This is a genomic window from Natronorubrum amylolyticum (assembly GCF_052040145.1).
Taxonomy (GTDB): domain Archaea; phylum Halobacteriota; class Halobacteria; order Halobacteriales; family Natrialbaceae; genus Natronorubrum.
In genome coordinates this window covers 732,017-844,961 of record NZ_JBPPFW010000002.1, presented here as the reverse complement: position 1 = coordinate 844,961, position 112,945 = coordinate 732,017, and the positions used below count along the sequence as shown (strand labels likewise).

At 63.6% G+C, this 112,945-nt stretch carries 106 protein-coding genes and 3 pseudogenes (2 of these 109 cut by a window edge); 62 read left to right on the top strand and 47 right to left on the bottom strand.

Going from position 1 to position 112,945, the window contains the following annotated elements:
- Positions 1–503 carry the 3' portion of an LLM class flavin-dependent oxidoreductase gene (locus ACSFDB_RS10360; protein WP_440770911.1) on the top strand. It extends 481 nt beyond the left edge of the window, so 503 of the gene's 984 nt are visible here — the last part of the coding sequence; its start codon lies beyond the left edge, outside the window; it ends in the stop codon at positions 501–503.
- A 42-nt stretch (positions 504–545) separates the two neighbouring features.
- Here the strand turns inward: ACSFDB_RS10360 and ACSFDB_RS10355 are convergent, their stop codons facing one another.
- Positions 546–1,298 carry an IclR family transcriptional regulator gene (locus ACSFDB_RS10355; protein WP_440770910.1) on the bottom strand — a complete coding sequence of 251 codons (753 nt, stop codon included), beginning with the start codon at positions 1,296–1,298 and terminating at the stop codon, positions 546–548.
- Between the two features lie 1,259 nt (positions 1,299–2,557).
- Between ACSFDB_RS10355 and ACSFDB_RS10350 the strand changes: the two genes are divergently transcribed.
- From ACSFDB_RS10350 to ACSFDB_RS10305, 10 genes are all read left to right on the top strand, one after another.
- Positions 2,558–2,719, top strand: a complete 162-nt coding sequence (locus ACSFDB_RS10350; RefSeq protein ID WP_006089640.1) for a preprotein translocase subunit Sec61beta — start codon at positions 2,558–2,560, stop codon at positions 2,717–2,719.
- 124 nt (positions 2,720–2,843) lie between these two features.
- Positions 2,844–3,701, top strand: a complete 858-nt coding sequence (locus tag ACSFDB_RS10345) for a VOC family protein (RefSeq protein WP_440770909.1) — start codon at positions 2,844–2,846, stop codon at positions 3,699–3,701.
- Between the two features lie 44 nt (positions 3,702–3,745).
- Positions 3,746–4,375 (top strand): pyridoxal 5'-phosphate synthase glutaminase subunit PdxT, encoded by a 630-nt coding sequence (gene pdxT, locus ACSFDB_RS10340; RefSeq protein WP_440770908.1) that lies wholly within the window; start codon positions 3,746–3,748, stop codon positions 4,373–4,375.
- 82 nt (positions 4,376–4,457) lie between these two features.
- A complete protein-coding gene (locus tag ACSFDB_RS10335) occupies positions 4,458–5,423 on the top strand; it encodes an acetamidase/formamidase family protein (protein ID WP_440770907.1) in 966 nt (321 codons plus the stop codon).
- 278 nt (positions 5,424–5,701) lie between these two features.
- Complete coding sequence (locus ACSFDB_RS10330; RefSeq protein ID WP_440770906.1) at positions 5,702–6,844, top strand: bacterio-opsin activator domain-containing protein; 1,143 nt, start codon at positions 5,702–5,704, stop codon at positions 6,842–6,844.
- A gap of 46 nt (positions 6,845–6,890) precedes the next feature.
- Complete coding sequence (locus ACSFDB_RS10325) at positions 6,891–7,223, top strand: HalOD1 output domain-containing protein (protein ID WP_440770905.1); 333 nt, start codon at positions 6,891–6,893, stop codon at positions 7,221–7,223.
- A gap of 82 nt (positions 7,224–7,305) precedes the next feature.
- The gene (locus tag ACSFDB_RS10320; protein WP_090310958.1) at positions 7,306–7,773 is read left to right on the top strand and encodes a bifunctional nuclease family protein; all 468 of its coding nucleotides are present in this window, start codon (positions 7,306–7,308) and stop codon (positions 7,771–7,773) included.
- Positions 7,774–8,058 carry a phosphoribosyl-ATP diphosphatase gene (hisE, locus tag ACSFDB_RS10315; protein WP_090310956.1) on the top strand — a complete coding sequence of 95 codons (285 nt, stop codon included), beginning with the start codon at positions 7,774–7,776 and terminating at the stop codon, positions 8,056–8,058.
- 407 nt (positions 8,059–8,465) lie between these two features.
- Positions 8,466–11,093 carry a PQQ-dependent sugar dehydrogenase gene (locus ACSFDB_RS10310; protein WP_440770904.1) on the top strand — a complete coding sequence of 876 codons (2,628 nt, stop codon included), beginning with the start codon at positions 8,466–8,468 and terminating at the stop codon, positions 11,091–11,093.
- A gap of 294 nt (positions 11,094–11,387) precedes the next feature.
- Entirely contained in the window at positions 11,388–11,735 is a 348-nt protein-coding gene (locus tag ACSFDB_RS10305) for a four-helix bundle copper-binding protein (RefSeq protein WP_440770903.1), read from the top strand.
- 131 nt (positions 11,736–11,866) lie between these two features.
- Here the strand turns inward: ACSFDB_RS10305 and ACSFDB_RS10300 are convergent, their stop codons facing one another.
- Positions 11,867–12,280 (bottom strand): DUF5518 domain-containing protein, encoded by a 414-nt coding sequence (locus ACSFDB_RS10300; RefSeq protein WP_440770902.1) that lies wholly within the window; start codon positions 12,278–12,280, stop codon positions 11,867–11,869.
- Between the two features lie 64 nt (positions 12,281–12,344).
- Positions 12,345–14,567 carry a PAS domain-containing sensor histidine kinase gene (locus ACSFDB_RS10295; RefSeq protein WP_440770901.1) on the bottom strand — a complete coding sequence of 741 codons (2,223 nt, stop codon included), beginning with the start codon at positions 14,565–14,567 and terminating at the stop codon, positions 12,345–12,347.
- Positions 14,568–14,665: 98 nt separating this feature from the next.
- Between ACSFDB_RS10295 and ACSFDB_RS10290 the strand changes: the two genes are divergently transcribed.
- Both ACSFDB_RS10290 and ACSFDB_RS10285 read left to right on the top strand, forming a co-directional pair.
- Positions 14,666–15,661, top strand: coding sequence for an NOG1 family protein (locus ACSFDB_RS10290; protein WP_440770900.1), 996 nt, complete (start codon positions 14,666–14,668; stop codon positions 15,659–15,661).
- A gap of 61 nt (positions 15,662–15,722) precedes the next feature.
- Positions 15,723–16,067, top strand: a complete 345-nt coding sequence (locus tag ACSFDB_RS10285; RefSeq protein ID WP_440770899.1) for a hypothetical protein — start codon at positions 15,723–15,725, stop codon at positions 16,065–16,067.
- Positions 16,068–16,198: 131 nt separating this feature from the next.
- Here the strand turns inward: ACSFDB_RS10285 and ACSFDB_RS10280 are convergent, their stop codons facing one another.
- The gene (locus ACSFDB_RS10280; RefSeq protein WP_440770898.1) at positions 16,199–17,491 is read right to left on the bottom strand and encodes a TIGR00341 family protein; all 1,293 of its coding nucleotides are present in this window, start codon (positions 17,489–17,491) and stop codon (positions 16,199–16,201) included.
- Between the two features lie 154 nt (positions 17,492–17,645).
- On the opposite strand from ACSFDB_RS10280, the gene ACSFDB_RS10275 reads away from it, so the two are divergent.
- The 8 genes from ACSFDB_RS10275 (at position 17,646) to ACSFDB_RS10240 (ending at position 23,333) form a co-directional block, all read left to right on the top strand.
- Entirely contained in the window at positions 17,646–18,116 is a 471-nt protein-coding gene (locus ACSFDB_RS10275; RefSeq protein WP_440770897.1) for a DUF7994 family protein, read from the top strand.
- Between the two features lie 69 nt (positions 18,117–18,185).
- The gene (gene engB / locus ACSFDB_RS10270) at positions 18,186–18,803 is read left to right on the top strand and encodes a GTP-binding protein EngB (RefSeq protein ID WP_440770896.1); all 618 of its coding nucleotides are present in this window, start codon (positions 18,186–18,188) and stop codon (positions 18,801–18,803) included.
- 160 nt (positions 18,804–18,963) lie between these two features.
- The gene (locus ACSFDB_RS10265; protein ID WP_440770895.1) at positions 18,964–19,248 is read left to right on the top strand and encodes a WNWW family protein; all 285 of its coding nucleotides are present in this window, start codon (positions 18,964–18,966) and stop codon (positions 19,246–19,248) included.
- A 109-nt stretch (positions 19,249–19,357) separates the two neighbouring features.
- Positions 19,358–20,065, top strand: coding sequence for a TetR/AcrR family transcriptional regulator (locus tag ACSFDB_RS10260; protein WP_440771103.1), 708 nt, complete (start codon positions 19,358–19,360; stop codon positions 20,063–20,065).
- Complete coding sequence (locus ACSFDB_RS10255; RefSeq protein WP_440770894.1) at positions 20,062–21,540, top strand: MATE family efflux transporter; 1,479 nt, start codon at positions 20,062–20,064, stop codon at positions 21,538–21,540. The genes ACSFDB_RS10260 and ACSFDB_RS10255 overlap by 4 nt, the downstream gene beginning before the upstream one ends.
- A gap of 1 nt (position 21,541) precedes the next feature.
- Positions 21,542–22,477, top strand: a complete 936-nt coding sequence (locus ACSFDB_RS10250; protein ID WP_440770893.1) for a hypothetical protein — start codon at positions 21,542–21,544, stop codon at positions 22,475–22,477.
- Positions 22,478–22,487: 10 nt separating this feature from the next.
- Complete coding sequence (locus ACSFDB_RS10245; protein ID WP_440770892.1) at positions 22,488–22,826, top strand: hypothetical protein; 339 nt, start codon at positions 22,488–22,490, stop codon at positions 22,824–22,826.
- Positions 22,827–22,901: 75 nt separating this feature from the next.
- Positions 22,902–23,333, top strand: a complete 432-nt coding sequence (locus ACSFDB_RS10240; protein ID WP_440770891.1) for an SHOCT domain-containing protein — start codon at positions 22,902–22,904, stop codon at positions 23,331–23,333.
- Positions 23,334–23,447: 114 nt separating this feature from the next.
- Here ACSFDB_RS10240 and ACSFDB_RS10235 read toward each other — a convergent pair whose 3' ends face one another.
- Positions 23,448–23,903, bottom strand: coding sequence for a response regulator (locus tag ACSFDB_RS10235; RefSeq protein WP_440770890.1), 456 nt, complete (start codon positions 23,901–23,903; stop codon positions 23,448–23,450).
- Positions 23,904–24,135: 232 nt separating this feature from the next.
- Here ACSFDB_RS10235 and ACSFDB_RS10230 point away from each other — a divergent pair, with 232 nt between their 5' ends.
- Complete coding sequence (locus ACSFDB_RS10230; protein WP_440770889.1) at positions 24,136–25,452, top strand: MBL fold metallo-hydrolase; 1,317 nt, start codon at positions 24,136–24,138, stop codon at positions 25,450–25,452.
- Positions 25,453–26,086: 634 nt separating this feature from the next.
- Positions 26,087–27,301: an MFS transporter gene (locus ACSFDB_RS10225; RefSeq protein ID WP_440770888.1), complete on the top strand. Its 1,215-nt coding sequence runs from the start codon at positions 26,087–26,089 to the stop codon at positions 27,299–27,301.
- A 33-nt stretch (positions 27,302–27,334) separates the two neighbouring features.
- Here ACSFDB_RS10225 and ACSFDB_RS10220 read toward each other — a convergent pair whose 3' ends face one another.
- Positions 27,335–27,847, bottom strand: coding sequence for a cupin domain-containing protein (locus ACSFDB_RS10220; protein WP_440770887.1), 513 nt, complete (start codon positions 27,845–27,847; stop codon positions 27,335–27,337).
- A 92-nt stretch (positions 27,848–27,939) separates the two neighbouring features.
- Between ACSFDB_RS10220 and ACSFDB_RS10215 the strand changes: the two genes are divergently transcribed.
- Positions 27,940–28,731: an HpcH/HpaI aldolase family protein gene (locus ACSFDB_RS10215; protein WP_440770886.1), complete on the top strand. Its 792-nt coding sequence runs from the start codon at positions 27,940–27,942 to the stop codon at positions 28,729–28,731.
- Positions 28,732–28,896: 165 nt separating this feature from the next.
- Here ACSFDB_RS10215 and ACSFDB_RS10210 read toward each other — a convergent pair whose 3' ends face one another.
- Positions 28,897–29,289 (bottom strand): DCC1-like thiol-disulfide oxidoreductase family protein, encoded by a 393-nt coding sequence (locus ACSFDB_RS10210; protein ID WP_440770885.1) that lies wholly within the window; start codon positions 29,287–29,289, stop codon positions 28,897–28,899.
- 293 nt (positions 29,290–29,582) lie between these two features.
- Here ACSFDB_RS10210 and ACSFDB_RS10205 point away from each other — a divergent pair, with 293 nt between their 5' ends.
- The 3 genes from ACSFDB_RS10205 to ACSFDB_RS10195 all read left to right on the top strand — a co-directional run bounded on the left by ACSFDB_RS10205 (position 29,583) and on the right by ACSFDB_RS10195 (position 31,757).
- The gene (locus ACSFDB_RS10205; protein WP_440770884.1) at positions 29,583–30,830 is read left to right on the top strand and encodes a hypothetical protein; all 1,248 of its coding nucleotides are present in this window, start codon (positions 29,583–29,585) and stop codon (positions 30,828–30,830) included.
- 382 nt (positions 30,831–31,212) lie between these two features.
- Positions 31,213–31,437, top strand: a complete 225-nt coding sequence (locus ACSFDB_RS10200) for a DUF433 domain-containing protein (RefSeq protein WP_440770883.1) — start codon at positions 31,213–31,215, stop codon at positions 31,435–31,437.
- Positions 31,434–31,757 carry a DUF5615 family PIN-like protein gene (locus ACSFDB_RS10195; protein ID WP_440770882.1) on the top strand — a complete coding sequence of 108 codons (324 nt, stop codon included), beginning with the start codon at positions 31,434–31,436 and terminating at the stop codon, positions 31,755–31,757. The genes ACSFDB_RS10200 and ACSFDB_RS10195 overlap by 4 nt, the downstream gene beginning before the upstream one ends.
- A gap of 22 nt (positions 31,758–31,779) precedes the next feature.
- Here ACSFDB_RS10195 and ACSFDB_RS10190 read toward each other — a convergent pair whose 3' ends face one another.
- On the bottom strand, positions 31,780–33,252 hold the full coding sequence (locus tag ACSFDB_RS10190) for an HNH endonuclease (protein ID WP_440770881.1): 1,473 nt from the start codon (positions 33,250–33,252) through the stop codon (positions 31,780–31,782).
- A gap of 708 nt (positions 33,253–33,960) precedes the next feature.
- Positions 33,961–34,812 carry an SAM-dependent methyltransferase gene (locus ACSFDB_RS10185; RefSeq protein WP_440770880.1) on the bottom strand — a complete coding sequence of 284 codons (852 nt, stop codon included), beginning with the start codon at positions 34,810–34,812 and terminating at the stop codon, positions 33,961–33,963.
- 108 nt (positions 34,813–34,920) lie between these two features.
- Here ACSFDB_RS10185 and ACSFDB_RS10180 point away from each other — a divergent pair, with 108 nt between their 5' ends.
- The 7 genes from ACSFDB_RS10180 to ACSFDB_RS10150 all read left to right on the top strand — a co-directional run bounded on the left by ACSFDB_RS10180 (position 34,921) and on the right by ACSFDB_RS10150 (position 43,326).
- Complete coding sequence (locus tag ACSFDB_RS10180) at positions 34,921–35,688, top strand: SAM-dependent methyltransferase (protein ID WP_440770879.1); 768 nt, start codon at positions 34,921–34,923, stop codon at positions 35,686–35,688.
- An 86-nt stretch (positions 35,689–35,774) separates the two neighbouring features.
- Positions 35,775–36,833, top strand: coding sequence for an ABC transporter ATP-binding protein (locus ACSFDB_RS10175; protein WP_440770878.1), 1,059 nt, complete (start codon positions 35,775–35,777; stop codon positions 36,831–36,833).
- A complete protein-coding gene (locus ACSFDB_RS10170) occupies positions 36,830–37,672 on the top strand; it encodes an ABC transporter permease (protein WP_440770877.1) in 843 nt (280 codons plus the stop codon). Before ACSFDB_RS10175 ends, ACSFDB_RS10170 begins: the two co-directional genes overlap by 4 nt.
- Positions 37,673–37,778: 106 nt before the next feature.
- Positions 37,779–38,636 (top strand): ABC transporter permease, encoded by an 858-nt coding sequence (locus ACSFDB_RS10165; protein ID WP_440770876.1) that lies wholly within the window; start codon positions 37,779–37,781, stop codon positions 38,634–38,636.
- The gene (locus tag ACSFDB_RS10160; protein ID WP_440770875.1) at positions 38,633–39,508 is read left to right on the top strand and encodes an ABC transporter ATP-binding protein; all 876 of its coding nucleotides are present in this window, start codon (positions 38,633–38,635) and stop codon (positions 39,506–39,508) included. Before ACSFDB_RS10165 ends, ACSFDB_RS10160 begins: the two co-directional genes overlap by 4 nt.
- A 151-nt stretch (positions 39,509–39,659) precedes the next feature.
- Complete coding sequence (gene lanM, locus ACSFDB_RS10155) at positions 39,660–42,773, top strand: type 2 lanthipeptide synthetase LanM (protein WP_440770874.1); 3,114 nt, start codon at positions 39,660–39,662, stop codon at positions 42,771–42,773.
- 151 nt (positions 42,774–42,924) lie between these two features.
- Positions 42,925–43,326, top strand: coding sequence for a hypothetical protein (locus tag ACSFDB_RS10150; RefSeq protein WP_440770873.1), 402 nt, complete (start codon positions 42,925–42,927; stop codon positions 43,324–43,326).
- A gap of 176 nt (positions 43,327–43,502) precedes the next feature.
- On the opposite strand, the gene ACSFDB_RS10145 is transcribed toward ACSFDB_RS10150, so the two are convergent.
- Positions 43,503–43,676, bottom strand: coding sequence for a hypothetical protein (locus ACSFDB_RS10145; protein WP_440770872.1), 174 nt, complete (start codon positions 43,674–43,676; stop codon positions 43,503–43,505).
- Positions 43,677–44,154: 478 nt separating this feature from the next.
- On the opposite strand from ACSFDB_RS10145, the gene ACSFDB_RS10140 reads away from it, so the two are divergent.
- Positions 44,155–44,310 carry a hypothetical protein gene (locus ACSFDB_RS10140; RefSeq protein ID WP_440770871.1) on the top strand — a complete coding sequence of 52 codons (156 nt, stop codon included), beginning with the start codon at positions 44,155–44,157 and terminating at the stop codon, positions 44,308–44,310.
- A 137-nt stretch (positions 44,311–44,447) separates the two neighbouring features.
- Positions 44,448–45,257 (top strand): annotated as a pseudogene (locus ACSFDB_RS10135) (RNA-guided endonuclease InsQ/TnpB family protein); the annotation flags it as partial.
- 273 nt (positions 45,258–45,530) lie between these two features.
- Here ACSFDB_RS10135 and ACSFDB_RS10130 read toward each other — a convergent pair.
- The 5 genes from ACSFDB_RS10130 to ACSFDB_RS10110 all read right to left on the bottom strand — a co-directional run bounded on the left by ACSFDB_RS10130 (position 45,531) and on the right by ACSFDB_RS10110 (position 48,945).
- Positions 45,531–45,842, bottom strand: a complete 312-nt coding sequence (locus tag ACSFDB_RS10130) for a HalOD1 output domain-containing protein (protein ID WP_440770870.1) — start codon at positions 45,840–45,842, stop codon at positions 45,531–45,533.
- 169 nt (positions 45,843–46,011) lie between these two features.
- The gene (gene gnd / locus ACSFDB_RS10125; protein ID WP_440770869.1) at positions 46,012–46,911 is read right to left on the bottom strand and encodes a phosphogluconate dehydrogenase (NAD(+)-dependent, decarboxylating); all 900 of its coding nucleotides are present in this window, start codon (positions 46,909–46,911) and stop codon (positions 46,012–46,014) included.
- A gap of 273 nt (positions 46,912–47,184) precedes the next feature.
- Complete coding sequence (locus ACSFDB_RS10120; protein WP_440770868.1) at positions 47,185–47,622, bottom strand: hypothetical protein; 438 nt, start codon at positions 47,620–47,622, stop codon at positions 47,185–47,187.
- Between the two features lie 197 nt (positions 47,623–47,819).
- Positions 47,820–48,284 carry a CopD family protein gene (locus ACSFDB_RS10115; RefSeq protein WP_440770867.1) on the bottom strand — a complete coding sequence of 155 codons (465 nt, stop codon included), beginning with the start codon at positions 48,282–48,284 and terminating at the stop codon, positions 47,820–47,822.
- Positions 48,285–48,390: 106 nt separating this feature from the next.
- A complete protein-coding gene (locus ACSFDB_RS10110; protein ID WP_440770866.1) occupies positions 48,391–48,945 on the bottom strand; it encodes a metal-dependent hydrolase in 555 nt (184 codons plus the stop codon).
- Positions 48,946–49,133: 188 nt separating this feature from the next.
- On the opposite strand from ACSFDB_RS10110, the gene ACSFDB_RS10105 reads away from it, so the two are divergent.
- Positions 49,134–51,338 carry a hypothetical protein gene (locus tag ACSFDB_RS10105; RefSeq protein ID WP_440770865.1) on the top strand — a complete coding sequence of 735 codons (2,205 nt, stop codon included), beginning with the start codon at positions 49,134–49,136 and terminating at the stop codon, positions 51,336–51,338.
- A 24-nt stretch (positions 51,339–51,362) separates the two neighbouring features.
- On the opposite strand, the gene ACSFDB_RS10100 is transcribed toward ACSFDB_RS10105, so the two are convergent.
- Positions 51,363–51,845, bottom strand: coding sequence for a deoxyuridine 5'-triphosphate nucleotidohydrolase (locus tag ACSFDB_RS10100; protein ID WP_440770864.1), 483 nt, complete (start codon positions 51,843–51,845; stop codon positions 51,363–51,365).
- A 364-nt stretch (positions 51,846–52,209) separates the two neighbouring features.
- Here ACSFDB_RS10100 and ACSFDB_RS10095 point away from each other — a divergent pair, with 364 nt between their 5' ends.
- The 3 genes from ACSFDB_RS10095 to ACSFDB_RS10085 all read left to right on the top strand — a co-directional run bounded on the left by ACSFDB_RS10095 (position 52,210) and on the right by ACSFDB_RS10085 (position 56,549).
- Complete coding sequence (locus ACSFDB_RS10095) at positions 52,210–54,180, top strand: aconitate hydratase (protein ID WP_440770863.1); 1,971 nt, start codon at positions 52,210–52,212, stop codon at positions 54,178–54,180.
- 306 nt (positions 54,181–54,486) lie between these two features.
- Positions 54,487–55,548: a zinc-binding metallopeptidase family protein gene (locus ACSFDB_RS10090; RefSeq protein WP_440770862.1), complete on the top strand. Its 1,062-nt coding sequence runs from the start codon at positions 54,487–54,489 to the stop codon at positions 55,546–55,548.
- Positions 55,549–55,625: 77 nt separating this feature from the next.
- Positions 55,626–56,549: an LLM class oxidoreductase gene (locus ACSFDB_RS10085; RefSeq protein ID WP_440770861.1), complete on the top strand. Its 924-nt coding sequence runs from the start codon at positions 55,626–55,628 to the stop codon at positions 56,547–56,549.
- Positions 56,550–56,570: 21 nt separating this feature from the next.
- Here the strand turns inward: ACSFDB_RS10085 and ACSFDB_RS10080 are convergent, their stop codons facing one another.
- Positions 56,571–57,509, bottom strand: coding sequence for a hypothetical protein (locus ACSFDB_RS10080; protein WP_440770860.1), 939 nt, complete (start codon positions 57,507–57,509; stop codon positions 56,571–56,573).
- A gap of 115 nt (positions 57,510–57,624) precedes the next feature.
- Entirely contained in the window at positions 57,625–58,026 is a 402-nt protein-coding gene (locus tag ACSFDB_RS10075; protein WP_440770859.1) for a BAR domain-containing protein, read from the bottom strand.
- Between the two features lie 134 nt (positions 58,027–58,160).
- On the opposite strand from ACSFDB_RS10075, the gene ACSFDB_RS10070 reads away from it, so the two are divergent.
- Positions 58,161–59,522, top strand: a complete 1,362-nt coding sequence (locus ACSFDB_RS10070; protein WP_440770858.1) for a restriction endonuclease — start codon at positions 58,161–58,163, stop codon at positions 59,520–59,522.
- Positions 59,523–59,866: 344 nt separating this feature from the next.
- On the opposite strand, the gene ACSFDB_RS10065 is transcribed toward ACSFDB_RS10070, so the two are convergent.
- The 5 genes from ACSFDB_RS10065 to ACSFDB_RS10045 form a co-directional block, all read right to left on the bottom strand.
- The gene (locus ACSFDB_RS10065; RefSeq protein WP_440770857.1) at positions 59,867–60,412 is read right to left on the bottom strand and encodes a flavodoxin domain-containing protein; all 546 of its coding nucleotides are present in this window, start codon (positions 60,410–60,412) and stop codon (positions 59,867–59,869) included.
- A 962-nt stretch (positions 60,413–61,374) separates the two neighbouring features.
- Positions 61,375–64,023: a heavy metal translocating P-type ATPase gene (locus ACSFDB_RS10060; RefSeq protein ID WP_440770856.1), complete on the bottom strand. Its 2,649-nt coding sequence runs from the start codon at positions 64,021–64,023 to the stop codon at positions 61,375–61,377.
- A gap of 46 nt (positions 64,024–64,069) precedes the next feature.
- Positions 64,070–65,587, bottom strand: a complete 1,518-nt coding sequence (locus tag ACSFDB_RS10055; RefSeq protein ID WP_440770855.1) for a WD40/YVTN/BNR-like repeat-containing protein — start codon at positions 65,585–65,587, stop codon at positions 64,070–64,072.
- Positions 65,588–65,713: 126 nt separating this feature from the next.
- The gene (locus ACSFDB_RS10050; protein WP_440770854.1) at positions 65,714–66,004 is read right to left on the bottom strand and encodes an Hsp20/alpha crystallin family protein; all 291 of its coding nucleotides are present in this window, start codon (positions 66,002–66,004) and stop codon (positions 65,714–65,716) included.
- Between the two features lie 80 nt (positions 66,005–66,084).
- The gene (locus tag ACSFDB_RS10045) at positions 66,085–67,596 is read right to left on the bottom strand and encodes a sulfatase family protein (protein ID WP_440770853.1); all 1,512 of its coding nucleotides are present in this window, start codon (positions 67,594–67,596) and stop codon (positions 66,085–66,087) included.
- Positions 67,597–67,761: 165 nt separating this feature from the next.
- On the opposite strand from ACSFDB_RS10045, the gene ACSFDB_RS10040 reads away from it, so the two are divergent.
- A complete protein-coding gene (locus ACSFDB_RS10040) occupies positions 67,762–69,141 on the top strand; it encodes a sulfatase family protein (protein WP_440770852.1) in 1,380 nt (459 codons plus the stop codon).
- Positions 69,142–69,261: 120 nt separating this feature from the next.
- Positions 69,262–70,221 carry a PfkB family carbohydrate kinase gene (locus tag ACSFDB_RS10035; RefSeq protein ID WP_440770851.1) on the top strand — a complete coding sequence of 320 codons (960 nt, stop codon included), beginning with the start codon at positions 69,262–69,264 and terminating at the stop codon, positions 70,219–70,221.
- A gap of 37 nt (positions 70,222–70,258) precedes the next feature.
- Here the strand turns inward: ACSFDB_RS10035 and ACSFDB_RS10030 are convergent, their stop codons facing one another.
- Both ACSFDB_RS10030 and ACSFDB_RS10025 read right to left on the bottom strand, forming a co-directional pair.
- Entirely contained in the window at positions 70,259–71,230 is a 972-nt protein-coding gene (locus tag ACSFDB_RS10030; protein ID WP_440770850.1) for a nucleoside hydrolase, read from the bottom strand.
- Between the two features lie 64 nt (positions 71,231–71,294).
- Positions 71,295–72,608, bottom strand: a complete 1,314-nt coding sequence (locus ACSFDB_RS10025) for a hypothetical protein (RefSeq protein WP_440770849.1) — start codon at positions 72,606–72,608, stop codon at positions 71,295–71,297.
- Between the two features lie 117 nt (positions 72,609–72,725).
- On the opposite strand from ACSFDB_RS10025, the gene truA reads away from it, so the two are divergent.
- The 3 genes from truA to ACSFDB_RS10010 all read left to right on the top strand — a co-directional run bounded on the left by truA (position 72,726) and on the right by ACSFDB_RS10010 (position 74,273).
- Positions 72,726–73,589 carry a tRNA pseudouridine(38-40) synthase TruA gene (truA, locus tag ACSFDB_RS10020; protein ID WP_440770848.1) on the top strand — a complete coding sequence of 288 codons (864 nt, stop codon included), beginning with the start codon at positions 72,726–72,728 and terminating at the stop codon, positions 73,587–73,589.
- A gap of 65 nt (positions 73,590–73,654) precedes the next feature.
- Complete coding sequence (locus ACSFDB_RS10015) at positions 73,655–73,897, top strand: hypothetical protein (RefSeq protein WP_440770847.1); 243 nt, start codon at positions 73,655–73,657, stop codon at positions 73,895–73,897.
- A gap of 61 nt (positions 73,898–73,958) precedes the next feature.
- Entirely contained in the window at positions 73,959–74,273 is a 315-nt protein-coding gene (locus ACSFDB_RS10010) for a NifU family protein (RefSeq protein ID WP_090310863.1), read from the top strand.
- A gap of 18 nt (positions 74,274–74,291) precedes the next feature.
- Here ACSFDB_RS10010 and ACSFDB_RS10005 read toward each other — a convergent pair whose 3' ends face one another.
- Complete coding sequence (locus ACSFDB_RS10005; protein ID WP_440770846.1) at positions 74,292–75,722, bottom strand: M28 family peptidase; 1,431 nt, start codon at positions 75,720–75,722, stop codon at positions 74,292–74,294.
- A 196-nt stretch (positions 75,723–75,918) separates the two neighbouring features.
- Between ACSFDB_RS10005 and pepF the strand changes: the two genes are divergently transcribed.
- Both pepF and ACSFDB_RS09995 read left to right on the top strand, forming a co-directional pair.
- A complete protein-coding gene (gene pepF / locus ACSFDB_RS10000; RefSeq protein ID WP_440770845.1) occupies positions 75,919–77,730 on the top strand; it encodes an oligoendopeptidase F in 1,812 nt (603 codons plus the stop codon).
- A 325-nt stretch (positions 77,731–78,055) separates the two neighbouring features.
- A complete protein-coding gene (locus ACSFDB_RS09995) occupies positions 78,056–78,919 on the top strand; it encodes a hypothetical protein (protein ID WP_440770844.1) in 864 nt (287 codons plus the stop codon).
- A gap of 119 nt (positions 78,920–79,038) precedes the next feature.
- Here the strand turns inward: ACSFDB_RS09995 and ACSFDB_RS09990 are convergent, their stop codons facing one another.
- Positions 79,039–79,827: a hypothetical protein gene (locus ACSFDB_RS09990; RefSeq protein WP_440770843.1), complete on the bottom strand. Its 789-nt coding sequence runs from the start codon at positions 79,825–79,827 to the stop codon at positions 79,039–79,041.
- Positions 79,828–79,895: 68 nt separating this feature from the next.
- On the opposite strand from ACSFDB_RS09990, the gene ACSFDB_RS21050 reads away from it, so the two are divergent.
- From ACSFDB_RS21050 to ACSFDB_RS09965, 7 genes are all read left to right on the top strand, one after another.
- Positions 79,896–80,153, top strand: a complete 258-nt coding sequence (locus ACSFDB_RS21050) for a DUF8054 domain-containing protein (RefSeq protein ID WP_502260889.1) — start codon at positions 79,896–79,898, stop codon at positions 80,151–80,153.
- Positions 80,154–80,254: 101 nt separating this feature from the next.
- Positions 80,255–80,935 carry a DUF8054 domain-containing protein gene (locus tag ACSFDB_RS21045; RefSeq protein ID WP_502260888.1) on the top strand — a complete coding sequence of 227 codons (681 nt, stop codon included), beginning with the start codon at positions 80,255–80,257 and terminating at the stop codon, positions 80,933–80,935.
- Positions 80,868–82,100: a proteasome-activating nucleotidase Pan2 gene (gene pan2 / locus ACSFDB_RS09985; protein WP_440770842.1), complete on the top strand. Its 1,233-nt coding sequence runs from the start codon at positions 80,868–80,870 to the stop codon at positions 82,098–82,100. The genes ACSFDB_RS21045 and pan2 overlap by 68 nt, the downstream gene beginning before the upstream one ends.
- 70 nt (positions 82,101–82,170) lie before the next feature.
- Positions 82,171–82,395, top strand: coding sequence for a hypothetical protein (locus ACSFDB_RS09980; protein ID WP_440770841.1), 225 nt, complete (start codon positions 82,171–82,173; stop codon positions 82,393–82,395).
- Between the two features lie 93 nt (positions 82,396–82,488).
- The gene (locus ACSFDB_RS09975) at positions 82,489–82,968 is read left to right on the top strand and encodes a pyruvoyl-dependent arginine decarboxylase (RefSeq protein ID WP_440770840.1); all 480 of its coding nucleotides are present in this window, start codon (positions 82,489–82,491) and stop codon (positions 82,966–82,968) included.
- 71 nt (positions 82,969–83,039) lie between these two features.
- Complete coding sequence (locus ACSFDB_RS09970; protein ID WP_440770839.1) at positions 83,040–84,227, top strand: outer membrane protein assembly factor BamB family protein; 1,188 nt, start codon at positions 83,040–83,042, stop codon at positions 84,225–84,227.
- Between the two features lie 95 nt (positions 84,228–84,322).
- On the top strand, positions 84,323–84,721 hold the full coding sequence (locus tag ACSFDB_RS09965; RefSeq protein WP_440770838.1) for a DUF5811 family protein: 399 nt from the start codon (positions 84,323–84,325) through the stop codon (positions 84,719–84,721).
- A gap of 437 nt (positions 84,722–85,158) precedes the next feature.
- Here the strand turns inward: ACSFDB_RS09965 and ACSFDB_RS09960 are convergent, their stop codons facing one another.
- From ACSFDB_RS09960 to ACSFDB_RS09950, 3 genes are all read right to left on the bottom strand, one after another.
- Entirely contained in the window at positions 85,159–85,551 is a 393-nt protein-coding gene (locus ACSFDB_RS09960; RefSeq protein WP_440770837.1) for a DUF6276 family protein, read from the bottom strand.
- Between the two features lie 19 nt (positions 85,552–85,570).
- Positions 85,571–86,317, bottom strand: coding sequence for a V-type ATP synthase subunit D (locus ACSFDB_RS09955; protein WP_440770836.1), 747 nt, complete (start codon positions 86,315–86,317; stop codon positions 85,571–85,573).
- A gap of 86 nt (positions 86,318–86,403) precedes the next feature.
- Positions 86,404–86,607, bottom strand: coding sequence for a zinc ribbon domain-containing protein (locus ACSFDB_RS09950; RefSeq protein WP_440770835.1), 204 nt, complete (start codon positions 86,605–86,607; stop codon positions 86,404–86,406).
- Between the two features lie 67 nt (positions 86,608–86,674).
- Between ACSFDB_RS09950 and ACSFDB_RS09945 the strand changes: the two genes are divergently transcribed.
- Positions 86,675–86,941, top strand: coding sequence for a DUF8143 family protein (locus tag ACSFDB_RS09945; protein ID WP_440770834.1), 267 nt, complete (start codon positions 86,675–86,677; stop codon positions 86,939–86,941).
- Here the strand turns inward: ACSFDB_RS09945 and ACSFDB_RS09940 are convergent, their stop codons facing one another.
- From ACSFDB_RS09940 to ahaH, 10 genes are all read right to left on the bottom strand, one after another.
- Positions 86,942–88,555 (bottom strand): long-chain-fatty-acid--CoA ligase, encoded by a 1,614-nt coding sequence (locus ACSFDB_RS09940; RefSeq protein ID WP_440770833.1) that lies wholly within the window; start codon positions 88,553–88,555, stop codon positions 86,942–86,944.
- A 142-nt stretch (positions 88,556–88,697) separates the two neighbouring features.
- The gene (locus ACSFDB_RS09935) at positions 88,698–89,654 is read right to left on the bottom strand and encodes a DUF7382 domain-containing protein (RefSeq protein WP_440770832.1); all 957 of its coding nucleotides are present in this window, start codon (positions 89,652–89,654) and stop codon (positions 88,698–88,700) included.
- A 136-nt stretch (positions 89,655–89,790) separates the two neighbouring features.
- Positions 89,791–91,206, bottom strand: a complete 1,416-nt coding sequence (locus tag ACSFDB_RS09930) for an ATP synthase subunit B (protein WP_440770831.1) — start codon at positions 91,204–91,206, stop codon at positions 89,791–89,793.
- A 2-nt stretch (positions 91,207–91,208) separates the two neighbouring features.
- Positions 91,209–92,972 carry an ATP synthase subunit A gene (locus ACSFDB_RS09925; RefSeq protein ID WP_440770830.1) on the bottom strand — a complete coding sequence of 588 codons (1,764 nt, stop codon included), beginning with the start codon at positions 92,970–92,972 and terminating at the stop codon, positions 91,209–91,211.
- Between the two features lie 3 nt (positions 92,973–92,975).
- Complete coding sequence (locus ACSFDB_RS09920) at positions 92,976–93,305, bottom strand: V-type ATP synthase subunit F (protein WP_440770829.1); 330 nt, start codon at positions 93,303–93,305, stop codon at positions 92,976–92,978.
- On the bottom strand, positions 93,302–94,369 hold the full coding sequence (locus ACSFDB_RS09915) for a V-type ATP synthase subunit C (protein WP_440770828.1): 1,068 nt from the start codon (positions 94,367–94,369) through the stop codon (positions 93,302–93,304). Before ACSFDB_RS09915 ends, ACSFDB_RS09920 begins: the two co-directional genes overlap by 4 nt.
- A complete protein-coding gene (locus ACSFDB_RS09910; RefSeq protein ID WP_440770827.1) occupies positions 94,366–94,947 on the bottom strand; it encodes a V-type ATP synthase subunit E in 582 nt (193 codons plus the stop codon). The genes ACSFDB_RS09915 and ACSFDB_RS09910 overlap by 4 nt, the downstream gene beginning before the upstream one ends.
- A 23-nt stretch (positions 94,948–94,970) precedes the next feature.
- A complete protein-coding gene (locus ACSFDB_RS09905; RefSeq protein ID WP_006089740.1) occupies positions 94,971–95,234 on the bottom strand; it encodes an ATP synthase subunit C-like protein in 264 nt (87 codons plus the stop codon).
- Positions 95,235–95,239: 5 nt separating this feature from the next.
- Positions 95,240–97,459, bottom strand: a complete 2,220-nt coding sequence (locus ACSFDB_RS09900) for a V-type ATP synthase subunit I (RefSeq protein WP_440770826.1) — start codon at positions 97,457–97,459, stop codon at positions 95,240–95,242.
- Positions 97,446–97,778 carry an ATP synthase archaeal subunit H gene (gene ahaH / locus ACSFDB_RS09895; RefSeq protein ID WP_440770825.1) on the bottom strand — a complete coding sequence of 111 codons (333 nt, stop codon included), beginning with the start codon at positions 97,776–97,778 and terminating at the stop codon, positions 97,446–97,448. Before ahaH ends, ACSFDB_RS09900 begins: the two co-directional genes overlap by 14 nt.
- A 158-nt stretch (positions 97,779–97,936) precedes the next feature.
- On the opposite strand from ahaH, the gene ACSFDB_RS09890 reads away from it, so the two are divergent.
- On the top strand, positions 97,937–98,560 hold the full coding sequence (locus tag ACSFDB_RS09890; protein WP_440770824.1) for a methyltransferase domain-containing protein: 624 nt from the start codon (positions 97,937–97,939) through the stop codon (positions 98,558–98,560).
- Between the two features lie 11 nt (positions 98,561–98,571).
- Here ACSFDB_RS09890 and ACSFDB_RS09885 read toward each other — a convergent pair whose 3' ends face one another.
- Positions 98,572–99,069: an archaellin/type IV pilin N-terminal domain-containing protein gene (locus tag ACSFDB_RS09885; protein ID WP_440771102.1), complete on the bottom strand. Its 498-nt coding sequence runs from the start codon at positions 99,067–99,069 to the stop codon at positions 98,572–98,574.
- Between the two features lie 123 nt (positions 99,070–99,192).
- Here ACSFDB_RS09885 and ACSFDB_RS09880 point away from each other — a divergent pair.
- Positions 99,193–99,828: pseudogene (locus ACSFDB_RS09880) on the top strand (IS6 family transposase); the annotation flags it as partial.
- A 186-nt stretch (positions 99,829–100,014) separates the two neighbouring features.
- On the opposite strand, the gene ACSFDB_RS09875 reads toward ACSFDB_RS09880, so the two are convergent.
- The gene (locus ACSFDB_RS09875) at positions 100,015–101,259 is read right to left on the bottom strand and encodes a DUF7096 domain-containing protein (RefSeq protein ID WP_440770823.1); all 1,245 of its coding nucleotides are present in this window, start codon (positions 101,257–101,259) and stop codon (positions 100,015–100,017) included.
- A 436-nt stretch (positions 101,260–101,695) separates the two neighbouring features.
- On the opposite strand from ACSFDB_RS09875, the gene ACSFDB_RS09870 reads away from it, so the two are divergent.
- The gene (locus tag ACSFDB_RS09870) at positions 101,696–102,763 is read left to right on the top strand and encodes a helix-turn-helix transcriptional regulator (RefSeq protein ID WP_440770822.1); all 1,068 of its coding nucleotides are present in this window, start codon (positions 101,696–101,698) and stop codon (positions 102,761–102,763) included.
- Positions 102,764–103,042: 279 nt separating this feature from the next.
- Here ACSFDB_RS09870 and ACSFDB_RS09865 read toward each other — a convergent pair whose 3' ends face one another.
- Positions 103,043–104,038 (bottom strand): radical SAM protein, encoded by a 996-nt coding sequence (locus ACSFDB_RS09865; RefSeq protein ID WP_090310819.1) that lies wholly within the window; start codon positions 104,036–104,038, stop codon positions 103,043–103,045.
- Positions 104,039–104,201: 163 nt separating this feature from the next.
- Between ACSFDB_RS09865 and ACSFDB_RS09860 the strand changes: the two genes are divergently transcribed.
- Both ACSFDB_RS09860 and ACSFDB_RS09855 read left to right on the top strand, forming a co-directional pair.
- Complete coding sequence (locus ACSFDB_RS09860) at positions 104,202–106,202, top strand: PAS domain S-box protein (RefSeq protein WP_440770821.1); 2,001 nt, start codon at positions 104,202–104,204, stop codon at positions 106,200–106,202.
- A gap of 150 nt (positions 106,203–106,352) precedes the next feature.
- Positions 106,353–107,474: a DUF373 family protein gene (locus ACSFDB_RS09855; protein WP_440771101.1), complete on the top strand. Its 1,122-nt coding sequence runs from the start codon at positions 106,353–106,355 to the stop codon at positions 107,472–107,474.
- A gap of 63 nt (positions 107,475–107,537) precedes the next feature.
- On the opposite strand, the pseudogene ACSFDB_RS09850 reads toward ACSFDB_RS09855, so the two are convergent.
- From ACSFDB_RS09850 to ACSFDB_RS09840, 3 genes and pseudogenes are all read right to left on the bottom strand, one after another.
- A pseudogene (locus ACSFDB_RS09850) lies at positions 107,538–108,379 on the bottom strand (polyprenyl synthetase family protein).
- 49 nt (positions 108,380–108,428) lie between these two features.
- Positions 108,429–110,912: a methyl-accepting chemotaxis protein gene (locus ACSFDB_RS09845; RefSeq protein WP_440770820.1), complete on the bottom strand. Its 2,484-nt coding sequence runs from the start codon at positions 110,910–110,912 to the stop codon at positions 108,429–108,431.
- Positions 110,912–112,180: an ABC transporter substrate-binding protein gene (locus ACSFDB_RS09840; RefSeq protein WP_440770819.1), complete on the bottom strand. Its 1,269-nt coding sequence runs from the start codon at positions 112,178–112,180 to the stop codon at positions 110,912–110,914. Before ACSFDB_RS09840 ends, ACSFDB_RS09845 begins: the two co-directional genes overlap by 1 nt.
- Before the next feature lie 196 nt (positions 112,181–112,376).
- Between ACSFDB_RS09840 and ACSFDB_RS09835 the strand changes: the two genes are divergently transcribed.
- A complete protein-coding gene (locus ACSFDB_RS09835) occupies positions 112,377–112,505 on the top strand; it encodes a hypothetical protein (RefSeq protein ID WP_440770818.1) in 129 nt (42 codons plus the stop codon).
- Between the two features lie 37 nt (positions 112,506–112,542).
- Here the strand turns inward: ACSFDB_RS09835 and ACSFDB_RS09830 are convergent, their stop codons facing one another.
- Positions 112,543–112,945: the end of an electron transfer flavoprotein subunit alpha/FixB family protein gene (locus ACSFDB_RS09830; RefSeq protein WP_440770817.1), read on the bottom strand. It continues 554 nt past the right edge of the window; 403 of the gene's 957 nt are visible here — the last part of the coding sequence; its start codon lies beyond the right edge, outside the window; the stop codon is at positions 112,543–112,545.

The following is a 112,945-nucleotide window of genomic DNA, read 5'->3' as shown; positions in this document are numbered from 1 at the left end:
GGCGGGTCGTCGGCCGGCTCTGCGACGGCTGGATGCCGCACAACATCCCGTTCTCGGCGCTCGACGAGGCGTTCGAGGTCGTCGAGGAAACGGCGCGCGAGAGCGGTCGCGATCCGGACGAGATCACGATCGCACCGTACGTCCCCGCCGCCGTCAGCGACGACGCCGAGGAGGCCTACGACGCCGTTCGCGGACACATCGCTTACTACGCCGGGAGCGCGGACGGCTACCGGAACGCGGTCGGGACCCGATTCCCCGACCGGGCCGACCGCATCGCCGAGGCGTGGGGAGCCGGCGACCGCGGGGAGGCCGCCGGACTCGTGACGGACGAGATGGTCGACGATCTTGGCGTCGCCGGGACGCCGTCGGACGCTCGCGAACGGCTCCGCGAACTCGTCGCCGAGACTGCCATCGATCGGCCGCTGTTGACGATTCCAGAGCAGGCCGCCGACGATCTCGCCGAGGGCACGATCGAGGCGCTCGCACCGGTTTCGGACTCGTAATCAATCAAACGGCGGGAACGGTCGGTGACGGTCGAGCCGCCCTCACACGTAATCCAAGTTCACTTGCGTCACGTTCGCCGCCCGCTGGACGACGTCCGCGATCTCGTTCCGGCGCGTCTCGTCGATCCGGCTCTGGGGTCCGCAAACGCAGATCGCCCCCCGCACTCGATCGTTCTTATCAAAGATCGGTGCGGCGATACAGACCATGCCCGCGATTCGCTCGCCCTCGTCGACCGCGTACCCCTGTCCGCGGATCGCCTCGAGCTGGTCGAACAGAACGTCCGGATCGGTGATCGTCCGGGAGGTCAGTTCGACCAGTCCCTGTCGATCGATGATCGATTCGACGCGGTCGGTCGGCATGGAGGCGAGCATCGCCTTCCCCGGCGCTACCGCGTGCAGCGGCATTCGCGCGCCCGGATACGCGAACAGGTTGACCGCGTCCGATCCCTCCTGAACGGCGAGGATGACCGCCTGATCCGCCTCCTCGACGAAGAGCGTCGCGTGTTCGCCGGTCTCTTCGGCGACGGTCTCGAGTTCGTCGCGAACGGCCTTGAACACCTCCAGCCGGTGTCGCTGCCGGTGACCGACCTCCAGAAACCGCGTCGTCGTCTGGTACTCCTTGTCCTCCATCCGCACGTAGCCCGTCTCGACCAACGTCTGCAGGTGATCGTGAGCCGTACTCACCGGCATCTCGACGCGCTCAGCGAGTTCGGAGACTCTCCCCCCACCGTTCTCCGCGAGTTCGTCGACGAGTGCGAACGCCCGTTCGACCGACCGATTTGATGTCCGTCCCATACTGAACGACCTCTACCGCCACCCACAGAAGTCTTTCGACTCTACCGGATACGTTTTCGAGCAGACTGCGGATCGATTCGTTGCCGACGGCACGAGAAACGAAGACAATCGCGTCAGACCAGCGGGAATACTCCAGTGGTAGGCCAGAAAGCAGAGATTGTCGTGAATGTGAAGTGCTAGCAGAGAACGATGGTGTAAACGGCTGTTTCGAAAGAGTCGGATCCCCTTCCACTGGGTATATTATATTAACACCATATTATTAGATACTCGTTCGTTCGGAACGAAAGCCGGGGATTCCGATCGAGACCCTGAGCATGGCTGTACGAGGGAATAGCCCGACTGTGCTACCAGTACATCCCGAAGAGGGCTACGTCAACACCTCTCAAAGTGGTTCCGGAGGAGTCGGAACACGTTTCACGTCGAATGCGACCTGAACTGGAGAATAACCCATAGAGAGCAGCCTTCGAACCGGCTTTCGATCTTAGACACATTCCGACTCGCTCGGAACTGATGCTGTGTCGCGCAAGGTGCCTAATGGCAGCGGAACGAGACAACGACGGCTCTTTACAGACGTACATTCGTAATCCACTGTGGGGTTGAGTAGAGAACAGAGCCGACCAAACATCGTTGGCTGACTGGAAACAACTCCCTCGAGAGACCAGTGTTTGCACATTCTGTTCTACCGGAGTGATGTCGGGTGCCGGACCAAGCGGTAGGTCCACTGACGGGGTACTACACCAAGATATTAAAACTTATACAAATTTATTATACGTCCTGATATGTCAATATACACACTTCTGCGAAGTGCATGTCGATCAAACGTAATATGGGGAAGAAAACTATAATGTCTCACATTCGGGCGTATAATGTGGGGTTATTGCATTATCTGTGGTCCCTTTGGCCCAATTATCTTGTATATTACTATCAAACACGCTCCCGCAGCCAGTACAGGCTTCTTACGGAGAAGTAACGGCATTCGGGGCCTGAAACACGAGCACGTACTGAAGGCGATTTGGAACCATCTCGAGAAGCCGCGTACACAGCGTGACCGTTGTATAAGAATATAAACGCTTCTAACTCTATTAAAAACTCTATAAAAGTTTAATAGTATATCGGCATCCCGGCGACTCGGGCGACGATCTGACACTGAAAACGAGGGCGACGAACGAATCGACGGCCGAGGGACGTTGGCGAGAGCCATCACGGACAGACCAGCTAGCGGACGAAAGATTTAGTTCCGTCCGCTCGTAGTATCAGGTATGGATAAAGGACAGAACACTGGCGGACTGATGTCCAGTGCCGGACTCGTTCGGTACTTCGACGCAGAGGACTCGAACGCGATCCAGATCGATCCGAAGACGGTCATCGCGACCGGCGTGATGATCGGTGTGCTGATCCAGTTGCTGACGTTCGTCGCGTAATCGACTGGCCCGGCTTCTCACATGACGTTCGAGGCCGCCCAGTGACATCTCGACGATTCTACACTGTCGACCGAGAGATAGCATCGGTCACACCGCCTATAAACAATCGGTGCGTATCGGACGTATGAACGACGATACCGGGCTTCTACCGGACTCGAGCCGGATCGGTCGGACGGCACTGACCGTCGGCAACGAGTCGGCGGTGATCGACTTCTATCGGGATATTGTCGGACTCGAACAACTGACGCGAGAGGCGTCGACGACGTCGCTCGGCGTCGACGGCAGGTCGCTGCTCGAGGTTCGCCACGATCCGGCGGCACGTCCTCGCCCCGAGGACGCGACCGGACTCTTCCACAACGCGTTCAAGGTACCCAGTCGTACGGCGCTGGGGGATGCGCTCGCGCGGATTCGGAGCGGCTGGGAGCTGACCGGGGCGTCCGACCACGGCGTCAGCGAGGCGCTCTACTGTACCGATCCGGAGGGAAACGGGGTCGAAATCTACCGGGACCGAGCGCGGGAGGACTGGCCGCGAGACGACGACGGGAGCCTCAAGATCGGCTCGTGGCCGCTCGACCTCGCCGACCTCGCGGCCGCGGCGAGCGACGAGTCGGTATCGACTGCTCCCGCGGAGACCTCGCTCGGACACGTCCACCTCGAGGTATCGTCGCTCGAGGACGCCCGCGAGTTCTACGTGGATACCCTGGGGTTCGACGTGATGGATACGGTACCGTCGGCACTGTTTCTCGCCGCAGGTGGCTACCACCACCACCTGGGCCTGAACACCTGGAACCGCCGGTCGGCCCCGCAGACGGCGGCCCACCGTGGACTCGCGTGGTTCGAACTCGTCGTGCCCTCGAGGGACGCCCTCGAGACGGTCCGTCGACGACTCGAGGACCGCGGCGTTTCCGTCACCGACCGCGACGAGGGCTTCGAGATCGCTGACCCCGATGGGATCACCATTCGCCTCGTCGCCGAATCGTAGCCGGTGACGCGACCTTTTTGACGGCCCCCTCCATAGGGCGGAGCATGTCACTGATCGCTGGGGTCGTCGCCGTTCAGGGCGACGTCGAAGAGCACGCGGCCGCCATCGAACGCGCGGCGCAGGCCCACAACCGAGAGGTTACCGTCCGCGAGATCCGCGACTCGGGAGTCGTCCCCGACTGCGACCTGCTCGCGATGCCGGGCGGCGAGTCGACGACCATCTCCCGACTGCTCCACAGCGAGGGGATCGCCCCCGAGATTCGAGATCACGTCGCCGCCGGCAAACCGCTGCTCGCGACGTGTGCGGGCCTAATCGTCGCCTCGAGCGACGCGGGGGACGACCGGGTCGACGAACTCGGACTGATCGACGTGAGCGTCGAGCGCAACGCCTTCGGCCGTCAGCGAGACAGCTTCGAGGCCCCGCTCGCGGTCGACGGGCTGGCCGACGACGAGCCGTATCCGGCGGTGTTCATCCGCGCACCGGCTATCGACGACGTCGGCGACGGGAACGCCGAAGTACTCGCCGCGTGGGACGGACGGCCGGTCGCCGTCAAGCAAGGATCGGTCGTCGGAACCGCGTTCCACCCCGAACTGACTCCCGACAGTCGGATCCACGGGCTCGCCTTCTTCGAGAACGCCGACGCGGCGGTTCCGCGCGTCGAGCGCGGGCGGTAGGGCGGGTCGACCGCGAACAGTCGGACTGAAGCGACGATGGATCAAGACTTTATTTCCCGGCACTACGTTGAGTGCACCAGCAATGGCGAGCGAACCCGACGCGGTAGATCACGAGATACGCCCCGACGACGATACCGTCCACAGCATGTGGGACAACAGTCTGGAGCCGGTACGGACGATCGAATCCGGCGATGTTGTCCAGTTTACGTGCAGAGACTCGACCGACGGACAGCTCGGTCCCGACTCGACGGTCGCCGACCTCGCCGACCTCGACGTCAGCCGCGTCCACGCGCTGACCGGGCCGGTCGCGGTCGAGGGTGCCCAGCCGGGCGACGTCCTCGAGGTCGAACTGCTCGACCTCGAACACGAGGGCTGGGGCCACTCGGTGATCCTTCCGGGCGAAGCGGAGCTCGGACTCCTGTCGGACGAGTTCCCCGAACCGGACCTCCACGTCTGGGATCTCGAGGACGGCGTCGCACAGTTCGTCGACGGAATCGAGGTCCCGTTGGATCCGTTCCCCGGTGTCGTCGGCGTCGCCCCCGACGAGGACGGGAGCCACGAGACGTTCCCGCCGCGGTCGGTCGGCGGGAACATGGACATCAAACAGCTGACGGCGGGGTCGACGGTTTACCTCCCCGTCGCGGTCGACAACGCGCTGTTCAGCATCGGCGACTGCCACGCCGCTCAGGGCGACGGCGAGGTCTGTGGGACCGGTATCGAGGCGCCGATGACCGTTACCTGCCGGTTCGACCTGCGGTCGGATCTATCCATCGAGCAACCGCAGTTCGAAACTACGGGCCCGTTCACCCCGACCGGTCGAGACGAGCGGATGTACGGAACGACGGGGATCGGCGACGACCTGATGGAGGCGAGCAGAGCGGCCGTTCGATCCATGATCGACCATCTCCAAGAGGAACGCGGACTCGACCGGAACGAGGCCTACATCCTGTGTTCGGCGGCCGTCGACCTGAAGATCAACGAAGCGGTCAACGCCCCGAACTGGGTCGTCTCCGCGTACCTCCCGCAGAGTATCTTCCCAGAGGAGTAGCGGTCGACGATAGGGAGCGGCGGCCCCGTTCGACGGTCCGTCGAACCCAGCCAAGACGGCGCGGCCAACTCCGTCCGGCTAGCGTACCAGTGGTACGCATTTACCCGTCGACACCGTAGTAGTGGTATGACCCGGTACCGATCCGTCGGGGCGTCGATCGATCGCCGCGGTGTACTCGGACGACGATCGGCACCCGGCTACCGACGCGATGGATGGTACGACGAGCAATGCGACCGCCTCGAGGTGAGCCGACGGAGTGTCGAGCGGGTGATAACACAATGACGGATTCGCCGACGGAGACCGTTCACGACGACGACTCAGCTGACGGTGGTGAATCCGCGTTCCGAGATACGCCCTCCGAGGACCTCGCGGAGCGAGTATTCGATTCGAGCCCAATTAGCACCATCGTGATCGACTCGGTGGGAACTATCGTCTTCGCAAACGAGCGGGCCTCTGAGACGCTCGCCCTCTCGAACGAACGGCTCACCGGCCGCCCGTACGATCCGTCCGAGTGGAATATCTACGACGACGATGGAGCGCCGATCACCGTGGACGACCACCCCGTCACGCGTACCTTCGAGTCGGGTGAACCGGTGTACGGATTCGAACACTGGATCGAGCTCTCGGACGGCTCCGAGCGATGGTTCTCGAGCAGCACGTCACCCGTCCTGGACGACGAGGGGGAAGTCGAGTACGTCGTCGTCGCGTTCGAGGACGTGACGGCGTTGAAACGCCGCGAGAAGCGGTTAACCAGCGATCACGTCAGACAGCTCGAGTTTCGCGCGGCGCAGGCGGCAGTGCCCCCCTCCCTCCGTATCGACGGCGGCGAAACGCGGATCGAAATCGATTCCATCGTTTCGCTACCGGACGGGACCACCGTCCAGTATATGGGAACGTCGGACCTCTCTGCAAGCAACTTCGTTACCGCCGTCGAAGAGGTCCCCCACTATCTCGACGCGCGGCTGCTCAGTTCGATTGACGGCTACAGTCGCATCGAAGCTCACGCTGAATCGACGACGGTCTCCCACGTCTTCCAGTCCCTTGGCGGTCAGGCCCGCACGATCATCGTCAGTCCGGACGAGGTCCGGTTCCGCGGCGAACTTCCCGGTGACGTCGATCCCCGTCTGGCCGCGGACGGCATTCGGGAGTTCCATCCCGAGGTCGAACTGGTGTCCGAAAAGCTCGTCTACTCGCCGCATCTCCTCTACGACGTCGTCGCCGATGCGCTCACCGATCGACAGTTAGCCGCGCTCGACGCCGCCTACTTCGGCGGCTACTTCGATTCGCCGCGAGCCAGTACCGGCGACGAGCTCGCGAATCGGTTCGGCGTCACGCGACAGACCTTCAACCAACACCTTCGCAAGGCACAGCGGACCGTCTTCCGTCACCTCTTCGAGAAGTCCGGCGCGGACGCACGCTGACTGGTCAGCACCTCCTCTTAGGCTGATGTCCGTTTTAGTAGCGATAATGAACGAGAACACGGGTCACACCGATTCCACCCAGTTCCAACCGATCGGTGACGACAGTACCGGCTACGATCCCACGACGGGAACGTTCCACAGGGAGTTCGATATCGATTCCGAGACGGTACTCGGCGCAGTCGTCGAAACCGTGGGTGCGGTTACGAACCGCGATCCGACCGCTATGACTGCGCTGTACGAGACGGTCGACCCCGAAGCGCTCGGGACCCTCCTGCGATCGACTCGAGACCGCCCCATCGATATCACCTTCGCCTACGAGCGCTGTCAAGTGACCGTATCGAACGACGGACGCGTCGTCGTCGAACCGCCGACGAACTGAACCGATCGTCTCGACGGCGACGATACAGCTGCATGCATTCGCGACCGGACATGTTTTCTCGCTCGCTCGCAAGGGTATCGGTATGCAGGCATCCATCGACGCGGTTCGTGTCGCGGGGACTCCACAGGGACCGGTGCCAGTGGTCGTCCTCGAGGTCGACGGCGAAGACGACGTCGTTCCGATCTTCATCGGCTTCAACGAGGCGACGAGCATCGCTCGCGGCCTCGAGGCCGAGGATATCGGCCGTCCACTCACACACGACCTCCTGCTCGACGTCATGGAAGAGCTGGGGAGCCGGATCGACCGCGTCGTCGTCAGCGAGATCAAAGCGCGCGAGGACGGGCAGGGCGGCACCTACATCGCCGATCTCCACCTCGAGACGGCGCGGGGCGAAACCGTCGTCGACGCCCGACCGAGCGATTCGCTCGCGCTCGCAGCCCGGACGAACGCTCCCATCGAGATCACCGACGCCGTCTTCGAGGACGGCCGAGACGATAGCCAAAAGTTCGAGCAGCTAGAAGACATCCGCAGCATGTCGGGTGAGATGTAGATGGACCAGACGCTCGAAGCGCTGTTCGCCGTGATCGAGGACCGAAAGGAGACGCTACCGGAGGAGTCCTACACCGCCTCGCTGTTCACACACGAGAAAGGCGAGAACGCGGTGCTCGAGAAACTCGGCGAGGAGACGACCGAACTGGTGTTGGCAGCCAAAGACGACGATCACGACGAGATCGCCTACGAGGCCGCCGACATCGTCTACCACCTGCTCGTGTTGCTCTCGATGAAGGAAATGGAGCTGGAGGATCTCGAGGCGGAACTCGAGGCGCGGCGCTGAAGCGGACGACTCGAGCAGGCGTTCGATGAAATGACGGCGCGACCGTGCGACGCTAACGCGGGAATTACGAATCGGACGACGATGACACGGAGCAACGCTGCTGTTTTTGGGAGCGATTGTCACGGAGTCGGCGTCGAGCGACGCACGTCTGCGGGCGCCGTCGGCGAGGCAACGCTCGCGGACGGGGGCGCCCCAATTCGAGGTTAGGACGTGAAACGGACGGCCAGAGCGAGATTGTCCGTGGAACGGTTTGTCCGATTTATGCGACTGTGTAGCACAGACACGGAAGGGCGAGTCACACGGTAATGGCGGGTCGATCCCGCCAAATCTGCGTACGCGCGGGAGCGTCACCGTGTGGTGGGGGAGGACCACACTCCATCGTCCAATCGACTCACGAGTGAGACACTATGAGCCAACCGAACGAGACGATACCCGACATTCAGAGCACCGGAATCGGGCGCCAATCGCGACGAACGATCCTTCGCGCCCTCGCAGCGACGGGGTCGGCGGCCGCACTCGGCGGCGTCGCGAGCGCACAGGACGAGGAAGATCCAGACGAGGAGGAGGCCGAAGCGGCCGACTTCGAGGACATCCCCGTCGCCGGCGAGTTCCCTGCGGGGGAGACCGTCGGCCTCCAACTGGTTGCGGAGAATTTGCCCGCGCCGACCGACTTCGATTACGTCGAGGTAGACGGCGATGTCTACCACGTCATCGTCACGCAGACGGGACAGGTGTTCGTCACCAACGTCGACGAGCAGCCGGAAGACGTCGATGAGGAACTCGAGGAAGAAGCAGTAGAAGACGAACCGATCGGAGAGGACGAAGTCGCCGAAGACGAACTCGACGAGGAAGACGTCGAAGGGGAGCCAGCTGAAGCCGACGAGGACGACCCTGTCGAACCCGAGGAGGGCAGTCTGATTCAGGAGGAAGACGACCCCGACGAGCCGGTCGAAGTCGACGACGAGGACGACGTCGACGACCCCGTCGAACCGGAGCCGGACGAGGAGGTCGAGGAAGACGCAGACGAGGAGGTCGAACCGGAGCCGGACGAGGAAGTGGCGGACGATCCGGACGAGCCACAGGAGTTCGTCTTCAACGGCGTCATCCCGGCCTGGTTCGGTATGGAACCGGAGGAAATCGACGGCGAAGAGAACCCGACGCTCGAGTTGACCGCGGGAGAGACCTACCAGTTCACCTGGGAAAACGGCGACGGCCAGCCACACAACGTCGTCATCCTCGACGCCAACGACGAGATCCTCGAGCGAACGGAGATCGTCCAGGAGGCGGGCGAAAGCCAGACCCTCGAGTTCGAAGCGACCGAGGAGATGGACCGGTACCTCTGTGAGGTCCACCCCGGGACGATGGTCGGCGCCGTTCAGGTCGAGCCGGCGGACGACGAGGAAGAAGAGGCAGTCGAGGACGCCGACTCGCTGACCCCCGCCGACATGGACCTCTTTCTCGACATCGAGGATCAGCTGGTCAGCCTCGGCATCGGCGAACTCGGCGGCTACGACGAGCGCGGCTTGCTGGGGCTCGCGTTCCACCCCGAGTTCGAGGAGAACCAACTGTTCTACGTCTACTACAGCGCGCCGGAACGCCACGGACTCGGCTACAACCACACCGCGGTCGTCGCGGAGTTCCAGGCCGAAGAGGACCTGACGGGCGTCGATCCGGACTCCGAGCGGACGATCATGGAGATCCCGCAGCCACAGGACAACCACAACGGCGGCCGCCTCGCCTTCGGCCCTGACGGCTACCTCTACGTCTCGCTCGGAGACGGCGGCAACGTCCACGACATCGGCGTCGGCCACGTCGAAGATTGGTACGACGAGAACGAGGGCGGCAACGGCCAAGATACGGAAGAGAATTTACACGGCGGGATCCACCGCATCGACGTCGATGAGGAGGACGACCAGGAGTACGGCGAGTACGGCATTCCGGAGGACAACCCGCTCGTCGACTCGGACGAAGACATCGACTCCTACTGGGCCTGGGGCTTCCGGAACCCCTGGGGGATGTCGATCGACGACGATGGGCAGGTGTTCGTCTCCGACGCCGGCCAGCACGCCATCGAATCCGTCTACGCCGTCGAAGAGGGCGGCAACTACAGCTGGAACGTCAAGGAGGGCTCGTTCTGCTTTAGCCCGGACTCGCCGCTCGAGGCGGCCGACGAGTGTCCCGACGAGGTCGACGGTGACGTCAGCGACGCTCGAGACGGCGAACCGCTCCTCGATCCGATCGCGGAGTACCAACACGCGCGGATCTCCGAGGCGTTCATCGACAGCTCGGTCGTGGTCGGCGGCCACCGCTACGCGGGCGAGGCGATCCCCGAACTCGAGGGCGACTTCGTCTTCGGCAACTGGAGCAGCCAGGGCGTCGCCGACGCGGACGGCGAGGTGTTAGTAGCGGTCGATCCGAACGGCGACGACGAAGACGACGAAGACGAGGAGGAGCTCGAGGACGACGACGCAGCGGAGACCGAGGAAGACAGCTGGATTCAGGACGAAGACGAGGAGGAGGACGAAGCGGAAGACGAACTCGATGAAGCGGAGGAGGAAGAACTGGAAGAAGAGGAAGAAGAGGAAGAAGAACTAGAAGACGAGGACGACGAGGACGACCTCGTCGAAGTCGACGAACGGTGGGAACTCGAGGAACTACAGTTCGAGGGCGCCGACGACGGGTCGCTCAACCGGTACGTCTACGGCGTCGAACGCGACGAGAACGGCGAACTGTACGTCCTCGCGAACACCGACTTCCGACCGGACCCCGAGACGGGCGAGATCTACCGAATCGTGCCGGCGGGAGAGGGCGACGAGATACCCGAACCCGAGGATCCGTTCGTCGTCGACGAAGAAGCGATGGACGAAGACGATCCCGAGGAGGAAACGCCGGACGACGTTGCAGAAGAGGACGAGGAGTTGCCCGAAGACGAGGACGACGAGACGCCCGAGGAAGAAGCGCCGGATGAACCCGAAGCGGACGAAGCGGTACCCGACGACGAAGCAGACCCAGAGCCACAGGAAGCCGACGACTGACCGCAACGGGTTCAGCGCGGTCGGTTTTCGAGTGCCCTCGAACACGCGGCCGGGCACGTGCGAACGATCACACACCGGAACGAGACGGCTCGCAGCGGCGACCATACACGCGAGTTCGCTCGCAGCAGCGAAGACCGCGTCGAGCTACAGGTGTTCGGAACCCGCTCGGATTGCACTCGAGACGACCGTCGACGGCTGCTGATATCGTCCGCTCGTTCCTGCTGGAGTCTCCGTCTGCGCTCCTTGCAGTCGCTCGTCACATCTTGATGTATCTCTTCGGTGCCGAACTGCGTGATGGCGCTCCAACAGCTCGAGCACGCGGACGACCACATGCAGGAGTGTATCGACAACTGCCTCGAGGCGGCCCAGGTCTGTGAGTGGTGTGCCGACGCCTGCGCGGAAGAGGGTGAAGGGATGGCCCGCTGCATCCGCCTCTGTCGGGACGTGGCGGATATCGCTTCACTACACGCGCGGTTCATGGCTCGCAACTCGGGCTACCACGAGGAACTGGGCGAACTCTGTGCGGACCTCTGTGAGGAGTGTGCTGAGGAGTGCGAACAGCACGATCACGACCACTGTCAGGCCTGCGCGGAGATTCTACCGAACTGTGCCGAGAGCTGTCGCGAAATGGCGTCGGCCTGAGCCGCAGTCTCCCCCACCGGTCGCAGTGCAGGTCGGTGGAGCGTCCAAACGTAGGAAGGGCGCGCACTCGAGACGATTTGGGACACCGTAGCGGCTCGAACCGTCGGCCATCGACGCTCGTTTCTCCGAGATCAGTACGTGTTCCGTCCGCCGCGACCGGGTCGGTCGGGACGGTCGGGGTTGAGTACACCACCGACCGCCCCCGCGATGGCGCTCTCGATCGCCATAATGAACGAGACGAGCACGGCGATCGCGAAGATCCCGAGGCCGGCGATCCCGGTAATCGCGCCACCGATAGGACCGCCCGCCCAGCCGGCGACGCCGACGACCAGAGCGATCAACAGACCCCCGACGATGCCGCCGAGGGCACCCGCGAGCAATCCGTGCCAGAAGCCGCGCCCGAGGCCGCCGCCGGCCATGTAGCCGGCGACGAAGCCACCGATCAGTCCCGCGGCGAGCTGGCCCAATCCGGGCAGGGCAAGCCCGAACAGTCCGAGCACGGTCGCGACGAGGAAGCCGACGAGAACTGCACGCCAATTCGTCATAGCCGAACGTACGCGAGCAGCGGGGATATACTGTTGGCCGGAGGTAGCTGGCGACATCGCGCCCTCATCGAAGGCCGACGATTTCGAACCTCGCACCGCCCTCTTCGCTCTCCTCGATCGAGAGATTCCAGCCGTGCGCGTCGATGACGTCCCGGATGATCTTGAAGCCGAATCTGACGTCAGCGCCGGAGCTGTCGCCCTTGAGCAACCGCTCTCGCTGCTCGGGGTCGATCCCGGGACCGTCGTCGGCGATGTAGATGCCACCGTCGATCGCGCCGACGCGAACGGAGACGTCCGACCCGCCGTGCTCGATCGCGTTTCGGAACACGTTCTCGAACAGCTGTTGGAGCCAGCCCAGATCGGCGGTGATCGTCCGATCGGACTCGACCCGTAGCGTCGCGTCGCGCGTCTTGATCGACGACCACGCCTCGCTGGCCAGCTGCTTGAGCGGGGCCGATTCGAACTCGCTGACTCCCTGGCCAGTTCGTGCGAGCGCGAGCAACCCGTCCATGATCGACAGCGCCCGTTCGACGCCTTCTTCGACGTCAGCGAGGTACTCCAGGTCGCCGGTCTCGCGCGTGAGGTCGGTGTACCCCTTCGCGACGGCGAGTGGATTCCGGAGGTCGTGTGCGAGGACGTTCGAGAACTCCTCTAACCGCTGGTTTTTCGTCTGAAGCTGTTGCTCCCTGTCGACCCGGTCGATCGTCCCCTGAATCATCGCCCCCAGGATCGTCGCGAACTCGATGTCGTGCTCGTCGAAGTTGCGGGGTTCGGTTGCGCTCGCGATCAGGACCCCGTGTTCGCCGAGCGGGACGATGATCTCGCTCTCGATCAGGGTTTCCAGATTCAACACCGCCGGGTCGGAACTGACGTCGCTCGAGGCGTACAGTTCGCCCGTGTCGAACACTCGCCAGGCGATCCCCGACCCGCGCGGGATCGCTATTTCGCCGTACAGCTCGCTCGCGTCGTCGGTCAACGTGAGCGGCCGGAGCACGTCTTCCGGCTCGTCGAGCGTCAGGATGCCGGTGATCGGCTGGTTCAGCACCGATTCCGCGACGGAGACGGCGACCGAGCCGACCGACTCCATCGTCTCGCACTCGAGCAGCCGCGGTCCGGCTTCGGCGAGTGCCTGCATGCTCTCTTCGCGTTCCTTGCGTTCGGTGATCTCGGTGGCGATCCCGTAGATCGCGTACGGATCACCGTCGGCGTCGAACAGCGGCGCTCGGACGTTGAAGAAGACCCGGCGCTTGCCCTTGATACGGAAATCTTCGACGTACTTGTTCGACTCTCCCCGCGAAAGTACCTCGTGATCCATCTCGTTGATCTGCTCGACGTTGACCGCCGGGTGGATATCTTCCGATCGCTTCCCGAGTATTTCGTCGCGGGACCGGTCGAATAGCTGCTCGAACGCCGGGTTGACGTAGAGATACCGCTGCTCGAGGTCCTTCATGTAGACGACCGCAGGCGTGTTGTCGAGGATGACCTGCAGCTGGTCGCGCGTGCTCCGTAGTTCCTCGGTCGTCTCTCGAATCTCCGTGATGTCTCGGGAGGTGATGACGAACTCACGGCCGTCGCCGTCCGACCCGATGGGGGTGTCGGTCGGGAGCGACTGGCCGACGGCCTCGAGCGAGATCCAGGAGCCGTCCGCGTGTCGGAACCGGAACACGGCGCGGCCGGCACGACTCGTTTCGGACGTGACGATGTCGAAAAACACCTCAGCAGCGCGGTTCGTGTCGTCCGGATGGATGTAGTCGAACGCGTACTCGCCGACGAGTTCGTCCTGCTCGTAGCCTAGAATGTCGCTGATCGACGGACTCTGATACTGGACGAAACCGTTCTCGTCGAGCACTGTAAAGAGATCCGATGCGTTCTCGATGAGACCGGAGAAGTGACTGGCCCGTTCCCGCGCGGTCGACAGCTCCGCCGCGCGCTCGACTGCTCGACGGAGGCGAGCGACGACGAGCGACGGCGACGAGACGAGTCGGTCCTCGTCCACCCAGTCGTCGACGGGACGCAACTCGGCTATCACGTCGTCCGCGAACTCGTCGCCGCGACTGCCGATCACGTGAACGAAGGGGACGGCCGGCCGCTCCGAGCGTATCCGCTCGATCGCTGTTACATCGACGCTGTCGTGACAGAGCACGCAGTCGACCGATTCCGTGTGGGTCCACTCGTCACCGTCAGACAGATCCACGACGGTGATCGTCACCTCACGGCGCTCTCGTTCGAGCGAGCGGATCCGCTCGCTCGCCTCGAGATCGCCGGAAACGAAACAACACACGTGCATGCATCAGCTAAACAGCCGAGCGGGATATAATCCTCGCGGCCGATTGCCGCCGGCACGTAACGAACGGCCTTTTATGATCGGGGGATCTAGTGCTGGGTATGATTTTCGAAGACCTTCCGACAACGCCCACGTCGGAAGAGCTGATCGACAAGGCGTTTTCGCGGGCATCCCGATCCGGGAAGGCCAAAGGCGGGCTCGAGGCCCAGCAGTCGATGCTTCAGGTAGCGGCGAACATCATCTCGGACAACTTGGAGAACGTGGTCACGGCGTGGCCGGACTTCGCGTACGAGGACGACGTCCACCCGTTCTACTACGAACTCGCCGACGCGATCGTCGACGTCGACAGGCTCCGTCAGAGCCTCTCGGAGGTGATGTGGGCCAGCCGGAAGGCCCGCGAGATCCACGAGGAGTACCAGCCGAAGCTCCGGAAGACGGACGTCGACACGGCCCGCAAACACCGCAAGCAGGCCTTCGCCCGCCTCGCGGACATCGTCGAACAGATCGACGACGAACTGATCTACATCAACAAGTCCCGGAACGACCTGCGGGACTTACCCGAGATCAACCCGGAGGAGCCGACGATCGTCGTCGCCGGCTACCCCAACGTCGGCAAGTCCTCGTTCGTCAACGACATCACCAACGCTCGCGGCGAGACGGCGTCGTACCCGTTTACGACCAGAGGGATCGGGCTCGGTCACTTCGAGCGCGATCACATCCGCTACCAGATCGTCGACACGCCCGGCCTGCTCGACCGACCGGCGGACGAACGCAACGAGATCGAGTCCCAGGCCGTCAGCGCCATCGAGCACCTCGCCGACTGCATGCTCGTGATGATCGATCCGAGCGCCGAGTGTGGCTACCCCCTCGGTTCCCAGCTCGAACTCCGCGACTCGATCGCGGCGCAGTTCGAGGACGTCCCCGTGCTCACGATCGCGAACAAAGCCGACCGGAAAGAGGTCTGGGACGACAGCCTGATCGACGAGATGGCGGCCGATTACAACATGAGCGTCGAGACCGGTGCGGACGTCGAGACGGTGGTCGAAGCGGCCGTCGCAGCGATCGATTACGAACCCAAACTACCGTTCGACGAGTGACGGTGTCATCGAACGCACGAACCGACAGCGATACCGGCGGGCGACCCGAACCGAGACAGCGATGAAGGGACCGGGGATCTTCTGGATGCTCCAGACCGCCGCCGGGCTCTCGATGGCCGGCCCGATGTTCGTCGTCGGCTTCGAGTTCGTCCGGAGCGGCCGGACCGCATACGGCATCGGCTTCTTCGCCCTCGGAGCGGTGGCGTTATACTTTCCGACGTATCTCATCAACCGCATCGGCGGGCCGAGAACGTGGATTCGACGACGGTTCGGCCGCGACGACTCGAGCGAGGACGACGACCGGAGCGATCGAGCCGAACACGAGTCCGACGCGGCGGCTGAGCCGACGGACGCGGCTGACGGAACCGAGCGAAACGCGACGCTGCTCGATCGATTTCGCCGATAACCTCGTCCCGAACTGATTCTGGAACCCGCTCGAGTCTCTGCGCTCGAGAGACCCGTGCCGGACCGAACGCCCAGTCTGACCCCACCGACGGAGCGGTCAGTTTCGGACCGAAGGGGCAGAGAGCCGCGCTTTCAGCGCTCGGTGATTCCGACGGACCTGATCTCGACGCCGACCGGGTCGTCGGCGTGCTGGTTGATTCGCTCGTGTAACGTGTCAGCTAGCTCCGAGGGGATCTCCCCCTGGGGTCCGCCGATCGTGAGGGTCACGCGCTCCGGGCCGACGAACGGATAGTTGTCGTCCATAATGACCTCGAACTCGAGGAGCTGGTACTCGGCGAACTCCTCCTCGGAGAGGACCGTCTCGACCTCGCCGCGGGCGTTCTCCTCGAAGGTCGCGACGGCGTAGGATGAGTAGGTGATGGCGGCGAGGAAGATCGCGAAGACGAGGACGATGCCGGCCAATCCGATCACCCGCCTGCGGACGCGCTTTTCGGTCTTCCCGAGCGTGAACAGGTTCTCCGGGCGGTAGCCGGCCCACCACAGCGTCAGCAGCCCGGCGAGGTTCACCGAGAGGACGTTGACCAGCACGAGCGCCGTGGAGCCGATCGCGGCCGACGGCTGACCCCACGCGATGGCGATGCCGGCCGCCGCGGCGGGCGGGATCAACGCGGCTGCGATCATCACACCGACGAGGGCGACGGAGGTCCCCGTCGCGATACTGATGATCCCTGCGACGCCGGCACCGAGGGCGATCGCGAGCGAGAGCAAGTCCGGCGCGAGTCGCTCGGAGATCTCGTCGACCCCGCTGATGTTGAGCCCCGGCGGCACGATGTTGGTAACCCTGACCATCCAGGCGAAGACCGCCGCTGCGCCGATCGCGAGGACGATACCGATGATCTGATAGTAGAGACTGCTCTTGAACAGCTCCTCGTCGTCGATCACCGAACCGACGCTCAGTCCGAGCGCCGGCCCGATCAGCGGCGCGATCACCATCGAACCGACGACGACGGCCGGGGAGTCGAGAAAGAGCCCGGCCGTCGCGACCACGGCACTGATGACCGTCATGATCGCGTAGACGGCAAACGTCGGCGTCAGCGAGTCCGCTTCGGCCTGGAGCTCCTGTCTCGAGATCCGGTCGCTCTCGACGTCGCCGTTCTCGTACTCCTCGCGTAAGGACTCGAAGCGGCGAGAGATGACCGTTTCCGCGTCGACGACGACCGTGTAGGCGTCGTCGTCGATGCCTGCGTCCTGTAGCTCGTCGAGAACGGGTTCGACCGCCGGTGCCGGGAGCGGGAAGTAGATCACCGCCGTATAGTCTCGATTGCTGTTCTCGTCAGTGAGGACGTAATCGATCTCCCGATCCTCGAGCGTATCGACGATCGTCTCTCGCTTGCCCGTCGGAACCGTCAGCTGTACGAGCCGCACATCTCTGGCTGAGAACCTCGGGGGACATAACTTGGGGCGCTTTCGGGCCCCAGTCGGTCGCTTTCGCGACGGAGCGCTGTCGGCATCCGACGTCGGTGATCGTCGGGCGGTACGCACCGGTAGTTGTTTGTATCAACGAAACGCAACTAGCTGTATGCATCGACGGCTCGCACCGTGGTTTGGTGGCCTCCTGCTGGCGCTGATCGCGGGCTTTCTCGCCGTTTTCGGGCGCGACGCCATCGCGGACCCCGGTATCGCCGTCCTGATCTCGGGGCTCGTCGCCGCGGCGATGCTGTCGATCGTCGGCGGTACCGTCGAGTCGATCACGATCGGCCCGCGGACGCTCCGGTGGAACGTCCTCCTCGGTGCCGCGGACGTCGTTCTCGCGGCCGTCGTCATCCTGTCGGGTCTTCGAGCCCTCGGCACCGGTGGAACCGACGCGGGACTCTTTGCCGTCGCAGCGAGTCTCGGCGGGCTGTCGCTCGCCTGGTTCGGTCTCCAGACCGCCCGGGACAGCCGCCACGTTGACCTCGAGCCCGCGCCGTCGCGGGCGAGAGTCGTCGCGATCGCCGGACTCGCGATCGCCGCGCTGGTGGGCGGCACGCGCATCGCGATGCTCGTGTGACGTCGGGTTGCCGACCGCCGCGGGACTCCATTCACGGAGTATAAACCCGAGACGCACCTACGACGCCCTATGTTCGATACCCGTCCCGCCCGCGAGGCCGAGGTCGTCCTCGTCGGTCGCTCCAACGTGGGCAAGTCGACGCTCATGCGCGAGTTGACCGGCCACAGCTTCGACACCGGCGGTAAACCCGGCGTCACCCGCGAGCCGAACCACTACGACTGGGCGCCCGAGGATTTCGTCATCACCGATCTGCCCGGTTTCGGCTTCATGAGCGGCGTTCACGAGGACTACCGCGAGGAGATCAAAACCGGAATCGTCCACTATCTCGAGGAGTACGCCGACAACGTCCTCGTCGCGGTGCTCGTCGTCGACGGCAAGAGCGTGATCGATATCATCGACCGCCACTCCGGCCCCGACGAGATCCCCTACGACGTCGAGATGTTCCACTTCCTGCGGGAACTGGACATTCCGACGGTGGTCGCCGTCAACAAGATGGACAAGGTCGACGACCGCGACGAACGACTGAACGAACTCTGCGACCGCCTCGGCTTGCTCCCGCCGTGGAAACAGTGGCGGGAGACCATCGCGCCGATCACCGCCAAGAACGGCCAGATCAGTTCGCTCGAGGAGGCTGTTCGCGACCACCTCCACGAGCAGAACCGGGACGATCTGTTCAAATTCTTCTAACCTGCAACGCGCGTTCGAGGACGCCACGCACCTCACATGGGTCGTCGGCCCGCGCTGTGTCCTCCCGGCCACCGGAATCGGTGTTCCGTCGACGCCACCCGAGAGCTCCACCGGTCCCGGCGCTCGAACAGTCAAGTGGGTCGAAGTCGTACAGTCGTCCGTGTTTATCGACCCCGGGAAACTCGAGATCCGCCTGCGCGACGAGTTCGGCGGGACGATGGGCCAGTCCCGCGTCGTCGTGCGGCAGGCCGTCGATCTCGCGGACTCCGGCCAGTACCAGGCCGACGTCGGCGCGACGCTGACGAACGATGTCGTCATCGAGGAGCTTTCGGACGCGCCCGACGGTCCCCCGACGGACCGGTGGAACTGGTGGATCGGCTCCCTCGAGATCGCCTACGGCGGCTACGGACAGTTCGGAATTCGTCGATATCAGAACCAGGAGTGAGCGTTCGATCTTGCTGTGTCGAGTGACATCTCCTTCGAACCGAAACATCTTTTCCCGCTCCTGACTGACTGGTTAGTCAGTGAGTGCAGACGACACGCGGGACGCGATCATGCTGGCGACCTACGAAGCACTCTGCGAGGAGGGCTACAGTGATCTCACCGCCCAGTCGATCGCCGACCGAACCGACCGCAGCAAATCCGCGCTCTTCTACCACTACGACTCGCGCGAGGCTCTCGTCGCGGATTTCATCGAGTACCTGATCGAGGGGTTCGACGCGCGGCTCGAGCGAACTCGCGAGCAGCCACCGCTCGAGCGACTCGCAGCGTTCGTCGACTGGTTTCTCGCCGATCCCGACGACGACGAACTGGCGTTTCATACGGCCTTCCTCGAACTCCGAGCGCAGGCGCCGTACAACGACGTCTACCGCGAGAAACTCCGCGAGAGCGACGATATCCTCCGGACCGCCGTCGAGGATATCCTCCGGGACGGGATCGACGCGGGCGTCTTTCGAGCGCACGATCCGGAGTCCGTCTCGGCGCTCTTGCTGGCCTCGTTCGACGGCGCGCGGATCCGCCAGTTCACGCTCGGGCGCGACGAGTACCTCGAGACGGTCAGAGCGGAGACCGTCGATCGCGTCCTCGCGGACGTTCTCGCGGCCGACATCGAGTTTCCTGACGAGGCGAGTTTCGAGTTCCCGCGTGACGATCGGCTCGTGGACGACGGGACCACGGACGCATCGGACGACGACGGGACCACGGACGCGGAGAGCGATACCGAGACCAGGGAGTCGAACGCGGAGGGTGATCCCACCGAATGAGCGAAGCGACAGACCGATCGGTGGACGTCACCGACGGCGAACTGTTCAAGCCGCTCATGGTGTTGTCGGCGCCGATCGTCGCCTCGCAGATCCTCAACGTCGGCTACAATCTGGCGGACACCTACTGGGTCGGTCGCCTCGGCGGAGACGCCATCGCGGCACTGTCGTACTCCTGGGCGGTCGTCTTCCTGATGATCAGCGTCGGCGGCGGCCTCACCGTCGCCGGGACAGTCCTCATCGCCCAGAACAAGGGGGCGGGAAAGATCGGCACGGCGAGCCATCTCGCCGGCCAGACGCTCTCGTTCGTGACGGTCGTCGCCCTGGCGTTCGCGGCCGTCGGCTACGTACTGACGCCGTGGCTCATGCAGATGGTCGGCGCCGCACCCGGCGGCGACGCTTACGCCTACGCTGTCAGCTACACCCGGATCATGTTCATCGGCATCGTGTTCATGTTCTGGTTTTTCATCTTCGACGCGCTCTCGAGAGGGTGGGGCGATACCAGAACGCCGCTCTATCTAATGGCCATCAGCGTCACGCTCAACGTGCTCATCGACCCGTTCCTGATCCTCGGCTTCGACGGGAACCCGCTGTTCGTCTGGATCGGAGCGACGAGTCTCGAGTCCACGCTCTACGCCGCCACCGGCTTCGACGGCTGGGGCGTCGACGGCGCCGCGGTCGCGACGATCTTCTCCCGCGGCATCGCGGCCGCGATCGGCCTCGCGCTGCTGTTCACGGGCCGCGTCGGGCTCCAGCCCTCGCTCTCGGATCTCTGGCTCGACCGTAAGACGGTCCGACAGATCCTCGACATCGGCGCGCCGATCGCGACCGAGCAGGGCTTTCGCGCGTTCGGTATCACCGTCCTGACGGCGATCATCGCGCTCGCGGGCACCGAAGCCGTCGCGGCCTACGGGATCGTCACGCGCCTCTCTTCGTTGCTGTTCATGCCCGCATTGGGGCTCGCCCGCGGCACCGAGACGGTCGTCGGCCAGAACCTCGGCGCCCAGCAGGTCGACCGCGCCAAGCAGGCGGTCACACTCAGTTCGATCGTCGTCGTCTCGGTGTTCGCGGTCGTCATCGCCGTTGCCTACCAGTTCGCCGAACCGATCGTCGCGATCTTCATCGAGGCGGGGACCGAGGACGCCGATCAGGTGATCGAGTACGCGAAGGCGTACGTCATCATCGCCGGCCCCTCCTACGTCTTCCTCGGCGTCTTCCAGATCCTGCTGGGCGGGCTCCGCGGCAGCGGCTCCACTCGAGCCGCGATGGTGCTCTCGGTACAGGAGCTGTGGCTCTGGCGCATCCCGATCGCAGCCGTTGCGCTTATCGTCCTCGACATGGGCGTTGTTGGCGTCTGGTACGCCGTCGCCATCTCGTACGTCCTGTCGACGATCACCACCGCGGCCTGGTTCCTCCGTGGAACCTGGACCGACGACGTCGTGACCGACGACTCGCCGACGCCCACACCCGGTGATTGACGTGACCGAACACGATTTCCACCCCAGCCGACGTATCGCCCGCTCGATCCCCGACAGCCCGGGCGGCGAACTCGCGCCGCGGATTCGCACGGTCGCCACCGAGTTCGTTCCGGCGCGGGACCGGTCGCTCCCCGCCGCGCTGTGTACCGTCGCCGGCGAAATCGGTGTCGAAGCCGCAAACGAGACCGATTCGACGAACGCGACCGCGTTCGCGGACGTTCTCGAGCCGGTCGTCACGACGGTCACGCTCCTCGAGGGCTACGTCTCGCTTCGGCTGACGCTGGTGGACGCCGCCGACGCTGTGACGGCCGCGAGATCGGCGACCGATCGCGACGACGCCATCCTCGCGAGCGACTTCCTCCACGCCGGCGCGTACGCGACGCTCGCCGAGACGCCGGTGTCCGACCGGCGGCGTCTCGAGCTGTATCGCCTCCTGCTCGAGGGGGCGACGACGCTCACCCAGCAGTGTCTGGCTCGCTCCGACGCGGACGAGCCCGTTGACCCGGACGAACGCGTCGATACGGACGAGGGCGCTGGTACGGACGAGACCGTGGACGGCCGCTTCGAGGCGGCAGCGACGCTCGCCGAAACTGCGGGGGCGATCGGTGCGGCGACCGTCGGTGCCTCGACCGAAACACGGACGGCGCTGCGCCAATATAGTCACGCGATGATGACCGCACTCGCGTCCCAGTCGTCGGCCACGTCCGACGACGACGATCCCCGGGCGAGCGCCGCTCGCGTGCTCTTCGACCCGACGTGCCAGCACGCGGTCGTGACCGACGAGGAACTCGCGTACGCGACGCCGGCGGTCGAGCGTTCCCTCGAGCGAGCGCGGACGGCACTCGAGGCGCTCGCCGACGACGCTGCCAGTACCGACGTCTCGTCACCGCTCGGTCGACTCGAGCGTGCGACGCGCGTTCCGTTCCACCGGGAGTGAGGACCGACCGATGAGCGAGCTCTCGAGACCGATCTGGCCTGCCTACCCCCTGTCGGCGTTCGTCGCGGGGCTCGGCCACTGCTATCTCGGCCAGTGGAAACGCGGGGCGATCTGGTTCGTCTGTTACGTCCTCGCACTCGCCTTCCTCTCCGCCCGGACGCTGTCGGGTGCGCTCGACTTCGGCGAGCCGTTCGTCGTGACGGCGCTGCAGTTCGAATCGGTCGCCTACACCGACGTGGCGGTCCCGCTCGCCGTGTTGGTGATCTGCCTGCTCGACGTCTACCTCATCGGACTCACGAGACGGGCGGCCGCGAAGACGACCCCATCGCCGGCGTCGAACGGCTCCTGAGACGGGCCTTGGGGATCCGTCCCGATAGCCGACCCGTTGCTACAGCTTTTTCACCGTGTGAGACGAACGACAGGTATGGCTCGTCTCGGACCACTCCTGCTCAAAGGGGCTGGAGCCCTCCTCCTCGCGTTCATCGTGCTCAGCGTGATCGCGGCCGTCGTCAGTATCGTCCTCTCGATCGTCGCGACCGTCGTCGCAGCCGCCGTGACGCTCGCGATTCTGGCCGTCGTCGTGCTGGCGGTCGTCGGTCTCGCCTCGCTGTTCCGCGACGACGAGGCGACCGTCGACGCGGCGTATCGCAACGAGCGTCCGAATCGGTCGACCGAAAAAGAGGCGCCGGCGGACCGACTTCGTTCTCAGTACGTCGACGGGAAACTCAGCGAAGACGAGTTCGAGCGCGAACTGGATCGACTGCTCGAGGACGATCCCGGCCGTGCAGACGGGTTCGGCCGCGAACGCTCGAGCGCTCGCGAGTCGACCGATCGAACGCGACTCCGGGATCGCTAAGTGGGTCGACAGCCGTCTGCAACGATCTGTACCGTCGAAACGCTCGTTTCGAGCGGCCACATCCGTGAAACGGTTGGTCGCCGTACTCACGAGCGGCGTGAAAGCGTCCGAGCGCTACAGGTCGGGTGGTGAGCGGATAACGCTGAGCCAGAAGAACTCGAACGAGCGCACGAGTGAGATAAAGTCGTCAGGATCGACCGGCTTCGTGAGATAGGCGTTGGCTTCGAACTCGGACGTTTGGATGAGTTCTTCGCCGGCGTCGGAGCCCGTTAACACGATGATGGGAATCCGGCGCAACGCCGCATCGTCTTTCATCGCCCGGAGGACTTCGTCGCCAGTCGCTCGGGGGAGGTGCCAATCCAGCAGGACGATGTCCGGTCGGGGAGCGTCCGTGAACTCGCCGCGCTGAGTGACGAACTCGAGCGCCTCCCGGTGGTCGGTGGCGACGTGGAGTCTATTCACGATGTGTGCATCCGAGAACAGCTCTTGTACGAGCCGAGCGTCTCCGGGGTTGTCTTCGACCAACAGAATCTCCACCTCCTGACCGGGAGCGGAGGATCGGCAATCCATTAACCAATGTATGTTGGTAGGGTGTTTAAGTATCTCGGTTGTGGAACCGCTCGGTTTGCAACACAAACGGGCAGTACCCACTGTAGAGACCTTCCCCACACTACTCTTGATACCTGTCACAGAATAACACGATCGGGAGCAGCCCCCGATCCGTCGACGCCGGTCACGGAGCCGCCGCGACCGAACGTCGGAACCGATGGAGGAAAACGGCTCGAGCGCCGAGTCTCTGCCAATGAAACTCCGTTTTCTCGGCGGCGCTCGCGAGGTGGGCCGCAGTGCGATCCTCGTGAACGACGCCCTCCTCCTCGATTTCGGGATGCTGACGGCGAATCCGCCGCAGTTCCCGGTCGAGACGCCGGCCCCCGAGGCGGTCGTCGTCTCCCACGGCCACTTAGACCACGTCGGCACGGTGCCGGCGCTGCTTTCGGGCGACGCCCGGCCGCCGATCCACTGGACGCCGCCGACCTACGAGCTGACGATGACGCTCGCTCGAGACACGCTCAAACTACACGGTGGATCCTTTCACTGCCCGTTCACCGAGACCGACCTCCGGCGGGTCACGCAGGTCTCGGAGACCCACGGCTACCGTGAGTCCTTCGAGGCGGCCGGCCACGAGATTACGTTCTACAACGCCGGCCACATCCCGGGTAGCGCACACGTCCTCGTCGATGACGGCGAAACTCGACTGCTCTACACCGGCGACTTCCACCTCGACGACCTGTCTGGAGCGGACGGCAACGTTTCTCGAGACGGCGACGTCTCCTCGAATCGGGGGGAGGCTCCCGCCCAAGCCGTCAGCGGCCAGCGACTGGTCGCGGGCTCGAGGGCTCGTCCCGACGCCGACGTCGTCCTCTGTGAGAGCACGTACTCCGACGTCGAACACGAGGATCGGTCCGCGGTAGAGGAGCGGTTCGTCGAGAGCGTCGAGACGACGCTCTGGGAGGGCGGCACGGTCGTCGTCCCCGCGTTCGCGATCGGCCGCACGCAGGAGCTGATGCTCGTCTGTGAAGCTCACGACATCCCCTGCTACGTCGACGGCATGGGGAAAGAAGTCACGCAGATGCTCCGACAGCACCCCGGCTTCGTCCGCGATTCCGAGGCGTTCCGGCGGGCCGTCTCCCACGCCCGGTTCGTCACCGGTCGCGACGGCCAGCGAAAGCGGATTATCGACCAGCGGGCGGCGATCATCACCACCAGCGGGATGCTCTCGGGCGGCCCGGCCATGACCTACATCCCCGAAATTCGGCGGAATCCGACGAACAAGATCGCGATGACGGGGTATCAGGTGGAGGGGACGCCGGGTCGCGACCTCCTCGAGACGGGCCGCGCCGAGATCGACGGCCGCGTGATGCCCGTCAGCGCACAGGTCGAGCAGTACGATTTCTCCGCGCACGCGGATCGAAACGGCGTGCTCGAGTTTCTGGAATCGTATCGCGAGAGTCCGGTGCTGGTCAATCACGGCGATCGATGTGCGGCGTTCGCCGAGGAACTGCGGGGGGAGGGGGTCGACTCGAGCGCGCCCGAACTCGGCGAGACCGTGACGGTGTGACGAGTCGGCCGTCGTCTCTGACTCGAGAACGCGATTGCCGCAGACCCGTACGGGATGAGACAGTCGTTTCCTCCGCGGTCAGTACAGACGAAGTCGGTATCGGTTGGTTCGTCTCAGTGTTTACTCTCAAAGACTGTCGGGTTCTAGATGGGAACCACGACGACCTCGAAAGCCCCCGGTGCGCTCGACCGTCCGCGACTCGCTGCGCGCGCTCGCTTCGCTCACGTGCTTTCTTCGTCGGGGACGGATCGACCGCATCGGCCCCTTTCAGTCCCACCCGCGGCCTCGTCCTCCCCAGCCGACTCGTTCGCTCGCGGGCTCGCTCACTCGCCCCTCGCACAATGTCGTCGGCGCACTCTCGCAGTGCTCGGCCACGCCGTCAGCGCGCGCCACGTGGCCGGGGGTGCGGCTCGAGTACGGCGAGAGCCGCTCGACCCGGGGAAAGGCAGGGGTATGGCTGATCCTGGCGGACTTTCGAAACGATATTTGAGACGAGAGGACAGAGAAAACAGCAGCTAGTCGACTGAAAGAGTACCGCTCACTATGCCCACCAAGCGAACGGAGCGGCATCGAACCCGGTCGTATCGACCGGGACGGCAAACTACTCGAACGTCCCCGCACTCGGTTCGTCCGAATGGGTCGCTCGAGTGCCGAGTACCGCCAAGAGTACGGCCTTGTCGCCGTCGCGGCGCTGAGCTACACCTGCCTGATGTTCGTCTGGTTCTCGCTGCCGGCGTATCTGCCGGTGATCATCGACGATCTGGAGCTCTCGAGCACGCAGGCCGGAATGCTCGCCGGCGCGGTGCCGTTGACCTACATCCCGCTCGCGCTCTTTTCGGGGATCGCGGTGGACCGAATCGGCCCCGGCCGGAGTCTCGCGGTCGGCGTGGTGATCTACGGACTCGCCCAGATCGGCCGCAGCGTCGCCCCCGGGTTTCCGTCGTTGCTCGTCGCAACGCTCCTGCTCGGCGTCGGCGCGACGGCGATCACCTTCGGGCTCCCGAAACTGGTCGGCGTCCTCTTCCCGCCGGCGAAAACCGGCCGCCCGTCCGCGATCTACCTCGTCGGCGCGTCGGCGGGCTCGGCGCTCGTGTTCGCGGTCGGCCGGCCGGTGCTTGGCCCGTGGCTCGGCGGCTGGCGCCCGCTTTTCTTCTGGAGCGGCGTCGTCTCCGTCGCCTACGGACTGGGCTGGCTGCTCGTCGCTCGCCGCGCGCGGATCGACGACCGGATGGCCGACAACGACTCCTTCTCGCTCGAGTCGGTCGTCGCCGACCTCCGGCTGGTGCTCTCGCATCGCGAACTCCAGCTGGTCGTCGTCATCGGGACGATGTACCTGCTGCTCAATCACGGGCTACAGGGGTGGCTCCCGACGCTGCTCGAGTCCCGCGGGTTCTCACCCGGGCTGGCCGGGCAGGCGACGAGCCTGCTGATCGGCGCCTACGTGGTCGGCGTCCTCACGGTGCCCGAACTGGCGGATCGGTTCGAGGCGCGACGGCCCGCCCTGATGGGCTGTGGCACCGTTGCGTTCCTCGGTCTCCTGGGAGTGATCGCCGGGGACACCGGGGCGCTGGTCGTCGCCGGCATCGTCGTCACGGGGCTGGGGGTCGGCGGCGTCTCGCCGCTCGTCCGGGCGATCCCGCCGGATCTCGAGGGAATCGGCGCGCGACTGACGGGAACCGCGGTGGGGTTCATCTTCGCCGTCGGCGAGATCGGTGGCTTCTTCGGCCCGATGCTCATCGGCGTCTTTCACGACGCGACGGGGTCGTTCGTCCCCGGGCTGGCGATGCTCGCGGGCGGCGCGCTCGTCGTCGTCCTCGCCGGGGCTGCGTTGCAGTCCCAGGCGAGTTGAGCGGTGCTTTTCGTCGCTGGTCGCTCGCGGCGCTCAGTCGAGGTTCAGCGTCGCCGCACAGTTCGGGCACTCGAACTCCGCCTCGTCGCTGCTCGAGATCCGCATGTGGTCCGCCTCGCAGTCGGGACACGAGACGTTCCTGTCGTCCAGCACGGGGATCCGAGCGATACGAATATCCTCGGTGTCCCGCGGCGCGCCGAGTGCGAGCGCGACGACTCGCCTCTCGCCGTCGTTTCGGCCGGTCTGGAACTCACCGGGCGCAAAGCGGATCACCTCGTTTTCGGTGACGGTGATCTCGGTAGGCTTGCCGTCTCTGTCGTCGTTCGGGTACGCTTCGAACGTCGCTTCGCCCTCGAGGACGACGAACACCTCCTCCTGATCGAAGTGGGCGTGGACTGAGCCGCTGAACCGCTCGCCGGACTCGAGGACGTAGCGCGTGATCGCGACGTGGTCGGTTCCCAGGGGTTCGGACAGGGGGCGTCGATCCGCGTGTAACTCCTCGTCGTGCGGACGTGGCTCGAGATCGTCGATCGCGACGCGGTTCATGCGTGCCGTTCGACGTGTCGGCACAAAGATGCTTCCTCGAAGCGACGCTCCGGCCTGCGAAGCGTTATCACTCTTGCAGGTGTCACTGCGCTATGGCGACGTCACCACGCACCAACCTGCTTCGACGAACGCTCGAGGACGACGCCGTCGCGCTCGGCATCCTCGAGAACACGTACAGCCCCGCCCTCGTCGAGTTCTACGGCGAACTCGGCCTCGACTTCGTCTGGATCGACCTCGAGCACGCCGGCCCGAGTCCGTTCGACGGCGACCGACTCGAGGACCTGCTCCGTGCCGCGAACGTGACGGGCACGGAACTGCTCGTTCGGCTACCCGAACCCGATCCGGGGATGATTCGAAAAACCCTGGACGCCGGCGTCCGGACCCTGTTCGTCTCGCGGATCGAGACGGCCGAAGCGGTCCGGCGGGCAGTGGAAGCGTCCCGGTTCGAGTACGACGGCGACCCCGGTAAGCGGGGGTTCGCGAGCCCCCGCGCGAGTCGCTGGGGGACGACCGACGACTACGCTGGCACCGAGGACGACGAAATCGTCGTCGGCGTGACGATCGAGAACCCGACCGCGGTGGCGAACATCGAGGAGATTCTGGCGGTTCCGGAACTCGGGTTCGTCTTCGCCGGCCCGCTCGACCTCGCGGTGTCGCTGGGCCATCCCGGCGAGCCGACTCACGAGGCGGTCGAGGAACGGATCGAAGAGATTCGGGAGGCGGCGCTCGAGGCCGACGTCCCCCTCGGCGGGCTCGGCTTCGGGATGGACGACGTCAACGAGAAGGCCCAATCGGGGTATCAGCTCCTGAATTTGGGAACCACGACGGGGGCGCTGCAGGGCGTGGTACGTTCGTGGTTCGCCGAGTACGAGGGGCTCGAGTGACGTGCGTGCGGTGCTCGTGTTACGCGAGTAGCTCATTCGCGTCACGTGAGCGGGTGGCTCGAGGAGCGACGGACGTGCGGAACGGGGCTGTAGTCGCTCGCGGACCGAGGCTCTAATCGCTGGCGAGTCGGCCCGCCGAAGACCGTCAGTGCGATCGGCTCGAACTCAGCGGTCGTCGGCCGTCTGGCGCGCCGGCGGCGTCTTCGACATCACCTGGCCCCACTTATCGCGGTTGTCCGCCACCTGCCGGTAGCCCCACTCGCGAATCTGGCCGTAGTCCTCGAAATTCCGGAGGAATCCGATCGCGTTGCCGACCGGGCCGTCCTCGTCGTACCGGCGCAGCGCCTCCTCGATCGACGCGCCACAGGAGTAGCGGGCGTCTTCGGTCAGGAAGTGCGAACACTCTTTGTAGTGTTCCGGCAGTCGCTCCTGTAGGTCGGGGTGGTCCCGTAGGTCGCTGAAGCCGACGATCCTGATCTCGGTTCGATCGTCGAAGTAGTCGGCCCACCACGTACAGAAGCCGCAATCGTCGTCGTAGACGAGGGTCGGCTCGATCATGGGTCGACGTACGTCCTCGAGACAGTAACGTTTGGCCCGGTTTCGCTCGCACCGAGAGCGCGGCGAGGAGGGGTGAACACGTGGACCGAGACGTGGACTCGAGGCTACTGTGCTGTGATACTGTCTTTTCGATCGACAGTACACTCCGAAAGCTCCGAACGCGAAGCGTTCGCTCAGCGCGCTCGCCTCGTTCAGTCCCATCCGGCGGCGGATCCGCGGTCGGCAGTAACAACGTGGGCGACGCCCAGTCGTCTCGCCAGAACATTATTGGTGCCGGTGACTAATCGAGAGCCATGAGTAGCGCGGCGCGGCCGCTTTCGGAACCGCAGGTGCTGGCCCACACGAAGCGGCGGCTCTTTCCGGCCGCGGAAGACGACGGGCCCTCGTACGTGGTGGCCGACACGCAGTTCTCGAAAGACGAGTGGCTCCCCGGCCAGCCCGTTACGACGGACGTTCGGGAGTGTCTCGCGCCGTTCAACCACGTTCGGATCGGCGGCGGCTATCCCGATCTGGTCGGCGTGCGCGCCCTCGAGTCGGACCTCCTCGCGGTCGAACGAGTGGGCGACGAGCCGCCGCTGATCGCCATCGAAGCGAAGGGGGAGACGAGTAGCGGCGTCGATACCCAGCTCGGAATCGTCCAGGCCTACGATCGGCTCCACGAGGCCAACGCGGCGTACCTCGCTGCGCCGGCGGCCGCGATTACGGAGACCGATCGGACGCTGGCGCGGGAGCTGAACGTGGGCGTGCTGGGCGTCGATGCGACGGGGAGCGTGGACGCGCTCGAGGTCCCGCGGGTCGTTGGCAACCGAACCTCGAGCGAGGCGACGGCGCTGCGGTTTCAGGCCGGCGCACAGGGCGTCGCGGACAAATCGTTCGGGCTGAACCACCCGAAGAACTACCTCGGCTATCCGCTGGCACAGTACGCGGACGGCGACACCGACGCGTTGCTCTCGGAGTACAAGGTCGTCAGCGCCGTCGAGAGTGCCAGACAGGGAGCCGTGTTTCTCGGTTTGGTCGAGGACGGCCCGCGCGGAATCGAACTCACGTCGCTGGGCCAGGAGGTCGTCCGGTTCGCGAACGCCCGCTGTGGCTCCGTCGAGGGCGCACTCGAGGAGTTCGCGGACTGGTATCGATCGCGAACACGGTTCGTCGATCTCGCACCCGAGTGGGGCCAACTGGCTCGTCGGGTGGTGTTCGAGTATCCCGCGACGGAGCTCCTCGTCACCGAGTTGCAGGCCATGCACGACGACTGGCAGCCGGAGCCGTCGCTCGTGGATCTGGTCGAGCACCTGCATACGGTCCACCCGACCTTCACCGTGGAGCTGTTCGTTCGCGGCGACGACGACGTTCGACGGCGGGTGTTGACCGAAGACGGGGACCTGCGGCGCGAGGCGCTCGCGGACGGACACGTCTACCACTCGCCGACGGTCTTCCAGCTGAAGGCGATGCTGTACCACGCCGGGATTCTGACCGAGCGCGGACGGGAGCCGAATCGGCTCGAGCCGACGGAAGACGTCTGGGCGCTTCGAGAGCCGGTTTGAGTCGACCGAATGGGACGTGTGAGGTACGTAGGAGACCCTCTCCAAAACCGTCTCTGGGTTACTGAAAACGGCGACTGGCCCTTCACGACGGTGACGTGCTGTTATTCTTCGAGTTCGTCCTCGAGACAGGATCGACTACGATTGAATAGTTGGTATAGTAGCCACTGAAACGATTTACACACCGATCGCTACGTCGTCCTGCGATCGGATATGCATTGATTTTCAGTGGCTACTATAGATTCTCGGTTTCATCGTAGTGATCGGCGGCGGCACAAGCTCGTCCAATAGTAGCCATTGAACGTCGAGGAGACACCGTACCGATACCGAAGCGAAACGAATCGTCGACCGTGCCTTTAAGCATGATTACGAACTATTTCAGTACATGAGTATCGTACAGGATCCAGCGCACAGTGACGGAGCGCCGACGATAGAAGGGACCGGGATCCGTGTGAAGGACATCGCGATTGCCTACGAGCACAGTGGGTACGAACCGGACGAAATCACACAACTGTATCCTGATCTCACGCTCGGAGACGTCCACCGTGCACTCGCCTATTACTTCGATCACATCGATGATTTCCGACCAGCTGAGTCTGCTCCAGCATGAGACCGCTCTACTGTGATGAAGGAATCTGGATCCCAGTAGCTGATGGACTGCGCCGCCGTGGCTGGACTGTCTATACCGTTCGAGACGAAGGTAAACTCGGTGAACCTGACCGTGACCACCTCTCGTACGCCGTCGAGAACGACTGGATACTGTTGACGTTCGACGACGACTTTCTCTCGCTGGTCGAACGCGCTGGCTTAGACCACGCCGGTATTATTTTCGTCCAGCAGGCAGGTCGTGATATCGGAGACGTCGTCAAGACCGTCGATTCACACCTCGAAACTCGTTCGCCAAACGACCGCGAGATTCATTATTGCTGAAACTGCGTCGACAAATCGACCCCTACACTGGTTCGAACCCGTACCGCTCGCGGTGTGCCGCCAGAAATTTCGCGTGCGGCCGCTCGTCCTCGAGCGCTGGCACCGTGATAGTCTCTCCCTCGAGTCGCGAAAACTCCTCGTAGCCCTCGAGGTCCGGTCGATCCGCCACGAGAATTCGATACTCGTCCGAGACGGCGAGCCAGCCGGCGTCGAAGGCCCAGTGATGTAGTCGGCAGAGCGCGAGCCCGTTCTGAACGACATCGCGGCCGTCGTCCCGTTTCGGATAGATGTGTGCCGCTTCGATGTCGACGGTTCCGGCGGGAGACTCCCGAGACGTTCCACAGATCGCACAGCGGGAGTCGTAGGCTGATTTGACTCGGCTCGCGAACGCACTCGAGCGCACCCGTCGTTGGGTTTCGGTGAACTCGGTTTCGTCGTCGGTTAACGCCGGCTCCGAGTCGTCTCCGCCGACCGTCTCCACACCACTCGCGCGGCCGCCGTCGGCAACCGATGCCGCGAGCGTCTCGAACTCCGCCGGATGGTCGAGTTCCAGCCGCTCCATCGCGAACTGGTAGACCATTCGCTCCTGATCGTCGTCGAACACGTATCGGGCGTCGACGACGGCGACCAGGCCCTCGTATCGAAGCTCACCGCTGTCCGCCGGCTGGTAGAAGAAATATATCGGCACGGTCGATCCCTCGGCCTGTCCGAGCAGCGCCTTGTTCGCCCCGGTCGGCGACTGATCGCCCTTCGAGGGGACGCCCTCGCCGATATAGGTGAAGCGATCGCCCTCGAGGTCGTCGCCATACGGGCCGTCCTCTCTCGCTTTCACGATGATGTACGATAGCGCGCCGTCGTCGTCCGTTCGCGGACTGATCCCCTTGATGTACGACCCGAAACTGGTGTCGAACGCCGCTTCGAGTTCCAGTTGCGTGTAGAACTCGCCGCGCTCGAGATCCGGACCGTCGGACGCGAGCCGCCGAGCCAGGTCTCGGCCGCTGTCCGTCAGCGAGTTCGTCCCATCCGACCGCTCGACGTAGCCGAGACTCTGCAGCCAGCCCCGGTGTTGTGCGGGCCCCGAGGGATCGCTCCAGCCGACGTCGGGATGGTCGTCCGCGATAGCCGCGCCCAGTTCAGCGTCCGTTTTCGGACCGTCGAACAACGCCTCGAGCGCGGTTTCGAAGCCACGGACGTTCTCGGAGAGTGCGTCGAACAGTAGCTTCGGATCGGTATCGACCATCCATTCGATTCCGCGTTCGGCCAACGCCACTCGCTTCTCGTCGACTGTGAGTAGCCCGATCGACTCGAGAAAGGCGAGTCGATCACGGATGCCGTCGTCGCTCGTCGCTCGCGTGTTTGATTTCACCCACTCGCAGAGTGTGGCCTCGTCCGGGTTTTCGGTGAGAACGAACGTAAAACAGTGCTCGAGGACGTCCGTGTAGTTCCCCGCGCCGCCGAAGAATCGAACTGCGATATTGCGTTTTTCCGACCCCATCTCACACGGTCGTCAGTTGGAGCCGCGGCGTATAAACTGACTGGACTGTTTTGCGAACGGGCTAGCTCAAAACAATCCCGTTCGAAACGGTGGTGTTCGGATAGGTTGACGGAGTGAAACGTGGCGTTTTCAACGTGATTTATGCCCGAGAACGTACGCCCCAGCTCTAGTATCGACCAGATGTTGCTAAACTCAGTATTCAGCTTCATCCCGCTGGACTCCCGCTTTCGAATACTGTTCAAATTCCGAGATATTCGATGAGTGGCTCAGATCGGTTTGCATTGAATCAGCGTATCTGAACACGATGCTGGCAGACGTCTTTGGTAGTGCGGCGAGCGAAACGTCGTTCCGAACGGCCACTCCGTGAAGCGTCATCGTCGTCGGGTAGCTCAGCCGTGGCCGGTCGCTCAGGTACGGACGTATCGTGTACGCGGGCGACACTGACAACCTTCTCGATGGTGTCTCGACGGTCGTCGCAGTACTCCCCGGTGAAGCGGTCGTACGAGGCTGTATACGACGTCGACTGATCAGGATGGGGTTCGATTCCGAGCGCGTCGCACAGCGACGGCCCGGAGTCGATATACTGATAGATTGCAGTCTCGTGCTCCCAGTTGTGGGAGGGCCGGATGAGGTGAAGCCGAGTGACGAGCACGATGTCGGTGGTATTGGCGTGCCAGTTCGCGTCGGGAGTATCGATTGGCGTCCCGTTCAACTCGCCGACAGAATGTAATACCGCATCACGTCGTCGCGGACGAGTACGTGCATGTGGTACGATGCCTTCGTCACGTCCCGAAGTTCCGCGGACGCGAGGCCGATGGCCGACGCAACGGTGTAGAAAGGGATCATAATGAACGAGGACTTGTACCGACGGCTGACGGCCGGTCGGACGCCGTCGGTCACGTCCACCGCGGTGAAGTCGTCGAACCCGCCGGCCGCAACCGTCGACTCCACCTCGTCGAGCGTGTCGGTCCACTGTCGCATCAGGTTGTCCAGTTTCCGGAGGCGCTTCTCCTCGGAGTCGCTCATCGAGTCGTCCGGGGCGAACCAGTCGGCGAAGACGATCTGTCCCTGTTCGCTTAGGACGCGGTCACACTGATCGACGACGGCCTCGAGGTTGTCGGAGTGAGACACCGATTCCAGCGCCCACACCACATCGAACGATCCGTCGCTCGCCGATGACAGTTCGTGGAAGTCGTCCGTGTGAAATGTCACGAGATCCTCGACGTTGCGTTTCCAAGCGTACTCGCGTGCAAGTTCGATCTGATCTTCGATTAGGTCCACACCGACGACTTCGGCGTCGAACTCGTCGGCGATCCAGATCGCGTCTTCGCCGGCCCCGCACCCGAGCACGAGCACTCGACTGTGGCGGTCGATATCGACGGTGTCGGCCACCAGTTCCATCATGCGCGTGCTCGCCGTATCCATATCGTCGTCGTCGTCCTCGTAGTATCCGTAGTGGATGCTCTGATTCCCGGTCGCCTTCCAGATGCGCTTGTGGACCCCAACCAGGTTGCTGTACATCGACTCGACACCCTCCGTCGAAGACTCTTTCAACCCCATTTCCGGAACTATCGTTACCCTACGACTATATGTTTTTCTACTTCTATTACCATATTAAAGAATAACGGAGCAAAGTATAAACCCAAACGGAACCATCGAAAATCCTGAATGGCACACTGGACCGACGAACTGTACGGAGAGCAATCGAACCTATTCGAACCGATACTCGAGATCCACGGCGAACGGGCGGCGTCGGACGTGGAGGCCGTACTCGGACTCCTCGAGGCGGAGGGATCGGATTTTCCCGAGCGGGTCCTAGACATCGGATGTGGCATCGGAAGCCACGCGATCGCGTTCGCCGAGCGCGGACTCGTTTCGGAGGGACTGGACCTGTCGGCGGAGTACGTAAATCGGGCGCGCCGCGAAGCTAGGTCAAAGGGAATCGAAGACCGCGTCGAGTTCCACCACCACGACATGCGAGCGCTCGACGAGTGGCAAGGATCCTACGACCTCGTCACGAGCATGTGGGACTCGTTCGGGTACTACGGGAAAGAGCGGGATACGCGGATCCTCTCGGAAATCGAGCGACTGGTGAGCGACCGCGGGGCGGTCGTCATGGACCTCAGTAACAAGCCGTTCCTGCTGAGTAACTTCACCGAATCCGCTGTGGGACAGTTCAGCGACAGAATGCATGTGAAACAAATGACTTATGATGTCGAAACGAGTCGCCTCGAGAGTTCGGTCCTCGTGTTCTCGAAGCGAAAGGGAGAATACGAGTACGTCGACACGATGGAGTTACGGCGGCGACTGTACGATCCGGTCGAACTGACGGAACTGTTCGAGGACGCGGGGTTCGAGGACGTCTCCCTGTTCGGCGGGCTGAACGGCGACCCTCTCGAACGACACTCACACCGCGTCGTGGTCTTAGCCACCTGACGGCGGCCGATACGGCGCATGATACGGGTCTACGCCCCGATAGTTCCATAACGATTATTTCCTTGCTTGTGACAGTGATAATGTATATGGGATCCAACCAAGGAATCGTCGCCACACGACGGAAGCAACCGGCGTCCGCCCCGCCGTCCGACGGATCAACAGATCCAATCGTCTCGGTGACGGGTCTCGAGAAGGTCTACGGCGAGGGTGATGACGCCGTCGTGGCGGTCGACGGGATCGACCTCGACGTCTACCCTGGAACCGTAGTGGGGATCCTCGGTCCGAACGGAGCCGGAAAGACGACGGCCATCAAGTCAATTCTCGGACTGATCATCCCGACGGCCGGAACGATCCGCGCCGGCGGGAGTGACGTTCACGATGATCCACACGCCGCACACCGACTGATGGGCGCGATGCTCGAGGGGGCTCGGAACACCTACTGGCGGCTTACGGTCCGGGAGAACGTGGAGATGTTCTCGGTGATCGGCGGGAACGACTACCGCGAGCGGTCGGCCCAGATCGATGGGTTGCTGGAGCAGTTCGACCTCGAAGAGAAAGCCGATACCGTCGTGCGGGAACTCTCGCGGGGACAACAACAGAAGGTCAGTCTGGTCTGTACGCTCGCCCGCGACACCGAGGTGGTCTTTCTCGACGAACCGACGCTCGGCCTCGACGTCGAGAGCACTCGCCGACTCAAAGCGGAGATCCGTCGACTCGCGAACCGGGACGGACGGACTGTCGTCCTCTCGAGTCACGACATGGATGTCGTACAGGACGTGTGCGACCGGGTAATCGTCGTAAACAACGGGGAGATCATCGCCGACGACACGGTCGAGAACTTAGTCGATCTGTTCAACACGACGACCTACGAGGTGGAGATCGCAGGGACGCTCGATCCGGACGTAGAGCGGGAACTCGCCGCTGAGTTCCTCGTCGTCGACGTCGGCCGCGACGGGACGTCGCTCACGATCGAGACCGACGGCGAGCAGTTCTTCCGGTTGACCAACATGCTCGAACGCGCCGGCGTTGCAGTCGAGTCGTTCACCCAGCGCGAACCCGACTTCGACGACGTGTTCCTCCGAATCACCGGTCGATCGGACACGAACGAACGGCCTGTCGAAGGGACGCCGTCCACGACACAATGACCGACCGACGAACCGCAGCGTCGGCCTCGGGCGGCGTCGAATCCTCGTCGGCAGGATTTCTGGTGCTCCTGTGGACGATCTTTCGGATGAATCTCCTTCTGACGATTCGGTACCGGGTAAACTTCGCGGCCATGATCGTCGGTATGTACTTCTTTTTCGCCCTCGTGTTCTTCGGCGGGCAGGCGGCAGCCGAGAGCGTCGGCGGGGGGGCCGGGGCGCTGGGGGATACGCTCGATGCGCTTATCGTCGGCTGGTTCCTCTGGACGATGGTCCAGAGCGCGTATTCGAGTCTCTCACAGGAGATCACACAGGAGTCACGGTGGGGAACGCTGGAGCAACTGTACGTCTCCCCACACGGGTTCAGTACCATTCTGGCTTCGAAGGTGGTCGTGAACATCCTAATGAGCCTGCTCATCGGGCTGGTGATGCTCGTGTTAATGCTGGTGACAACGGGCCGAACGGTCTCTTTCGACGTCGCATCGGTCCTGCCAATCGTTCTGTTGACCCTGTTGACGGCGATCGGACTCGGGTACGTGTTCGCCGGCCTCGCACTGATTTACAAACAGCTTTCCAACCTCTCCGAGATCAGCCAGTTCCTCCTGATCGGACTCATCGCCGCCCCGGCGGCCGACATCCCGGCCCTCTCGGTGCTCCCACTCGTACACGGCTCGGACCTGCTGCAACGGACCATGCGCGATGGAGTCCAAATTTGGGAGTTTAGCGCACAGGACGTCGGCCTTCTGATCGGAACGGCCGTCTCGTACGCGGCCGTCGGATACCTGTGTTTCGTCTACTGCTCTCGTGTCGCGCGTGAGCGGGGCGTAATGGGTCACTACTGACCCGTCCACCCGCGTCGACCCGTCGCCGTTGAAACCGCACCCACAACCGACTCGAATTATCGATCAATCCCTAAATATTTATACAGAGGGTTGAAATTATCTACTGATGAACGATAACTCCATTCCTGTGGAGGGATCGGAGGGCGTCACCTTCAAGAACGGGTTCCGGAGGTGGACGCGCCAGGTACAGGGGTTCTCGATGCGCAGCATCCAGGAGACCACCAACAGCTGGATGCTGATGTCCGTGGTCCTCGGAATCGCTCCGTTGATGCAGTTGCTTTTCGGCCTCCAGGGTGGGTTCTCATCGGAGACGCTCGCGGCCTTCTCGATCGGGACCGCGATGTTCGGAGCGATCTACGTCAGCCTCTACGTCTTCGGGTACCAACTTGCCGGCGACCTCGAGAGTCGACGATACCACGCGTACCGGTCGATGCCGGTATCGCCGCTTGCCGATCTGTTCGGCCGAATGGCCGCGGGCATCGTCCTCGCGGTTATCACCTTCACCCTGACAATCATCGTTGGGTACGCCACCGGCGGCGCGTTCAGCGTACAGGGGGCGGCGAGCGTTCCGCTCGTCGCCGTCACCTTGGTTCTGACCTGCATCTTCTGGATGGTCGTGACGATTCCGATCGTCGCATTCGCACAGAACAAGCGGCTGGCGGAGTACGTCGTTCCGATCGTCGCGGTCGTGGGCTACGTCGCGACCGGCTGGAACGGGGTCAGTTCGGAGATGTCGTTCATCGACGGTGACGTGATCAACTACCTCCCGAACACGCTTCCGACCCGGACGATCGTGTACCATCTCGTCGGTTCAGGCGACTGGGGCGCAATCGGAGTCACGCCGCCGGAGCTACCTGCAGGCCCGGAGTACTTCGCCATCGTCTTCGCCTACGCGCTCATCGCGCTCGTCGTCGGAACCGCGTTCGTCAACCGCGTTCTCTACCGGCAGGGGTGGTCGAAATGACCGACGCAGCCATCGACGCAAGCGGAGTCGAACTGTCGTTCGGTGAGGAGGAGGTCTTGAAGGGGGTTGATCTCACGGTGCCAGCCGGCGACCTGGTCGCCGTCATGGGGCCAAACGGGGTTGGAAAGTCGGTGCTCTTTTCTTGTCTGGCGGGGAGCCGCCACCCGACCGACGGGAGCGTGACCGTGTTCGGTTCGAATCCTGTCGACCGGTCCGACACCACGAGCTACCTCCTGCAGGATGCCCTCTGTGTCGAGCGTCTCACGGGACGCGAGAACATTGCGTTCTACGAGCGACTCCACCCACAGTTCACTGGTGAGTGGCAATCGTACGTCGTCGAACTCGGGTTGGAAGACGACCTCGACAAGCGCGTCGAGGACTACTCCGGCGGGATGGTACGAAAACTCGAACTGGCAATCGCGCTGAGCATCGACGTGCCGCTGTACCTGCTGGACGAGCCCACATCGTCGCTCGACCTCAGTACGGTCCAGACCGTCCACCGGCTCCTCCGTGAGGAGCAAGACGATGGGAAGACGGTCGTCGTCTCCAGCCACCGACCGATGGACGCAGACATCGCCGACCGCGTGGCGTTCGTCTCCGACGGGACCGTGATGACGGTGGGCACGACGGAGGACCTGTTCGACACGCTTCCCCCGATCGTAGAGACGACACTGACGAACGTCGACCAGCTCGCGGAGGTTGCCCTAGAAGGGGAAGTGTTCCCGAGCAGCGGGATGGTCCGAGCGTTCGCCCCGCCGGAAGCGGACCCGGAGGCGCTCGCGGCCTCGCTCGGCAATCAGTTCGAGGTGGTCGCACCGACGTACACGGACCTCTTCAACCGCTACACGCGGGGCTCTCCGGCAGAGCCGTAAAGGCCCATCCTGGGATCGAGCGGCCGGCCGACCGCAACGTTCGCGTCGCCGACGATGTCGATCCCGGCGATTCGCTTCCAGCTGCGATATGTCTATCGATACTACATTCAGGATATAAAATTATAATAATTCGACCAACACAGAACGTGTCATGTTCGATAACCTCGAGATGCGTGAAATCGTGGGACAGTCGCGAACGCTCTTCGATCGGATCGACGGGCCGTCAAACGAACGACTCGACGAGCCACCGATCGATTCGTCCGAACTGTTCGAGCGGTGGGAGGAGATGTTCGACGGATCGGAGCATCTCGAGGCTCGGCTGTCGAAAGACGGGCTGACGCGAGCGGAGTGTGAGGCAGCCGCGGAAGCGGCGGTGTGGCCGGCGGATCGACCGCTCCCGGAGTGGGTGAAACGCCTCGACAAACTGGTTGACGACGTCACGTCGATCGACGAATCTGAGCACGCAGAAATCGTCGAGAGGTACCCGGAGACGCCGTTCGTCGACGTATTGTCGGTCGTCGTCGAGCACGCTCGCGAGACCCTCCTCGAAAATAACGACCTGACGTACCTCTCGGAGGCGCTCGTCGACGACAGCACCGACTGGTTGCTTCGACGTCTGACGCAGCTTTCGGTTCGCATCCTCTACGTCGAGTTCAAGACGTTCGTCACCGTAACCGACGAGACGCTGGCGTCGACTGATCCTGGACAGTTCGAGGAGCCCCCGACAGCGTACTACGAGGAGTTCGTCCGGGGACTGCTTGATACTGGCCTGAAAACGCTCTGTCTCGAGTATCCGGTATTCTCCCGGTTGCTGATGCTCCGGATCCGGCAGTGGAAAGACGCGCTGCTCGAAGTCGAATCACGGCTGAAACGGGACTACGACCGGTTGATCGAAACGTTCTCGCTCGAGGAACCGCCCGGCGACGTCCGAGAACTCGAACCGCTGGCCGACGACACGCACGGGGACGGACGTGCCATCCTGCGCGTGACGTTCGAGTCAGGCTTTCAGGTGGTGTACAAGCCCCGGCCCGTCGGCGCCGGCGAGGCCTTCTACGAACTGCTGGACGTGCTCGACGCGGAATGGTCGATTCCGGAGTTTTACCGCCCCACGTACCTCCTCCGCGAGGAGTACGGGTGGATGGAGTGGATCCCGAACCGAGAGTGTGAACGCGTCGAAGACGTACGTGAGTACTACGAACGAGCGGGCGCTCTCGTCGCCCTCGCGTACGTCTTCGAGTTTACCGACTGCCACTACGAGAACGTCGTCGCTAAGGGCGCGTGTCCCGTTCTCGTCGACTGCGAGACGCTGTTTCACCCGTACGTCGATCGCCGGCAGACCGAAATGCCCGGCGAAACCGCACCCATCGGGTCCGAGTCGGTGTTTCTCAGTATGCTCCTCCCGTTCGACATTAAAGGCCCCGTCGCGTGGGACGGGGAGCTGGGACGGGCCGCCATGGCCGGGATCGGCACTGATTCGACCCCCGTCCGGCTTCCCGAGACTCGAATGCCACAGATCGAGGCGGTGAACACCGACGTGATGACAGTCGTCCACGAGCACCCGCGGATCCAACCAACGAAGAACTTTCCGCGGTTCGAGGGGAACGTCTGCGTTCCGCAGGATCACGTCGACGCCATCGTTCAAGGGTTTGAGGAGGCCTACGAGACGCTCGCGGACCTCCACGAGCGGGACCGATTGCTGGGCGACATCGTTGATCCCGCGGCGCTGCGGGACGTGGAGAATCGGTTCGTGTACCGACCGACCCAGCGGTACGTCTCGATAATCGACTCGCTGCTCTCGAGGGATGCGCTCCGGGACGGGAGTTACGCCACCGTCGAGATGGAACGGCTCGCTGCGCCGTTTTTCAACGGCGAGATCGAGGACGACCGGCTGTGGCCAGTATACCGCGTTGAGCGAGAGGCACTGGGACGTCTCGACCCGCCGCGAATCACGTCTCGAATGGGGGCCACCGAACTCTTCTTTGACGGGATGTCGATCCCCGCATACGCGTCGAACGCCGGGTTCCAGCGGTTCACCGAGCGGGTGGAATCGCTGTCGGCCGAGGACCGGCGACGGCAAGTGCGTTTCGTCCGAGAGGCGTTCGAGTCCCGCGGCAGTCCCCTGGCCCGAGCGTCGCCGGCCGAAAGCGACGACGACTCCAACCGCAAGGTGGCGGCCGACGACCTCAAGGGTCGCGCCGCAGCCCTCGTCGACTCGGTGTACAACGCCGCGTCGACCAAACTCGGCGACCCCTACGGCTGGATGGCCATCCGGATGCCCGACCACACGGCGGGTGTCCACCTGATGCCCGCCAGAGAGTCGCTTCTCGCGGGACGGTCAGGGGTCGCCCTAGCCTCGGCGGCCGTCTACCGCGCCACCGGCACGGAGACCTACCGGGAACGGGCGCTCGAAACCGTCCGGTTCGAGGACGACCTCGACCTAGCCTCGACCGAATCGAACCTGCACGGCGCGACGGGCGCTGTCTCAGCCGCCTACGCGCTCTGCGTGCTGTCGGATCTCCTCGAGGCGGACCACCTCCGGTCGCGGGCCGTCGACCTCGCGAGGTCGGTTCCGTCGCCGGACGGCCACGACGGCGCGCTCGGAATCGGAACCGGCGCGTGCGGGACCACGCTCGCACTCCTGGCGTGTTTCCGGCGAACGGGTGACACACAGGTCCGAGAACTCGCACTTGAATACGGCGAACGTGTCCACTCCGCGTTCGACGCCGGCGACGCACGCCCGAACGACGCTTGCGGCACGCAACTCGGCTTCCACGGCACCGACGGCGTCGGGTACACGCTCGTCGCAACGGGCGAGACCCTCGACGAGTCGCGGTACGTGGAGGCGGGAACTGAGCTGTTAGCCGACGGCTGGACGACACGCCAATCGGCAGGTCGGTCCCCATCGCAGCCGACGCTCTCCCGCTGTGTCGCCGGGCTGTATAACGAGGAACTGGCGGTGGATCCGTCGACGGTCGTCGACGCGTCCGCGGACCTCTGGGAGTACGACCACCTCAGACGCGGCAACTTCGGCCGGGTGGAACGTCTCATCGAGGCAGCCAGGGCGACCGACCGGTCGCCGGCACATGCTTCAGCCGTCGCCCGTCGCTCGTTCGAGCGCGCGGCCGACGGTGACGGACTCGTCCTTCCCGGACACGATCGCGAATTCCCCAACGTCACGTTCCACGACGGGCTTCCCGGCGTCGCGTACACTACTCTCCGCGTCGCCTGTCCAGAAGAACTCCCCTGCGTCCTCGCCCTTGAGTGAGTGCGGTCCGCGCCGGGACGGTGTGGTCGTTCCCAACGTGACAGCCGACGACGTACTCACATCCCTCCTCGTCCGGCTCCCGCGTTCGGTTTCCTGTCTGTTTCGCGACGTATGAGTAAGATTTTACTCCTGTACCGTGGAATATAGCCGCATGGACGAATCGAAACTCGGCGCAGGGATCGCGCTCTTCGTCGGATTCGTGCTGTCGGGTACGTTCCTGACGGTTGGGATGATCGAGAGCGCGGCGTTCAGTTCCGTCCTCGCGCTCTCGATGGCCACGTTCTTCGTCGTCGTGGGCGGGGTGACGAGCGAGCAAGACGCAACGCGCTCGCCCTCCCGATCTCGGTCGGACCCGTCCCGACAGGGGGATAAACTGTCAGCCCTCCAGAAACAGTACGCACGCGGTCGGCTTACCGACCGGGAGTTCGAACGTCAGGTTGAGGCGATACTGGCGGACGACGGGCCGTCTCGCCGTCGAACCGGGAACGAGTCCCGGAACCCGGCTGACCGGGATCCGTCACGGGAAGTCGACGAGGACCGTGAAACGCGATAACTCGCCGTCGGACGATCGGCCGAGAAGTCTGTTCGCGTGACGGCGAAGACCGTCGACGGAATCTAGTCGGGACGAAGTGACGGTCGCGGATAATCACGCCCCGGTCACGGGACGATTCGCGAGCCGACTCGTCGATTCCGGATGACATCGATCGGTGCGGTGACACCGCTCTCTACCTATCCGGCGGTCGTGGTAGTAGTCGTGGTCGTGGTAGTGGTCGTGGTCGTACACGGACACAGCTTTGCGATCGACCGGTCGACGAGGCTGTCGCGCTCGAAATCGCGGTCGTAGTCGTCCTTGATCGACTCGATATCGTGGTCCGTTCCGGTCAGTGTAGCTGTCACAGACATGCCAATGAACAGTACTATACAGCACTAAATAAACTTTATTGCTATCTGTCTCGCTCTGACTATTTGGGTCCACACTGAGGCCGTCAGAGTCGGTCCGATGGCAAAAACCGTTGAGTCACAAGCCGCGTGTTTGTCGAACTGATCTCCGACTACTGGGAGCGCATTTTACTCGCTCTCGACGCGAGTGGTTTGTGTAACGTTTGAACAGGCCGTCGCCAAGATAGGGTTGGGAGGCTGAGGAAGGTCAGGTGTAGACGTAGTCGTGCAAAGCTTACGCCAATCACTCCAGTCGACAGCGAGTTCATCGCTGGTCGATTCCATATCGTCACCTACACGAACAAACACGACTTTGAGAACCGTCTCACAGTCGGTATCTTCGGGAGATTCACCCCCTGACTCGCTCGCTGAGCGTGCCGAGAAGTCAGCTGATTGAATCGATGAAAAGTTTTAATATAGAATCTAACCATAATATGAACGCATGTCGAAGGTTGTCCACACTACAGACGTTGAGGAGATCAAACAGAACCTCGACGAGTCGTTCAAGACGGAGGAGGGACTCGTCCAGAAGGCCAAGACGACGACTACCACCACCACGACCAAGACGACGACTACCACCACCACGACGCGTGCGTAGGTGCGGCTTGTCGACCCAATTTTTGGGTCGACGGCCAGACGTGCCGCGCCGGGCGGTGCCGGTGTGGCGGTTCAACAGGACTCCGGATCGTGAGTCGAACCGCTGGCGACCCGCGAACCTCGCCGCGACGCGAGCGGACGGCGGTCGGTTCTCTTGACCTCTCCGACGAGCGTGAGCGCTTGGAACGGGAACGGGAGAAGCTCTCGCGCAAACAGCACGGCTCCGCTAACTACGAGACGCAACGGCGTCGAGTCGCGGAGTGTCATGCCGACCTCCGACGGAAGCGCCGCGACTTTTTGCACAACCTCCCGAACTACTACGCTCGGGAGTACGACCTTGTGGCGGTCGAAGACCTATGCGTGAAGGGGATGATGGAATCCCCGTCGAACAGCCACAACACGGCGTCTGCCGCATGGCGAACGTCCCTCTCGTTGCTCGAATACAAGTGCGAGCGCGAGGGGTCACACTTCGTGGCAGTCGACTCGAGAGGGACGATCAAAGAGTGTGCGGCGTCTCGACGGAGAAGCCGTTGTGGGCCGTACACACTCCTGTCCTGCCTGCGGGTTTGAGGCGGACAGAGACGCGAACGCGGTCGAGACTACGTTTGACAGGCAGCAAATCGCATGCGATTTTCGACGGCGTGGAACATCCTTTCTCGCGGCCTCGAAGATGTAGGAGTGGGATACTCCGAAGCAACGTCCTCAGAATCGCAGACCGATTCTGGTGTCGAGACGAATCAAAGATTCGCCGACCATTGGTGAGCGCTGCTCTCCAAGAGGCTGGGAAAATCGCTGGGCGAGTTTCGAACGCCTGTGGCGACTGCGCTCCCTGTGGATACGTCTGTATCTACAGGGGAAACAAGGCGAGTGCCTCGGGGCTTGACCCCGAGGCGGTTCACAAAGCGCGTTCGTGAGATCACATCTCACGGGCTGTCAGACGTAGTCTGACAACGTCGTGGAAGTAGGACGCCCCATCTGTTCACGGGCGCGAAGCGCCCGCTCGCATGGTTCGTGAGACCGTTGGTCTCGCACTACCCTCAAGGAGCGAGCTGCATCAGTCGCGAGCGAGTAGGCTCAGATCGTTCACTCACGCAGACGCGGAAACAGCTGATGAGTGGCTCAGATCGTTCGCCGTTGCGTGGAATCGTAGCTGAACACGATGTTCGAAACCCTCCACTATCCGACCGCTATCGAGCGTTCGAGTGTACTCACAAAATCAGCCTACGCCGACGGCCCGCTATCCGCAACGCCCGACGAGCCGGACGCGCCGATCGTCACCGGCTCGAGCGAAATCTTCACCCCGTTCTCGATCCGCTCGACGACGACGGTGTGGCTCGCGTACTGAAATTCGAGGCTCGTAAATCCTGATCCCGACGTACAGAGCGTATCGAGAACGTCGGGATCGATCGCATTATAAAGAGGATCGAGTTCGAGAACGTCGGTGCCGGTTACCTCGCCGACGAGGTCGACGACGGCCATGCTCGGCTGCTGATCGTCGTCCACTGTCACCGTCGTCGAGTTGTGAGCGTTCATAACTCATGCTCTCGAGACCGGGAGTAAAGAAAATGACCCAATATTTCGACCCGGGTCAGACAGGCAAAATCACAGTTCGACCCCCTGCAATGTCGCGTTTGGTTCCGATTCCGTCGGTTTTCCTCGGCCATCCGAAGCTTTCGTGCCCGACTCGGGAACCGCGACGTCACTACTCTCGTCGCTGCACTTCGTGGCGACCGAACCCGTATCGGAGCCGGTTCGCCAGCCGCCGCGAGAAGCGGCCGTCGTCGGCCCGCGAGCCGAACCGTTCGGACAGCGCGGTGTAGATCAGGGGGAGGGGCACCTCCTGCTCGAGTCCTTCCTGGACGGTCCACGTTCCCGTCGAGCCGCCCTCGATTCGGTCCGCGACGTCGCCCAGATCGGAGCCCTCCTCGCGGAACGCCTCCTCGCAGAGTTCGAGCAGCCACGAGCGGATCACCGCGCCGTTGTTCCAGACCGACGCCACGTTCTCCAGATCGAGATCGTACCGGCCCTCGTGGAGCAGCTCGAACCCCTCGCCGTAAGTCTGCATCAGCGCGTACTCGACGCCGTTGTGGACCATCTTCACGTAATGGCCCGAGCCCGCGGGACCCATGCGTTCGTGGCCGTCGGGTCCCGTCGCGACGGCGTCGAAGACGGGGACGAACTCGTCGTAGGCCCACTCCGGCCCGCCGACCATCAGCGAGAAGCCGAGGTGTGCGCCCGCGGGGCCGCCGGAGGTCCCGCAGTCGAGGTAGGCCGCGGGACAGCTCTCGGCTCGCCGAACGGAGTCCTCGAAGTAGGAGTTGCCGCCGTCCACCACGACGTCGTCCGAGTCGAGATGACCCTCGAGTTCCTCGAGCGTCGCGTCGACGGCCCCGCCGGCGGGAACCATCAGCCAGATCCGCTTGTCCGCGCCGAGTCGGTCGACGAGATCCGCCACCGAGTCGGCCGGTTCGGCGCCCGCGTCCGCGGCCGTCGCGACGGCTTCCGGCTCGAGGTCGAAGGCGACGACCTCGTGGCCCGCCTCGAGGGTGCGATCGACGACGATCTGTCCCATCCGTCCGAGTCCGATTACGCCCAGTTGCATGGGACCCACTCGGCGGGGGTATGAGGTAGTGGTTGTGATTCGTGATACGTCCGTCGGGCGCTCGAGTACGGCCGGGCGCACACGCGAGTTGTGCTGGCTGATTCGCTCGGACGGCACGCGCTGGCTGTCCATTCGATCGACACGTGCTGGGAGATCCACTCGATCGATACGCGCTGGTCGAGCAGTGCCCACTGTGCATGATCGGAACCGCTCGAGAATCAGCGATTCGGCGACGGAGACGCGAGAAAACCGTTCGACCGGATACCGGATGGGCTACTGAAGCGGCTCCTCGAGACGTGCCCAGCCGATCGCGTCGAGGACGACGATGCGGTCGTCGTACCGGACGTAGACGCCGTTGTACTCACAGCCGTTTCCGTCGTGATACGGTAGCGAGCCGCGAACGGCGTCGACGATTGACCAGGCGCCCTCGTGATCGATCGTGAGGTGTTCCCACTCCTCCCGTGCGTCGTTGCGAACCGCGCGGTCGATAGCGCGGCGCGCGCCGGGGATGTCGCCCAGCCGCTGGGAACTGATATCGACGACGGTGGCCCCGCGAGGGACCTCCTCGTGGCCGACGACTCGTGCGCCGAGGTCGGCTTTCGATCGCGACGGGCGGTCGGTCCGCTGGCCCGAATGTAGCACGTATCCGGCGACTGCAGCGGTTCCAACCGCGAGCACCGACAGCGCCAGTTCTTTGCCCCTGATCATCATGGGAGTACGTTACAGTAACCAACTAAGTATCTTTCGCAAGAATATTCCTTTCCAAGACGTTTCCGGCCGAAAAACGATTCTGTCGCCAGTTTCACGACGGTATTCGACCCGTTCGCGGACGTATGTCGACTGAGACTGTCTATTGCTCGTCGAACGCTCACGGCGGCCCTCTGGCGCCGCAAGCGGGTCCCAGGTCGTCAGAGCAGTCGGACGACGTTCGTCGAAATCATGCCCCCGACGACGAGCAACGCGATGGAGACGACCGCCGCCGCGCGGTACATCGGGAGCGCCTTGCTCGCTGGCTCGCGCAGTTTCTTCCCGTTGAGTCCCGCCTCGAGCCGTTTCGACCCGATCTCGACGAGCGCGGCGAGGATGGCCCAGAGGACGACCATGAGGAGGACGAGCTGGCCGTTTGTCGTCTCGAAGAGGCTCTCGGACGTGTATCCCGTTCCGGCGAGGTGGCCGCCCGAGAGGAGCAAGACGAGCGCGCTCACGCGCGTGATAGTTGTCAATTTGCCAGAAATAACCTCGAGCGGTTTCGTCGTGTTGAACGCCCCGTCTCGAGCGAGCGGAAGGACGACCAACGCGACGAAACAGACGCTGCCGGCCCAGAGCGCGGCGAAGACGAGATGGGACGTCTGGGCGAGGAACGTATCAACCATACGGAGTTGCTGGGTAAGCGGCAGTATCAGCGTTCCGACTCGCGTCTCGCTTCGTGTCTTTGTCTCTCCTCGTGTGTTAGCCCTTTCACACCGTTATTTCCGCCCCTCACTCGAGCCAGTCGGGCACCCACGCGACGAGCCGTCGCCGAAGCAGTGCGTAGGCCAGCGAGACGGCAATGCCGCCGACCACGACTGCCCTGATCCGGCCGTCGAAGACGAGCAACGCGGGCACGGCGAGCGCGACGGCGAGAGCCGCGTCTTCCGGCGCGCCGTCGTAGCGAATCCAGCGCCGCGGTCGGATCCAGCGGCTCCGGACGTGGTCGTAGACGGCGCGGTCGCTCCGATCGTTCCACGGATCCATCTCCGGCCCGCCGCCGAGCGCGTCGCTGGCGGCGTGGAGCCAGGCGGCGACGGCGAACGCCGCGAGGGCGACCGTGGTACTCGAGGGAAACGCGACTGCAAGCGCGACGGCCGGAACGGCGAGTGCGACGCCGGCGACGGGAAAGTGCAGCGTTCGCCGGTGGGCGAAGACGAGATCGAAATCGGGTGCGAGTCCGCCGAGAATTGCCCCCACAGCCAGCGGTGTCGCGAACTCGGGAGCCAACGCGGCGACGGGAGCGACGACGGCGAGCCCGGTGAACACGTGGGTAGTCGCCATCATCGCGGTTCGTCCGGATCGAGGGCCCCAGGGGTCAAAACGTATGCGAAGCACGATGGCGTTCGTCACGGAATCTGGTTCTGTCGCCTTCGTCTGACTTCCAACTCGTATCTCGTTGCTGATCCGTCGAGTTCCGTTATCTCGAGTCGACAGGACAGTAGGCTTATACGTTTTCGGTCACCGTACCCAGTATGCGACGACGGAGCCTGCTCGGATTGGCAGGGATGGGCGGTGCCGTCTCGATTGCAGGCTGTGGACGGTTGCGGGGGATGGGGCGGTCCGTCGACCGCCGATTTCGAATCGGTGACGACGGGTTCGAGTGCGACACCGGCGAGGGGTTCGAACCCCTCGACGTCCGCGGCGTCAACCTCGGAATGGGCAAACCGGGCCGATTCCCCGGCGAAGCCGCTATTACCCGCGAGGAGTACGATCGCTGGCTCGAGGCCATCGGTGAACTACACGCGACCGTGATTCGAGTTTACACCGTCCATCCGCCGGCGTTCTACGAGGCCCTCGCCGCGTACAACCGCCGCGCGGACGATCCACTCTATCTGCTTCACGGAAACTGGATCGGCGAACAGCGACTCCACGACGCCGGCGACGCGTTCCGGCTCTCGGACGAACTCGCGGACGGACTTCGAACGGTCGTCGACGTAGTTCACGGCGAGGCGACGCTCCCCGACCAGCCGGGGCTGGCTCACGGAACGTTCGATACCGACGTCAGCAACTACGTGCTGGGCTACGTCGCCGGTATTGAGTGGCCGCCTGCGGTCGTCCTCGAGACGAACGACCGAAACGAACCCGGCAAGTACGAGGGGACGTACCTCCGGTCGACGACCGAACGGCCGTTCGAGCGCTGGCTCGCCGGTGGGTTGGATGCCACCGTCGCCTACGAAACCGCGGAGTACGGTGTCCAACGGCCGGTCGCGTTCACCAACTGGGTGACGACCGATCCGCTCGAGCACCCCTACGAGCCGTACCCGATGGAAGACGCAGTCAGTATCGACCCCGATGCGCTGGTCCCGACGTCCGACTTCGAGGCGGGAACGTTCGCGGCCTACCACGTCTACCCCTACTATCCCGACCTGTTGAACGAGACGCCGAAGTACGTCGATTACATCGATCACCGCGGCGAGCCGAACAGCTACGCCGGCTACCTCGACGACCTCGTGGAGACGACCGACCATCCGCTGGTGGTCGCCGAGTTCGGCGTGCCCGCCTCTCGAGGGATCGCCCACCGAGACGTTCACGGGCGCGATCAGGGCGCCCACACCGAACGGGAACAGGGCCGAATCGTCGCCGACATGTACGAAGACATCCGAGCGGTCGGCGCGGCTGGCGCGCTCGTCTTCACCTGGCAGGACGAGTGGTTCAAACGGACCTGGAACCTCCAGCAGTTCTCCGATCCCGACCGGCGGCCGTTCTGGTCGAACGTCCAGACGCCCGAGCAGCGGTTCGGTCTCCTGGCGTTCGATCCGGCGACTGCCGTCTCCCTCGACGGCTCGAGCGGTGACTGGGTGGACGCGACGACGCTCACTCCCGCCGACTCGCCGCGACGACTCGACGACGGCGCGGACGCGTCCCGCGAACTCACTGCGGTCCGGGTCACGAGCGACGAGGCGTCTCTCTCGATTCGACTCGAGTTCGCCGACCTCGGGTCGGCTATCGACTGGGAGGAAACGATCGCCCTCGTCGCCCTCGGGCTCACCGGCCGCGGAAACACGACGCTGCCCTACGGAACCGCGGCTCGCACGGCGCCGACCGACTTCCTCGTTCGGCTGGCCGGGCCGGACGACTCCCGGGTAACCGTCGACGCGTATTACGACGCGTTCGCGGCCCGCTATGGGCAAGAGGCGGGACTCGACGTGGATGCCTACCGCGAGCGCGACAGCGGTCGGTTCACGCCGATTCGGATGGTTCTCAACCGCGGGTACACGGTTCCGCCGACCGGGGAGGAGGTCCCCTTCGACGCCGTCGAAACCGGCCGCCTCCGCTATGGAAACGGCAACCCCGACGCTCCCGACTACGATTCGCTCACTGACGTTCACGTCTCGCCGTCGGCGAACGCGGTCGAGCTTCGGCTTCCCTGGCTCCTGCTCAACGTCTCGGATCCGAGCCAGCGGCGGCGACTCGGCGACGTCTGGGTGGAGTCACTCGAGACCGACACGTCGTTTCGAGAGATCTCGGTCGCCGCCGCGACCTACCGGCCGCGCGAGGACGGCGCTGCGACGTCGATCGACGGCGAAACGAACCTCACCCACGCCGTTCCGGGACTCGAGGGCGACCGGCTCCGTTCGGGCGCATACGAGCCGCCGACATGGACCGAACCGGCGTACACGGAGCGGCTGAAACGCGGCTACGAGACCGTCCAGATGGCGTTCGACCCGGACGCGTAGAAAAGCAAGACCGTCGACGATCGCCTACTCGAGGTTCTCGCGCTGATAGCTGCCGTCGTAGACGTCCTCGTGGTTCGCTTCGGCGAAGACGAGCTGGGCGATCCGGGCGCCGCGTTCGATCTCGACGTCGTGGTGGACCTGCAACAGGCCCTCGCCGCGGCCTTCGTAGCCGGCGTCCCAGACGGCGGTGTTCAGCATACACGAGTTACGCATCAGCGACGAGCGGGGGTAGACGAAGCCGATGTGGTCCTCGGGGATCGCGATTCGCTCGCCGTAGCGGGCGACGTAGGCACCCTCCGGCAGATAGTAGGTGTCGGGATCTTTCTTCTCGAGTTCCTCGAGTGGACGGGCGATGCGATCGCCGACCTCTTTGCCGTCCCGGCCGATGCGACCCGGTTCGAGCTGTTCGAAGACGACATCGAGCGTCAGGTCGACGCCGTTGGGCTGAATCTGATCGTCGGACGTCGGCGAGATATGGTCGGCGACGAATGCACCGGAGCGGAACATGTGCTGACAACGCCACGGAACCGAGAAAAGCGTATCCGTTCGGGAGCAGGGGACGAGATACACAGGCCGGCTGTGCAACCGAGCGTGGGACTGCGCTCGAGCCGGCTGTCGGGACTCGAGCGAATCGATCGAACACGAGTAGGAACGACTCGACCGAACGGCGACTCGAACGCGTGACATCCAAGAGCCGGCGAAAATCGTCGGTATTGGAACGTTAGTATCGTCGAAACGGAATCCCCCGGACGAACGTCCACTCGCGTGGTAACATTTACTCGAAGAGTAGCTGTTTCCTGGCCCGAAAACGGACGACGCTTCGCCAAAACACGCTGGATTTATCACGACGGAAAGCCGAGTTCTGGGTGCTATGGGACAAACTCTCACCGAGAAGATTCTCGACGACCACCTCGTCGAGGGTGAACTCGAGACCGGCGAGGAGATCGGGATCGAGATCGACCAGGTACTTACCCAAGACACGACCGGAACGATGGTCTGGCTCCAGTTCGAAGCGATGGGACTGGACGAGGTACAGACCGAGATCGCAGCCCAGTACTGCGACCACCAGACCTACCAGTTCGACTTTAAGAACACCGACGATCACCGTTTCCTCCGCTCTGCGGCCGGCACCTACGGCGCTCATTTCTCTCGCCCCGGTAACGGTATCTGTCACAACGTTCACCGCGAGAACTTCGCTGCGCCCGGCAAGACGCTGCTCGGCTCCGACAGCCACACGCCGACCCCCGGCGGAATCGGCGAACTCGCCATCGGCTCCGGCGGAATCGACGTCACCGTCGCCATGGGCGGCGCACCGTACTACATCGAGATGCCAGAGATCGTCAGCGTCCGTCTCGAGGGCGAACTCCCCGAGTGGGCCACCGCGAAAGACGTCATCTTGGAGATGCTGCGACGCCTGAGCGTCAAAGGCGGCGTCGGCAAGATCCTCGAGTACACCGGCCCCGGCGTCGAGTCGCTCACCGCTCCCGAGCGGATGACGATCACCAACATGGGAACCGAACTCGGCGCGACGACGTCGATCTTCCCAACCGACGAGCAGACGAAAGATTACCTCGAGCGCGTCAATCGCGGCGACGAGTACGTCGAGCTCCAGCCCGACGACGACGCCGAGTACGACGACGAGATCGTCGTCGACCTTTCGGACCTCGAGCCGCTGATCGCACAGCCCTCGATGCCCGACAAGGTCGTTCCCGTCAGCGAAGTCGAAGGCGAATCCGTCGAGCAGGTCATCGTCGGCTCCTGTACGAACGGCGGCTACGAGGACATCCTCCCCGTCGCCAAGATGCTCGAAGGTCGCGAGACCTCGATGGAGACCGAGACGATCGTCGCGCCCGGCTCCAAGCAGGCCTCCGAGATGCTCGCCCGCGAGGGCTGGGTCGCGGAGATGATGGCCGCCGGCGTCAACTTCTCCGAGGCCACCTGCGGTGCCTGTATCGGCATCGGTCACGTTCCGGCTTCGGACTCCGTCTCGCTGCGAACCTTCAACCGCAACTTCGAGGGTCGCTCCGGGATCGAAGACGACAACGTCTACCTCTGTTCGCCGGAGGTCGCGGCCGCAGCCGCACTCAAGGGCGAGATCATCGACCCACGGAACCTCGCCGACGAACTCGGCGACCTCGAGGCCCCTGGCGTCGAGCTTCCCGACGAGTACAACGGCTCCAAGACGGACCTCATCGCCCCCGATGAGGCCGTCGACGACGAACTCATCAAGGGTCCGAACATCGGCGACGTGCCGCTGAAAGACCAGCTCGGATCGGATATCTCCGGTGAGGCCCTGCTCAAGATGGAGGACAACATCACGACCGACCACATCATCCCGGCGACTCAGGACATCCTGATGTACCGGTCGAACGTCCCCAAACTGAGCGAGTTCACCCTCTCACGCGTCGACGACACCTTCGCACAGCGCGCACTGGACGCCGACGGCGGCTTCCTCGTCGCCGGCGAGAACTACGGCCAGGGCTCCTCGCGCGAGCACGCCGCCCTCTGTCCGATGTATCTGGGCATCGAGGGCGTCCTCGCACAGAGCTTCGCTCGGATCCACCGCGCGAACCTCTTCAACTTCGGGATCGTCCCGCTGACGATCGACGAGGACACCTACGACGCGATCGATCAGGGCGACGAGATCGAGATCGACGACGACGTCTACGAGGCCGTCACCAGCGGTCAGGAGGAGTTCACGGTCCTCGTCAACGGCGACGAGTACACCGCGACGCTCGATGCCTCCGAACGCGAGCGCGCAATCCTCGCGGCCGGTGGCAAGCTCTCCTGGACGAAAGACCAGGCCGAAGGCGGCAGCGGCGCGACGCCCGCAGACGACTGATCGGATCGCTCGCCGACGAGTTTCCGTTTCGATTTTTTCGCTTCGCTCGACCCCTCGTCGACCGATGAGTCCCGTTTGCGTGCGATCGCCAAAGGTGAAGCAGTGAGCGCGCCTCATCTCCGCGAGCGAAGCGAGCGGTTCACCGCCGGAGCGGGCGAAGCCCGGGACGGCGGCCTTTTTAGCGTAGATTTTTGCGCCGAGCGGTTCCGAGCGCAGCGAGGAATCCCGAGGCGCAAAAAGGTACGTGTGCAGCTACACTGATCGCACGGCCCAAGCTATTCAACCCCCTGTCCGTACGGTTCGAGTATGGACTCTCAGTCGCGTGACTTTCTCGTCGAACTGCTCGAGACGCCCTCGCCGTCGGGCTACGAAACTCGGGGCCAGCGCATCTGGCTGGACTACGTCGAACGGTTCGCGGACGACGTGCGGACGGACGCCTACGGGAACGCTATCGCCGTCCACGAGGGCGACCCCGACGCACCCGAGGTTGTCCTCACCGGCCACGCCGACGAGATCGGCTTCATCGTCAGATCGATCGACGACGACGGGTTCGTCAGGCCGGGCCGCATCGGCGGCAGCGATCCGTCGGTCTCGCAGGGCCAGCACGTGACGATCCACGCCGCGGACGGTCCTGTCGAGGGCGTGATCGGGCAGAATGCGATTCACCTCCGGGAGGAGGACGGCGATGGCCCCGAAATCTCGGACCTCTGGATCGATATCGGGGCCGAAGACGAGGACGAGGCGAGCGAGCGCCTCGAGATCGGGGATCCGATCACGTTCTCCTCGACGGTCTCCTGGCTCTCCGAGACGCGGCTGGCCGCCCGCGGACTCGACAACCGCGTCGGGACGTGGGCTGCCGCCGAAGGCTTTCGAGCGGCCGTCGAAGCCGGCACCGAAGCGACCGTCTACGCCGTCTCGACCGTCCAGGAGGAAGTCGGTGTCAAGGGGGCGCAGATGGTCGGTTTCGACTTGGAGCCCGACGCCGTCGTCGTCGTCGACGTCGGTCACGCAGTCGACTACCCCTCGGCACCGAAAGAGAAGACGAGTCAGATGGAACTCGGCGAGGGGCCGGCGCTGGGACGCGGGAGTACGAACCACCCGGTGCTCTTCGAGGCGCTGCGGTCGGTCGCCGACGACCGGGAGATCGACGTGCAGGTCGAAGCGCTCGGACTCGGCACGGGCACCGACGCCGACGGCTTCTTCACCGCGGCCGGCGGGATCCCCTCACAGGTCGTCAGCGTCCCTAACCGGTACATGCACACCCCCGTGGAGCTGATCGACACCAACGATCTCGAGGAGATCGCGGCCCTCCTCGGCGCGTTCGCGAGCGACGCCGAGGAGTTCGCACCGTTCGCCGTCGATATCTGAATCGCGGCGGTCACACGCGAACTGGTGTCTCGTTCGAACCGGTACCGACATCCCGCCGGAGCCGATAGCTCGAGCGAATGCCGATCCGCGGACACGAAAACGAGGGCTACCGACGACTGTTCGATCGCGACGGGCTGACCTTCGGCGCGGGCTTTCCGCTCACGGGGGCGAACCGCTCGACGCCGGACGTTACCGAAGAGATTCGGCTCGCGAAACACGCGGAAGCCGTCGGCTTCGACGGCCTCTGGGCGCGCGACGTCCCGACCTACTGGCCGAAGTTCGGCGACGCTGGCCAGACGTTCGACACCTGGCCGTGGCTCTCCCACGTCGCCGCCCACACCGACGAAATCGCGCTGGGGACCTCGAGCGTCGTCCTCACGCTTCGCCACCCGATCCACGTGGCGAAATCCGCGGCCACCGTCGACCGACTATCGGACGGCCGACTCGTGATGGGCGTCGCCTCCGGCGACCGCGACCCCGAGTACCCCGCGTTCGACGTCGACCGCGAGGAGCGCGGCCGGGCGTTTCGCGAGCGATACGAGGCGATCCGAACCGTCTGGCGCGAGGCGTACCCGACTATCGAGGGCGAGTGGGGGCGACTCGAGGGCGACCTCGAGGTGGTGCCAAACCCCGTCGAGGAGACGATCCCGCTCCTCCCGACCGGCAACTCGCGGCAATCCAACGAGTGGATCGCCGAGCACGGCGACGGCTGGCTGTTCTACCACCTCCCCGAACGCACGCTCGAGAGCTACCTCGCGGACTGGCGGGAACTGACGGACGAGAAGCCGTTCGCGATCGCCGTCCGGGTCGAGCTGGCCGACGAGCCGACGGCCGAGCCCGAACCGCTACACCTGGGCTTTCACGCGGGGGTCGAGTGGTTTCGCGACTACTTCCGACGGCTCGAGGCGTACGGCCTCGACCACGCAATTGTCGGGATCCAGAACGAGGATCGGGAGGAAGCGATGGCGACGTTCGCCGACGAGATTATCGACGAACTGTAGCCGCTTTTCGACGACTCGATTTCAGGAGTCGTTCCAGACGCCTTCGACGCGCCCGCTGTACCCGTCGCCGACGAACTCGAGCGTCGCCCCGCTCTGCGTTCCTGGCTCCCCATCCGGCGGTTGATTCGTCGATGACTTCGATTCGGATTCCGATTTCGCGAGTAGGAGTTCGACCGACGCGTCGTTGGTCTCGAGCGGCTCCGCGAGCGCGACGTCGGTCCGATCCGCCGTCCGGCGTTCGATCTCGGCCTCGCGTTCGGCGCCGTCGACCACGACGGTCGTCGACAGCGACTCCGCGTTGTCGAATCGGCGCGGCGAACTCGACTCGAGGTCGGCGTAGTCGAACCGAAGCGCCTCGAGGGCGACGCCCCCGGTGTCGAGATTCGATAGGGCCCATCGGTGTTCGACGGTGTCGTCGTCGACTCGACGCAGCGCCAGCGTCGCCTCCTCGACGACGAATCCGGGTCGCTCGAGGGTGAGTTCCGGGCCTGTTTCGCTCGATTCCTCGCCGTCGACAGTGATCGCGAGCGACTCCGTGATCGTCCGCTCTCTCGCTCGCTTGGCGGCGTCCGACGTCAGTTCGACGACCACGTTCGCGAGTCGACCACCGGGCTGGAGTCGGTCGCTCGAGCCGTCTCCGACGACGAGTCGGCCGTCGTCGGTCGTCGTGGCGTTCGTTGCGTTCAGTCGAAAGGTGTCGGCGGCGAGCGTGACTGAGACGGGTTCGGAACGCCCGTTCACGACGTCGAACGTGACTGGCGGCCGCTGGACCTCGCCGTCGAACAGGTTGCCGTGGCCCTCGACCCCATCGTCGGTCAACTCGAGGACCGGGTCGTCGCCGTCGACTGCCGTCTCGTTGGGGCCGTCGCTGGACCAGTACGAGGCCGCGAGCGTCCCCGCAGTGAGCACGCCGACCGAGCCGCCGATGGTCGCAACGATCGTTCGTCGTGTTCGGTTCATGGCCATCTTGGCCAGGCGGCGTCCCCAGCCATCGCTATTTCCGAATCCCCCATTCGATCAACTATCGGGCGTCCCATCAAATAATTGTATCGAACGCTTAGATTTTCGCCGGCCGTTACTGCTCGTCCGTCGCGCGCTCGCGCAACCGTCGCTTCTGGCGGCGCTCGGTTACGTGATCGAGTCCGTCGGCCAGTTCATCCCTGACCGCGGCTTCGAAGTCGTCGACCTCATCGAGGAACTCGGTCGAGAACTCCTCGACGAGTTCGAACGTCCACTGGTCGCTGATCGCCCCTGCGGGGAGGTGCTCGTCGCGGAGGTCGTCCGCCCACTTGTCGTGGCCGGCCTCGCGGAGAGCGTCTTCGGCGTCGCTCATCCGATCCATCGCGTGCCCGAGATCGTGGTGGAACTCGAGGAGGGTGCCGTACGCCCGGTGGATGTGCTCGATGCCTAACTGGAGTTCGTGGAGGGCCTGCTCCTCGGCGCCGCTCAGGTCGAGATCGTCCGGGTCGGTCGTCATAGGTCTGCGACCACGGATGCCATCAAAGACGTTTCAGGGTCGGCAACGGCTGCCGATTCTCGGCCCCGGTAATCGGATTCGATAGTCGACCCGAAACGCTATGGTTCCCTGACTGTCTAGGTTCCGTGAACGCGATGGCGATACTCGACGATCTCTCGGGCTACGAGTTCGAGGACCTCATGGAGGACGTATTCCGGCACTTAGGCTACGAGAACGTCCGCCAATCGAGGCGGACGGCCGACGAGGGGCGAGACATTCTGATGGAGGAGGTCGTCGACGGGAGCCGACGCGCGGTCGTCGTCGAGTGCAAACACACGGAGACCGTCAGCCGTCCGGTCATCCAGAAGCTCCACTCTACGGTCGCGACGTACGACTACGACGGGCCCGTCCGGGGGATGGTGGTGACGACTGGACGCTTCACCGCTCCCGCCCGAGAGTACGCCCAGGACCTCGGCGCCAGACGGGACGGCGGGGTGGAACTGCTCGACGGCGCGGACCTTCGGGAGATCGGCGAGGAGATCGGCATGGATCTCTATAACGGCCGGATCGAGATCCTCTGTGAGGAGGCTCTCCGGCCGACCAACCCGACCTGCGGGCGGGACGCGCCCGTCTTCGAAGCGTCCCGCGAGATCGAGAATCTCGAGCCCGCGATGATCCCAACGCCGGAGACGACCGTCTCGCTCGAGCCGATGGTGACCGTCCACACGAGAACGAACGCGACGTTCGAGACGAGCGTCGGCGTCGTCCACCAGGTCGACGAGTCCGACGACCTCGTGATCCGCGCGGAGGGCGACACGCCGCGGATCGAGACCGGCGACGTCAAGCAGCTGGTCGCGAACCCGTCGGCCCCCCGAATCGATCTCGAGGATCGAAATCTCGAGGAAACATTCGACGCCGTCGAACGGCGCCGGTTCGGCCGGACCGAGACGACCTACAAGCAGTGGGCGATCGATCGGCTCCAGCAGGTCCACACCACGACGGTCCAGTACACCGGCGGCAACAACGTCGACTACGAGAAGACCTGTACGCCGCGACCGTCGGACATTTCGATCTGGTCGATCGATCCGGTCTACGTCCCGCACGTTCGCTCGCGCGTCTCGCTGGGCGAGTACGAGTATCGGTACGGCCACTACGCCGCGGGGCCCTCGAGGGCGACCACGACGAACGAGTTCCGCCAGTGCGTCCACTGCGGCGCTGACGGCGCGAACGAAACCTACACCTACTGCACCAACTGCGGGAGCATCAACTGCGACGACCACATCGAGACGGAGCGACTCGTTGGCGAACCGGTCTGTACCGGCTGTGCCGTGACCGAGCGGTTCGCGTTCGATACCAAGTACTTCTACGATCGGGAGAACCTCGAGGCGTTCCGCGAGGAGTACGCCGAGATGCCGATCCACGAGAAGGCAAAGGAGAACGTGACACTGGCCGCGGGCACCGCTCTCTGTCTGCTGTTCGCGGCGTTCTTGGTCGTGCTATCGCTCGGTCTTGTGTAAATTCGTCTGGCGAGGAGAACTTCCCACGTGCCACGCCGGGCCGATCGATCAACGTGCGGTGGCGCGCGCCGAACCGCGACGAACGGGTAGTGAGGCGCGGTTCGTAGCCGTGCGAGGTCGTCGCGAGTAATACGAGCGACTGCGTGGAAGACGCGAAGCGTCTTCCTGTGGATGAGCGAGTGAGTGAAACGAACGAGCGTTAGCGCGGAACCGTCGGTTCCGCGAACCATGCGAGCGGGCCGAAGGCCCGCGAGCAGAAATCGGCTGGGGAGGACGTGGCCCTCATCGCTGCCAGCGGCAGCAGGACGCTCGAACTCCCCTGAATCGATTCAATCACAGGCGCTCTAATCGACCGATATTACTGACGAGAACTCGAGTGCGAACGCTTCGACTTCGTCCCAGTCCGTGTACTCGTAGTCCCGTGACGTGTCGGTATCGCCGCTCGCCTTCCGTGCAATCCGGCGCATCACGAACCGTTTTACCAGCCCGTACTCGCTGTACTTGATCGCTCCCGCCACGGTGAGCGTCGCGTCCGGCTCCCAGTCCGTCTCCTCGAGAAACGCCTCGAGTAACTCTCGCGCCGGCTCGCGCTCGACCGGATCCGTGTGCGCCGCCGTCAGACTCACCGAGAAAAAGGCCGACGGGAGTCGGGTCAGCGCCTCGCGGTGCTCGCGAACGAACTCGGTGACGTACCTCTGATGGGAGCCGGCGTGGATCGACGCGCCGACGATCACGCCGTCGTACGTAGCCACGTCGAGCCCCGTCGGGGGATGTTTCAGGTGGACCAGTACTGGCTCGTGGCCCTCGGACTCGAGGATGTCACCCACGCGCTCGGCGATCGTCGCCGTCTGGCCCTCGCTCGAGCCGAACGCGACGAGGACGCGGGTCATGGGAGGTCGCCTCGAGCGGCCGCGGTGTTCGGGTCGAACGAAGGCATTTCGGGTGTCCCTTCGACGCTGTGGGTATTGAGGGTTGTACCTGAATCGCTCGAGGTGCTCGCTAGGCGGACATACCGTTGGTTCCTGCCAGTTTCAACTGATGTCCGGCGAATCATGCTACATTCACAGCGTGAATGTTGTACGAGGGACTGGTTTGACTGAGGCTGTAATACTTGGTCGATATGGGGGAGAGACGTAGCGTATCGTTCGGAGGACAACCCGATGAAATATGTGTGTACAGAGCCAAAAAACGGCGCAGATGAAACGGAGACGATTAGTATCGGCAACTGTTGGCGTGGGTGCGATTACCCTTAGCGGCTGTTTGTCTCTCCTTTCCAACAGTGACAAGCCTGTTGAGGAGATCTTTATCGAATTCGATAACCGGACTACCGAATCCCACGTATTCCATATTGCTGTCGAAACGGATGGCGGACTTGGTGAGTGGGAGTCCCAAACTGTGGATGGAGAAAGCCAAGGGAACCTTCGAATAGAACCGCCACTAAGAGACGGGTCTTTCGATGTACACGGTATCGTTAGCAATCGCACTGCCCGCGGAACGATAACTACCGCCGTATCTGATGACATCGACATCAACGTAACGTGTCCGAGGATGAAACTGAGATACGATGAAGGTGAATTGGACTTCTACCAGAATTTCAGCAAATTTCGCTGCTGAAACGACTATCACCCCGCCCGACGAACGTGTTGGTTCACATGTAACGGCGTGAAATCAGCGATAATCAACTGCTGCACTCATGCTCGATATTCGGCAAGCCGTTTTTGTCAGTAACCCGGGGGGACGGGGTGCTTCCTCCGATAACTCTACCCCTTCGACTGAGCGTTTCGCAGCCGATGATTGAGCGACAATAGCTCGGTCGACCCGAATCGAGTCGCCTCGAACCGACCAGCGCGGGTTACTCCTCGAGCAGCCCTCTCGCGGAGTTCCCGACGATCAACGACCCGCTAAGCACCAACGCGAGGGTCGTCACCACCGGACTCAACAGCCCCGCCAGCGCGACGGGGATCACGACCGCGTTGTAGGCGAGCGCCAGCCCGAGATTTTGCACCACGCGTCTGCGAGCGCCGCGAGCCAGCGCGAAGGCTCGTTCGACCGCGGCGAGGTCGTCCTCGACGATCGCGAGGTCGGCCGCGTCGGCGGCCAGCGCCGTCCCGCCGCCGAGCGAGAGTCCCAGATCCGCCGCGGCGAGCGCGGGCGCGTCGTTCGTTCCGTCGCCGACCATCGCGACGCAGCCCTCTTCGCGCAGTCGCCGGATTGCGGCCGTCTTTCCCGCGGGCGGGACGCTCGAGAAGACGCGACTCACCCCGGAGTGCGCTCGAAAGCGGCCCGTCGCCGACTCGTCGTCTCCCGTAAGCACCACGACGTCGACGCCGCGGTCGGCGAGCGCGGTCACCACGTCCCCCCACTCCGCTCGCGGCTCGTCACCCACGACGACGAGTCCCTCCGCGCGTCCGTCCCGACCGACGATCACGGGGAGGTGGCCGTCCGCTCGCACGTCGTCGATTCGGCGCTCGAGGCGGTCCTCGAACTCGACCCCCGCACCCCGAACGAAGTCGGGGTGGCCGACGACCAGCTGTTGGCCGTCGACGACTCCCTCGACGCCGGTCGCGTGGCGCTGGAACTCCCGCACCGATTTTGCTTCCGGTCCGTCACCCGTCTCACTCGTTCCCTCGTCGGCGATCCCGCCGTCCGATCGCGCTCGCTCGTTCCCGCCGTCCGTTCGTGCCTGCTCGTCCCCGTTCCCGCCGATCCCGTCTGCAAAGGCGTCCGCGATGGCCGCTGCAGCCGGATGGGCTGCGCGTCGCTCGAGCGTCCCGGCGGCCCGTAACAGCTCGTCCGGGCCCTCGGCCTCGAGCACCGTCATCTCGCCGGTCGTGAGCGTGCCCGTCTTGTCGAAGACGACGCAGTCGATCTCGCGCAGTCGTTCGAAGACGCTCTCGTCGAAGACGACGATGCCGGACTCGAGGGCGTCGCGGATGCTCGAGGCGATCGAACAGGGCGTCGCGAGCGCGAGCGCCCACGGACTCGCGACGACGACGGTGACGAGGACGGCCGACGCGACGGTGGGCGGACTCGAACCCAGCAGGACGGCTGCGAGACCGACGACGACCGCAGCGCCGGCGACGAGCGGGAGGGCGATCCCGGCGAGGCCGTCGGCCCGGCGCTGGACGCCGTGGTCTGCACTCTGGAGGTTCCAGACGGTTCGGGTCAGCCGCTCGATGCTGCTCGCGGTTTGGTCGCCGACGTCGACGACCGCGGCGTCGCCCGTCACAACCGAGCCGCCGATCACCGGGTCGCCCGCGGTTTTCGAGATGGGGAGCGACTCGCCGGTGACGACCGCCTCGTCGACGGTACACTCGCCCTCGGCGACGCGGCCGTCGACCGGGATCCGTTCGCCGGCGCGGACGAGCAGGCGGTCGTCTGCCGCGACGTCCGCCACCGGAATCGCTCGCGTCGTCCCGTCGGCCTCGAGGATGCGGGCCGTATCGACCTGCGAGACCGTGAGATCGGTGAGTCGGTTCAGCGCCGCGCGTTTGACGGTCTCCTCGTAGAAGACGGCGGCCATCACCGTCGCCGCGACGAGAATCGTCAAGTCGTAGTAGACCTCGGGTCGCCCGAGGAAGAACGAAAGCGTCCCGTAGCAGAAGGCTGCAACGATCGTCAGCGCCGCGAGCAGCTGCGTGCTCGGCTGGCGAAGTTTCAGGCTCACGTACGCGCCGCGAAGCAACGGCATTCCGGTCAGGTAGAGGACGGCGGCGGTCAGCACGAAGAAGACCGGCAGGAACAGCATTCCGTCGAAACTCGCGAACGTTTCGCCGTACTGTGCGAACAGCCAGTACTCCGTGTACCGGGAGAGATAGACGGGGTAGAACACCGTCACGTACGGCACCAGCAGGAACGAACCGAAGACGATCCCGACGATGTAGCGAATCTCGAGGACGTCCTCCGAGCGTCGCTTGCGCATCCCCCGCATCTCGCGCGATCGGCGGGTGGTGCTCGTGTCGTCGCTCCGTCCCCCGGAAACAGCGGACTCGGCGTCCTCACCCGCGGCCTCCTCGCGACGGTACGCCGTGTACCCCGTTCTGCTCAGGGCGTCCTCGAGAGCCGCCGCCGACACCCGTTCGGGATCGTGATCGACCTGCACCGTCTCCGTGACGTAACTCGCCGCCGCGTCCGAGACGCCCGCACACCGCTCGGCGATCGACTCGAGGTAGGACTCACAGAGCGTCGAGTACATGCCGTCGACCCGGAAGAACGTGCGCACGTGCTCCTCGGACGCCGTCTCCGCGGTGTCGCTCCCGCTCTCGGCCGAGTCCACCTCGGCACTGCGATCGTCGCCGTCGGGGCAGCCGAGTTCCGCGGCGACCTCGCGACAGCCGCTCGAGCAGAACGGGCCGTCGGACTCCGGCTCCGGATTCGGATCGACGGTTGGCTCGGAATCCGAATCTACAGCCGCCTCCGACGCCGACTCGTCGGTGGATTCCGAACACACCGTGTCACAGAGGCGACAGCGATCGCGCGCCGATTCCTGATCACTCGCCACACGAACGCTCCGCCGCCGAGTACCATAACGGTGGTCGCGGCGCTCGTCAGCTTCGCTCGAGCAGCGCCCCGCTCTCGCCGACCGCGACCCCTCGATCGCCGTCGATCGAGACGCTCAGCAGCGGGCCGGACGCGTCGACGTCGAACCGCTCCCAGTCGCCGGTCGGTCCGTCGCGTTCGGACACCGCACCGTCGGTGCAGACCGCGACGCGTTCGTCGTGGCGGGTGATTCCCGACAGTGCCTGATCGGCGACGCGCTCGGGCGTCCACGTCGGGCCGTCGTAGCGGTGGACGACGCCGTCGTCCGCGGCCACCAGGCACTCGCCCTCCCCAGTCGTCGCGACGTCGGTGAGCGTTCCGTCGGCTCCCTCGAGTCCCACCCGCTCGAACGACTCGCCGCCGTCGGTGGTCTCGAAGACACCGTCGTTGGTGTCACAGCAGTAGCCGACGCCGTTTTCGAGCAGGGCGACGCCACTCAGACTCGAGCCGCTGCCGGGTTTCTCGGGGCCGGTCCACTCGAGGGCGTCGTCGCGGTATCGCCCGCGGAGGACGGCTCCGGAGCCGTTGATCAAGAGGACCGTCTCGTCGCCGCTCTCGCCGGCGACGGCGACGCCCAGCCAGTTGTCCGTGATGTCCTCTGGGGCCGTGTAGTCCACGTGGCGGCCGGTTTCGGCGTCGATTCTGCCGAGCGAGCCGCTGTCGCCCGCGACCCAGACCGCGCCGCCGTCGCTCGTCGCGTCGACCCCCCGGAGATCGTTGGCGCCGGCGGCGGGGCCGTCCTCGAGGAGGACGCGCCATCCGTTCTCGTCGCCGTTTCCACCGTTTTCGTCGCTCTCTCCATCTGCGAGGACCGTGCCGCCGTCGCCGACCGCGTAGCCGCCGCTGCTCGAGACGACCGCGTCCCGCAGCGTCGAATCCGTGGGAGCGTCGACGGCGTGCCACTCGGGCTGGGTTTCCGTCGACTCGTCGGTTCGGTCGCCATTGCGATCATCACTCCTCGTTGCTTCGTCGTCTTCGTTTTGCGCCGGTTCGGTGGCTTCACCGTCCGCAGTTTCGGCGTGCTCGAGCATCGTCCCACCGCCCCTCTCGTCGTCCGTCCCTGTCGTGGAGCGCCGCTCGGCTGCTGCGTTCGATTCCCTTCCGGATGTCCCGTTCGGCGAGGCGTCTGCAGCGGCGCCCGGCGCGTTCGCTGCGGACGTGTTCGTCGTCGCCGTTTCCTCGGCGGGCGCTCGAGCGCCGGCGGGCTCCGACTCGCCCGACTGGCCGCTCTCGGCGGGCGTCCCGTTCTCACGTTCGACGCCGCTCGAGGGGCCGCTCCCGTCGCTCGAGCCCGCGGCCGACGTCGGCTCCTCGCGCGGACGCGCCCGTCCGCGACGGAGGTAGAGCACGATCGGTGGGACGAGATAGGATGCGATCGCGAGCGCGGCGAACCAGTTGTGGACGATGGTCAGCGTCCCGAACGCGGTCAACCCGGCCGTCGCGACGGCGTGAATCCACGTCTTCGTGTAGTTGCGAAAGAACCGAACGAAGCCGTTCGCGTCGGCGGATGCGTTGTGTGTGGTCATCGGGTGGCGTAATGGCTCTCTCGAGTAGTCGAATTCGAGACGGAAGACGAAACTCGTGGCTCGAGTGTATCGGATCCCCGGGCAAAAATTCGTTGCAGGCACACCCACTCGGCCGAACGGGCCGCGTCAGCGCCTGAGTCGTCGTTCCGTCCCGACGGTGACGGTGAGCACGCCGTTGTTGTAGACGGCCTCGCGGTCGTCGGTGAACTCCTCCAGGCGGACCGGCGGGGAGACGGCCCGCTCGAAGGTGGTGTCTTCGTGTTCGATTCGGAGGTAAATGCGCCTCGAACTCGCGGTGACCGTAATGTCGTCAATGGAGGCCGGAAGTGCGTCGACGACGACGGTCAGCCGACCGGCGGATCGGTCGTGGACCGCTCGAGTCGGAAATTGCGTTGTCGTGTGCGCGGCGGAGGACATGAGGCCACGTATCGACGGCAGACGGAAGTCGATCCGCGTGCACAGATATCGGTTTGATAGGTGGCCGTTCCCGCGGTCGCTCAGAGGTAGCCCAGATCCGCCAGCCGCTCTTTGGTTCCCTCGCGCATCTCCACTGCACCCGTCGTGTCGGCGTCCTCGAGCGGCTCGAACTGCTCCTCGAGCCGTCGCTGGAGCGTTCGGACCTGTTCGGGCTCCTCGGCTGCGATATCGTCGCGCTCGTTCGGATCGGCTGCGACGTCGTGGAGGCGCTCGAAGCCGTCGTCGCCGCGGACGTACTTGTACTCCCGCGTCCGAACCGCGCGAAGCCGGCGGTCGTACTCGCGGACGCGGTCCGGAATGTCGCCGAAACGGGCCTCGAGGCGTTCGATCGAAGGCTGCGGGGCGACGTACTCGGCGAAGACGGCGTCCCGCGGCGGCGCCGTCGAATCGGGGTGGAGCGAGCGACTCGAGCCCTGCTCGAGCAGTTCGGGGTCGTCGATGCCTGCGGTCTCGAGCAGCGTGGCTGGGAGGTCGAGCAACTGAACGAGGTCGTCGCGTTCGCCGCCGTCGGTGAACGGGCCGCCGTGGAACACGAGCGGGACGTTGATCAGGGTGTCGTAGAGGTTGTACTGGTGGCCGAAGAAGCCGTGTTCGCCGATGTGCTCGCCGTGGTCGCCACAGACGACGAAGAGGGTGTCCTCCCACTCGCCGCTCTCCTCGAGTGCGGTTCGCAGTTCGCCGAGCTGGTCGTCGACGTAGGCGAGTTCGGCCCGGTAAAGTCCGCGAAGGAGTGCGAAGTCGCGGTCGGTGAGTTCGTAGTCCTCGCAGTCGAACGCGCGAGGGTCCTGTCTGATCGCGGCCGCCTCCTCGTAGCTCGCGCCCTCGGGGAGGAATCGTTCGGCGTACTCCCGCGGCGGGTCGTACTCGACGTGGGGTTCGATGAAATTACAGAACAGGAAGAACGGATCGTCGGCGTCCCGCTCGGCGAGCCAGTTCGCGACCCAGGTCGTCGACCGGTCGGAGCCGTCGTCGCCGGCCGGCTGGAGCAGTTCGCTGTAGAGGATGTTCGCGGCGTTGACCACCGGATTCCCGTCGAAGAGTCGATTTCGGGTCGCGTCGAGTTTCTCGCGGAGATCCTCGCCGCGGACGACGGCCCCCATGTCCGCGTCGGACTGGATGTACTGCCAGCCCTTTCGGAGTTCGTCGAAGCCACGATCGAAGCCGAACTCTTCGGTGATCCAGGTGTTGTTCGAGACGCCGATGGTCTCGTAGCCCGAGTCGGCGAAGGACTCGGCGAGGGTGCGCAACCCCTCGTCGAGATAGGTGTGACCGCCGTGGGTCCCGTGTTCGGAGGAGTAGGTGCCCGTGAACATCGACGCGTGAGAGGGAAGCGTCCAGGGTGCCGTTGCGAACGCGTTGGTGAAGGAGGTTCCCTCGTTCGCGAGTCGGTTCAGCGTCGGGCTCGTCTTCGGCCCGCTGCTTTTCGCTCGAGCGGTGTCGAGAACGACCAGAACGACGTTCCGCACGGTGGAATGTGACTCCGAGTCACGCTCGTTACTCGAGGCCGCGTCGGATTCAGTAGCGTCCGCCATGGTTGGTACAGTTCCGCCCCTCGGAGGGAAGGCCAGCGCCCCGGAGTATGCAGGTGGTTCAGGATATTGGAATGTGTCCATACCCTCGATATTCGCCCTCGAGAACCGATCTCGTGGCTGTTGCAGTCCGAACGCTTACTCGGCTCGTTCCCATACACCACGGCCATGGTCTCACCCAACATCGTTCTCGTTCACTGCCACGATCTGGGGACGTACGCGGGCTGTTACGGTGCGGCCGTCGACACGCCGAACATCGATGCCCTCGCTGACGACGGCATCCGGTTCGATCGCCACTTCGTGACGGCTCCGCAGTGTTCGCCCAGCCGATCGAGTCTGCAGACCGGGCGTCACCCTCACCAGAACGGGATGCTCGGGCTGGCGCACGGAAACTGGGAGCTCGGTCCCGACGAGCGACTGCTCCCCGAACTGCTGGCCGAGGCCGGCTACGAGACTCACCTTTTCGGTCTCCAGCATCTCACTGAGTATCCGGATCGGCTCGGCTACGATCAGATCCACAGCGACGAGCCGTTGACGGCAGACGCTCCGCCCTCGGTCCACGAGACGGCCCGTGCGCGAGACGTCGCCGACGACGTCGCCGAGATGCTCGAGACGGGCGACCACGACGACCCCTTCTTCGCCTCCGTCGGCTTCTTCGAACTCCACCGAGTCGAGGAGAACGGCGGCTTCGGTTTCGAGGGCGAGCGCTACGAGACGCCCGATCCCGACGACGTCGAACCGCTCGAGTTCCTCCCCGACCGACCCGGAATCCGGTCGGATATCGTCGAGATGCAGGGGATGCTCGGCGCGATCGACGACGGCGTCGGGACGATCCTCGAGAGCATCGACGAGGCGGGCCTCGCCGAGGACACCCTCCTCGTCTTCACGACTGAACACGGGCTGGCGATGCCGCGCGCGAAGGGGACCTGCTTCGACGCCGGCATCGAGGGCGTCCTCCTGATGCGCCAGCCCGGCGTCCTCGAGTCCGGCCGGGTCGTCGACGACCTCGTGAGCAACGTCGACGTCTTCGCGACGCTGCTCGAGGTCGCGGGGGCGTCGGTGGCCGATCCGGACCGGCTCGCCGGCCGGAGTTTCGCGCCGCTACTACGCGACGGCGAATCCGCGTACGAGTCGCGCAACCGGCTCTTCGCCGGGATGACCTGGCACGATCGGTACAACCCAATTCGGGCGATCCGCACGGAGCGCTGGAAGTACATTCGGAACTTCTGGCACCTACCCGCAGTCTACATGACGACAGATATCTACGCCAGCGACGCCGGACGAGAGGTCCAAGAGGAGTACTACGGCGAGCAGCGAGCGTACGAGGAACTGTACGATCTGGAGGCCGACCCGCTCGAGCAGGAGAACCTCGCGGACGACGAACCCGACGACCCGGCCGTCGAGGCCGTTCGCGACCGGCTCCGCGACGAGTTACTCGAGTGGATGGTCGAGACCGACGATCCGCTGCTCGAGGGACCGGTCCTCCCCAACGACTGGGAGACGGTCCATCCGCGACGCGAAGACGACCGGGAGGCGACGCGGAACTGACGCGGACGGGCCACGGCCTGGGCCGGCGCTCGAGGTACTCGCAAACCGGTCGACGACCGGGACAGCCGAGCGTCGGCCGACGACCGGATTAATACCCTCGCGATCGAAGCCACGACACGAATGACCGACGTCGTGAGTCTGGGCAGCGCCAACGTCGACCGGACCCGGTATCTGCCGACCGACCGAATCCGCGACCTCGAGACACGATACGACTGGTTTCCGGCGGCCGGCGAGACCGTTCGGATCGACGGCAGCCCCGACCTGCCGACCCTCGAGGCCGAACGCTACGAGAACGTCGTCGGCGGTAAGGGTGCGAATCAGGCGGTCGCGGCGGCCCGCGCCGGCGCCGAGGCCGCGTTCTTCGGCTGCGTCGGGTCCGACGAGGCCGAGTTCGGCGTGCTCGAGACGCTCGCCGACCGCGGCGTCGACGTCGATCACGTGGCGGCCGTCGCCGATCGCGAGACGGGCAAAGCGTACGTGTTCGTCGACGACGACGGCGAGTCGTGGATCGCGATCGTCGGCGGGGCGAACGACGCGGTCGACGGAGCGTACGTCGACCGCCACGTCGAGCGGGTTCGGACGGCGGACGCACTCCTCCTGCAGAACGAGATTCCCGTCGTCGCGATGGATCGGCTGCTCGAGCGCCTCGAGGGCAAGCCCACCCGTCCGACGGTGGTCTTCAACCCGGCTCCGGCCGAGAGGGCCGGCCCGCTCTGTTCGCGTTCGGCCGTCGATATCGTCGTGGTCAACGAAACCGAGCACGCGGCGCTCGAGGAGGAACTCGCGGCGTTCGACGGGACGGTCGTCCGAACGCAGGGTGCCGACGATGTCGTCGCGACCGGTGCCGTCGAATATCAGGTCACGCCGCCCGTCGTCGAACCGGTCGACACGACCGGTGCGGGCGACGCCTTCTGTGGCTACCTCGCAGCGCTGGTGGGTGCGGGAGCAGAGCTCGAGCGAGCGCTCGAGGCTGCGACCGTCGCCGGCTCGCTGGCGACCGAGACCGAAGGCGTCCAGCACGCGATTCCAGACCGCGAGATGGTCGAGACGGTCCTCGAAAGTAGGGCCAGGAACGGTTGACCGTCACCATCGGCGTAACCGACGGCGCCCCGTTCTCTCACGCGACGGAGTCTTCGCTCGCTTTTGCCTCGGGTCCGTCGAGAGATCGCTCGAGCGACTCGCTCACGATCTCCCGAAACCGCTCGTAGTCGGCCTCGAGGGCGACCGAGCCGTTCGGCTGCTCACCCTTCACGTCGTTCCTATCGCAGACCAACGCCCCGCGAGCGATGTCGGAATCGATTCCGACCTCCATCGGATAGCGCTCGGTCTCCAGTACACTGCCATCGACGATGGCCGCAATCACGAGCGCGTCGTGAATCGCGGCCGACTCGATCCCGTACTGCTCGAGTTGCTCGTCGCCGTAGTAGGTGAGCCACTCGCGGACGGCCCGTCCCAGCGAGTCGTCTCGCGGGAGCGACTCGATTTCCGCCGGCGGAACCGCGGCGTCGGCCGTGACGTCGAGGCCGACGAGCGTGGGCGAACAGTCCCGCACGATCCGATGGGCAGCGTGGGGATCGGTGTGGAAGTTGGCCTCGGCCAGCGGCGTCACGTTGCCCGAACTGAACGCGGCCCCGCCCATGATGACGAGTTCGTCGAGCAGGTCGGGCAGGTCGGGTTCCATCGCGTGCGCGAGGGCCACGTTCGTTAGCGGCCCGATCGCGGCGAGCGTCAACTCGCCTGCGTGCGCTCGAGCCTGCTCGACGATGAACTGCGCGGCGTGGACGTCGACGGGCCGGCTCGCAGCCGTCGGCGTCGGTAGTTCGCCCCGGATGCCGCCCTCGCCGTGGATGTGCTCGGCCGTCCGGAGCGGGACGGTCAGCGGTCGATCGGCACCCTTCGCGATGGACACGTCCGTGCGACCGACGAGTTCGAGGATCGACCTGGCGTTCTCGGTCGTCTCCGAAACCGGCGCGTTGCCGTGGACGGTGGTCAGTCCGACGACCTCGAGGTCGGCGCGCTCGAGGGCGGTTAGAATAGCCACGGCGTCGTCACAGCCGGGGTCCGTATCGATCAGCACGGGGCGACTCATACGCGAACCGTCGGGTCCCGTCCGTCATAAATCGCCGGGTGTTCGCGTCTGTTGGTCTCGCTGGTCACTCGAGTGTGTCTTCGGCACCCGTGAGCAGGCCGATCGCGTCCGGCGTCCGTTCGACCATCCCCTTCCCGAGCAGGTAGCGAGCGTAGCCGTTGGCTCGGCTCCATTCTCGGTCCTCGTCGTCATCGCGACTGCGCCGTTCTATCCCCGAGTCGCCGGCCGAAACCCGCCCCCGAGCCTCCGCGAGGAAGTATTCGGTCGATGGACCTGGGGACGAGGCGAGCGCGTCCTCGAGCAGATCAACGGCGTCTCGCTTGGCAGCGTCGATCGACGCCGCGTCGAGTTCAGCCGCCTCGCCGTCCTCGAGGCGGTCGCGTTCCGCGCGCGCCGTCTCGAACAGGAGCCACGTCTTCGCGAGTTCGACGGTGCCGTACACCTCGAAGCCGCGGTCGACGTACCGGACGCCGGTCCCGCTGCGGTTTGATCGCGAGTAGAGCGCGTCGTGAACGGAGCGGCGCTCCCCGTCGAACTCGTCGATCCGGTCGAACCATCGCGCTCGATCGTCGCGCAGGTCGTCGACGCGCTCACGGAGGACCCGCTGACTCTCGGCGATCGTCTCGTGGACCGAGTCGCCGCCGCCGTCGCGCTCGCGAAGCGCCTCGCGGTACGCCGACGCCTCGGCGAGTCGAAGCTCGCTTCGCCGAACGCCGGCGTAGCTGTCGGCGATCTCCTCGGCGTCGTCCGGTTGCTTCCAGTGTTCGACGTCGTCGTCCGCACGCCACCGCAGCGCCTGACCCGCCTGGTTGAGACAGTACTCGATCCGGTGTCCGTACGCGAGGAACGTCTCCGGGTCGCCGGTCTCGTAGGAGAATCGATCGGTCGCTGCGTCCACCTCGTCGAGTAACACCGTCGCCTTTTCGCTCGGATCGCGATCGAAGTCGGCGTTCTTCGCTTGCGCGTACGCGAACCCGGCGGCGGCCCTCGAGAGGCGGTATCCTGCGGCCTCGACGGTGTCGATGACCGGCGGCTCCGTCGGGAGGTCGTCAGCGAACTCGGCCGCTCGCTCGAGGTCGATGCGGTATCTTCGGTGCCGAGACACGGACTGTCGATCGCTCGGTTCGTCCAGTCGATTCCACGCCTCGAGACCGTCAGTCGCGTAACTGGCGATCTCCTCCGCGGTCGTCCGAAGGTGCGCGTCGGTCGTCTCGACCGCGGTCTCGACCTCGGGAACCGATCGTCGTCGCGCTCGCGCGTAGACGACTCGGTCGGGAAGCACGCCGATGACGCTCGAGCACCCGGCGAGAAGGGAGACGCTGACGCCGGTCGTGCCGGCCAAGAACCGGCGTCTGGAGGCACCCGGGCGGTGTTTCATATGGGCCATAGATAACAAATAGGTGAAAACATTTCGGTTCGAACTATTTCCGCCAGAGAGAATCACGCGATCACTCGAGCGATCAGTATAACACGCTGGCGCGGTTCGGTCGAACCGATGCCGACGCGCGCCTTCCGGGTCGCCTACGACGGCACCGGCTACTACGGCTTTCAGCGCCAGCCCGACGTTCCCACCGTGGAGGACGCGATATTCGACGCCCTGCGCGGCCTCGACGTCCTCGAGCCGGACGCCGACAAACCCGACGGCTACGCGGCGGCGGGCCGGACCGACGCTGGGGTCTCCGCGCTCGCTCAGACGGTGGCGCTCGAGGTTCCGGAGTGGCTCACGCCGCGGGCGTTCAACGCCGAACTCCCCGCCGATATTCGGGCGTGGGCGGCCGCCAACGCCGCCGACGACTTTCACGCGACCCACGATGCGGCCAGTCGGACGTACACGTACCACCTGTACGCGCCGCCGAATCTAGCCGACGCCGGCGACACGGCCGGAATCGCGGACGAACACGAACGGGCCGTCGACGACGCCCGGTTCCGCGCCGCCTGCGAGGCGCTCTCGGGGAGTCACGATTTCCACAACCTCACGCCGGACGACCACAACACCGAGCGCGCGCCGACGCTCGAGGCCGTCCGAACCGGCGACTATCTCACCGTGACGGTCACCGCGAGCGGCTTCGCCCGCGAACTCGTCCGGCGGCTCGTCTCGCTGGCCCGCGACGTCGGTACCGGAGCAGAACCGCTGGCGAAGATCGACCGGACGTTCGGTTCCGACCCACTGCCGGGCCACGAGGGAATCGCGCCCGCACCCCCCGAACCGCTCGTGCTGGCCGCGGTCGACTACCCCGACCTCGAGTTCGCGGTCGACGACGATGCGGCCGCAAGCGCTCGAGCGATCTTCGAGCGGCGACGGATCGACCGCCGGACGGGTTCGCGCGTGGCCGGCCAGATCGCCGACGGTGTCCGATGAGTCGACGGCTGACGGCGCCCAGTTCGTTGACGAGCCTTTTTGTGCCAAGGCAGACACCTCGGAACATGGAACTCTCACCGGAGGAGTACGGCGCGTACTGGCGCGCGTCGCTCCACGTCGCGGCGGGCATCGTGCTCGTCTATCTGGGCTACCAGGTCGCCTCGCCGCTGCTCGCTTACTCCAACGTCGGCGCGGTCGGCATCGGAATCTTCCTGTTCGTCGCGCTCGTCGTCGCCGGCTGCTTCATCGCGATGCTCGGCGTCGCTCGGACCGTTCGGACCGCCGTCGACGCCGAGATGCGGGGATGAGACGAGTCGATCGACTCGAGCGGTGAACAGAGATTTATCCATCCGGATCCTCGAGTCGGGCATGAGCGAGTCCGTCCAGTCCCCCGAAGACGAGGTTCGAGAAGCGGTGTCGCTGTTCCTCCAGCGAAACTTCCCCCAGATTCAGGCCCACGGCGGCGACTCCTCGATCACCGACGTCGATCTCGAGGAGGGCCACGTCGAGATCAACCTGAGCGGGGCCTGCAGCGGCTGTGGCGTCAGTCCGATGACGACGCAGGCGATCCAGCGACGGCTCCCGAGCGAGATCGATGCGATCGACTACGTCTCGGTGACCACCGGCTTCGACGGGCTGAGTGAGGGGACGTCTCGGGACATTTCGGACGACGTGCCGTTCTGAATGACTCGGCCAGCCCGGTCACTCCCACCTGTCCGGCCAGACCTCCGCGGCCCGCATCCCCGGCTCGTACTCCTGTTCTCGCAGTTGTTCGCGTAACTCGCTGGTCTCGACTCGCGGCACGTCCGTTCGCGTCAGCTCGCGAACCAACAGCGCCGTCAGCATGGCGTGCTCGCGGAGGTTCCGCGGATCGACCTTGTCTCGCGTGTCCGCGCTCGTGTGCCCCCAGCCGCGGCCCCGTTCGGCGCCTTCCGGCGGCTCGCTGTGCAGTTGGAGCGCGGGCACTCCCGCCCGCAGGAACGGCCAGTGATCGCTGAACGGGTGCGGATCCGACTCGTTGACGACCGGTTGGCCCGCCGCGTCCGTCACCGCCTCGGCCAGTTCAGCGATCGGCTCGGAGCCGTGGGAGTACGCCGTCAGGTTCCGAAACCGGCCCGCGCCGTCGACGTTGAGGACTGCGTGGATCGACTCGAGGTCGAGTTCGTCGGCCATCGCCTCGGCACCCAGCAATCCGATCTCCTCGCAGCCGACGCCGGCGATCCGAACCCGACAGTCGAGGTCGTCCTCGATCGCCGACAGAACCGACGTCGCGGCGGCGACGGTCGAGATACCGCAGCCGTTGTCCAGCGCGCCCTCGGTGATGTCGTGGGCGTCGTAGTGGGCGACGACGAGGACCTCCTCGTCCGTGTCGGGGCCGAGCGTCCCGTGTACGTTCTGACTCGAGCCGTCCTGGGTCGAGGCGTCGACGCGAAGCCGCCCTCGAGCCCCGCGCTCGGCGTACTCCGTGAGCCAGTCGTGGGTCTCGGCGCTGACGCCGACGCCGGGGACCGCGGCCTCGCTGTCGAACTTCAGCGCCCCCGTCGGCGGCAACTGGCCGGGGACGTGATTCGCGAAGACGAAGGCCTTCGCGCCCGCCGCGACCGCGTGGCCGAACTTCTCCATCCGGTGGACGAACCGCTGGCCTGACGGCGTCGTGGTGCTCGCGACGGCGATCGCTCCCTGGAGATCGACGTCCTCGAGTTCGGACGGCGTCCCGTAGCCGACGTCGACCAGCGGTCCCTCGACGTCGCCCGCCGGGGCGTACGGGAGTGCGATCGCCTCGAACGAGCGGTCGACGCCCGTGGATCCCGACTCGGGGCTGTCACGCTGCGGGTCCGAGTCGGTTCCCGAGCCCCCGCTCCCGCCGGTCGTCGTTTCGCTTCCGAGCACGGCGAACTCGGTTGAGCCTCGCTCCCAGTACTGCATCGAAAACTCCTGGAACTCGACGTCCTCGAGTCCGGCGTCGGTCAGCTCCTCGCGAACGATCTCTGCAGCGCGGCGTTCGCCCGGCGACCCCCCCATCCGGTGAGGGAGTTCGGTCAATCGCGTCAGCAGTTCCCAGCCCCGATCGTCGCTCCAGGCACGACCGAGCGCGCGCTCGAGTCGCTCGTCGATGATTGCCTCGTCGTCCATAGCCGGCTATTCGTGCTCGAGCGGCATATTTTGCTGGTCGAATTCGGCCGAGGTTGGTCGCGCGAGGCGGAGACCGCTCGACAACCGTCTCGGCGACCAAACCGACCGCTCGACGATGTCCCGACGGTTCTGTCGTGTGCGGTGTGACCGATCCCCCTTCGATACCCTTTACCACCTACGTTCCGAAACGCGTGCTATGAGTTCCGTTCCCGAACGCTCCGAGGTCGACGAGGACTATACCTGGGATCTCGAGAGCATCTACGCGTCCGACGACGACTGGGAGAGCGCCTACGAGACGGTCGCCGAGCGCGTCGACGAACTCGCCGCCTACGACGGACAGGTTACCGACGACGCCGACACGCTCCTCGAGACGCTCGAGTTGCGCGACGAGATCATGCGCGAGGTGTCGATGGTCGCCTCCTACGCCCGAATGCGTCGCGACGAGGACACGACGAATCAGCAGTATCAGGCCCTGACGGCGCGGGCGCAGTCGCTCGCCTCCGACGCCCACTCCGCGGCCTCGTTCATCGATCCCGAACTGCAGGAGCTGACGCGCGAGGCGTTCGACGAGATGGTCGACGCGGAACCAGCCCTCGAGACGTACGACCACTACGTCGACGACGTCCTGCGAATGAAACCGCACACGCGCTCGGCCGAAGTCGAGGAGTTGCTCGCCGAACTGGGCGAAGTCACGGGAGCGACGGGCGAAGTGTACAACATGCTCGCGAACGCGGACATGTCGTTTCCAACCGTGGAGGACGCCGACGGAGAGGCCGTCGAAATCACCCAGAGCAACTTCGTCAACCTGCTCAAACGCCCGAATCGTGACTTCCGCCGGACGGTCCACGAGGAGTACTACGACGAGTGGGAAACCCTCCGAAACACGGTCGCCTCGGCCTACAAGAACAGCGTCAAGGCCGACGTCAAGACGGCCCGGGCGCGCAACTACGAGACGGCCCGTGAGGCCGCTCTCGACGGTCCCAACGTTCCCGTCGACGTCTACGACACGCTCGTCGACAGCGTCCACGAGAACATCGACAAGCTTCACCACCACGCCGAACTCAAGCGACAGGCCCTCGAGGTCGAGGAGCTCCAGATGTGGGACGTCTACATGCCCCTGACCGGCGACGAGGGTCCCGACGTCGAGTACGATCAAGCCGCGGAGTGGGTCGTCGAATCCCTCGCGCCGCTGGGTGAAGAATACCAGTCCCGCGTCGCCGAGGGCCTCGACTCGCGCTGGGTCGACGTCTACGAGAACGAGGGCAAGCAGTCCGGCGCCTACTCGGGCGGCACGTACGACACCCAGCCGTTCATCCTGATGAACTACCAGGACGATATCTCCTCGATGTACACGCTGGCCCACGAACTCGGCCACTCGATGCACTCCGAACTGACGAAAGACGAACAGCCGTTTGTCTACTCGAACTACGAAATTTTCGTGGCCGAGGTCGCCAGTACGGTCAACGAGGCCCTGCTGACGAACCACTTGCTCGAGACCGTCGACGACCCCGAGTTCCGCAAGCACGTCTTAAACGAATTCCTCGAACGCGTGCGCTCGACGCTCTACCGCCAGACGCTCTTCGCGGAGTTCGAGCACGAGGCCCACCGCTTAGAGGAAGAGGGCGAACCGCTCACCGCGGATCGACTGGACGACCTCTACCGCGGGCTCAAGGAGGACTACTACGAGCCCGCGGTCGTCGACGACCGCATCGCCCGCGAGTGGATGCGCATCCCCCACTTCTACCGCGCGTTCTACGTCTACCAGTACGCGACCGGGATTTCGGCCGCGCTGGCAATCGTCGACGACGTCCTCCCGAACGGCGCTGGCGGCGAACCGAACCGCGACGCCGCCGAGGATTACCTCGAGTTCCTCCAACGGGGCTCCCGGGAGTACCCGCTCGAACTCCTCCGGATCGCCGGCGTCGACATGAGCAGTTCGGAGCCGATCGATCGGGCACTCGAGAGCTACGGCCAGCGACTCGAGGAGATGGACGCGCTGCTTGAATAAACCGACACACTTTATTCACCGTAGCTGTGTCAGACGACGGATTTAACCATCCAAGACAGGGTTCGTTTGGGCCGCTTGTTGTACTCTTCCATTCGAAACAATGATTTGGTCGTAATTCCGACGAGTCCTCGCCGCAGGCGATGGTGGATTTTTCAATACGGACTCTAGCATTCCACTGATGGAAGTAATATTCATCAACCGCGATAAATGAGGTCCATTATTGGATAGTAAAACGGTAAGGGGGACTTCATTGAATCAATAAAACCATAAAGCTTTTACAAGTCTGCAATATTATTCTAAATGCACGAGAGACAAAGAAGAGAGAATGAAGAGGAGAAGCATATTAGCAGCAACCGGCGGTCTTGCCCTAACCGGCATTGGCTCTGTCAAGGCATCCCGAAGTAATAACCAAAGCAACGATCTTAATGACAATGCGAACGATCAATCCGAGTACGAGGGTTCGATCAGCATTGACGAGGATGAACCGGGAGAGAAGGAGGATTGGGAAGAGATGGTGACTAATCGACTAGAGGGTCGTCCAGAGTATTCCGATACCGATGATGTGACTAGCCAGACCGTTGCAGGGTCTGATCCCGACCTTGAGAATCTGGAATACGAGGATCACTGGAAAAGTGAGACTGAACCTACCAGGAGTTGTACTCCCGGAAGCGATTTTGAAGGTGAAACTGAGCATGTGCTCACAGCTTTCAAAGTTGTCGACCCAGATACAAGCGAGCACGTAACTGATTCCAACGGGGATTATCGATACGTGATTGAACTTTGGTCGCAGCTTGAGGAAGAAAGTAATACTAGCTGGAATTGTCCGACAGTATACTGGTCCGAATTGGATTGGGAACTCAATTCCAACAGCAATAACACAACCTTTCATGGACGTGATCCGTCTTCCAAAGAAACGATCGATGACGAGCGCATCACCGTTAGTTATTCGTATTCGGCCGGCGGCGTATCGTACGGCTCAGAAGACGTAGTCAGAGTTGACGATGGGGTATTTGGTGCGGATTCTTGGACCCCCGGTCCAGGCGGCAAATACGAAGTCTCTTGGGAGGGCGAAGAAGACCTAGTCGATATTATCGCCTTTGCGGATATCGCTACGTCCTGCAAAATTAACTTTGACGGCGGATGTGGTACTGGTCTGGAGTGGGGATGGAGTCTTTCTACGGGGCCATAAAAATAAGCAACTTATCCACACTCCATAATTTTCGGTTGGTTATAGTCAATCAAATATGGTGCAGATTGGTAGCTCGTCCAATCCATCATTCCGAGAGCGGAAAGCTCAAATTCACATTATTAATGTGGGTCGGCAATCTCGAATTGTTCGCCGTCGAATCGGAACGAAACGGTGTATGCTGCAGTTCCACCGGAAGCGTGAGCAATCGCGATTTGAGCGTTTTGATCGGATCCATCCCATTTGTCGGCATTAGAGTCATCGGAAATCGCAAACGGTGCATTTATTGTCTCGAACGGCGCTGATTCGCCCGGTGACACTACGAGATCCGTTCTAGACGTGGGTTCGGCGCGATTCCCTCGAATACCGACGACATTCGGGTCGATATCAGGATGTTCTGGATCGAACGCGTCGCGTTGCGGGTTGATCGTTGGGTTCGGAACATCACCGTACATGCCCACGAACTGGACGAGAAGCGAAGCGTCGCCCAGATTTTTAATAGTAAACTGAGCAGCACCATCACTCAAAATACTGATATCCCTTACCGCACCATGGACTGGCTCCCAAACTGACTGCTCCACCCAATTATCCTCTACCTTAGCTTTGACGCGGAGTGGAGGCCGCCGAGAAAGATGCGTCTCCAATCTGTCTGGAAAAGCGATAGGAAAACTAGCAATATTTGATAGATTTTCGACGATTTCATACTCTTTTTCTCGATCGAAGAGGACTGCTTTTTGAATGTCTACCTCGTTTTGGAATTCGACGATCAACTCTGTTCCTTCGTAGGTATAGTCCTTGAATACCTCCTCTGGTTCAGATCGACTATTGGTAGTCGAAAGCAATTGTGCACATCCAGCGGTCACCAAAGCACACCCACTTGCGACTCCTTGGAGAAACAGGCGACGATCCATACTTAGAGTAGCTTTCTGGGGATGCATAATTGTTGTGCTCGAGAAGATGATTTATAGTACTAGCGGGTATGTACAATTCACAACCTCGCTATCATAGCCGCTCTCGGTTCGATAGTCGCACGCAAATCAAAACTTGTCGCGGTGATCACCGCGTCAGAGTCTCGGCGGTGCTGATCTACCTACATGGCTATCTTATACCCGGGACACCCACGTTGACGAAACGCTGTCTTCCACCATCGGTGCTCCGACTGTTCGAAAAGAGCCGAAGACGGCGATCCAGACTGAGTTCCGTTCGGTCAACATGCAGAGCTCGACCGCGACTGTGACTGATGTCTGGCAGCCAACGAGTCCCCATCCATCAACCCATCGACGACAGATGACCACCAGAGCGAAATCGAACAGACAGTAGACGAGGAGATAGGACTGATTGAGCCCGAGACGTATTTCACTGAGACCGGCGTCCTTGGACCCGTGTACGGATGTTGACGATCTCTGTCTGATCAAGGCGTTCGAGAACACATGGTTCGGGGCGATCGACACAATTGATGAGGACGATGCGACCGCCGACGAATCCGCTGCAGACGTGCCTTCGAGATCGAACGCTACGACGGCGCACGGGTACTCAAGTGCGACGGATCGTCGCCGGCAAGTGGCTGTCGCAGGCCGCTCGCGACGACGAGTGGTAGCCGTCCCTCTCGAAACGAAAAGACAGCTTCTCAACAGTCTCTGGCTGTTCCTCGGGACGTGCCCGACGAGCGACTCTTCGAGCATTCCGTGGACGGTATCGAGGCGTAACTACCCGCAACGCGCTCGCCTACTCGTCCCAAGTCCCGTTCTCGTCGGACGTCACCGGTCAATGGGTGACTGGGCCGAAGTCGACGAACTGTTACGATCAGGGGCCTGCGGGCGCAAGATTGCGAAATGTATGGTGCCAATGTCGCATGCCAGCAACTGCACGACCGATCAGGATCGGTCCTCGAGAAATCCAACCGGGACCCAAAGGCACATTTATCATCGGGGACTTACCAGCGTACGTCAGGATGTCTCGAAGCCCGTCTATCCCAGACCGACCTCACCGCGATATCGATCCAGATCTCCCCGACGATGAGCGGCTCGAGGCGCTCCGCGGGCACTTTGCGGATCTCGCGGAGGTAAACGAACAGCTCTCCGAACAGCTCGAGGAGGCCGAACAGCGTCGCCAAGACCTGCGCGAGCGCGTCGAGCGCGTCGAGCGCGAAAACGAGACGCTCAAGAGCTCCTCGCTGTACATCGCCACCGTCGAGGACGTCCTCGAGAACGACGAAGTGATCGTCAAACAGCACGGCAACAACCAGGAGGTGCTCACGGACGTCTCCCCGCGCATCGTCGAGGAGGTCGATCCCGGCGACCGCGTCGCGGTCAACGACTCCTTTGCGATTCAGACGGTGCTCAACGCCGAGACCGACGCGCGCGCCCAGTCGATGGAGATCACGGAGAAGCCGGAAGTCACCTACGCCGACATCGGCGGGATCGACGAGCAGGTTCGCGAGGTTCGCGAGGCCGTCGAACAGCCGCTCGCCGAACCCGAACTGTTCCACGAGGTCGGCATCGAGCCCCCGAGCGGCGTCCTCCTCTACGGGCCGCCGGGCACGGGCAAGACGATGCTCGCGAAAGCCGTCGCCAACGAGACCGACGCCACCTTCATCAAGATGGCCGGCTCGGAACTCGTCCGCAAATTTATCGGCGAGGGCTCCCGACTCGTCCGGGACCTCTTCGAGATGGCCCGCGAGCGCGAACCGGCAATTATCTTTATCGACGAAATCGACGCCATCGCCACGACTCGTACGGAGTCGAAGACCTCCGGCGACGCCGAGGTCCAGCGAACGATGATGCAACTGCTCTCCGAGATGGACGGCTTCGAGGCTCGCGGCGAGATCCGTATCATCGCCGCGACCAATCGCTTCGACATGCTCGACCGCGCCATTCTCCGTCCCGGCCGGTTCGACCGCCTCATTGAGGTGCCCGAGGCCGACCGCGACGGCCGCGAGCAGATCCTCGAGATCCACACCCGGAACATGAACGTCGCGGACGGGGTCGACTTCGCCGACTTAGCCGACGACACCGACGGCTACTCCGGCGCCGAGATCGAGAGCCTCACCACCGAAGCCGGCATGTTCGCGATCCGCAACGACCGCGAGCAGGTAAACCACCAGGACTTCGTCGAGGCGCTGGAGAAGATCGAGAAGGACGACTCGAGCGAGGTCATCTCCTCGGCGGGCTACTTCTACCAGTAAGCGGTTTCTTCCCCGATTCGCTTCGATCGACTTATTATATGTGTGACACTACCGATGCGTACAGCGACGTATGAGCCTCGAATCCGTGTTTCGTCGGTACCGACAGGTCGAGCAGTGGCTCGAGGCCCACCCGTTCGTTCACAGTCTCGTTCTCGCGTGTTCCATCGGTTCGAGTTGGGCCGTCAGCTCGATCCTGATCGCCGGTCAGTCGCCCCCGGAGGCGGCTCGGTACGGGCTCGCCGCCGGAATAGCCGCGTTCGTCGTCGCGACGACCGTCGCGCTCGTTCGCCGGTAGATTTCGGCGAGGAGAGTCGCGAGACGACGCGCCGTTCGGCGGGTCCGGCCTCGGAATCGCAACGCCTTACGCCCTCGGTCTCCGAACGCGAGTATGAGCACGATTCGAGTCGTCTGGGGGACCGCCTCCGGTCCCACGGCGATGTCGTCCTACGACGCCGCGCTCGCGGACGCCGGCGTCGAGAACTACAACCTCGTCTCGGTCTCCTCCGTGATTCCGGCGGATACCGACGTCGAAGCCGTCGGTACGGCCCCCGATCTCGGACCCGTCGGCGAACGGCTGACCGTCGTCGAGGCTCGAGCCACCGTCGCCGGCCCCGGCCGAGCCAGCGCGGCGCTCGCGTGGTCCCAGTCGGTCGACGACGGACCGGGGCTGTTCTACGAGACGGCGGGCGAGACCGACCGCGCGGACGTCGAACGACGCGTTCGCGAGGGGCTGGACGCGGGCCAGGAGCTTCGAGACTGGGAGTTCACCGAACCGCGCGTCGCCGTCGAGAGCACGCGGGCCGACTCTGGCACGCACACGACGGCGCTCGTCCTCGCCGTCTACGGCGAGAGCGAGCCGATCTGTTGAGCCGATAGGTGAACCACTCGGACCGGCGCGTCACTCACGATATTTTTAGCGGAAGGGGTTGGAATTGTCATATGATCGGGCGAACGTCGCGTCGCGGACTCATCGCCTCCATCGGTGCAGTCGGCATCGCGGGCTGTACGCTCACGAGCGACGGCGATTCCCTTTCCCTTCCCGACGAGGACCGCTCGGGATCACTCGACGCCGTCGATCACGAGCGGCGAATGGGGCGTGTCGATCGACGGAACTCGGGGCACGTAGCGACGGAGAGCAGCGCAGAGCCGGTCGATCTCGTCTGGTCGCACTCAGATATCGGCGTCTACACGGAACCGGTATTCACGGAAGAGCGGTTGTTCTACGTCGATCGCGAGCGGGAACTCGTCGCGCTGAATCTTCGAACCGGCGCGGAACTGTGGTCGGTACCCGACGGGAACGCGTTCTATCCCATCGCGGTCGACGAGCAGCACGTGTACAATCACGCGATCGCTACTGAGGCGCCGTTCGTCGCCCGCGACAGCGAAACCGGTGAGAGACGGTGGGCCGCCGATATCGGTGCCCTGACCGCACCGAAGCTGTACGACGAGTCGGTGTACGTCGCCGAAACCCGCACGGGGAGAATCGTCCGATTCGACGCGGAATCCGGCGACGACCGCTGGGAGTACGAACTCGCGGGATCGACCGCCCAGCTCGCCGTCAGCGACGCCGGCGTTTCCGGTATTTCGGGGGGATCCGCCGAGTTCGTCGACCACGGTGGCAACGGTCTCTGGGAACGGGTCCTCGAGCGAGGGCCAGTTGCACACGCCCAGTACGCGGACCTCGTTCTGATTTCGACCCGCGGCGGGACGCTCGTCGCGCTGGATCGAGCCACCGGCGACGAGCGCTGGCAGTACGACACGGAGAGCGAGGCGATCGTCTCCACTCCGACCACCGTCAACGACCGCGTTCACGTCCTCGACCGCGACGGCGTCGTCCACGCGGTCACCGTGGGTGGCGATGCCGTCTGGACGTGGGACACCGATACGGGCAGTGACAGCTGGAACGGCGAGGTTTTCAACTACGAGATCAACGCGACGGATAACTGGCTCTACGTGCTCGGATTCGACGAGCACGTCCACGTTCTCGATGCCGATACGGAGTCCGTCGACGCCGAATCCCGCTGGGATGTCGGAACCGTCACGTCGCCACCCGCCGTTGCCGGCGACGTCGCCTTTCTCCAGAGCGGCGGGAACTCGATCCGTGCATACGAACTGGGAGACGGGTGATCGGGAGTTGGCGAAGCCGTGTGTGTCCCTGTTCGGATTGTCCGAAGGCGAATCCTTTTGACCCGGCAGCGCATTGTGACCGGCACACACATCTTATGAACGGAAATACGCCGTACGCAGGGCTGCCGGGAGAAACGGGTGCTGGTCAGCGTGCCGCGGCGGACGTTCCGAACCTCTCGAGGGATCAAAAACGACTGCTTCACCGCGACGTCTCGCGAATCGCCGCCCGCACTCGCGAGTTCCTTCCCAGCGAGTACGTCGTCGACTCCGACGTCTCGAGCGGGATGACCGGTCCACAGGTCACCGTTGCCGTCCGGCCGCCGGTGGGTCACGCGGTCAGCGCCGGATTTACCCCGGACCTCGAGGACGTCGCAGCCGGCGAGGAAGTCATCACCGCCGACGAGCGCAGCGAGGTGGCTCGGGGGCTGGCCGCCAGCGCGGCGCTACAGGTGAAACAGGCGGTCAGCAACAACGTAACGCCGACCGGGAAGTAGTCGCGGTTCTGTTGCGTTTCGAGTGCGTTCACCGGACACGCTCACTGTACGGTGTAACTGAACGAGAGCAGGACGATACCGAGTGTTCTGCTATCGTGGCAACAGGGAATCGCCACGTCCTCCCCAGCCGATTCGCTCACTCCTGGGGTCGTTCGCTCATCCAGCGGAAGACGCAAAGCGTCTTCCAAGCTGCTGAAAAATCGAAGATTTTTCGATCGCGAGACGGCAACGCCGTCTCGACTGACTTCGTTCGCGACCCTCACGAAGACCTCGCACGGTTTCAGCGACTGCTCTCGCTGCCGCTCGAGCAGTCGCAAGCGTGCGCCACCGCACGTTGGATGGTCGAACAGAGGACGGTAACGGCTCTGGCCGTACTGAACGGATACTCCGCGACCATATTTCGGGGACGGGTTCGACGACCGAGCGTAGCGATACAGTCAGTACAACAACTGCTCGAGTTGGTGTCGTCGCCGCTCGAGATCGATCGCCGGTTCGAGTTCGGGGTCGTCGACGAGCCGAGCCAGAACCAACAGCGGGTCCGTTCCGGCGCGTTCGACCGCCTCGAGCAACTCCTCGATTGCCGCTCGATTCGTCGCGAGCGACGAGCACAGCCCCAGCGCGAGTGCGAGCGGAATCGCCGCCTCGCCCGTCGGGAAGGCGTTGCTCACGCGTGTGAAGTCGGGCTCATCGAGCACCTCGTCGGCAGCCGATCCGACGGCGAGACAGCGCGTACAGCACGTCGCGGCCGACGACCGCTCCGGTGCGTGCTCGCGGTACGGTTCGGGAATCGTAAACGCAACCGTCGGGGAATCACAGACTGAACAGGCCATCTGAAAGAGTAGAAGACGATCAGTCGCCGCCCGGAACGCCGCCCGCAGTCGACTGCTCCATGTCTGGTTCGGCCGTGTTCGTGTCCGCTGCTTCGTCCGCCGCTTCTGCCTCTGCTTCGGCCTGGCGCTCTTCTTTCTCCTGCTGTTCTTTCTTCTCCTTGATCTTCTTCAGGCGGAAGGTCTCCTCGCGTTCCTGTTCCTCGAGTTTCTGCTCGATGTACTCCTGGTTGTCGTAGAGGTCTGGTAGGAGTTTGAACTCGAGGGCGTTGACGCGCCGTTTCGTCGTCTCGATTTCGCGGAGCATCTTCTTCATCGCGGTCTCGACCTCGGCGGCGAGGATGATGCTCTCCAGTAAGTCCTCGTAGGCCTCGGCAGCCTCGTCGATGCGGGCGGAGGTGCCCATGATCCCGTAGCCGCGCTGATCGAGGCTCTTCGAGACGCGCGAGGACTCGATCTGTGGGACGACGACGCCCATGATGTTCTTCGATTCGGTGGTGATCTCGGGGTGTTCCTGCAGCGCGGCGGCGGCCCCGCGGACCGCGACGTCGCCCTCCATGGCCCGGGCCATGTTGATCTTCTTCTGGGCGTCCTGGTAGTCCTGTGCGAGGTCTCCGCGGACGTCCTGGGCCTTGTCCAGGATGTCCATGAACTCCATGATCAGCCCGTCCCGTTTCTTCTCGAGCGTCCCGTGCCCCCGCTCGGAGAGTTCGATGCGATCCTCGATCTCCATCAGGTTCTTGCGGGTGGGCTTGACGTCCTTGGCCATCTTGTGGGAGGATTGCGCCCCCAGTCGGATAACTGTTTACAGTTTCCCTGGCCGCTGTGGCCGTGGGACGGCCCTCGAGCGCGAACTCATCCGAGGAAGAGATCGACCATGTTCCCAGACGACTGGCCTCGATACAGTTCGGAGTAGCCGCAGTTGGTACAACTGATCACCATAAATTTCCGATTCTGGATGTCAAAAAACTTCGACAACCCGGTTCCGGTCGTCGAAATCTCGTCGATTTCGGTCTCCGTGTGCTGGCACTTCGGACAGCCGCGGTCGCCGTCTTTCATATCTCCCGATTCATGTCACCCGATAAATTCTTTGTGTCTGGAGTTCGACCGGCAACGTACCAGACTCATGTCCGGCGCATTCGTCCTCTTCGTTCTGCTGTTCTCCCTGCTGATTCCACTCGTACTGTGGCTGGCGATCGCCGACGAGACGTCGAACCCGACGGTCGTCGACCGGACGGAGGCAGAGCGACTCGCCAGAGAACGCGGCGGACGACCTGAATCGCGGTCGAACGCGGACGGTACCACACTCGGAACGGAGGCTGACGATCACGAATCGGAACTCGGGTGGGAAACGCGAACGGAAGACGCTGACCGAGACGACCGGTGTCGATAGCTACCCCTGTCCGACCATGCGGTCTTCGTCCTCCCACTCCTCCTGACGGAGTTCGTACTTCTGGACCTTGCCGGTCGCGGTCGTCGGCAGTTCGTCGACGAACTCGATCTCCCGAACCACCTTGTACCCCGCGAGGTTGTCTCGCGTAAAGTCGACGAGTTCGTCGACAGTTACGCCGGGGTCGTCCGGATCGCCGCTCTCGGGCACGACGAACGCCTTCGGCGTCTCACCCCACTGGTCGCTGGGGGCCGGGATGACCGCCACGTCAGATATTTCGGGGTGGTCGAACAGCGTGTCCTCGAGTTCGATGCTCGAGATGTTCTCGCCGCCGGAGATGATGATGTCCTTCTTGCGGTCCTGGATCGAGACCATCCCGTTCTCGTCGACGGTCGCGAGGTCGCCCATGTGGTAGTAGCCCTCGACGCGATCGGTAAAGGCCTCCTCGGTCTCCTCGGGCTTGTTCCAGTACTTCTCCATGACTTGATTGCCCCTGACGACGATCTCACCGATCGAGGCGTCGTCGCGGGCCACGTCGGTACCGTCCTCGTCGACGACGCGGATTTCCGTGCCGAGGAAGCCGATTCCCTGCCGTTTCTTGATCGCGAACCGATCACCGCTGTCGTCGTCGAACGTCCGTCGAGCGTCGGAGGTCGTAATCAGCGGTCCGGTTTCGGTCGCGCCGTAGACGTGTTTCAGGTACCAGCCGAACTCGTCCTCGACGGTGCGGATGGTTGCCTCCGGCGGCGCTGATCCGGCGGTCGCAATTCGGATGTCGTTCTCGCCCGTCGTTGTGGGGTCGTTTTCGTCGTAGTAGTCACTTAGCATGTTCAGCACCGTCGGCGCACAACACATGTAGGAGATATCCTCCTTTCGGACCGCCTCGAAGATGTCCCCGGCGTCGACACCGCGGGTACAGACGTGTTTCGCGCCCATGCCGGTGATCGCGTAGATGTGGCCCCAACCGTTGACGTGGAACATCGGCAACGTCCAGAGGTAGCTGTCGTCGTCGCGAATCTCCTGGTGGATGCTGATCAGGTACGCGTGGAGCGTCTCCGCGCGATGGGTTCGACAGACGCCTTTCGGGTCGCCAGTAGTCCCAGAGGTGTAGTTGATGGTGATAATCTCGTCTTCGTGCATTTCGGGGCGGTCGTACTCGGTGCCCGCCTCCTCGAGGATATCGTCGAACTTCTCCCATTCACCGTCGACACTTTCAGCATCGTTCGTGATGAACGTCTCCACCGGCACCTCCTCCCGAATTGGCTCGATCTTATCCGCGAAGTCGTAGTCGGCGTAGACGGCGTCGACCTCCGCGTCCTCGAGCATGTAGGAGAAATCGTCCGGCGTCAGCCGGTAGTTCAGCGGCATATGGATCGCCCCGGTCTGCATCGTCCCGTAGGCCGCCTCGAGGTGGTAGTGCGTGTTCGGATCCAGGACGGCGACCCGATCGCCCTTCTCGATGCCGCGTTCCTGTAACGCCGCCGAGAACCGGTCGGCGCGCTCCCCCAGTTCGCCGTAGGTGAACCGTTCATCCGTCGTGGCGACGACCGCTTCGTCGTCGCCGTAGTGCGTCCGTGCCCGGTCAAGAAAGTCCGTTGTGAGCAGTGGCTTGTGCATTAATACCACACGTTCGGTCCTTCACTGACGAGACGTACAGAAGTTTCGGTCGCTCGCAGTTCGGTATCCTCCGGCTCAAGCGCGTGATGAATTCCAGATGCCGGACGGGTCGGAAACGACCTAATCGTCACTGAATTCGAGGTCAGTTTCTGACGACGCGAATCTGCGCGTTCGGATGCTCGTCGACGTAGTTGCTGTCGGACGGCGGAACGATGTCCAGTTCGATCGTCCCCGTATCTTGATCGTCGCGAAGCGACTGCCGACCGTCGAAATTCAACACCGCCTGGTGGTCCTCGAGGTCGTCGTAGGTTCCCTCGAGTTCGTCGGGGACGGTACCCGTCTCGGCGTGGACAACGCCCTCGAGTTGTGCTGATCCGGCGGTAGCGATCACCGTCGCATCCGAGACGTTGTTACCGTCCTCGTCGATGACCGAGACGACGACTTCCGCGGTTTTTCCGGTCGCGCCCGCGTCGATGTGCTGGTCTTTGTCCACAATCTCGACCGTCGTTTGGATCACGGACTCGACGTCCTGACCGGAGACGTCGACGACGCCGGCGTACCACGTCCCCTCGATCTCGATCGCAAGGACGTCCATCAACTCCGATACTACCTCCTCATCGGCCTCGAGGTCGAGTTCGTAGGTGAGCCATTCGCCCGCCGTCACCTCGGTGTCCAGTTCGTCGCGGGCCGCCTCGATCACGTCGTGGTCGTCCGTCGACTCGACACAGTTCGCGTCCGTGAGATCGTAGTCCTCGGCGGCGTCGGCAAACCGATCCTCGAGGTAGTCGACGAAGAACTCCCGGTCGTACTCTCCGAGATACTCGTGAGGGTAGTACTCTCCGGCCCCCTCGAACTCACCCTCGAAGGTCGTCTCGAGGAACCCGGTGCCAGCCTCGCAGGCGGTCGCGTACGTCTCGTCTTCGTCGGCGGGATCGTCGTCACCGTTTTCGGGCCCGCTCCCGGCGTCGGCTGTCGTGTCGTCATCGTCATCATCACTCGATTCGCTACGAAACTCGTCGAGACAGCCGGCGACGCCGACCGTCAGACTGCCAGCCGCCGCTGTGGAGAGCAGCCGTCGCCGCGAAATTCGATCGCCCATACACAATCATGTTGGTTGGAATGAAATAACTATTGTCATTACTTCCAGACCGTCAGCGTTCGGGCGCCGCTCGGGCTGGCCGATCGACTATCGGTGAGATCGAACCGGGAGAAATGGAATAGCGAAACCGTGCCGATCAGTCGGCCGAGACTTCGGCGGCTTCCGTCTCGTCTTCGCGGTAGTGCTCTGCGATGAGGTCCTCGTCGATCCGGTTGAGGGACTCCTTCGGGAGCTCCGACAGAAGGTCCCAGCCGAGTTCGATCGTGTCGTCGATCGAGCGGTTGTTGTCGTACCCCTGCTGGATGAACTCCTCCTCGAACCGGTCGGCGAAGTCGAGATACTTGTTGTCCAGTTCGGAGAGCGCCTCGCGACCGACGATGTTCACGAGGTCGCGCAGGTCTTCACCCTCCGCGTACGCGGCGTACATCTGGTCGGAGACGTCGGCGTGGTCGCCGCGGGTCAGCCCCTCGCCGATACCGTCGTCCATCAGTCGGGACAGCGACGGCAGGACGTTGATCGGCGGCTCGATCCCCTGACTGTTCAGGTCTCGATCCATCACGATCTGGCCCTCCGTAATGTAGCCGGTCAGGTCCGGAATCGGGTGGGTGTCGTCGTCGCCGGGCATCGTCAGGATCGGAATCTGCGTCACCGACCCCTCTTTGCCCTCGATTCGACCGGCGCGCTCGTAGAGCTGTGCCAGGTCGGTGTACATGTATCCGGGGTAGCCACGCCGACCCGGAACCTCCTCACGCGCGGCACCGATCTCACGAAGCGCCTCACAGTAGTTCGTGATGTCGGTGAGGATGACCAGTACGTGGTAGCCTTTCTCGAAGGCGAGGTACTCCGCCGTCGTCAGGGCGAGTCGCGGCGTGACCGTCCGCTCGACTGCGGGGTCGTCCGCGAGGTTCATGAAGACGACCGAGCGCTCGAGTGCGCCGGTGCGTTCGAAGTCGTCCATGAACTCGTTTGCTTCCTCGGCGGTAATTCCCATCGCACCGAAGATGACTGCGAACTCCGACCCCTCGTCGTCGCCTTCCTCTTCCTCGGGCACCGACGCCTGCCGGGCGATCTGGAGCGCGAGGTCGTTGTGGGGGAGGCCGGAGCCCGAGAAGATCGGGAGCTTCTGGCCGCGAACGAGCGTGTTCATGCCGTCGATACCGGAGACGCCGGTCTGGATAAACTCCTCTGGGTACTCGCGGGAGTAGGGGTTGATCGCCTTGCCGACGATATCGATGCGATCGTCGGGGACGATCTCCGGACCGCCGTCGATCGGGTTGCCGGAGCCGTCGAGCACCCGTCCGAGGAGATCCTCGGTGACGGGCATCTTCATCGTCTCGCCCAGGAATCGAACGGAAGCGTTGCGGTCGATACCGCCCGTTCCCTCGAACACCTGGATCGAGACGACGCCCTCGCTCGATTCCAGCACCTGTCCGCGCAGCGTTCGGCCGTCGTCGGTTTCGATCTCGACGATCTCGTCGTAACCGACGGGTTCGTCGACCTCGGCGAACACCAGCGGGCCGCTGATTTCCGTGATTGTTTGGTACTCTTTCATCGTTAGTACAGTGCTCTGATCTGCGATTCGATATCGGATTCGAGTTCGTCGATGTACTCGTTCCACTCCTCCGCCGTCGCCATCCGGTTGAGCCGCGGGAGGGCGTCGGCGTCCTGAATCTCCTCGGCCGGAACGCCAGCGTCGAGCGCCTCGAAGGCCTCGTCGTTGAACGTCCGGATCGCCTGGAGCATCCGGTAGGTCTTCTTCGGGTCGCAGTAGGTGTCGACGTCGTGGAACGCGTTCTGCTGGAGCCAGGCTTCACGCAGGTAGCGTGCGACCTCGAGGGTCAGCTGCTGGTCTTCCGGCAGGGCGTCCTTGCCGACGAGCTGGACGATCTCCTGCAGTTCGGCCTCCTCGTCGAGCACGTCGACCGCCCACTGGCGAACCTCCGGCCAGTCTTCGGCGACGTTCTCTCGGAACCAGGGGTCGAGCTGCTGTCGATACAGCGAGTACGACTCGTTCCAGTTGATCGAGGGGAAGTGCCGACGCTCCGCGAGGTCGGCGTCCAGCGCCCAGAACGTCTTGACGATACGCAGGGTGTTCTGCGTGACGGGTTCCGAGAAGTCGCCGCCGGGCGGCGAGACGGCACCGATCGCCGTCACCGATCCCTCGTCGCCGTTGAGCAGTTGGAACTTGCCGGCGCGCTCGTAGAACTCCGAGAGCGAGGCGGCCAGATATGCGGGATACCCCTCTTCGCCGGGCATCTCCTCGAGTCGGCTCGAAATCTCGCGCATGGCCTCGGCCCACCGGGAGGTGGAGTCGGCCATCAGCGCGACGTCGTAGCCCATGTCGCGGAAGTACTCCGCGATGGTGATCCCCGTGTAGATACAGGACTCTCGGGCTGCGACCGGCATGTTGGACGTGTTCGCGATGAGACACGTCCGGGACATGAGCGGCTTGCCCGTCTGCGGGTCTTCCAGTTCGGGGAAGTCCTCGATGACCTCGGTCATCTCGTTGCCGCGTTCGCCACAACCGACGTAGACGACGATGTCCGCGTCGGCCCACTTGGCGAGTTGGTGCTGGGTGACCGTCTTCCCGGAGCCGAACGGACCGGGAATCGCGGCCGTCCCACCTTTCGCGATCGGGAAGAGGCCGTCGAGAATTCGCTGCCCCGACACGAGGGGGATCGTCGGCGTCTCCTTCGTCTCTGCGGGGCGAGCCTCACGAACGGGCCACTCCTGGTGCATCGTGATCTCCTCGCCGGAGTCGAGTTCGACGACGGTTTCGTCGACCGTGAACTCACCGCTCTCGGTCGCCGTCACTTCGCCACCCTCGTAGTCTGGCGGGACCATCACGCGGTGCGTGATGCTCTCGGTCTCGGGCACTTCACCGACGACGTCGCCGGCTTCGACTGCGTCACCGACCTCGACGGTCGGAGTGAACTCCCACTCCGTCTCGAAGTCGATCCCGGGGGCGTCGACCCCGCGGTCCAAGAACGCCGTCCCCATCTTCTCCTCGAGGACGTCGAGCGGGCGCTGGACACCGTCGTAGATGGCGTCCAGCACACCGGGTCCGAGGTCGACGGAGAGCGGTTCGCCCGTGTTCTCGACGGGTTCGCCCGGGCCGACGCCGGAGGTTTCTTCGTACACCTGAATCGTGGTCAGGTTCCCTTCGATCTCGATGACCTCGCCCATCAGCCCTTCGTCACCGACGTAGACGACGTCGTTCATCCGGGCGTCGAGGTCCGCGGCGGTCACGACCGGACCGCTCACGCTTTCGATTACACCGTCTTCGTCGACGGTCTGGGTGTCTTCTGCCTGGCTCATAGTTTATTGTTCGTCTTCGTCCATCAGGTCGATACCGATCGCACGCTTGATCTGGTCGCGCAGTCCGCCGCCGCCGGTTCCGCTTCCGATCGTGACGACGACCGGCTCGACGCTCGTCTCGACGGTCTGGCGCACGTTCCGCGAGAGGAACTCCAGATCGTCGTCGTGCATGACGACGATCCCGACGCCGTCGTCCTCGAGGACGTCCGTGACGGCGTCGTCGAGGTCGCTTTCCTTCTCGTCGTCCGGGACGTTCTCGAAGCGACGGACTCCCGCGAGGCGGAAGCCGGTCGTGAACTCCGGACTGCCGACGACTGCGATTTCCTGACTCATAGGATCACCAGCTCCTCTTCGATCTCGCTCTCCTCGAGTCCGACCTCGCGTCCGCGAGCGATCGCACGGATGTTCTCGACCTCGCGCTCCTTGGCGAGGATGTACGACAGCACGGCCGAGATCGAGGCCGGGTAGATGCTCGAGAGCGTATCCGCGTACTCGAGCAGCGCAGCGTCTAGTGCGTGCTCGAACTGGATAAGGCTGTCAGCGTTCCGCAGCCGATCCATCGCCCCCGAGAGGCGCTTGCCGTAGCGTTTGTTCTCGCCGATGTGATCGACGAGCGCGTCGTAATCGTTGACGAGCCGGCTCAGCTCCGACTGGTCGAACAGGACGCCGCCCTCGATATAGTAGGACGCGGGATCGAGGTCGGCACCGCTGCGAGCGAGTCGCAGGGCGTTCCGGGCGTTCCGGAAGTCGATCTCGGCCTGCAGGAACTCGACGTACTTCGCTTCCGGCCCCTCCTGGGGCTCGGCAATCGGTCCGCGGGAGAGGTCGTCGAGCAGGTGCTCGTAGAACTCCCGGTCGAGCGCGTTCTCGAGGGGGACGAGCGCGCCGGTCTCTTCGAACTCCTCGTACGCTTCCGTGAGGGGATCGTAGTAGATCGTTCGGTTGAGGACTTCGATCGCGTCCTCGATCTCGTCGACCTCGAGCAGTCGATCGATCATCGCCTCATCGAGTTCACCGGCCATGATCAGGTCCGTCCTGATCTCCTCGGGATCGGTTTCGGTGTAGATCCCGCGGATGATCGTCTTCAGGTTCCAGACGTCGAACTTCCGGAGGTAGCGGGCGATGAGGTCGTACAGTCGACCGTCCGACCAGTCGAGCAAGTCCTGGAAGTGTTTCGCGAGGTTCCGGTTCAGCGCGTACTCGATCAGGTCGACACCCGAGAAGCGTGCACCGAGTTCGTTGATCTCGCGTTCGTACTCCGATTCTTCCATGAACCGTGCGATCCCGCTCGGCCCCATCCGGATCAGCTTCCGATAGTCTTCGTCCGCGAACAGCGAGGCTCGGCGTGACCGAACGCGAGCGTTCACGTATTCCGGATTCGAGGCGCCTACGCTCATTGTTCGAAGAGTCTGTTGCTGATCTCCCGGAGGTTGTCTTCCCAGACGTCCTCGAGCAGCGAGTCGAACGTGTTGTTGACTCGGACTCGAGACTGGTCGCTCTCGACGACGACGCCGCCGAGGCAATCGTACTCGCCGGCGTACTCGTAGCCCTCGTAGTCGTCGAGGATCGACGTGATCAGTTCCTCGTCGCTCTCGCGACCGTAGACGTTGACGTCGTCGCCCTCGTCGAACTCCTCGCTTGCCCCATCGAGGAGCGTTCGCGTCAGTTCCTCGCGAGTGTCTCCCTCGAGGGCGGCGAGCTCGTCTTCGACCTGCTCGCGAACGTCGCCGAGGACGTCACGGCGGGCCTCCAGGCGCTTCTGTTTCGCCTCCAGTTTCGCACTGGAGAGTCGCTGTTCGCGAAGCTGCTCGATCTCGCGCTCGACCGCCTGCTCCGCATCGCTGAGGATCTCCTCGGCGTCCTCCTCGGCGGCCGATTCGATCTCGTCGGCGCGCGCTTCGCCCTCGGCGCGGATGTCCTCCGCACGCGCGTGGGCCTCTTCTCGAATGTCTTCTACGACTGTATCCAAACTCATTGGTGAGAGAAGGGGGGGTTGTTTTAGACGATGAAGACGACAACCAGTGCCAGGATCACGAGCGTCTCCGGAAGGACGGTCATGATCAGGCCTGGAACGAACATATCGTCGTCCTCAGCCATTGCGCCGACTGCTGCGGCGCCGATACCTCGTTCCGCATATCCGGCTGCGAGTGCCGCGAGACCGACTGCCAGTGCCGCTGCACCTTCGTTCTCGAGGGTTGGGCCGCTCACTTCTTCTGCTTGCAGTGCAACATCCGCCAGTTCAGGTCCGAGTTCAAGTGCCATTGTAGTTAGTCCTCACTGTGATTTCGATCGTGTCCGAACGGTTCGTAGTTCTTTCCACCGCCTTCATAAAACTTCCCAAAGAACTCGACGTACTCAAGCCTGATACCCTGTAATCCGGCACTTGTGATACCAAGTAACAAGACCAGAATGTGTCCGAGTACCAGCACGAGAACGCCGAGTGCGAAGGCGGCGATCGCGACTGCTCCGTCGCCGATGTAGAACAGGCCATCGAACATGACCTGTCCGTCCTCGGGTCCGTAGCCGGTCCAAGGCGCCATGAAGGGGCGTGCCCCCTCAGGCGTCTGGACGGCTCCGAAGGTCAGCAGGTTGACGACGAACGCCATCCCACCCTTTGCGAGCAAGACGGCGGTCATTCGTGCGTAGGAGACGACGTGTGCGAACGGCATGGCGAACTCGGCCAGTTCGACCGGGTCGCCGACTGCCAGGAGCACGACGCCGAGGATGACTGCCAGAAGCGGCAGTGTAATCTCGACGCCGCCGATCGCGAACAGATCCATCATCGGGAAGCCGCTGAATCCGAACGCGAACGGCTCGCCGTCGAACGCGGTGTAGATGAAGTCGGGCTTGACGTGCGCTGCCTGCTCCGTGAACACCCACACCCAGAGTCCGTTGAGCATCAGGAGCCACGAGCCGCTGTGGGTGATCGCACCCCAGAGACCGTGACCGTGCTGGATGTTCTCGACGAAGTCGAGGATCCAGCCGATGTTCAGGTGAAGCACTCCGAGTGCGACGGCGACGATCAGCCAGGCGTTGACGAACTCTGCCGTCGCTGGCGAGAGTCCCTTGTCTCCCATCGGCGCACCGCCGTCGCCGAAGATCATGTAGCCGAGTTCGTGGAGTCCGAAGAACTCCCCGAACAGGATCCCGAAGACGATGGTGAACGCGCCACACCACATGGCGACACCACCGAGACTCGTGATCCCCGGGCTATCGAAGCTCTGATACATGTAGAATCCGGTCAGCACGTACAAGAGTCCGTACCCGACGTCACTGATCATGAACCCGAAGAACAGCGGGAACGTCAGGAACAGGAAGATCGTGGGATCGAGTTCGTTGTACTTCGGTCGATTGACCGCCTGTACCAGCGTTTCGAACGGCTTGGCTGCCGACGGATTCTTCTGAATCGTCGGCGGCTCGTCGCTCATCGTCACGGCCGAGCCACCGTCCGTCATGGCCTTCTGCTGCTGGCCATCTTCTTCCGCAGCCGCATCTTCGTCGTCTTTCGCCGCCTGGGTACCCTGCTGGATATCCTCCGTGTGGGTTTTCCCGTGACGGTCGTAGCTCGCTCGCTCGAGCTCTTCGATCTCGACGCTCTCGCCGACGGCGTCGTTCAGCGACGCGACGAGATCGTCGTACTCGTCGCTCGGGATCCATCCCTCTGCGATGAACGCCCGACCCGTCGTTGCGAACTGCAGCGGCGCGTCGGCTTGCTGGACCTCGACGGTCAGCTCTTCCTCGACGGCCAGCAGAAAGCCGGCCTCGTTCGCCTTGATCTGCTCGAGTTCGGCGTCGATATCTTCGATCTCGTACTCGAGCTCGCGTTTGCGTTCCGACAGCTCGTCGACGTACGCACTCGGCGTCTGGTCGGTCTCCGGCACCGGGTGCCGGGTGAATTCGACGCCGACCAGGGCGTCATCGATCGGACTCGAACCGGCGTCTGCGGTGGGTGCGGCCACGATAGCCACGACGTCGCCACCGGTGAACGTCTCGTAGGCTCGAATCTCGTCGGAGGCGGCGACGGCGTCTTCGACTTGGGCGCGCGGCCCTTCGCCGACGACGACGTCGACCGTGTCGTACCCCGACAGGAGGTCGAGGTCGATTCCGAGCTCTGCGAAGGGAGCAACGCGGCCGATCTTCTCTTCGACCTGTCGAAGCTCCTCGCGGGTCTCGCTGCGCTGGTCGTCGAGCTCGTTGACCCGCGTTCGGATCTCCTCGATGCGTGACTCCCAGTTCTCCTCGAGGGCCCCCGGTTCGGCCTCGTCGGCCGACAGCTTCAGGGTACTCTCGAGGGCGCGGACTGTCACCAGCTTCTCGGAAGCGTCGTCGGCTCCTTCGATGGGGTTCCCGTTGTCGAACCCCTCCCAGGAGCCGTCGTAGTCCGAGAGGTGAACCAGATTCAGTCCGTGGATCGTCTCGATGACCGCGGGCATAACGCCCTTGGAACCGGTCACCGAGACCTTGCTCATCCGTTCAGGTCTGAGCATGGACGTCCTCCTGGAACAGTTCGACGACGTGGTTCGTCACTTCGTCGACCCGATCCTGGGCACGTTCGGCTAGCGCCGCACGCTCCTGTTCTCCTTCCTCGAGGACGCGTTCGCACTCCTCGTCGATCTCTTCGCGCGCCGCCTCTAGCTGGCGCTCCTTGAGATCCCGCGCTTCTTGTTCCGCTTCCGTGCGAATCTCCTCGGCACGTTTCCGGGCCTCGGCTATTCGCTCGTCGCGGTCGTTCTGTGCCAATGCGACGATCTCGTCGGCTTCCTCTTCCGCCGACTGTATTCGTTCGAGAACCTCTGGCCTCGGCATACTCTAAGCGGGTGGACGTTTACAAGGGCGCGTATATGGTAGTTGCGAAAGTCACCCAGCAATTTTGCACACAGCGGCATCGGTCTGTGCCGATTAATCACGTTTCGTGACCGACGGGAACAGCAGACATATCCCGATCCGGCTGAAATCCACCCACAATGGGAATCCTCGAGAACAAGGCCAGAGCCCGACTGTTCTACAAGTACCTCTCGAAGGTGTACGACCAGGTTAATCCCTTCATCTGGAACGAGGAGATGCGCGCCGACGCCCTCGAACTGCTCGATCTCGAGGCCGACACGACCGTCCTCGACGTCGGCTGTGGCACCGGGTTCGCGACCGAAGGACTGCTCGAGCACGTCGACGAGGTGTACGCGCTCGATCAGAGCGAACACCAGCTCGAGCAGGCCTACGCGAAACTCGGAAAACGCGCTCCGCCGGTTCACTTCCACCGCGGCGACGCCGAACGGCTGCCGTTCGCGACGGATACGTTCGACGTCGTCTGGTCGTCCGGTTCGATCGAGTACTGGCCGAATCCGATCCTCGCGCTCCGGGAGTTCCGCCGCGTCCTGAAACCCGGCGGTCAGGTGCTCGTCGTCGGGCCGAACTACCCCGACAGCGTCGTCGCACAGAAACTCGCCGACTCGATCATGCTCTTCTACGATGAGTACGAGGCCGACCGGATGTTCAAACGGGCCGGTTTCGAGGACGTCAAACACCTGTTCCAGGGGCCGTCCTACGATCCGGACGTCGCGATCACAACGATCGGTCGCGCTCCGGAATAGTTCGCCAAGAGCTATTTTGCAGTCGACTCGAGTGCAGCCACCCGATGCCCATCTACTACAAGGGTGACGCGAATTGAATCACCGGGCTCGATTTCGGGGTCATTTGTGTCGGCGACGGCGACACCCACACGCTCTCCAGCCCGCCATTCGGGGTCTGTTGCGGCGTTAAACGGTCCGTCAGGAGCTCCATCGAATCCACTTGCACCGACGAACGGAACAGGCGGCTGATCCGTTAATTCCTCACCGTCTACAGCGACCGTTACCGATAGCGCCTCGACATCGATCGAATCACCCGCGATGTGCTCGATCGTAATTGTTGACTCCTCGCCATCGACCGAGAGCTCGAATGTCGCGGCTGGGCCAGGGCCACCCGACTCGAGCGACCATGCCCCGATGCCGATCGCGAGAACGGCCGCCAGACAGACGGTGAGCGCGAGCAGTGCAGCGACACCGACTACCGGGCTTACACCTCGTCTAACTCGGCGTATTCTGCTCTCACGTGCGGTCAGAGACGCTACGATCGGGTCGTCGTTCACGTATTGTTCTGGCCGCCCCTTCCGAAATAAACGTTCGTCCGATCCGAAGGGTGGTGTTCAAATAAGGTTGAAGGAGCGAGGCGTGGCGTTTTCAAAATGATTCATCCCGAAAATGCACGTCTCAGTTCTAGTGTCAGTCAGATTGACTTGGGTTTGTGGAGCGAGAGGCAACATCGCGACTATTGATGAAGCTCAGTATTCAGTTTCATCTCGCGGGACTCCCGCTCTCGAATACTGTTCGAATTCTCCATATGTTCGGTGTTGAACGGATTTGAACCACCGTCCATAACTGGTTCACAAAGCTGATCTACAGCCAGATTTTGGTCGGAATCCGGATCAGGTTGCGGTTGATCAAACAGTGATCCGACTCAACAACGGGCAGTACTGGCTGTATGCTGCGGTTAATCCCGAATCAAACGCATTACACCATACACAGCTCGAACCGACCAGAACCAAAGTGATAGCAAGTTCGTTCATTGCAGAACTGCGCGAGAAACACGATCTCGACGACGCTGTGTTTCTCGTCGACGGCGACAAAGCACTGAATTACGCCTGCCAACGACATGACCTCGATTTCAGATACGAATGCGACGGAAATCGAAACAGCGTCGAACGTGTCTTTCGAGAAGTATAACAACGAACCTCTTCGTTCTCAAACTGTTTTAGTAATGCATACGCGGAAACAGCTGACGAGTGGCTCAGATCATTCCCTTTGCGTGGAATCAGCTTATCTGTACACGATGGTATCGGCGCGTCCCACACATTTGGTCGCTCGTTCTTTCGTGTATTTTACCGGAGAATTCAGTACCGGTAACAGTTCATCCTCCCTCGATGTGTCATACGGATCGCTGTACGTCATTTCCGGTGCAACCACGACCGTTCTGCGGTTGTACCGGTAAACCGTTACAGCAGACCGTATCAGTCGTTCGGCACCGTCGTCTCGAGCGTGTTCGTTCCCGTCTCGACCGTCAGATCGTACGATCCTGCGGGTGGAACGAGCCAGATGATGCCGTCAGTATCGGTTGCACCAATCTCGAACGCATCGACCGAAACCGTCGCCGTCTCGGGCTCGCCGGTTTCAGCGTCAGTCACTGTTATTTCGACCGGTCCGTTCGACGGCGTCTCGTTGAATGCCACTTCAAGGCCGTCGTCAGATACAGTTTCTCTTTCGGTCACTGGCTGTGTCGCAAGCGATAGCTCCTGGACTTCGCGGTAGACGTCACCGCTTCGCCCATCGAGATAGATCTCGAGGTCACCATGATCGTGTGCCGTTTCGACGCGGAACAGCTGTAGCGTTGTGAACTCTTCTGCTGACGGACTCGAGGAGTGCTCGAACGCCCACGGGTAGAGCTCTTCTTTCGTGTAGTCGAACGCTTCGCTGACGTCGTCAAGTTCGCTCGTCTGGTCGTCCGCCCGATTGTCGAAGCGTGTCGTCTCACGGACGTAATTTTCACCGACAGTCGAGAGACTGTATCCGTTTTCAGATGTCTGAATTGCGACGATTTGCGTCATTTCGTGATCGCTTGCGACGGTATCGAGCGTCGACCGAATGGGTGTCCGATGCATTTCGAGTGCATTCTGTTTGTCGTCGACGGACAGTCCCCATCCAGAAATTCGCTCAGTGCGCTTTTCAAGTGACTCGAGTGTCTCGGAGAGTACCGCTGCTTCGTGATGATTCTGGAGCAACGTTTGCAGAAGCTCGGTTCCCGAGAGTTCGCCGTTCGAATGAGCGACAACCGCCCGTTCTTCCCGCTCCTCGAGGGCCAAAATCCGCTCTTCGACCTGTTGGAATCCGTTTCTGACGATCTGCTCTCGTTCCTCGTTGGAGGCATCCTCGAACTCGCTGTCGACGATGGCGTACTGTTCGTAGTCGATTCTGAGCTCATTGTCAGTTGCCGCGAGTGCCATTCCGAGATCGGAGCCGTACTCGGTGTATTCGCTTCGGACTTCGCTGGTAAGCTCGAGACGGTTCGTCGTCTCATCGACTTCTGTTAATGGTTCATCGTGTGGCAGGAGCATATTCTGCTGGAGGGCATTCTGTTGGAGGGCTCCGTCGTCGTCTGCTACTGGGACATCACCTTCAAATCCCGCAGCGAGGGCGGGAACCGCAAAAAGCGAAGAGACCACCAGCAACACGAGGAGAAAAGGGATCGCGTTATTCATCGGCCCACTATATACGCTCCGGATATAAAAGATGGTCGTAACGGAGACGTTCAATATCGATGAACTCATATCTGCGACGGTTGCTCCATTCCACTAGTAACGTTTTATTTTCGGATGGAAAGGGTTTTTTCCCCCGGGAAACCACCCGTTGGTACGCATGCGGTTATTTACCGCCGTTACATTCGCCCTCACAATCCTCCTCGTGACGTCTACGGTGGGGGCAGTCGCCATTACGGCGCCTCTGCCCGAGCCCACGCCGTCAGTCAACGATCGGTACCCGTCCGAACCAGCTTCCTCCACGATTCAGGAGCAACAATCTCAATTATCGGCTCTTTCGGCACAATCTGAGCCATCCGCGAACGATCCGAAGCAAGTGATACGGATCGACGTTCGAGACAATGGCGATGCTCGATGGACGATCGAAAGTCGGTTCCTGTTGACCGACGGTGATGATGTAGAGAGCTTCAACGAGTTTGCCACAGCCGTTACAGCAGGCGAACGCGATGTCGCATACGACCGCCAGTGGTTTGAGCGACAGGCTACCGACGCTGAGGCGGCTACCGACCGCAGCATGTCGATCGAGAACGCCGGCTGGGACGAGCCACGTATCGAGGAACTCGAGGACGACGATATCTCGCCGGATGAGATCGACGACGAAGAAACCGCTCACGTCGGCATCATTTCCTACTCCGTCACCTGGACGAACTTCGCGACCGTCGATGATAACCGGATCTACTTCGGTGACGCGTTCCAGACGGACAACCCCTGGTTCCCCGCACTGTGGGACGGCCAGCACCTCGAGATCGAATCACCTCCCGATTACGCCCTCGAGACGCCAACGCAACTCGAGTGGACCGGCCCCTACCAGTTCGGAGAAGACGAACTTCAGATCATCTTCGTCCGTAGCGGGGGTGACTCCACCTCCGTCGCTGGCTCTGTGGTGTCGGGCTGGATGATCGGTGGTATTGTTGTACTCCTCTTCCTCGTCGGGGCGGGAAGCTATCTCTTTGCGCGCCGAGGCCCAGAAACCGACCTCCCCGCACCAGTCGATCGCATTCCCGACCGAGCCGCCGCGCTCGGAATCGCTGCTCACGTCGCTCAACTTCGATCACGCGTCCGCGCTCAACTCGGACGGGAGCAGCAGCAGCCGGCTACAACCGATACCAATGGCAGCACGGTTCAGTCAGCTCCCGGGACCGCTAGTGACGCTGACGGCGCCGACCGACGGTCTGGTGCGACCGGGACACGACTCGAGTACGAGGAGGAGTCCGACGACGAGATCGATCTCGAACTGCTGAGCGACGAGGAGCGCGTCCTCCGGATGCTCACGCGAAACGGCGGGCGGATGAAACAGGCCTCGATCGTCAAAGAGACCGGCTGGTCGAACGCCAAGGTTTCCCAACTCCTCTCGCAGATGGACGACGACGAGGAGATCGAGAAGCTCCGGATCGGTCGGGAGAACCTCATCACGCTCCCCGAAGTCGATCCGACCGAACTGGATTGACGACGACCGCTTTCTCGTCGGGTTCGCTCCGCTCACCGTCGCTGCTCACGGACGCTTTGCGTCCGTTCGCACGGTTAGCGGGACTGCCGGTCCCGCTTCACTCCAAAAATCTCCACCAAAAAGCCGCTCACTCCTTCCAGTCGTTCGCGGTACTCACACCAACGGCGTCCGCTCGACGACCTGCCACGTGGACCTTTTTCTCGTCGGGTTCGCTCCGCTCACCCTCCTCCAAAAATCTCCACCAAAAAGCCGCTCACTCCTTCCAGTCGTTCGCGGTACTCACACCAACGGCGTCCGCTCGACGACCTGGCCGTCGTACGTCGGATACTGTTCCACGATTTCGCCGTCCTCGAGATCACCCTCGTCGATCATCTCCTCGAGGAGCCACCAGGCGATCTCGACGTGATCCGTTTTGACGGTGTAGAACTCCTCGGGGACGCCAAGCGCTTCGAAACGTTCGGGTTCGGCGCGGGTCTTGCCGTAGACGAGCGTGCCGTCGTCGGTGATGTCGTCGAACTCCCGGCGAATGTTTCGGGCCATGCGCTTCAGGCGACGGCGGTGCTGGGCGGCGTCCTTGAAGACGGAGGTGCAGAAGTAGACTTTCTCGTGGTCGCCCATCACCTCGAGGATCTCCTCGCGGGAGCCCTCGACGGCGCTCATGTGGTCCTCTTTGAGTTCGAAGCCCTCCTCCTGCATCCGGCGGTAGTTCCCGTCGCTCATCTCGAACTCGTTGACGTTACAGAAATCGGCCGCTCCCTCGTCGAGAAAGTCGAGGAACTCCGGCTCAGGGCGGATGCCGGGGATTTCGAAGGCCGGGGTGAGCCCCTCCTCGCGGGCGATGTAGAGGATTTCCTCCCACTCGGTGCCGTGCATCTCGCCCCACAGCTCCAGCGGCGGGTGGAACCGAATCTCGTCGAGTCCGGCCTCGGAGAGCCGACGCATGTTCTCGCGGCCGCCCGGAATACCCGTATAGAGGTGGGTGTGATGGTCCTCGCCGAACTCGTCTTTCAGCAGTTCGAGGTAGTGACAGGTACGATCGAGGGCTTCCTGCGGTTCGCCGCCGGTGATCGACGTGCCCAGCGCGTCCATCCGGTGGGCCTCCGTGAGGACGTCTTCGTCGCTCTCGACGAGTCGTTCGTTCGCGTAGACGTCGGTGACGTTCTTGCGGTTCTCGCCGAGCGGGCAGTAAAAGCAGTCACGCTGGTCGCAGTAACCGTACACGAACAGCACCATCTTGCCGCCTTTCGCGCACTGCTCACAGCCCTTCGAGATCATTCGAGGAAACGTACTGGGCGCGCCCACAAAAGCCGTGCGAAACGAGCGCGCCGTGAGTCGACGGCTCACGCCACCTTCGAGCGTCGGTCATCTCCCGGTCGCGTTCCGAGCACTCTCTCGGCCGCATACTATTATACGGTGGCCTCCCAACGGAGGCTAGCTAATGTCTCCCGGGATCAGCGTCCTCTGTGTCGACGACGACCCGGACGTCCGGTCACTGACGGCGACCGCACTCGAGCGAACGAACGACGAACTGGACGTCGCGACGGCGAGCGGGAGCCACGAGGCGCTCGACCGAGTGGCGAACGGTGACGATCCCGACTGCATCGTCAGCGACTACGACATGCCCGAACTGAACGGTCTCGAGTTGCTCGAGGCGGTACGGATGGAGGATTCCGACCTCCCGTTCATCCTGTTCACCGGAAAGGGGTCCGAAGAGATCGCCAGCGAGGCGATCTCGGCTGGCGTGACCGACTACCTACAGAAAGGGTCCGGGCTGGATCGCTACGCGGTCCTCGCGAACCGAATCGAAAACGCCGTCGACCGCCGACGGACGGATCGGGCGCGCCGGGAGAGCGAACGTGAACTCGAGCGCTATCGGACGCTCGTGGAGTCGATGAGCGATCCGATGTACGTCCTCGACGAGACGGGGCGGTGTACCGTCGCGAACGAGGCGTTTTGCGAATTAGTCGGTGCCGACCGAGAGCGCGTTCTCGGGGCCCACATTTCGGCGTTTATCAGCAGACCGTCGCTCGAGCGCGGCGTCAAGACGGTTCGTCGACTACACGAGAACGGTCACGAGTCCGGTCGGTTCGAAGTCTCCGTCGGGGGTGACGACGGCGAGGAACGGATCGGCGAAGCGAACGTGACCGCGCTGACCGGCGAACGAGGCGAACGAACCGGATCGACCGCCGTGATCCGGGATATTACCGACCGAAAGCGACGCGAACGCGAACTCTCGAAGTACGAACGGATCATCGAACTCGCGCCGATCGCCCTGTTCATTCTCGACGCGGAGGCGACGATCGTCTGGTGTAACGACGAGTTCGCCGAGGCGTACGCCGAAGACGTCGACGAACTGCTCGGCACGCGGTTTCCGGCACTCGTCGAACGCGGCTACTACGACGAGGGTGTGATCGACAAGTACACCGACGAGGTACGCGCGCTCCTCTCCTCGTCGGTCGACCGCGAGCGAGCGAAGTACCAGGTGCAGTTTCGGAACGCAGCAGGGGAGGAACGTATCCACGACGTCCACACTAATCTCCTTCCGCTCGAGGACGGCGCGTTCACCGGCACGATTCACGCGATTCGCGATATCACGCGACGACGCCGATACCAGCGCGAACTGGAGCGCCAGAACGATCGACTCGAGGAGTTCGCCGGCGTCGTCAGTCACGATCTCAGGAACCCGCTGAACGTCGCTCAGGGGAGTCTGGAACTCCACGCGGAGGAGTGTCCGATCGAGACCGATGGTGAGACGGAGTCGATCGAACGGGTCCGCTGGTCGCTCGAGCGGATGGACGACCTGATCGAGGATCTCCTGTCGCTCGCCCGCCACGGTCGGACGGTCGGCGACCCCGAACCCGTCGACCTCGGGCGACTCGTCCGCGAGGCCTGGGAGGCCGTCGATACCGCCGGCGCGTCGCTCGAGTGTTCGACCGAGATCACGATCGCCGCCGACGAGAGCCGACTGCGAGCGCTGTTCGAGAATCTCTTCCGAAACGCCGTAGAGCACGGCTCAACGAGCCCTGCTTCGGAACCTCAGCAGGACGCTGTCGAACACGGTTCGACAAGCCCTCGGTCGCAAACTCCCGAGGACGCCGTGGAGCACGGTTCTACGGGCTCTCGGTCGCACACTCACGAGAACGCCGGAGCGCACGACGCACGGGTCGTGACCGTCACCGTGGGACGTCTCGAGGACGGCTCGACGAGCGGATTCTACGTCGCGGACGACGGCGCCGGCCTCGAGGGGGACCTCGACGAGATATTCGAGTACGGCCACACGACCGCCGACGACGGAACCGGTCTGGGACTGGCGATCGTCGACGGTATCGCCGACGCCCACGGCTGGACGGTCTCGGCCTGCGAGGGCGACTGCGGCGGCGCGCGCTTCGAACTCCGGGAAGTCTCGCTGCTCGAGGACGCGTCCGCCGAGGCGGAGTAGAGACACGCTATATCCGCGAGCCCGTTTCGGAACCGCCCCGACCGGCGTCTCGCCTCGAGCGCGGTCGTCGTCTGCCTCTCCCTCGAGCCGTCGTCTACATTCTGTCGTCCCCAGAAGATGGAAATACCCCGCGCCCGAACGTTCGTGCAGATGCTGCTGGTCCTCTGTGTCGACCTCGACGACGACCTCGGCCGGAAAACGGGCTTTTCGACGCCGGTCATCGGTCGGAATCCGGTCGAGGAAGCGGCCGTCGCCCTCGCGACCGCGGACCCGGAGGACTCCGACGTCAACGTCATCTTTCAGGGGTTACACATCTACGACGATCTCGACGGGCGCGACGAGAGCGTCGAAGTCGCCGTCGTCACCGGCAACGACGAAGGCGACGTTAAGGCAAATCGAGAGGTCGGCGACGAGGTCGATACGGTCCTCGCGAGCCTCTCGACCGCGGAGGACGTGACCGCGCTCGTGGTCACCGACGGCGCACAGGACGAGTCCGTCATCCCCATTATTCGGTCGCGGGTTCCGATCGACGGCGTTCGCCGCGTCGTCGTCCGACAGGCTCAGAACTTGGAGTCGATGTACTACACGATCAAACAGGTGTTGAACGACCCCGAGACGCGAGGGACGGTGCTGATTCCGCTGGGAATCCTCCTGCTCATCTACCCGCTCGCGCTGATCGGAAGCGTGCTGGATATGCCCGGTATCGTGCTCGGGACGACCTCCGCGCTCCTCGGGTTCTACCTCATCTCCCGCGGGCTCGGGCTCGGCGATCGACTCGACGCCGCCGTCGAACGCGGCCGACGGTCGCTGTACGCCGGCCGGACGACCCTGCTCGCCTACGTCGTCGCCGCGGCCCTGTTCGTCCTCGGCGGCGTCAGCGGAATGAACACCTTAGAGGAGGTCCAGGGGGCCACCGCGGACGATATCGGCGCGCCGGTCATGCTCGCCGCGTTCGCCTACGGCTCGATCCAATGGATCGCCGCCGCTGGACTCACCACCAGCCTCGGCCAGATCACCGACGAGTACATTGCGGGTCGGCTCGAGTGGCGATATCTCAACGCCCCCTTCTACGTCCTCTCGATCGCTATCGTCCTCCACGCGGTGAGCGCGTACTTCCTGAACGAGGTCGAGATCAACTACCTCGCGACTGCGCTGACGGTCGGGACGCTGCTGGGCATCGTGAGCACGCTCACGTTCGCCGTCCTCGAGTCGCGATTTTCGGACGAGGAGGGAGACCGCGAGCCGGAAGAGGGGACGAGACAGCGAGTATAGCGACAGCGCCCGCGGGAGGATGAGTAGAAAACAAGGATCGTCACCGTGCGGTTTCGACTCGAGTCATCGTTCCCGCTCGACCACGAACTCCGCCAGTTCGAGCAGGTAGTCTCTGGCCGCCGGATCGGCGACCTCGACCCGGTCGAGCGCGTCGATCGCGCGGTCCGACTCGGCTCGAGCGCGCGCGTTGGCCTCCTCGGGGGTGAGATCGGTGACCTGTACGACCGACGGCCGCTCGAGGGCGGCGTCGTGGCCGGTCGGTTTCCCCAGTTCCTCGGGGTCGGCGACTGCGTCCAGTACGTCGTCTCTGATCTGGAAGGCGACGCCGACGCGTTCGGCGTACTCGCCGAGCGCTTCGACGGTGACGGGGTCCGAGTCGGCCGCGATGGCCCCCAGCTCGGCGGCGGCCCGAAAGAGCGCCCCGGTCTTTCGGCGCGCCAGCGTCATGTACTCCTCCTCCGTCTCCGGCTCGGCCGACAGCTCCGTGGCCTCGCCGATACCGAGTTCGACCATCCCTCGGCGACGACCTGCGTCGCCTTCGGATCCGCGGAGAAGAGGGCAAAGGCCTCCCCGAGCAGGCCGTCGCTCGAGACGATGGCTGGCCCGTAACCGAACTCGGCCCACGCGCTGGTCGTCCCGCGGCGCAGTTCGGAGCGGTCGATGATGTCGTCGATGACGAGCGACGCGCTGTGGACGAGTTCGATCCCGACGCCGAAGTCCACCGCGTCCTCGGCCGACCCGCCGACGGTTTCACAGGCTAGCAGTGCGACCATCGGCCGGACGCGTTTGCCGCCCGAGAGCGCCGTGTGGCGGATCTCCTCTCTGAGCGAGTCCGGCTCGAGGGCGTCGATCACCTCGACGAGGCGCTCCTCGATCAGCGCCCGACGACGCTCCAGACGTTCCATTGCCAGCGCTTAGGACGGGGGTACAAAGTAGGTGACGGATCAGCCGAACTCAGGACTCGTCGACGCCATCGAACGAGAACGGCTGGTCCGTTGGTTCCGGCTCCGACGTGTTCGCTTCCGGCTCCGCCGTTGCGGAATCTTCAGTATCGGTCTGTTCAGCATCCGTCTCGGTCGGTTTGCCGTCAATCTGTTCACCGTCCGTCTCGGTCTGTTCGCCCGCCTCGAATGTCAGTTCAGTTCCCGTCTCGGCCGCTTCGTCGGCTTCGTCAGTCAGTTCGGGGTCGGCGTCGGTCGACCAGGACTGCGAGCTTCGGTCGGTATCGAAGCGGTCGAGCGCCTCGCTGAGGTGTGCCGCCTGTCCGGCCAGCGAGTTCGCGTTCTCGGACACCTCGGCGAGTGCCGACGTCTGTTCTTCCGCCGCGGCCGCGACGTGTTGGGCCTCCTGCACCGTCGTCTCGGAGATGTCGGTCGCGGCGGACGTCATCGCAACGACTTCCTGCGTCGAGGCCGCCTGCTCTTCGGACGCCGCGGAGATCTCCTGGACGCCGTCGTTAGTCTGGCTCGCGTAGTCCGCGATCTCGTCGAGCGCCGCCGCCGCGTTCTCGACGGAGTCGACGTGCGTCGAGATCCGATCGGCGGTCTTTTCGACCTCCGTCGCCGTGTGGTCGGTTCGCTCGTTGATCCGCTCGAGTCGCTTCTCGATGTCCTCGGCGGTCTCTCTCGTATCCTCGGCCAGCTCTTTGACCTGCGAAGCGACGACGGCGAACCCGCTACTGTCGTCGTTGGCTCCGCGCGAGGCCTCGATGTTGGCGTTCAACGCGAGCATGTTCGTCTGCTCGGCGACCTCGGAGATGAACTCGACCAGTTCGTCGATCTGTTCCATCTCCGCCTCGAGCGCCTGGATCGCTTCGACGGCCTCGGCCGACTCGGATTCGATCTCGTGCATCCCGTCGATCGCCTCCTGTGCCGCTTTGCGGCCGTGACGGCCCGTTTCGGCCGTCCGCTCGGCGATGTCGGCGACCTCGTTCGAGGAGGCGGCGATCTCCTCGGTCGTCGTCGAAAGGCCGCTCATTTCGGTTGCGACGGCCTGTAGATGCTGGTTCTGTTCGTCCGCGCCGTCGGAAATCTCCTGGACGGACACCGTCACCTGCTCGGATGCCGATCGAACCTCCTCGGCGCTCGTCGTCACCTCTTCGCTCGCCGTCGCGACCTCCGTGGCGAACGTCTTGACGTGAGCCGTCGTCTCCTCGAGTTCGTCGACCATCGAGTTGAACGAGCGGGCGATGTCGGCCATCGCCTCGCTCTCGCTCTCGGGATCGAGCCGCTGGGTCAGGTCTCCGCCGGCACACTGGGCCATCACGTCGCGGTACTCGTCCGCTTTCGTCTCGAGGTGGCGGTTGATCGTCTCGGTCTCGGTGCGCGCCTGCTCTGCATCCCGCCGGGCTTTCTCGGCCTCTTCGATCTGATTCCGCAGCGAGGTGCGCATGCTGTCGAAGCCCTCGTAGAGCCGCCCGATCTCGTCGGCCCGGGACGTCTCGAGATCGACGTCTAAGTTCCCTTCCTCCATCTCCTTCGTCCGATCGCGCAACTCGGCGAGCGGGACGACGGTCTGGCGACCCAGCACGACGCCGACGACGCCGAGCGCGATCAGGCTCACCAGCACCATCGCGATGACGTTGGTGCCGACGTCAGCCGCAACGCCGTAGGCCTGTTCGGTCGGGACGCTCGTGACGGCAACCCACTGCGTGTCGCCGACCGGCGTGTACGCCCGGACGAACTCGCCGTCGTCGACGCGCGTCAGTCGACCGCCGAGTGCGGCCTCGAGCGCCTCGTCGTCGACCGACGCCTCGTCGATCGACGCGTTCTCGGACTGCAGGACCGGCGTTCCGTCGGCGTCGACGATAGCCGTCGACGACGACGCGCCTTCCTGCTGAAGCTGCTGGACGCGGTACTCGAGCGTCCCGATGACGACGACGACGCGGTCGTCGCGTTCGGAAACCGGACTGGCAAAGGCCATCACCTGGTCGTCGAGCGACGACGACGTGTAGGCCTGCTCGGAGTTCCACACCGCGTCGTCGAAGGCGAGTTCACCTTGGAAGTCGGTTGTCGCCCACGGATCGTCGACATCTGCGAGCGACTGGCTGCGGAGTTCCGCGTCCGTGCTCGTGACGACCTCGTCGCTCTCGGTGTCGACGTAGTGGATCGCCCGCACGTCGACGGACATCCGCGCTTGGCCCTCGACGATCTCACCCTGTACTTCCTGTGGATCGCCGTCCTGTAACACCGGCGAGGCCGACGCCGTCCGCGTCTGAACGCGCATCGACTCGACCCACTCGCCGATTCCGTCCGCCTGCAACTCCGCGGTCGACTCGAGTTGCTCGTTCGAATCGTCTCTGACGGTGTCGTCGATGGCGGCGTAGCTGACGGCGCCGACCGAGCCGATGACCAGGACGACCACCAGAATCGAGATCACGAACTTCGCGAGGTATCGCCGCCTGATGAACGACGGGACCAGTTTCTCACGGACCGACATTAGGTCGTCACCCGGTCTATTTCGGCGATACCGCCATCCGCCTCCCGATCGAACTCCCAGTACTCGAACGTCGCGTCCGTCACGTCGCCGTTCTGGTCGAACGACAGCGCGCTCGAGGCGCCCTGATACTCGACCGGTTCGCCCTGTGCCGCGAGTTGGAGCCCCTCGGCGAGCGTCTCCGGTTCGATTACCTCCCCGGGGTCGTTCGTCACCGTCTGCATGGCGTTTCTGATCGCCGTCCCGTCGTTCTGCCCGGCGTACGCGTTGGCGAGCAAGAGCACGGCCGTCGAATCGTAGGCGTGGGCCGTGAAAATCCCCGGTTCGGCGTCGTAGGCGTCTTCGAATCCGCCGGCGAAGAACGCCTCGCCGGGACCGCCGACCAGCGGCGCCGTGCCGCGAATGCCGTCGATGGAATGGTCGACCTCGTCGTGAAGGCCGCCGTCTCGGAGTCCGTCCGTGACGAGCACGTCGATCTCGTCGAGGTCGTCGCCCAGATCCGAAAACAGTTGTGCGCCCGTCTCGGGGTAGCCGATGACGATCAACAGTTCGGGGTCGTCCGTTCTGGCTTGCTCGATCGCATCAGCGTAGGAGCCGCTCTCCTCGTCCACCGGAACCTGCGCCGATACCGTCCCGCCGTGGGTCGTCTGGTACGCTTGCGTAAACGCCTGGGTTAGCTGCCAGCCGTAGTCGTTGTTCACGTACAGCGTCGCCGCCGTCTCGTGACCGAGATCCGTCACCGCTTGCTCCGCGAGAATAGCCGCCTGTAAGGAGTCGGATAGCGCCGTCCGGAAGACGAGTCCGGCGTCGTTCAGGGCCGTGATGGTCGGCGTCGTCGACGCCGGTGAACAGCTGACGACCCGGTGTGGAATGAGCACCTGTTGGGTCGCCTGGAGCGTCACGTCGGAGGCCGCCGGCCCGTTGACCATCGGATAGCCGTCGTTGACGAGGCGAGCAGCTCCCTGAACGCCCGCGGACGGTGAGGTCTCCGTGTCGACAACCTCGTACTCGATCTCGAGATCGATCTCGTCTTCGACCTGCGTAATCGGAAGCAACGCGGCGTCCCGAATCGGCTCTCCCACGGAGCCGAGATTACCGCTGAGCGGTAGCATTACGCCGAGTTTGATCGTTCGATCAGTACCGCCTCCATCTCCGTCGTCGTCGTCGCGAACGTCGAACCCGGAGAAACTACCGAGACAGCCAGCGAGGCCGCTGAGTCCAGCGACACCCGCGGCCGACAGGAGCTTCCGGCGTTTCAGTCGGACTGACATACAAACCGTATTTAATCACTGATACATAGCTATGTCGGGCAATCATCAACTGTGATACAATAACACGCCACGTTCTTCCGGTGACCCGTTGCTTGGGTGCGGCTGGCTACTACGATCGACGTCGCGCTCGGTGTCCGCCGCTGCTGATTGCGATAGACGGCAGCAACGATAGCCGGGTTCGAGCGACGTATCGGCTATGGCAGATCTTGGCAATCCGTTCGGCGTCGATTTCGCAGCGGTGAGTTCGGTGTTGGATTATCTCTCTCTCTTTCTTTCCGCGTGGGTTGTGACGTTTCTCGAGCGCACCGCTCTTGGCGAGACGTGAAGCGCTGTCGATAAAACGGAACCCTGTAGTCTAGCGTCTATCCGCCGAACTCTTCGGTGAGCGCGGGGACGACGTCGAAGAGGTCGTCGTGGATCGCGTAGTCCGCGATGTCCATGATCGGCGCGTTCGGGTCCGTGTTGATCGCAACGATCGTATCGGAGCCTTTCATCCCGGCGACGTGCTGGACTGCCCCCGAAATACCGATCGCGATGTAGACGTCCGGCGTGACGACCTTCCCGGACTGGCCGACCTGGCGGTTCTTTGGCAGCCAGCCGTTGTCGACGATCGGACGCGAGGACGACACCGTCGCGTCGAGTGCGTCGGCGAGTTCTTCGATGAGCGGAATGTTCTCTTCCTCTTCGATCCCGCGACCGACGCTGACGAGGACGTCGGCCTCGCTGATGTCGACGTCGCCGCCACCGACTTCCTCGAAGCCGTTG

Excerpts from the sequence above, each read along its gene's own strand:
- ACSFDB_RS10145 (WP_440770872.1), bottom strand. The coding sequence starts at position 43,676 with ATGTCTGTGACAGCTACACTGACCGGAACGGACCACGATATCGAGTCG.
- ACSFDB_RS10255 (WP_440770894.1), top strand. The coding sequence starts at position 20,062 with ATGAGCGAAGCGACAGACCGATCGGTGGACGTCACCGACGGCGAACTG.
- ACSFDB_RS09995 (WP_440770844.1), top strand. The coding sequence starts at position 78,056 with ATGAAGAGGAGAAGCATATTAGCAGCAACCGGCGGTCTTGCCCTAACC.
- ACSFDB_RS10320 (WP_090310958.1), top strand. The coding sequence starts at position 7,306 with ATGCAGGCATCCATCGACGCGGTTCGTGTCGCGGGGACTCCACAGGGA.
- ACSFDB_RS10355 (WP_440770910.1), bottom strand. The coding sequence starts at position 1,298 with ATGGGACGGACATCAAATCGGTCGGTCGAACGGGCGTTCGCACTCGTC.
- ACSFDB_RS10275 (WP_440770897.1), top strand. The coding sequence starts at position 17,646 with ATGCATCGACGGCTCGCACCGTGGTTTGGTGGCCTCCTGCTGGCGCTG.
- ACSFDB_RS10080 (WP_440770860.1), bottom strand. The coding sequence starts at position 57,509 with ATGAACCGAACACGACGAACGATCGTTGCGACCATCGGCGGCTCGGTC.
- lanM (WP_440770874.1), top strand. The coding sequence starts at position 39,660 with ATGTTCGATAACCTCGAGATGCGTGAAATCGTGGGACAGTCGCGAACG.
- ACSFDB_RS10115 (WP_440770867.1), bottom strand. The coding sequence starts at position 48,284 with ATGGTTGATACGTTCCTCGCCCAGACGTCCCATCTCGTCTTCGCCGCG.
- ACSFDB_RS10305 (WP_440770903.1), top strand. The coding sequence starts at position 11,388 with ATGGCGCTCCAACAGCTCGAGCACGCGGACGACCACATGCAGGAGTGT.
- ACSFDB_RS09925 (WP_440770830.1), bottom strand. The coding sequence starts at position 92,972 with ATGAGCCAGGCAGAAGACACCCAGACCGTCGACGAAGACGGTGTAATC.
- ACSFDB_RS10285 (WP_440770899.1), top strand. The coding sequence starts at position 15,723 with ATGAAGGGACCGGGGATCTTCTGGATGCTCCAGACCGCCGCCGGGCTC.
- ACSFDB_RS09945 (WP_440770834.1), top strand. The coding sequence starts at position 86,675 with ATGTCCGGCGCATTCGTCCTCTTCGTTCTGCTGTTCTCCCTGCTGATT.
- ACSFDB_RS10095 (WP_440770863.1), top strand. The coding sequence starts at position 52,210 with ATGGGACAAACTCTCACCGAGAAGATTCTCGACGACCACCTCGTCGAG.
- ACSFDB_RS10090 (WP_440770862.1), top strand. The coding sequence starts at position 54,487 with ATGGACTCTCAGTCGCGTGACTTTCTCGTCGAACTGCTCGAGACGCCC.
- ACSFDB_RS09875 (WP_440770823.1), bottom strand. The coding sequence starts at position 101,259 with ATGAATAACGCGATCCCTTTTCTCCTCGTGTTGCTGGTGGTCTCTTCG.
- ACSFDB_RS10100 (WP_440770864.1), bottom strand. The coding sequence starts at position 51,845 with ATGTTCCGCTCCGGTGCATTCGTCGCCGACCATATCTCGCCGACGTCC.
- ACSFDB_RS10190 (WP_440770881.1), bottom strand. The coding sequence starts at position 33,252 with ATGGGGTCGGAAAAACGCAATATCGCAGTTCGATTCTTCGGCGGCGCG.
- ACSFDB_RS09860 (WP_440770821.1), top strand. The coding sequence starts at position 104,202 with ATGTCTCCCGGGATCAGCGTCCTCTGTGTCGACGACGACCCGGACGTC.
- ACSFDB_RS10085 (WP_440770861.1), top strand. The coding sequence starts at position 55,626 with ATGCCGATCCGCGGACACGAAAACGAGGGCTACCGACGACTGTTCGAT.
- ACSFDB_RS10150 (WP_440770873.1), top strand. The coding sequence starts at position 42,925 with ATGGACGAATCGAAACTCGGCGCAGGGATCGCGCTCTTCGTCGGATTC.
- ACSFDB_RS10325 (WP_440770905.1), top strand. The coding sequence starts at position 6,891 with ATGAACGAGAACACGGGTCACACCGATTCCACCCAGTTCCAACCGATC.
- ACSFDB_RS09950 (WP_440770835.1), bottom strand. The coding sequence starts at position 86,607 with ATGAAAGACGGCGACCGCGGCTGTCCGAAGTGCCAGCACACGGAGACC.
- ACSFDB_RS09935 (WP_440770832.1), bottom strand. The coding sequence starts at position 89,654 with ATGGGCGATCGAATTTCGCGGCGACGGCTGCTCTCCACAGCGGCGGCT.
- ACSFDB_RS09960 (WP_440770837.1), bottom strand. The coding sequence starts at position 85,551 with ATGGCCTGTTCAGTCTGTGATTCCCCGACGGTTGCGTTTACGATTCCC.
- ACSFDB_RS10335 (WP_440770907.1), top strand. The coding sequence starts at position 4,458 with ATGGCGAGCGAACCCGACGCGGTAGATCACGAGATACGCCCCGACGAC.
- ACSFDB_RS10290 (WP_440770900.1), top strand. The coding sequence starts at position 14,666 with ATGATTTTCGAAGACCTTCCGACAACGCCCACGTCGGAAGAGCTGATC.
- ACSFDB_RS10235 (WP_440770890.1), bottom strand. The coding sequence starts at position 23,903 with ATGGATTGCCGATCCTCCGCTCCCGGTCAGGAGGTGGAGATTCTGTTG.
- ACSFDB_RS10070 (WP_440770858.1), top strand. The coding sequence starts at position 58,161 with ATGGCGATACTCGACGATCTCTCGGGCTACGAGTTCGAGGACCTCATG.
- ACSFDB_RS10160 (WP_440770875.1), top strand. The coding sequence starts at position 38,633 with ATGACCGACGCAGCCATCGACGCAAGCGGAGTCGAACTGTCGTTCGGT.
- ACSFDB_RS09955 (WP_440770836.1), bottom strand. The coding sequence starts at position 86,317 with ATGGCCAAGGACGTCAAGCCCACCCGCAAGAACCTGATGGAGATCGAG.
- ACSFDB_RS10245 (WP_440770892.1), top strand. The coding sequence starts at position 22,488 with ATGAGCGAGCTCTCGAGACCGATCTGGCCTGCCTACCCCCTGTCGGCG.
- ACSFDB_RS10210 (WP_440770885.1), bottom strand. The coding sequence starts at position 29,289 with ATGATCGAGCCGACCCTCGTCTACGACGACGATTGCGGCTTCTGTACG.
- ACSFDB_RS10350 (WP_006089640.1), top strand. The coding sequence starts at position 2,558 with ATGGATAAAGGACAGAACACTGGCGGACTGATGTCCAGTGCCGGACTC.
- ACSFDB_RS10110 (WP_440770866.1), bottom strand. The coding sequence starts at position 48,945 with ATGATGGCGACTACCCACGTGTTCACCGGGCTCGCCGTCGTCGCTCCC.
- ACSFDB_RS09930 (WP_440770831.1), bottom strand. The coding sequence starts at position 91,206 with ATGAAAGAGTACCAAACAATCACGGAAATCAGCGGCCCGCTGGTGTTC.
- engB (WP_440770896.1), top strand. The coding sequence starts at position 18,186 with ATGTTCGATACCCGTCCCGCCCGCGAGGCCGAGGTCGTCCTCGTCGGT.
- ACSFDB_RS09845 (WP_440770820.1), bottom strand. The coding sequence starts at position 110,912 with ATGTCGGTCCGTGAGAAACTGGTCCCGTCGTTCATCAGGCGGCGATAC.
- ACSFDB_RS10225 (WP_440770888.1), top strand. The coding sequence starts at position 26,087 with ATGGGTCGCTCGAGTGCCGAGTACCGCCAAGAGTACGGCCTTGTCGCC.
- pepF (WP_440770845.1), top strand. The coding sequence starts at position 75,919 with ATGAGTTCCGTTCCCGAACGCTCCGAGGTCGACGAGGACTATACCTGG.
- ACSFDB_RS10295 (WP_440770901.1), bottom strand. The coding sequence starts at position 14,567 with ATGCACGTGTGTTGTTTCGTTTCCGGCGATCTCGAGGCGAGCGAGCGG.
- ACSFDB_RS10105 (WP_440770865.1), top strand. The coding sequence starts at position 49,134 with ATGCGACGACGGAGCCTGCTCGGATTGGCAGGGATGGGCGGTGCCGTC.
- ACSFDB_RS10075 (WP_440770859.1), bottom strand. The coding sequence starts at position 58,026 with ATGACGACCGACCCGGACGATCTCGACCTGAGCGGCGCCGAGGAGCAG.
- ACSFDB_RS10010 (WP_090310863.1), top strand. The coding sequence starts at position 73,959 with ATGAGCGAGTCCGTCCAGTCCCCCGAAGACGAGGTTCGAGAAGCGGTG.
- ACSFDB_RS10005 (WP_440770846.1), bottom strand. The coding sequence starts at position 75,722 with ATGGACGACGAGGCAATCATCGACGAGCGACTCGAGCGCGCGCTCGGT.
- ACSFDB_RS09910 (WP_440770827.1), bottom strand. The coding sequence starts at position 94,947 with ATGAGTTTGGATACAGTCGTAGAAGACATTCGAGAAGAGGCCCACGCG.
- ACSFDB_RS10015 (WP_440770847.1), top strand. The coding sequence starts at position 73,655 with ATGGAACTCTCACCGGAGGAGTACGGCGCGTACTGGCGCGCGTCGCTC.
- ACSFDB_RS10195 (WP_440770882.1), top strand. The coding sequence starts at position 31,434 with ATGAGACCGCTCTACTGTGATGAAGGAATCTGGATCCCAGTAGCTGAT.
- ACSFDB_RS10330 (WP_440770906.1), top strand. The coding sequence starts at position 5,702 with ATGACGGATTCGCCGACGGAGACCGTTCACGACGACGACTCAGCTGAC.
- ACSFDB_RS10200 (WP_440770883.1), top strand. The coding sequence starts at position 31,213 with ATGAGTATCGTACAGGATCCAGCGCACAGTGACGGAGCGCCGACGATA.
- ACSFDB_RS09990 (WP_440770843.1), bottom strand. The coding sequence starts at position 79,827 with ATGGATCGTCGCCTGTTTCTCCAAGGAGTCGCAAGTGGGTGTGCTTTG.
- ACSFDB_RS10260 (WP_440771103.1), top strand. The coding sequence starts at position 19,358 with ATGCTGGCGACCTACGAAGCACTCTGCGAGGAGGGCTACAGTGATCTC.
- ACSFDB_RS10215 (WP_440770886.1), top strand. The coding sequence starts at position 27,940 with ATGGCGACGTCACCACGCACCAACCTGCTTCGACGAACGCTCGAGGAC.
- ACSFDB_RS21050 (WP_502260889.1), top strand. The coding sequence starts at position 79,896 with ATGTACAATTCACAACCTCGCTATCATAGCCGCTCTCGGTTCGATAGT.
- ACSFDB_RS10310 (WP_440770904.1), top strand. The coding sequence starts at position 8,466 with ATGAGCCAACCGAACGAGACGATACCCGACATTCAGAGCACCGGAATC.
- pdxT (WP_440770908.1), top strand. The coding sequence starts at position 3,746 with ATGTCACTGATCGCTGGGGTCGTCGCCGTTCAGGGCGACGTCGAAGAG.
- pan2 (WP_440770842.1), top strand. The coding sequence starts at position 80,868 with ATGTCTCGAAGCCCGTCTATCCCAGACCGACCTCACCGCGATATCGAT.
- hisE (WP_090310956.1), top strand. The coding sequence starts at position 7,774 with ATGGACCAGACGCTCGAAGCGCTGTTCGCCGTGATCGAGGACCGAAAG.
- ACSFDB_RS10175 (WP_440770878.1), top strand. The coding sequence starts at position 35,775 with ATGGGATCCAACCAAGGAATCGTCGCCACACGACGGAAGCAACCGGCG.
- truA (WP_440770848.1), top strand. The coding sequence starts at position 72,726 with ATGCCGACGCGCGCCTTCCGGGTCGCCTACGACGGCACCGGCTACTAC.
- ACSFDB_RS09940 (WP_440770833.1), bottom strand. The coding sequence starts at position 88,555 with ATGCACAAGCCACTGCTCACAACGGACTTTCTTGACCGGGCACGGACG.
- ACSFDB_RS10220 (WP_440770887.1), bottom strand. The coding sequence starts at position 27,847 with ATGAACCGCGTCGCGATCGACGATCTCGAGCCACGTCCGCACGACGAG.
- ACSFDB_RS09900 (WP_440770826.1), bottom strand. The coding sequence starts at position 97,459 with ATGCTCAGACCTGAACGGATGAGCAAGGTCTCGGTGACCGGTTCCAAG.
- ACSFDB_RS10240 (WP_440770891.1), top strand. The coding sequence starts at position 22,902 with ATGGCTCGTCTCGGACCACTCCTGCTCAAAGGGGCTGGAGCCCTCCTC.
- ACSFDB_RS10130 (WP_440770870.1), bottom strand. The coding sequence starts at position 45,842 with ATGAACGCTCACAACTCGACGACGGTGACAGTGGACGACGATCAGCAG.
- ACSFDB_RS10065 (WP_440770857.1), bottom strand. The coding sequence starts at position 60,412 with ATGACCCGCGTCCTCGTCGCGTTCGGCTCGAGCGAGGGCCAGACGGCG.
- ACSFDB_RS10230 (WP_440770889.1), top strand. The coding sequence starts at position 24,136 with ATGAAACTCCGTTTTCTCGGCGGCGCTCGCGAGGTGGGCCGCAGTGCG.
- ACSFDB_RS10035 (WP_440770851.1), top strand. The coding sequence starts at position 69,262 with ATGACCGACGTCGTGAGTCTGGGCAGCGCCAACGTCGACCGGACCCGG.
- ACSFDB_RS10205 (WP_440770884.1), top strand. The coding sequence starts at position 29,583 with ATGAGTAGCGCGGCGCGGCCGCTTTCGGAACCGCAGGTGCTGGCCCAC.
- ACSFDB_RS09965 (WP_440770838.1), top strand. The coding sequence starts at position 84,323 with ATGAACGGAAATACGCCGTACGCAGGGCTGCCGGGAGAAACGGGTGCT.
- ACSFDB_RS09915 (WP_440770828.1), bottom strand. The coding sequence starts at position 94,369 with ATGAGCGTAGGCGCCTCGAATCCGGAATACGTGAACGCTCGCGTTCGG.
- ahaH (WP_440770825.1), bottom strand. The coding sequence starts at position 97,778 with ATGCCGAGGCCAGAGGTTCTCGAACGAATACAGTCGGCGGAAGAGGAA.
- ACSFDB_RS09920 (WP_440770829.1), bottom strand. The coding sequence starts at position 93,305 with ATGAGTCAGGAAATCGCAGTCGTCGGCAGTCCGGAGTTCACGACCGGC.
- ACSFDB_RS10025 (WP_440770849.1), bottom strand. The coding sequence starts at position 72,608 with ATGAAACACCGCCCGGGTGCCTCCAGACGCCGGTTCTTGGCCGGCACG.
- ACSFDB_RS10030 (WP_440770850.1), bottom strand. The coding sequence starts at position 71,230 with ATGAGTCGCCCCGTGCTGATCGATACGGACCCCGGCTGTGACGACGCC.
- ACSFDB_RS10185 (WP_440770880.1), bottom strand. The coding sequence starts at position 34,812 with ATGGGGTTGAAAGAGTCTTCGACGGAGGGTGTCGAGTCGATGTACAGC.
- ACSFDB_RS10180 (WP_440770879.1), top strand. The coding sequence starts at position 34,921 with ATGGCACACTGGACCGACGAACTGTACGGAGAGCAATCGAACCTATTC.
- ACSFDB_RS09905 (WP_006089740.1), bottom strand. The coding sequence starts at position 95,234 with ATGGCACTTGAACTCGGACCTGAACTGGCGGATGTTGCACTGCAAGCA.
- ACSFDB_RS10045 (WP_440770853.1), bottom strand. The coding sequence starts at position 67,596 with ATGGCGGACGCTACTGAATCCGACGCGGCCTCGAGTAACGAGCGTGAC.
- ACSFDB_RS10300 (WP_440770902.1), bottom strand. The coding sequence starts at position 12,280 with ATGACGAATTGGCGTGCAGTTCTCGTCGGCTTCCTCGTCGCGACCGTG.
- ACSFDB_RS09840 (WP_440770819.1), bottom strand. The coding sequence starts at position 112,180 with ATGTCAGTCCGACTGAAACGCCGGAAGCTCCTGTCGGCCGCGGGTGTC.
- ACSFDB_RS10050 (WP_440770854.1), bottom strand. The coding sequence starts at position 66,004 with ATGTCCTCCGCCGCGCACACGACAACGCAATTTCCGACTCGAGCGGTC.
- ACSFDB_RS09855 (WP_440771101.1), top strand. The coding sequence starts at position 106,353 with ATGCTGCTGGTCCTCTGTGTCGACCTCGACGACGACCTCGGCCGGAAA.
- ACSFDB_RS10055 (WP_440770855.1), bottom strand. The coding sequence starts at position 65,587 with ATGACCACACACAACGCATCCGCCGACGCGAACGGCTTCGTTCGGTTC.
- ACSFDB_RS10165 (WP_440770876.1), top strand. The coding sequence starts at position 37,779 with ATGAACGATAACTCCATTCCTGTGGAGGGATCGGAGGGCGTCACCTTC.
- ACSFDB_RS10120 (WP_440770868.1), bottom strand. The coding sequence starts at position 47,622 with ATGATGATCAGGGGCAAAGAACTGGCGCTGTCGGTGCTCGCGGTTGGA.
- ACSFDB_RS09835 (WP_440770818.1), top strand. The coding sequence starts at position 112,377 with ATGGCAGATCTTGGCAATCCGTTCGGCGTCGATTTCGCAGCGGTGAGT.
- ACSFDB_RS09970 (WP_440770839.1), top strand. The coding sequence starts at position 83,040 with ATGATCGGGCGAACGTCGCGTCGCGGACTCATCGCCTCCATCGGTGCA.
- ACSFDB_RS10040 (WP_440770852.1), top strand. The coding sequence starts at position 67,762 with ATGGTCTCACCCAACATCGTTCTCGTTCACTGCCACGATCTGGGGACG.
- ACSFDB_RS09980 (WP_440770841.1), top strand. The coding sequence starts at position 82,171 with ATGAGCCTCGAATCCGTGTTTCGTCGGTACCGACAGGTCGAGCAGTGG.
- ACSFDB_RS09865 (WP_090310819.1), bottom strand. The coding sequence starts at position 104,038 with ATGATCTCGAAGGGCTGTGAGCAGTGCGCGAAAGGCGGCAAGATGGTG.
- ACSFDB_RS10140 (WP_440770871.1), top strand. The coding sequence starts at position 44,155 with ATGTCGAAGGTTGTCCACACTACAGACGTTGAGGAGATCAAACAGAAC.
- ACSFDB_RS10345 (WP_440770909.1), top strand. The coding sequence starts at position 2,844 with ATGAACGACGATACCGGGCTTCTACCGGACTCGAGCCGGATCGGTCGG.
- ACSFDB_RS10170 (WP_440770877.1), top strand. The coding sequence starts at position 36,830 with ATGACCGACCGACGAACCGCAGCGTCGGCCTCGGGCGGCGTCGAATCC.
- ACSFDB_RS09975 (WP_440770840.1), top strand. The coding sequence starts at position 82,489 with ATGAGCACGATTCGAGTCGTCTGGGGGACCGCCTCCGGTCCCACGGCG.
- gnd (WP_440770869.1), bottom strand. The coding sequence starts at position 46,911 with ATGCAACTGGGCGTAATCGGACTCGGACGGATGGGACAGATCGTCGTC.
- ACSFDB_RS09890 (WP_440770824.1), top strand. The coding sequence starts at position 97,937 with ATGGGAATCCTCGAGAACAAGGCCAGAGCCCGACTGTTCTACAAGTAC.